At 69.1% G+C, this 107,673-nt stretch carries 114 protein-coding genes and 1 tRNA gene (1 of these 115 only partly in view); 37 read left to right on the forward strand and 78 right to left on the reverse strand.

Going from position 1 to position 107,673, the window contains the following annotated elements; all coding sequences use genetic code 11:
- The 3 genes from VEC11_RS00705 to VEC11_RS00715 form a co-directional block, all read right to left on the reverse strand.
- On the reverse strand, positions 1-643 hold a 643-nt coding region (locus tag VEC11_RS00705), incomplete at its 3' end, for a DUF445 family protein (protein ID WP_464128585.1).
- A gap of 101 nt (positions 644-744) precedes the next feature.
- The gene (locus tag VEC11_RS00710; RefSeq protein ID WP_464128208.1) at positions 745-3,825 is read right to left on the reverse strand and encodes an efflux RND transporter permease subunit; all 3,081 of its coding nucleotides are present in this window, start codon (positions 3,823-3,825) and stop codon (positions 745-747) included.
- Between the two features lie 12 nt (positions 3,826-3,837).
- A complete protein-coding gene (locus VEC11_RS00715; protein WP_464128587.1) occupies positions 3,838-5,052 on the reverse strand; it encodes an efflux RND transporter periplasmic adaptor subunit in 1,215 nt (404 codons plus the stop codon).
- 209 nt (positions 5,053-5,261) lie between these two features.
- Here VEC11_RS00715 and VEC11_RS00720 point away from each other — a divergent pair, with 209 nt between their 5' ends.
- Positions 5,262-5,540, forward strand: a complete 279-nt coding sequence (locus VEC11_RS00720) for a GlsB/YeaQ/YmgE family stress response membrane protein (protein WP_464128211.1) — start codon at positions 5,262-5,264, stop codon at positions 5,538-5,540.
- 80 nt (positions 5,541-5,620) lie between these two features.
- On the opposite strand, the gene sciP is transcribed toward VEC11_RS00720, so the two are convergent.
- Positions 5,621-5,920, reverse strand: a complete 300-nt coding sequence (gene sciP / locus VEC11_RS00725; RefSeq protein WP_464128214.1) for a CtrA inhibitor SciP — start codon at positions 5,918-5,920, stop codon at positions 5,621-5,623.
- 117 nt (positions 5,921-6,037) lie between these two features.
- Positions 6,038-6,316 (reverse strand): hypothetical protein, encoded by a 279-nt coding sequence (locus VEC11_RS00730; RefSeq protein ID WP_464128216.1) that lies wholly within the window; start codon positions 6,314-6,316, stop codon positions 6,038-6,040.
- Positions 6,317-6,467: 151 nt separating this feature from the next.
- Here VEC11_RS00730 and mnmA point away from each other — a divergent pair, with 151 nt between their 5' ends.
- Complete coding sequence (gene mnmA / locus VEC11_RS00735; protein ID WP_464128219.1) at positions 6,468-7,574, forward strand: tRNA 2-thiouridine(34) synthase MnmA; 1,107 nt, start codon at positions 6,468-6,470, stop codon at positions 7,572-7,574.
- On the opposite strand, the gene VEC11_RS00740 is transcribed toward mnmA, so the two are convergent.
- The 12 genes from VEC11_RS00740 to VEC11_RS00795 form a co-directional block, all read right to left on the reverse strand.
- Complete coding sequence (locus VEC11_RS00740; protein ID WP_464128221.1) at positions 7,502-8,740, reverse strand: MFS transporter; 1,239 nt, start codon at positions 8,738-8,740, stop codon at positions 7,502-7,504. The two genes, mnmA and VEC11_RS00740, sit on opposite strands and share 73 nt — an antisense overlap.
- On the reverse strand, positions 8,727-9,989 hold the full coding sequence (locus VEC11_RS00745; RefSeq protein WP_464128224.1) for an APC family permease: 1,263 nt from the start codon (positions 9,987-9,989) through the stop codon (positions 8,727-8,729). Before VEC11_RS00745 ends, VEC11_RS00740 begins: the two co-directional genes overlap by 14 nt.
- 3 nt (positions 9,990-9,992) lie before the next feature.
- The gene (locus tag VEC11_RS00750; protein ID WP_464128226.1) at positions 9,993-10,568 is read right to left on the reverse strand and encodes a hypothetical protein; all 576 of its coding nucleotides are present in this window, start codon (positions 10,566-10,568) and stop codon (positions 9,993-9,995) included.
- 3 nt (positions 10,569-10,571) lie between these two features.
- Positions 10,572-11,120, reverse strand: coding sequence for a demethoxyubiquinone hydroxylase family protein (locus VEC11_RS00755; protein WP_464128229.1), 549 nt, complete (start codon positions 11,118-11,120; stop codon positions 10,572-10,574).
- Positions 11,117-11,605: a disulfide bond formation protein B gene (locus VEC11_RS00760; protein ID WP_464128231.1), complete on the reverse strand. Its 489-nt coding sequence runs from the start codon at positions 11,603-11,605 to the stop codon at positions 11,117-11,119. Before VEC11_RS00760 ends, VEC11_RS00755 begins: the two co-directional genes overlap by 4 nt.
- A 14-nt stretch (positions 11,606-11,619) precedes the next feature.
- Positions 11,620-12,972, reverse strand: a complete 1,353-nt coding sequence (locus tag VEC11_RS00765) for a S41 family peptidase (protein ID WP_464128234.1) — start codon at positions 12,970-12,972, stop codon at positions 11,620-11,622.
- Positions 12,973-13,077: 105 nt separating this feature from the next.
- Positions 13,078-14,238 (reverse strand): murein hydrolase activator EnvC family protein, encoded by a 1,161-nt coding sequence (locus tag VEC11_RS00770; protein WP_464128237.1) that lies wholly within the window; start codon positions 14,236-14,238, stop codon positions 13,078-13,080.
- A 4-nt stretch (positions 14,239-14,242) separates the two neighbouring features.
- Positions 14,243-14,665, reverse strand: a complete 423-nt coding sequence (locus VEC11_RS00775) for a 23S rRNA (pseudouridine(1915)-N(3))-methyltransferase RlmH (RefSeq protein WP_464128240.1) — start codon at positions 14,663-14,665, stop codon at positions 14,243-14,245.
- 95 nt (positions 14,666-14,760) lie between these two features.
- Complete coding sequence (rsfS, locus tag VEC11_RS00780) at positions 14,761-15,156, reverse strand: ribosome silencing factor (RefSeq protein WP_464128242.1); 396 nt, start codon at positions 15,154-15,156, stop codon at positions 14,761-14,763.
- 9 nt (positions 15,157-15,165) lie between these two features.
- A complete protein-coding gene (locus tag VEC11_RS00785; RefSeq protein ID WP_464128243.1) occupies positions 15,166-15,807 on the reverse strand; it encodes a nicotinate-nucleotide adenylyltransferase in 642 nt (213 codons plus the stop codon).
- A gap of 34 nt (positions 15,808-15,841) precedes the next feature.
- Positions 15,842-17,806, reverse strand: coding sequence for an ATP-dependent zinc metalloprotease FtsH (gene ftsH, locus VEC11_RS00790; protein WP_464128246.1), 1,965 nt, complete (start codon positions 17,804-17,806; stop codon positions 15,842-15,844).
- A 138-nt stretch (positions 17,807-17,944) separates the two neighbouring features.
- Positions 17,945-18,271 (reverse strand): hypothetical protein, encoded by a 327-nt coding sequence (locus VEC11_RS00795; protein WP_464128249.1) that lies wholly within the window; start codon positions 18,269-18,271, stop codon positions 17,945-17,947.
- Positions 18,272-18,446: 175 nt separating this feature from the next.
- On the opposite strand from VEC11_RS00795, the gene VEC11_RS00800 reads away from it, so the two are divergent.
- Positions 18,447-18,917 (forward strand): YaiI/YqxD family protein, encoded by a 471-nt coding sequence (locus tag VEC11_RS00800; RefSeq protein ID WP_464128251.1) that lies wholly within the window; start codon positions 18,447-18,449, stop codon positions 18,915-18,917.
- Here VEC11_RS00800 and tilS read toward each other — a convergent pair.
- Positions 18,914-19,867 carry a tRNA lysidine(34) synthetase TilS gene (gene tilS / locus VEC11_RS00805; RefSeq protein ID WP_464128253.1) on the reverse strand — a complete coding sequence of 318 codons (954 nt, stop codon included), beginning with the start codon at positions 19,865-19,867 and terminating at the stop codon, positions 18,914-18,916. The two genes, VEC11_RS00800 and tilS, sit on opposite strands and share 4 nt — an antisense overlap.
- Positions 19,868-19,910: 43 nt before the next feature.
- Between tilS and VEC11_RS00810 the strand changes: the two genes are divergently transcribed.
- Both VEC11_RS00810 and VEC11_RS00815 read left to right on the forward strand, forming a co-directional pair.
- Positions 19,911-20,387 carry a hypothetical protein gene (locus VEC11_RS00810; RefSeq protein ID WP_464128255.1) on the forward strand — a complete coding sequence of 159 codons (477 nt, stop codon included), beginning with the start codon at positions 19,911-19,913 and terminating at the stop codon, positions 20,385-20,387.
- Between the two features lie 151 nt (positions 20,388-20,538).
- Positions 20,539-20,928 (forward strand): hypothetical protein, encoded by a 390-nt coding sequence (locus VEC11_RS00815; RefSeq protein ID WP_464128257.1) that lies wholly within the window; start codon positions 20,539-20,541, stop codon positions 20,926-20,928.
- 101 nt (positions 20,929-21,029) lie between these two features.
- Here VEC11_RS00815 and VEC11_RS00820 read toward each other — a convergent pair whose 3' ends face one another.
- From VEC11_RS00820 to VEC11_RS00845, 6 genes are all read right to left on the reverse strand, one after another.
- Positions 21,030-21,905, reverse strand: coding sequence for a tetratricopeptide repeat protein (locus VEC11_RS00820; protein WP_464128259.1), 876 nt, complete (start codon positions 21,903-21,905; stop codon positions 21,030-21,032).
- Positions 21,906-21,988: 83 nt separating this feature from the next.
- Positions 21,989-22,948 (reverse strand): helix-turn-helix domain-containing protein, encoded by a 960-nt coding sequence (locus VEC11_RS00825; protein WP_464128262.1) that lies wholly within the window; start codon positions 22,946-22,948, stop codon positions 21,989-21,991.
- 112 nt (positions 22,949-23,060) lie between these two features.
- Complete coding sequence (gene ptsP / locus VEC11_RS00830) at positions 23,061-25,331, reverse strand: phosphoenolpyruvate--protein phosphotransferase (RefSeq protein WP_464128264.1); 2,271 nt, start codon at positions 25,329-25,331, stop codon at positions 23,061-23,063.
- Positions 25,332-25,391: 60 nt separating this feature from the next.
- Entirely contained in the window at positions 25,392-26,351 is a 960-nt protein-coding gene (locus VEC11_RS00835; RefSeq protein WP_464128267.1) for an ankyrin repeat domain-containing protein, read from the reverse strand.
- Positions 26,348-27,136, reverse strand: coding sequence for a class I SAM-dependent methyltransferase (locus tag VEC11_RS00840; RefSeq protein ID WP_464128270.1), 789 nt, complete (start codon positions 27,134-27,136; stop codon positions 26,348-26,350). Before VEC11_RS00840 ends, VEC11_RS00835 begins: the two co-directional genes overlap by 4 nt.
- Complete coding sequence (locus tag VEC11_RS00845; protein ID WP_464128273.1) at positions 27,133-27,519, reverse strand: putative quinol monooxygenase; 387 nt, start codon at positions 27,517-27,519, stop codon at positions 27,133-27,135. Before VEC11_RS00845 ends, VEC11_RS00840 begins: the two co-directional genes overlap by 4 nt.
- 99 nt (positions 27,520-27,618) lie before the next feature.
- Here VEC11_RS00845 and VEC11_RS00850 point away from each other — a divergent pair, with 99 nt between their 5' ends.
- Entirely contained in the window at positions 27,619-28,371 is a 753-nt protein-coding gene (locus tag VEC11_RS00850) for an energy transducer TonB (protein ID WP_464128275.1), read from the forward strand.
- On the opposite strand, the gene VEC11_RS00855 is transcribed toward VEC11_RS00850, so the two are convergent.
- Together VEC11_RS00855 and VEC11_RS00860 are read right to left on the reverse strand one after the other, a co-directional pair.
- Positions 28,368-29,360 (reverse strand): NAD(P)H-dependent flavin oxidoreductase, encoded by a 993-nt coding sequence (locus tag VEC11_RS00855; RefSeq protein WP_464128589.1) that lies wholly within the window; start codon positions 29,358-29,360, stop codon positions 28,368-28,370. The genes VEC11_RS00850 and VEC11_RS00855 overlap by 4 nt on opposite strands.
- Before the next feature lie 142 nt (positions 29,361-29,502).
- A complete protein-coding gene (locus tag VEC11_RS00860) occupies positions 29,503-30,732 on the reverse strand; it encodes an aspartate kinase (protein ID WP_464128277.1) in 1,230 nt (409 codons plus the stop codon).
- Positions 30,733-30,785: 53 nt separating this feature from the next.
- On the opposite strand from VEC11_RS00860, the gene ubiG reads away from it, so the two are divergent.
- From ubiG to VEC11_RS00875, 3 genes are all read left to right on the forward strand, one after another.
- Positions 30,786-31,526, forward strand: coding sequence for a bifunctional 2-polyprenyl-6-hydroxyphenol methylase/3-demethylubiquinol 3-O-methyltransferase UbiG (ubiG, locus tag VEC11_RS00865; RefSeq protein ID WP_464128279.1), 741 nt, complete (start codon positions 30,786-30,788; stop codon positions 31,524-31,526).
- Positions 31,527-31,585: 59 nt separating this feature from the next.
- On the forward strand, positions 31,586-32,425 hold the full coding sequence (locus VEC11_RS00870; RefSeq protein ID WP_464128280.1) for a sugar phosphate isomerase/epimerase family protein: 840 nt from the start codon (positions 31,586-31,588) through the stop codon (positions 32,423-32,425).
- Between the two features lie 111 nt (positions 32,426-32,536).
- Positions 32,537-33,838, forward strand: coding sequence for a hypothetical protein (locus VEC11_RS00875; RefSeq protein WP_464128282.1), 1,302 nt, complete (start codon positions 32,537-32,539; stop codon positions 33,836-33,838).
- Here the strand turns inward: VEC11_RS00875 and VEC11_RS00880 are convergent.
- Both VEC11_RS00880 and VEC11_RS00885 read right to left on the reverse strand, forming a co-directional pair.
- Positions 33,820-35,367, reverse strand: coding sequence for a serine hydrolase (locus VEC11_RS00880; RefSeq protein ID WP_464128284.1), 1,548 nt, complete (start codon positions 35,365-35,367; stop codon positions 33,820-33,822). The genes VEC11_RS00875 and VEC11_RS00880 overlap by 19 nt on opposite strands.
- Positions 35,368-35,435: 68 nt before the next feature.
- Entirely contained in the window at positions 35,436-36,734 is a 1,299-nt protein-coding gene (locus tag VEC11_RS00885) for a M20/M25/M40 family metallo-hydrolase (RefSeq protein ID WP_464128286.1), read from the reverse strand.
- Between the two features lie 69 nt (positions 36,735-36,803).
- Between VEC11_RS00885 and VEC11_RS00890 the strand changes: the two genes are divergently transcribed.
- Entirely contained in the window at positions 36,804-37,028 is a 225-nt protein-coding gene (locus tag VEC11_RS00890) for a hypothetical protein (protein WP_464128288.1), read from the forward strand.
- Between the two features lie 166 nt (positions 37,029-37,194).
- Here the strand turns inward: VEC11_RS00890 and VEC11_RS00895 are convergent, their stop codons facing one another.
- The 13 genes from VEC11_RS00895 to VEC11_RS00955 form a co-directional block, all read right to left on the reverse strand.
- Positions 37,195-37,998 (reverse strand): MipA/OmpV family protein, encoded by an 804-nt coding sequence (locus tag VEC11_RS00895; protein WP_464128291.1) that lies wholly within the window; start codon positions 37,996-37,998, stop codon positions 37,195-37,197.
- Positions 37,999-38,079: 81 nt separating this feature from the next.
- A complete protein-coding gene (locus VEC11_RS00900; protein WP_464128293.1) occupies positions 38,080-40,077 on the reverse strand; it encodes an acetyl-CoA carboxylase biotin carboxylase subunit in 1,998 nt (665 codons plus the stop codon).
- A complete protein-coding gene (locus tag VEC11_RS00905; RefSeq protein WP_464128295.1) occupies positions 40,077-40,781 on the reverse strand; it encodes a lysozyme inhibitor LprI family protein in 705 nt (234 codons plus the stop codon). The genes VEC11_RS00900 and VEC11_RS00905 overlap by 1 nt, the downstream gene beginning before the upstream one ends.
- Positions 40,778-41,266: a hypothetical protein gene (locus tag VEC11_RS00910; RefSeq protein WP_464128297.1), complete on the reverse strand. Its 489-nt coding sequence runs from the start codon at positions 41,264-41,266 to the stop codon at positions 40,778-40,780. Before VEC11_RS00910 ends, VEC11_RS00905 begins: the two co-directional genes overlap by 4 nt.
- Positions 41,263-42,249, reverse strand: a complete 987-nt coding sequence (gene bioB / locus VEC11_RS00915; protein WP_464128590.1) for a biotin synthase BioB — start codon at positions 42,247-42,249, stop codon at positions 41,263-41,265. Before bioB ends, VEC11_RS00910 begins: the two co-directional genes overlap by 4 nt.
- Positions 42,249-42,797, reverse strand: a complete 549-nt coding sequence (locus VEC11_RS00920) for a hypothetical protein (protein WP_464128298.1) — start codon at positions 42,795-42,797, stop codon at positions 42,249-42,251. The genes bioB and VEC11_RS00920 overlap by 1 nt, the downstream gene beginning before the upstream one ends.
- A 5-nt stretch (positions 42,798-42,802) precedes the next feature.
- Positions 42,803-44,947 carry a methylmalonyl-CoA mutase gene (gene scpA, locus VEC11_RS00925; protein WP_464128299.1) on the reverse strand — a complete coding sequence of 715 codons (2,145 nt, stop codon included), beginning with the start codon at positions 44,945-44,947 and terminating at the stop codon, positions 42,803-42,805.
- Between the two features lie 86 nt (positions 44,948-45,033).
- Entirely contained in the window at positions 45,034-45,453 is a 420-nt protein-coding gene (mce, locus tag VEC11_RS00930; RefSeq protein ID WP_464128300.1) for a methylmalonyl-CoA epimerase, read from the reverse strand.
- 28 nt (positions 45,454-45,481) lie between these two features.
- Positions 45,482-45,802, reverse strand: a complete 321-nt coding sequence (locus tag VEC11_RS00935) for a hypothetical protein (RefSeq protein ID WP_464128302.1) — start codon at positions 45,800-45,802, stop codon at positions 45,482-45,484.
- A gap of 63 nt (positions 45,803-45,865) precedes the next feature.
- Positions 45,866-46,264: an NUDIX hydrolase gene (locus VEC11_RS00940; RefSeq protein WP_464128304.1), complete on the reverse strand. Its 399-nt coding sequence runs from the start codon at positions 46,262-46,264 to the stop codon at positions 45,866-45,868.
- Positions 46,261-46,509: a hypothetical protein gene (locus VEC11_RS00945; protein ID WP_464128306.1), complete on the reverse strand. Its 249-nt coding sequence runs from the start codon at positions 46,507-46,509 to the stop codon at positions 46,261-46,263. The genes VEC11_RS00940 and VEC11_RS00945 overlap by 4 nt, the downstream gene beginning before the upstream one ends.
- A 10-nt stretch (positions 46,510-46,519) precedes the next feature.
- Positions 46,520-46,750, reverse strand: a complete 231-nt coding sequence (locus tag VEC11_RS00950; RefSeq protein WP_464128307.1) for a hypothetical protein — start codon at positions 46,748-46,750, stop codon at positions 46,520-46,522.
- Between the two features lie 12 nt (positions 46,751-46,762).
- A complete protein-coding gene (locus tag VEC11_RS00955; RefSeq protein WP_464128309.1) occupies positions 46,763-48,295 on the reverse strand; it encodes an acyl-CoA carboxylase subunit beta in 1,533 nt (510 codons plus the stop codon).
- Positions 48,296-48,388: 93 nt separating this feature from the next.
- Between VEC11_RS00955 and VEC11_RS00960 the strand changes: the two genes are divergently transcribed.
- Together VEC11_RS00960 and VEC11_RS00965 are read left to right on the forward strand one after the other, a co-directional pair.
- Positions 48,389-48,790, forward strand: a complete 402-nt coding sequence (locus VEC11_RS00960) for a hypothetical protein (RefSeq protein ID WP_464128310.1) — start codon at positions 48,389-48,391, stop codon at positions 48,788-48,790.
- A gap of 74 nt (positions 48,791-48,864) precedes the next feature.
- On the forward strand, positions 48,865-49,269 hold the full coding sequence (locus VEC11_RS00965) for a hypothetical protein (RefSeq protein ID WP_464128312.1): 405 nt from the start codon (positions 48,865-48,867) through the stop codon (positions 49,267-49,269).
- 148 nt (positions 49,270-49,417) lie between these two features.
- Here VEC11_RS00965 and VEC11_RS00970 read toward each other — a convergent pair whose 3' ends face one another.
- The 6 genes from VEC11_RS00970 to VEC11_RS00995 all read right to left on the reverse strand — a co-directional run bounded on the left by VEC11_RS00970 (position 49,418) and on the right by VEC11_RS00995 (position 55,492).
- Complete coding sequence (locus VEC11_RS00970) at positions 49,418-50,197, reverse strand: enoyl-CoA hydratase-related protein (RefSeq protein ID WP_464128313.1); 780 nt, start codon at positions 50,195-50,197, stop codon at positions 49,418-49,420.
- A gap of 44 nt (positions 50,198-50,241) precedes the next feature.
- Positions 50,242-51,561 (reverse strand): PQQ-dependent sugar dehydrogenase, encoded by a 1,320-nt coding sequence (locus tag VEC11_RS00975; protein ID WP_464128315.1) that lies wholly within the window; start codon positions 51,559-51,561, stop codon positions 50,242-50,244.
- A gap of 64 nt (positions 51,562-51,625) precedes the next feature.
- The gene (locus VEC11_RS00980) at positions 51,626-52,948 is read right to left on the reverse strand and encodes a PQQ-dependent sugar dehydrogenase (protein ID WP_464128591.1); all 1,323 of its coding nucleotides are present in this window, start codon (positions 52,946-52,948) and stop codon (positions 51,626-51,628) included.
- Between the two features lie 11 nt (positions 52,949-52,959).
- Positions 52,960-53,850, reverse strand: a complete 891-nt coding sequence (locus VEC11_RS00985) for a hemolysin family protein (protein WP_464128317.1) — start codon at positions 53,848-53,850, stop codon at positions 52,960-52,962.
- A gap of 4 nt (positions 53,851-53,854) precedes the next feature.
- A complete protein-coding gene (ybeY, locus tag VEC11_RS00990; protein WP_464128318.1) occupies positions 53,855-54,337 on the reverse strand; it encodes an rRNA maturation RNase YbeY in 483 nt (160 codons plus the stop codon).
- Between the two features lie 156 nt (positions 54,338-54,493).
- Positions 54,494-55,492 (reverse strand): PhoH family protein, encoded by a 999-nt coding sequence (locus VEC11_RS00995; protein ID WP_464128320.1) that lies wholly within the window; start codon positions 55,490-55,492, stop codon positions 54,494-54,496.
- 171 nt (positions 55,493-55,663) lie between these two features.
- Here VEC11_RS00995 and VEC11_RS01000 point away from each other — a divergent pair, with 171 nt between their 5' ends.
- Positions 55,664-56,248: a hypothetical protein gene (locus VEC11_RS01000; RefSeq protein ID WP_464128322.1), complete on the forward strand. Its 585-nt coding sequence runs from the start codon at positions 55,664-55,666 to the stop codon at positions 56,246-56,248.
- A 27-nt stretch (positions 56,249-56,275) separates the two neighbouring features.
- Positions 56,276-57,340, forward strand: a complete 1,065-nt coding sequence (locus tag VEC11_RS01005; RefSeq protein WP_464128323.1) for a hypothetical protein — start codon at positions 56,276-56,278, stop codon at positions 57,338-57,340.
- A gap of 81 nt (positions 57,341-57,421) precedes the next feature.
- On the opposite strand, the gene VEC11_RS01010 is transcribed toward VEC11_RS01005, so the two are convergent.
- Entirely contained in the window at positions 57,422-58,159 is a 738-nt protein-coding gene (locus tag VEC11_RS01010; RefSeq protein WP_464128324.1) for a hypothetical protein, read from the reverse strand.
- Positions 58,160-58,471: 312 nt separating this feature from the next.
- Here VEC11_RS01010 and VEC11_RS01015 point away from each other — a divergent pair, with 312 nt between their 5' ends.
- Entirely contained in the window at positions 58,472-59,242 is a 771-nt protein-coding gene (locus VEC11_RS01015) for a hypothetical protein (protein WP_464128327.1), read from the forward strand.
- 126 nt (positions 59,243-59,368) lie between these two features.
- Here VEC11_RS01015 and miaB read toward each other — a convergent pair whose 3' ends face one another.
- From miaB to VEC11_RS01050, 7 genes are all read right to left on the reverse strand, one after another.
- Complete coding sequence (miaB, locus tag VEC11_RS01020; protein ID WP_464128329.1) at positions 59,369-60,685, reverse strand: tRNA (N6-isopentenyl adenosine(37)-C2)-methylthiotransferase MiaB; 1,317 nt, start codon at positions 60,683-60,685, stop codon at positions 59,369-59,371.
- 9 nt (positions 60,686-60,694) lie between these two features.
- Complete coding sequence (locus VEC11_RS01025) at positions 60,695-61,474, reverse strand: lysophospholipid acyltransferase family protein (RefSeq protein ID WP_464128331.1); 780 nt, start codon at positions 61,472-61,474, stop codon at positions 60,695-60,697.
- Entirely contained in the window at positions 61,475-61,897 is a 423-nt protein-coding gene (locus tag VEC11_RS01030; protein WP_464128334.1) for a Fur family transcriptional regulator, read from the reverse strand.
- 108 nt (positions 61,898-62,005) lie between these two features.
- Positions 62,006-62,431 carry a Ros/MucR family transcriptional regulator gene (locus VEC11_RS01035; RefSeq protein ID WP_464128593.1) on the reverse strand — a complete coding sequence of 142 codons (426 nt, stop codon included), beginning with the start codon at positions 62,429-62,431 and terminating at the stop codon, positions 62,006-62,008.
- Between the two features lie 126 nt (positions 62,432-62,557).
- Entirely contained in the window at positions 62,558-63,037 is a 480-nt protein-coding gene (gene rimI, locus VEC11_RS01040) for a ribosomal protein S18-alanine N-acetyltransferase (protein ID WP_464128336.1), read from the reverse strand.
- Positions 63,034-63,636 carry a tRNA (adenosine(37)-N6)-threonylcarbamoyltransferase complex dimerization subunit type 1 TsaB gene (gene tsaB / locus VEC11_RS01045; protein ID WP_464128339.1) on the reverse strand — a complete coding sequence of 201 codons (603 nt, stop codon included), beginning with the start codon at positions 63,634-63,636 and terminating at the stop codon, positions 63,034-63,036. The genes rimI and tsaB overlap by 4 nt, the downstream gene beginning before the upstream one ends.
- 37 nt (positions 63,637-63,673) lie before the next feature.
- Positions 63,674-64,246, reverse strand: coding sequence for a NifU family protein (locus VEC11_RS01050; RefSeq protein ID WP_464128594.1), 573 nt, complete (start codon positions 64,244-64,246; stop codon positions 63,674-63,676).
- A 104-nt stretch (positions 64,247-64,350) separates the two neighbouring features.
- Here VEC11_RS01050 and VEC11_RS01055 point away from each other — a divergent pair, with 104 nt between their 5' ends.
- Positions 64,351-64,926 carry a hypothetical protein gene (locus tag VEC11_RS01055; protein ID WP_464128341.1) on the forward strand — a complete coding sequence of 192 codons (576 nt, stop codon included), beginning with the start codon at positions 64,351-64,353 and terminating at the stop codon, positions 64,924-64,926.
- 7 nt (positions 64,927-64,933) lie between these two features.
- Here VEC11_RS01055 and VEC11_RS01060 read toward each other — a convergent pair whose 3' ends face one another.
- The 7 genes from VEC11_RS01060 to VEC11_RS01090 form a co-directional block, all read right to left on the reverse strand.
- Positions 64,934-65,605, reverse strand: coding sequence for a glutathione S-transferase family protein (locus tag VEC11_RS01060; RefSeq protein ID WP_464128343.1), 672 nt, complete (start codon positions 65,603-65,605; stop codon positions 64,934-64,936).
- A 49-nt stretch (positions 65,606-65,654) separates the two neighbouring features.
- Positions 65,655-66,191 carry a hypothetical protein gene (locus VEC11_RS01065; protein ID WP_464128344.1) on the reverse strand — a complete coding sequence of 179 codons (537 nt, stop codon included), beginning with the start codon at positions 66,189-66,191 and terminating at the stop codon, positions 65,655-65,657.
- 86 nt (positions 66,192-66,277) lie between these two features.
- A complete protein-coding gene (locus VEC11_RS01070; RefSeq protein ID WP_464128347.1) occupies positions 66,278-66,949 on the reverse strand; it encodes a DUF2059 domain-containing protein in 672 nt (223 codons plus the stop codon).
- A gap of 77 nt (positions 66,950-67,026) precedes the next feature.
- The gene (locus tag VEC11_RS01075) at positions 67,027-67,572 is read right to left on the reverse strand and encodes a hypothetical protein (RefSeq protein WP_464128349.1); all 546 of its coding nucleotides are present in this window, start codon (positions 67,570-67,572) and stop codon (positions 67,027-67,029) included.
- Positions 67,573-67,601: 29 nt separating this feature from the next.
- Positions 67,602-68,402 (reverse strand): undecaprenyl-diphosphate phosphatase, encoded by an 801-nt coding sequence (locus VEC11_RS01080; protein WP_464128352.1) that lies wholly within the window; start codon positions 68,400-68,402, stop codon positions 67,602-67,604.
- A 169-nt stretch (positions 68,403-68,571) separates the two neighbouring features.
- Positions 68,572-69,378: a hypothetical protein gene (locus tag VEC11_RS01085; protein WP_464128354.1), complete on the reverse strand. Its 807-nt coding sequence runs from the start codon at positions 69,376-69,378 to the stop codon at positions 68,572-68,574.
- Between the two features lie 175 nt (positions 69,379-69,553).
- Complete coding sequence (locus tag VEC11_RS01090) at positions 69,554-69,958, reverse strand: PRC-barrel domain-containing protein (RefSeq protein ID WP_464128357.1); 405 nt, start codon at positions 69,956-69,958, stop codon at positions 69,554-69,556.
- Positions 69,959-70,116: 158 nt separating this feature from the next.
- Between VEC11_RS01090 and VEC11_RS01095 the strand changes: the two genes are divergently transcribed.
- Both VEC11_RS01095 and VEC11_RS01100 read left to right on the forward strand, forming a co-directional pair.
- Positions 70,117-70,533, forward strand: coding sequence for an acyl-CoA thioesterase (locus VEC11_RS01095; RefSeq protein ID WP_464128359.1), 417 nt, complete (start codon positions 70,117-70,119; stop codon positions 70,531-70,533).
- 47 nt (positions 70,534-70,580) lie between these two features.
- Positions 70,581-70,988: a hypothetical protein gene (locus VEC11_RS01100; RefSeq protein WP_464128361.1), complete on the forward strand. Its 408-nt coding sequence runs from the start codon at positions 70,581-70,583 to the stop codon at positions 70,986-70,988.
- A gap of 3 nt (positions 70,989-70,991) precedes the next feature.
- Here the strand turns inward: VEC11_RS01100 and VEC11_RS01105 are convergent, their stop codons facing one another.
- On the reverse strand, positions 70,992-71,924 hold the full coding sequence (locus VEC11_RS01105; protein ID WP_464128364.1) for a complex I NDUFA9 subunit family protein: 933 nt from the start codon (positions 71,922-71,924) through the stop codon (positions 70,992-70,994).
- 81 nt (positions 71,925-72,005) lie between these two features.
- On the opposite strand from VEC11_RS01105, the gene VEC11_RS01110 reads away from it, so the two are divergent.
- Positions 72,006-73,589 carry a tetratricopeptide repeat-containing sulfotransferase family protein gene (locus VEC11_RS01110; RefSeq protein ID WP_464128366.1) on the forward strand — a complete coding sequence of 528 codons (1,584 nt, stop codon included), beginning with the start codon at positions 72,006-72,008 and terminating at the stop codon, positions 73,587-73,589.
- Here VEC11_RS01110 and VEC11_RS01115 read toward each other — a convergent pair whose 3' ends face one another.
- Positions 73,590-75,083, reverse strand: coding sequence for a lipopolysaccharide biosynthesis protein (locus tag VEC11_RS01115; protein WP_464128369.1), 1,494 nt, complete (start codon positions 75,081-75,083; stop codon positions 73,590-73,592).
- Positions 75,084-75,124: 41 nt separating this feature from the next.
- On the opposite strand from VEC11_RS01115, the gene VEC11_RS01120 reads away from it, so the two are divergent.
- Positions 75,125-76,270 (forward strand): glycosyltransferase, encoded by a 1,146-nt coding sequence (locus VEC11_RS01120; RefSeq protein WP_464128372.1) that lies wholly within the window; start codon positions 75,125-75,127, stop codon positions 76,268-76,270.
- A 571-nt stretch (positions 76,271-76,841) separates the two neighbouring features.
- Here VEC11_RS01120 and xth read toward each other — a convergent pair.
- Positions 76,842-77,615, reverse strand: a complete 774-nt coding sequence (xth, locus tag VEC11_RS01125; RefSeq protein WP_464128374.1) for an exodeoxyribonuclease III — start codon at positions 77,613-77,615, stop codon at positions 76,842-76,844.
- 142 nt (positions 77,616-77,757) lie between these two features.
- Here xth and VEC11_RS01130 point away from each other — a divergent pair, with 142 nt between their 5' ends.
- Positions 77,758-80,631: a hypothetical protein gene (locus VEC11_RS01130; RefSeq protein WP_464128377.1), complete on the forward strand. Its 2,874-nt coding sequence runs from the start codon at positions 77,758-77,760 to the stop codon at positions 80,629-80,631.
- Here VEC11_RS01130 and VEC11_RS01135 read toward each other — a convergent pair.
- Positions 80,628-80,993, reverse strand: a complete 366-nt coding sequence (locus VEC11_RS01135; RefSeq protein ID WP_464128380.1) for a VOC family protein — start codon at positions 80,991-80,993, stop codon at positions 80,628-80,630. The two genes, VEC11_RS01130 and VEC11_RS01135, sit on opposite strands and share 4 nt — an antisense overlap.
- An 81-nt stretch (positions 80,994-81,074) precedes the next feature.
- Between VEC11_RS01135 and VEC11_RS01140 the strand changes: the two genes are divergently transcribed.
- Together VEC11_RS01140 and VEC11_RS01145 are read left to right on the forward strand one after the other, a co-directional pair.
- Positions 81,075-81,377, forward strand: a complete 303-nt coding sequence (locus VEC11_RS01140) for a helix-turn-helix domain-containing protein (protein WP_464128382.1) — start codon at positions 81,075-81,077, stop codon at positions 81,375-81,377.
- 154 nt (positions 81,378-81,531) lie between these two features.
- Positions 81,532-83,583 carry an alkaline phosphatase D family protein gene (locus tag VEC11_RS01145; protein ID WP_464128384.1) on the forward strand — a complete coding sequence of 684 codons (2,052 nt, stop codon included), beginning with the start codon at positions 81,532-81,534 and terminating at the stop codon, positions 83,581-83,583.
- A gap of 33 nt (positions 83,584-83,616) precedes the next feature.
- On the opposite strand, the gene VEC11_RS01150 is transcribed toward VEC11_RS01145, so the two are convergent.
- The 4 genes from VEC11_RS01150 to VEC11_RS01165 form a co-directional block, all read right to left on the reverse strand.
- Positions 83,617-83,886 (reverse strand): DUF3297 family protein, encoded by a 270-nt coding sequence (locus tag VEC11_RS01150; protein WP_464128386.1) that lies wholly within the window; start codon positions 83,884-83,886, stop codon positions 83,617-83,619.
- On the reverse strand, positions 83,886-85,715 hold the full coding sequence (locus VEC11_RS01155; RefSeq protein WP_464128388.1) for a DUF885 domain-containing protein: 1,830 nt from the start codon (positions 85,713-85,715) through the stop codon (positions 83,886-83,888). The genes VEC11_RS01150 and VEC11_RS01155 overlap by 1 nt, the downstream gene beginning before the upstream one ends.
- Positions 85,716-85,801: 86 nt before the next feature.
- Positions 85,802-87,103 carry a hypothetical protein gene (locus VEC11_RS01160; RefSeq protein ID WP_464128389.1) on the reverse strand — a complete coding sequence of 434 codons (1,302 nt, stop codon included), beginning with the start codon at positions 87,101-87,103 and terminating at the stop codon, positions 85,802-85,804.
- An 85-nt stretch (positions 87,104-87,188) separates the two neighbouring features.
- The gene (locus VEC11_RS01165; RefSeq protein WP_464128392.1) at positions 87,189-88,133 is read right to left on the reverse strand and encodes a LysR family transcriptional regulator; all 945 of its coding nucleotides are present in this window, start codon (positions 88,131-88,133) and stop codon (positions 87,189-87,191) included.
- A 108-nt stretch (positions 88,134-88,241) separates the two neighbouring features.
- Between VEC11_RS01165 and VEC11_RS01170 the strand changes: the two genes are divergently transcribed.
- The 3 genes from VEC11_RS01170 (at position 88,242) to VEC11_RS01180 (ending at position 90,397) form a co-directional block, all read left to right on the forward strand.
- Positions 88,242-88,865 (forward strand): FMN-dependent NADH-azoreductase, encoded by a 624-nt coding sequence (locus tag VEC11_RS01170; RefSeq protein WP_464128394.1) that lies wholly within the window; start codon positions 88,242-88,244, stop codon positions 88,863-88,865.
- Positions 88,866-88,876: 11 nt separating this feature from the next.
- The gene (locus tag VEC11_RS01175; RefSeq protein WP_464128396.1) at positions 88,877-89,563 is read left to right on the forward strand and encodes a glutathione S-transferase family protein; all 687 of its coding nucleotides are present in this window, start codon (positions 88,877-88,879) and stop codon (positions 89,561-89,563) included.
- A 135-nt stretch (positions 89,564-89,698) separates the two neighbouring features.
- On the forward strand, positions 89,699-90,397 hold the full coding sequence (locus VEC11_RS01180; RefSeq protein WP_464128398.1) for a pirin family protein: 699 nt from the start codon (positions 89,699-89,701) through the stop codon (positions 90,395-90,397).
- 126 nt (positions 90,398-90,523) lie between these two features.
- Here the strand turns inward: VEC11_RS01180 and VEC11_RS01185 are convergent, their stop codons facing one another.
- Entirely contained in the window at positions 90,524-91,006 is a 483-nt protein-coding gene (locus VEC11_RS01185; RefSeq protein ID WP_464128400.1) for a hypothetical protein, read from the reverse strand.
- 198 nt (positions 91,007-91,204) lie between these two features.
- On the opposite strand from VEC11_RS01185, the gene VEC11_RS01190 reads away from it, so the two are divergent.
- Positions 91,205-91,534 (forward strand): 4-fold beta flower protein, encoded by a 330-nt coding sequence (locus VEC11_RS01190; protein ID WP_464128596.1) that lies wholly within the window; start codon positions 91,205-91,207, stop codon positions 91,532-91,534.
- A 3-nt stretch (positions 91,535-91,537) separates the two neighbouring features.
- Here the strand turns inward: VEC11_RS01190 and VEC11_RS01195 are convergent, their stop codons facing one another.
- Positions 91,538-91,945, reverse strand: a complete 408-nt coding sequence (locus VEC11_RS01195; protein WP_464128403.1) for a hypothetical protein — start codon at positions 91,943-91,945, stop codon at positions 91,538-91,540.
- Positions 91,946-92,016: 71 nt separating this feature from the next.
- Here VEC11_RS01195 and VEC11_RS01200 point away from each other — a divergent pair, with 71 nt between their 5' ends.
- Complete coding sequence (locus tag VEC11_RS01200; RefSeq protein WP_464128406.1) at positions 92,017-92,484, forward strand: hypothetical protein; 468 nt, start codon at positions 92,017-92,019, stop codon at positions 92,482-92,484.
- A 53-nt stretch (positions 92,485-92,537) separates the two neighbouring features.
- On the forward strand, positions 92,538-92,705 hold the full coding sequence (locus VEC11_RS01205) for a hypothetical protein (protein ID WP_464128409.1): 168 nt from the start codon (positions 92,538-92,540) through the stop codon (positions 92,703-92,705).
- On the opposite strand, the gene VEC11_RS01210 is transcribed toward VEC11_RS01205, so the two are convergent.
- Positions 92,702-93,328, reverse strand: a complete 627-nt coding sequence (locus VEC11_RS01210) for a DNA-3-methyladenine glycosylase family protein (RefSeq protein ID WP_464128412.1) — start codon at positions 93,326-93,328, stop codon at positions 92,702-92,704. The genes VEC11_RS01205 and VEC11_RS01210 overlap by 4 nt on opposite strands.
- Before the next feature lie 85 nt (positions 93,329-93,413).
- On the opposite strand from VEC11_RS01210, the gene VEC11_RS01215 reads away from it, so the two are divergent.
- Entirely contained in the window at positions 93,414-93,731 is a 318-nt protein-coding gene (locus VEC11_RS01215; RefSeq protein ID WP_464128415.1) for a 2Fe-2S iron-sulfur cluster-binding protein, read from the forward strand.
- A gap of 94 nt (positions 93,732-93,825) precedes the next feature.
- On the opposite strand, the gene rlmB is transcribed toward VEC11_RS01215, so the two are convergent.
- A complete protein-coding gene (rlmB, locus tag VEC11_RS01220; RefSeq protein ID WP_464128418.1) occupies positions 93,826-94,560 on the reverse strand; it encodes a 23S rRNA (guanosine(2251)-2'-O)-methyltransferase RlmB in 735 nt (244 codons plus the stop codon).
- A 92-nt stretch (positions 94,561-94,652) separates the two neighbouring features.
- On the opposite strand from rlmB, the gene VEC11_RS01225 reads away from it, so the two are divergent.
- Positions 94,653-94,739: transfer RNA gene (locus VEC11_RS01225), tRNA-Tyr, on the forward strand.
- A gap of 51 nt (positions 94,740-94,790) precedes the next feature.
- On the opposite strand, the gene VEC11_RS01230 is transcribed toward VEC11_RS01225, so the two are convergent.
- Together VEC11_RS01230 and VEC11_RS01235 are read right to left on the reverse strand one after the other, a co-directional pair.
- Positions 94,791-95,969 (reverse strand): tyrosine-type recombinase/integrase, encoded by a 1,179-nt coding sequence (locus VEC11_RS01230; RefSeq protein ID WP_464128420.1) that lies wholly within the window; start codon positions 95,967-95,969, stop codon positions 94,791-94,793.
- Positions 95,959-96,588, reverse strand: a complete 630-nt coding sequence (locus VEC11_RS01235) for a hypothetical protein (RefSeq protein WP_464128423.1) — start codon at positions 96,586-96,588, stop codon at positions 95,959-95,961. Before VEC11_RS01235 ends, VEC11_RS01230 begins: the two co-directional genes overlap by 11 nt.
- Positions 96,589-96,773: 185 nt before the next feature.
- Here VEC11_RS01235 and VEC11_RS01240 point away from each other — a divergent pair, with 185 nt between their 5' ends.
- The gene (locus tag VEC11_RS01240; protein ID WP_464128425.1) at positions 96,774-96,998 is read left to right on the forward strand and encodes a hypothetical protein; all 225 of its coding nucleotides are present in this window, start codon (positions 96,774-96,776) and stop codon (positions 96,996-96,998) included.
- A 940-nt stretch (positions 96,999-97,938) separates the two neighbouring features.
- Entirely contained in the window at positions 97,939-98,628 is a 690-nt protein-coding gene (locus VEC11_RS01245; RefSeq protein WP_464128427.1) for a hypothetical protein, read from the forward strand.
- Positions 98,629-99,033: 405 nt separating this feature from the next.
- Here the strand turns inward: VEC11_RS01245 and VEC11_RS01250 are convergent, their stop codons facing one another.
- Together VEC11_RS01250 and VEC11_RS01255 are read right to left on the reverse strand one after the other, a co-directional pair.
- On the reverse strand, positions 99,034-102,306 hold the full coding sequence (locus VEC11_RS01250) for a PAS domain S-box protein (RefSeq protein WP_464128430.1): 3,273 nt from the start codon (positions 102,304-102,306) through the stop codon (positions 99,034-99,036).
- Positions 102,307-102,561: 255 nt separating this feature from the next.
- Positions 102,562-103,458, reverse strand: a complete 897-nt coding sequence (locus tag VEC11_RS01255) for a LysR family transcriptional regulator (RefSeq protein WP_464128433.1) — start codon at positions 103,456-103,458, stop codon at positions 102,562-102,564.
- A gap of 134 nt (positions 103,459-103,592) precedes the next feature.
- Between VEC11_RS01255 and VEC11_RS01260 the strand changes: the two genes are divergently transcribed.
- The 4 genes in view from VEC11_RS01260 to VEC11_RS01275 are tightly spaced (at most 13 nt apart) and all read left to right on the forward strand, a layout consistent with a single transcriptional unit that may run on beyond the window.
- On the forward strand, positions 103,593-104,132 hold the full coding sequence (locus tag VEC11_RS01260) for a hypothetical protein (protein WP_464128435.1): 540 nt from the start codon (positions 103,593-103,595) through the stop codon (positions 104,130-104,132).
- Between the two features lie 2 nt (positions 104,133-104,134).
- Positions 104,135-105,502: an MFS transporter gene (locus VEC11_RS01265; protein ID WP_464128437.1), complete on the forward strand. Its 1,368-nt coding sequence runs from the start codon at positions 104,135-104,137 to the stop codon at positions 105,500-105,502.
- A complete protein-coding gene (locus VEC11_RS01270; RefSeq protein ID WP_464128438.1) occupies positions 105,499-106,428 on the forward strand; it encodes an alpha/beta hydrolase family protein in 930 nt (309 codons plus the stop codon). Before VEC11_RS01265 ends, VEC11_RS01270 begins: the two co-directional genes overlap by 4 nt.
- 13 nt (positions 106,429-106,441) lie before the next feature.
- Positions 106,442-107,673, forward strand: the 5' portion of a protein-coding gene (locus VEC11_RS01275) for a serine hydrolase domain-containing protein (protein WP_464128441.1). Its footprint extends 217 nt past the window's final position; the window shows 1,232 of its 1,449 coding nt (coding positions 1-1,232); the start codon lies at positions 106,442-106,444; its stop codon lies beyond the right edge, outside the window.

Genomic DNA, 107,673 nt, shown 5'->3' on the forward strand with positions numbered 1-107,673 from the left:
TGGTCCAGCGCAGGATGGCGTTGGCCTTGTCGTGGATGATCGCCCGAATGACCGGCTCGTTCTCCTCGAGCGTGGCGCCGAGCCAGCGCACCACATCCTCAAACAGCGGCATGTGGCGCTTGTCGGCGATCGCCGCGCCGAGAAGCTGGCCGAGCAGCGGGGCGACGTCGAGCTTCTCGAGCTGGGTGCGCAACGCGCCCTTGGCGATCCCGCCGAGCTTTTCCTGGTCGAGCGATTCGAGGACATCGCCGACGAGATTGGCGACCCCGGCGCGCAACCGCAGGCCCTGGCCCTCGGCCTCCTCGCGCGGATCGAGGAACTCGCCGAGCGACTGGGCGACGTTCATCGCCCGGATCCGCCGCGAGATCACCGGGACGGTCAGGAAGTTTTCGCGCAGGAACACCGCCATCGTATCGGCGATGCGGTCCTTGTTGACCGGGACGATCGCCGTGTGCGGGATCGGGATGCCCAGCGGGTGGCGGAACAGCGCGGTCACTGCGAACCAGTCGGCCAGCCCGCCGACCATTGCCGCCTCGCTGAAGGCGAGCACATAAGCCATCGCCGGGTGGGCGTCGCGAAAGGCGCGCGCGACCAGGAACACCGCGGCCATGACCACCAGCATCCCGGTGGCGAGCAGGCGCATCCTCCGCGCCCGGTCGACCGGCACGAGGTTGGCGGAAAGGCGGCGGCGTAGCGGCGCCCGGCGGACGGAGCCGGCGGGCAGGTTCGACGGCGTGGACGCGTTCACTCGGCGGGAACGGCCTCGCCGGCGCCATCGTTCCGGTTGTCGCCCTCGCGGTAGGTCAGGACCTTGCGCCCGAGCCACGGTCCGAGCCGCTTCTCGAGCCCGTCGGCAAGGCTGAAGCCCGCGGGGACGATCAGCAGCGTCAGCAGCGTCGAGAGAATCAGCCCGCCGATCACCACCGTGCCCATCGGCGCGCGCCACGACGAATCGCCCGAGAGCGACAGCGCGGTCGGGATCATCCCTGCGACCATCGCCACGGTGGTCATGACGATCGGCTGGGCGCGCTTGTGCCCGGCCTCGAGGATCGATTCGCGCTTGGTGTTGCCCGCGGCCATCTCCTCGATCGCAAAGTCGATCAGCAGGATCGAGTTCTTGGCGACGATGCCGAGCAGCATCAGCAGGCCGATATAGACCGGCATGGAGATCGGGATGCCGAGCAGCCAGAGCGCGAGCAGGCCGCCGAGCGGGGCGAGCAGCAGCGAGCCCATGTTCACGAAGGGCGGCAGGAAGCGCTGGTAGAGCAGCATCAGCACCGCGAACACCAGGAAGACGCCCGAGATGACGGCGATGATGAAGCTGGCGATCATCTCCGCCTGCCACTTGTTCATGCCCAGCACGATCTGGCGCACGCCCTGCGGCATGTTGCGCATCGTCGGCAGCTGGTTGATCGCCGCCCAGGCGTCGCCGCTGATCACGCCGGGGGCGAGGTCGGCGCCGATGGTGAGGCGGCGCTGCTGGGCGGTGCGCTCGATTCGGGTCGGGCCGGCGCCGAAGCTGATTTCGGACACCAGCTTTAGCGGCACCGAGCCGCCGCTCGTCGTCGGCACCGGGAGGTTCTCGATCGTCGACAGGCGCTGGCGCGCATTCTCGTTGATCGACACCCGGATCGGGATCTGACGGTCGGACAGCGAGAAGCGGGCGCTATTCTGGTCGATGTCGCCGAGCGTGGCGATGCGGATCGCCTGGCTCAGGGCCTGGGTCGAGACGCCGAGGTCGGCGGCGAGGTCGAGGCGTGGCCTGATCACGATCTCCGGCCGCTGCAGGTCGCCGCTGACGCGCGGCGCGACCAGTTGCGGCACCCGCGACATTTCCTCGACCAGCTGGTTGGCGACGCGGTTCAGCTGGGCCGGGTCGTCCCCGCCCAAGTTCAGCATGATGTCGCGGCCCCCGCCGAACTGGGAGCGGAAGGAGATGCGCGCGTCCGGAATCTGGTTGAGCAGCGGCGCGAGGGCCCGTTCGAACTGGATCGAGGTGCGCTCGCGCTCTTCCTTCAGGCGGATGTTGATGGTCGCGCCGCCGACGCGGACGCGGCTGAACAGCAGCTCCACCTCGGGCTGCTGGCGAAGCACGGCCTCGACCCGGCGGACGACCTCGCCGGCCTGCTGGTAGGTGGAGCCTGGCACCATCTCGATCGTGACGGTCGAACGGTCCTGGTCCATCGTCGGCTGGAAGGTCTGCGGGATCATCATGAACAGCATCACGGTCGCGACGAGCGAGATGATGCCGCCGACCACGGTGGTCCAGCGGTGCTTCAGGGTCCAGCCGAGCAGCCGCATATAGCCGTTCATCAGCCGGCCTTCGCCATGCGGGGCATGGCCCTTGGCCTTCAGGAAATAGGCCGCGAGCATGGGCGTTATCAGTCGTGCGACCGCAAGGCTGATCAGCACCGCGATGACGACGGTGAAGCCGAAATTCTTGAAGAACTGGCCCGACACGCCCGGCATCAGGCCGACCGGGAAGAAGACCGCGACGATCGAGAAGGTGGTGCCGACGACGGCGAGGCCGATCTCGTCCGCGGCGTCGATCGCCGCCTGATAGGCGGTCTTGCCCATGCGCATGTGTCGGACGATATTTTCGATCTCCACGATCGCATCGTCGACGAGCACGCCGGCGACGAGGCTGAGCGCGAGCAGGGTCAGGCTGTTCAGCGTGAAGCCCATCAGCTCCATGAACCAGAAGGTCGGGATCGCCGAAAGCGGGATGGCGATGGCGGAGATGAGGGTTGCCCGCCAGTCGCGCAGGAAGAGGAAGACGACGAGAACGGCGAGCGCGGCGCCCTCGAGCAGGGCCTCCATCGCCGAATGATACTGGCCTTCCGTATATTCGACGGAGTTGAACAGCTGCACGAAGCGGACATCGGGGTTGCGGGCCTCGAGCGCACGCAGCCGCTCCATGGCCCCGTGATAGACGGTGACGTCGGAGGTGTTCTTCGCCCTCTGGAAGGAGAAGGAGAGGGCCTGCCGCCCGTCCTGCGTCGCATAGCCGCGCTGCTCGGCATAGAGATCGCGCACCTGGGCGATGTCGGCGAGCTTCACCGTGCGGCCGCCCCCGATCGCGATCTGGGTCTGGCCCAGCGCATAGGCGTCGCGGGCATTGCCGAGCACGCGCACCGACTGCTCGGAGCCGGCGATCTCGGCGCGGCCGCCGGCGGCGTTGAGATTCATCTGGCGGAGCTGGGCGTTGACCTGGCTGGCGGTGATGCCGAGCGACTGCAGGCGGGCCGGGTCGAGGATCACGCGGATCTCGCGCGAGACGCCGCCGGTGCGCTCGACCGCGGCCAGACCAGGTACGGACAGCAGCTCCTTGGAGACCCGGTTGTCGACATACCAGCTCAACTGCTCCAGCGACATGCTCGTCGAGACGACGGCGAAGCCGGCAATGTCGTCGCCGGTGGTGTTCACGCTGGACACCTGAGGTTCCAGGATGCCCTCCGGCAGATTGCCCCGGATCTGGACCACGGCATCGCGAATATCGTTGACCGCCCGATCGATCGGCGTCCCGATGGCGAGCTGGACGAAGGTAACCGAGACGCCTTCCTGGACGTTCGAATTGATCTCGTCGATGCCGGAGACGGAGCGGACCGCCGCCTCGACCCGCTGGGTGACCTGGGTCTCGAGTTCGGTCGGGGCCGCGCCCGGCTGCGCGATCTGGATCAGCACGACCGGGAAGTCGATGTCCGGATCGTTCTGGACGTCCATCCGCATGAAGCTGATGATCCCGGCCAGCGTCAGGAAGGTGAACAGGACGAGCGAGGGAACCGGGTTGCGGATCGACCAGGCTGAGATGTTGCGGAAACCCATGACTGTTCGTCCTTAACGCGCGGGCTGTGCCTGCGCCCTTTCCGGCCGCACCCTCTGACCCGGGCTCAGGAACGCGCCGGCCACCTGAACAACGCGCTCGTCGCCGTTCAGGCCCTGGATGATCGCCATGCCGCGATCGCTGACCTGCCCGATCACCACGGGTCGCCTCTCGACCGTGTCGTTGCGGCCAATGACGTAAACGAAGCTGCCGCGGCTGTCGCTCAGCACGGCGCTCTCCGGCAGCAGGGGCGCCCGCTCGACGCCCGCCTGGATCTGGGCCGAGGCGAAGCCGCCGGGCCGGATCTCGTTGTTCAGCGGCACGCGGATCCGCGCAACGCCCTGGCGGGACGCCGGGTCGATCACCGGCGACTTCTGCCAGACCACCCCGGGATAGACGTTGCTCGAGCCGACCGGCGTGACCTGCGCCTGCGCGCCGACGGGCAGGCGGGCGAGGTCGGACTGGGGCAGGCGCGCCATCAGCTCCATCTCGCCGCCCGCGGCGATGCGGAACAGCGCGCCGGAGCCGGCGCCGACAATCTGGCCGGCCTCAATATTGCGGGTCAGCACGAGGCCGTTGGTGGGCGCGCGGATGTCGAGGCGGCCGATCTGCGCGCGGGTCGCATTCAGCTGGGCGACCGCCACGCGCACGCGGGCCGCGGCGGCGTCCCGGGTCGCGCGCTTCTGGTCGAGATCGGCGCGGCTGATGAAGCCGCGGCCGACCAGGGATTCGGCACGCTGGAGATTGTTCTGGGCGAGCTGGAGGTCGGCGCGCGCGACGTCGACCGACGCGGCGAGCTGCGAGGCCTGCTGCGCCTGCACCGAGCGGTCGACCACGGCGAGCACCTGGCCGGCGCGCACGCTCTGGCCGGGCTCGACCAGCACGCGGACGACGCGGCCGCCCTCGCCGGCGATGCCGACGGGCATGTCGCGCACCGCCGCGAGCGAGCCCGTCGCCGAGATCATGATCGGCACGTCCTGGCGGCCGGGCACGATGAAGGTCACGGCGGGCATGCCGCCGCGCTGGCCGGCGGCCATCTTGGGCGCGGCCTTCTCGCCGCCGGCGTCGCCGCCCCGGCCCATCATCATCCAGGCCGCGACGAGGACGAGCAGGATCAGCACGACCGCGACGATGATTCGCCGGCGCTTGCGCTTGCGGATCAGCTCCTCGGCGTCGACGGGGACGTCGTCGATCGCCTCGCGACTCCACTTGCTCGACTCGTAGTTCATCGTCTTCATCGTCCCCACTCGTACAGCGCGGCGCACAGCCGCCCGAGAGCGGCTGTGTTAGCCGAATAAAGCACCTGGAACAAGCCAAAAACGGCCTGCCCGCCTCCCCTGGGCCCCACTGGAACCGGGCCTTACAACCTTAGTTTCCCTTTTGCCACTCCGGCATGACGGACCGCCCGCGGCGCGGGGGGAATGGAGGAGGAACTTCAATGTCGCAATTCATGGCCGACCATGGCTGGCTCTGGTGGATTCTCGCCGGCCTCCTCGCTGGCGCAATCGCCAAGTTCATCGTTCCGGGCAGGCAGGGCGGCGGCTGCCTGATGACCCTGCTGCTGGGCCTCGCCGGCGCCGTTCTCGCCGGCTGGCTCGGCCAGAAATACGGCTATTACCAGGAGGGGACGGGCGCAGGCTTCCTCGCCGCCATCCTCGGCGCCGTGGTGATCCTGATCGTCTATCAGCTGATCATGGCGGTGGTGAACCGACGGTAGAAAAAGAAGGGGCCGCGTCCCGGCCAGGACGCGGCCCCTTCCCTCCGGTCGGGCGGGGCGGGGGGCGCCCCGTACCCGGCTCAATAATTCTGCTGGCGCTCGTAGAGCGTCCGGTAATGCTGGATGCGGGTGACGCGCAGCCCGGGCATGCCCGAGCGGTCGACCGCGCGCTGCCAGCTCGCGAATTCCTCGAGGCTCAGGCCGTAGCGCTCGCAGGCCTCGTCGACGCTCAGCAGGCCGCCATTGACGGCGGACACCACCTCGGCCTTGCGCCGCACGACCCAACGCGTGGTCGAGGGGTGCGGAAGCGAGTCGATGGTGAGCGGCTCGCCGAGCGGGCCGATGACCTGAGCGGGACGGATTTTCTGATTCTCGATCATTCGTACCTCAAACAAAACACGCTTTCGGCTCCCCGGCCCTCCGGCGTCCCAACCCTTTAGCTGGAGACGGTTGAAGGAAGGCTAAAATGCCAAGGTAAATATCCCGGTGATCTTGGTTTACGGCAAAATCCTCCGACGCTTGACTTCGGCGCGGTTGAAGCTGCCGCGCTGGGCATTGGCCGCCTCCTGCCAGGCAGGACCGGCGAGAACCGTTTCGGTGAGCAATTCCGGCCCGGGATCGACGCTGACGCTGCGGTCGAACCGGCCCTGCGCCCGCGCGGCGGGGCTTTCCGCCTGCTGCGCGATCAGGGTGGCGCTGAGCACGTCATAGTCGAGCGGCGCCGGCTGGCGGGGCCCGGGCATGCGCTTCGCGCGAAGCTGGAAGGTCTCGTCCATCAGCGGCGAGTCCTACCGAAATAGGGTGAAGGGCGGGTAAAGCACGTCCCCTGTGGTTTCCACGGGGCCGGCAGCGAAACGATCGTGCCGCTTCGTGCCCGAATCCGGCAGGGGTGGGCGCGGCGGGGAAGAGCGCCTATCTAGCCCGCCGATGGACGCGGATTTCCAGCTGGCCGGGCCCCTCAAGGGCAAAAGGATCGTCGTCGCCATGTCGGGCGGCGTCGATAGCTCGGTCGTGGCCGCGCTCGCCGCGCGCAGCGGCGCCGAGACGATCGGCGTGACCTTGCGCCTCTACGACCATGGCGAGGCGGCGCCGCAGTCGCGGACCTGCTGCGCCGGCCAGGACATCTATGACGCGAAGACGGTCGCGGACCGGCTGGGCATCGCCCATCATGTCTTCGATTATGAGAGCCGCTTCCGGGAAAGCGTGATCGAGCGCTTTGCCGACGAATATGCGCGCGGGCGGACGCCGATCCCCTGCATCTCCTGCAACCAGGGGGTGAAGTTCACCGACCTGCTGGGCTTCGCGCGGGAGCTGGGCGCCGACTGCCTGGCGACCGGCCATTATGTCCGCCGCGCCGCCGGGCCGCACGGGCCGGAGCTCAGGCGCGCGGCCGATCCGGCGCGGGACCAGAGCTATTTCCTGTTCGCGACGACGCGCGACCAGCTCGATTTCCTGCGCTTCCCGCTCGGCGACATGCCCAAGCCCGCGGTGCGCGCGGTGGCGCGGGAGCTGGCTTTACTGGTCGCCGACAAGCCCGACAGCCAGGACATCTGCTTCGTCCCCGACGGCGATTATGCCCGGATCGTGAAGAAGGTCCGGCCCGAGGCCGCGGTGGCCGGCGAGATCGTCGACCGGGACGGGCGCGTGCTCGGCACCCATCCGGGGCTGATCCATTTCACCGTCGGCCAGCGGCGCGGGCTCGAGATTGGCGGGCAGCCGGAGCCGCTCTACGTGCTGCGGCTCGAGCCCGCGCAGGGCCGGGTCGTGGTCGGGCCGAAGCGGGCGCTCGCCGTCGCCGAGGCGCGGCTGTCGGGCGTGAACTGGCTCGGCGAGGGCCAGCGCGAAGGGCTCACGGTGAAGGTGCGTTCGCTGGCGAAGCCGGTGGCTGCCCGCTTCGATGGCGAGACCGTGCGGTTCGACCAGCCCGAATATGGCGTCTCGCCCGGCCAGGCGGCCGTGCTCTACCAGGGCGACCGGGTGCTGGGCGGCGGCTGGATCGAGGAAACCGTCTCGGCCGAGCTCGAAGCGGCCTGAAGCTTCGGGAGCGCGAGCAGGCAGAGCACGGACAGAGCCGAGATCGCCGCCGCGAAGCCGGCCAGCGCCGGCAGCCCCGCCAGGATGAAGGGCGCCGCCGCTGCAGTCCCGCCCGCCGCCGCCAGCAGGATGAACAGGATGACCAGAGCCGCGCCGCGGGCGTCGTCGCCATGGGCGGCGATCACCGCCTGCATGAAGCCCGGCGGGCCGCGCAGGCCGAGACCGAGATTCACCGGCACGAACAGGATCGCGAGCATCGGCGGCCAGTTGCCGCCGGCCAGGGCGTAAACGAGGATGCCGAGCGCGCCGAGCGCGGAGAGCGTGCTGCCGAACAGGATCATCCGCTCGGTGCCGAAGCGCCCGGCGAGCTTGCCCGCATAATTGGCGCTGACCGCGAAGAAGAGGATGCCGCTGATCTGCATGATGATGAAATGGGTGAGCGTCCCGCCCATGGAGACGGTGATCACGACGGGCGCCCCGAACACGAAGGTGAGCAGGCCGCCGAGCGTGAAGGCCTGCGACAGCGCGTAGCGGAGGAAGACCGGGTCGCGGAGCAGCACGCCATAGCCGCCGGTCCGGGTGGCGCGCGCAGGTTTGGGGAACCGGTCCCGCAGCGCTGCGATCGTTACCGCCAGCAGGAAGGCGAGGACGGCGATCGCGTCGAACGAGCCCTGCCAGCCCCACCAGTGCAGCAGCCAGAGCCCCGCGACCGGCGCCAGCGCAGGGACGATCGATTCGATGCTGCCGAGCAGGCCCAGCGCCCGCACGCCCGCCTCCGGCTCGAAGCCGGCCCGGATGAAGCCCGGCGCGAAGACGGCGGCGGCGGCGCCCGCGGCGCCCTGCGCGAAGCGCAGGAGGATGAGCAGGTCGAGCGAGCCGGCCTGGCCGCAGCCCGCGGAGACCGCGGCGTAGGCGAAGAGCGACAAGGCCAGCAGCCGCGGCTGGTCGAAGCGCGCGCCGAGCTCGCCGAACAGCAGGAGACCGACGCCCGCGCCGGCGACGAAGGCGGCGAGGACGAGCTGCGCCGCCGCCGGCGTCCCGCCCAGAGCGGCCGGCAGGCCGGGCACGGCGGGCAGGACGAGGTCGGTGCCGGCAATGCCGAGCACCGTCCCGCACAGGACGAGCGCGAAGGCGAGCTTCGGATCGATCCGGTCAGTTCTGCTCACGTCTGGGGCCCCGCTGGATGCGGGCGAGGCCATAGAGGAAGAAGCCGCCGAGCACAAAGCCCGCGAGCATCGCCCAGCTTTCCCATTTCGACTGGGCCGCGGCCCAGATGCAGACCGCGAGGCCGGCGGCCATCAGCAGCCAGCTCAGGCCGCCGGGGCGGGCGCGGGGAAGGGCCGCCATGCAGGCGGCGTAGACGAAGAGGCGGGACAGGGTGCTGACGATCGCCAGCCAGACGAAGCTGCCGGTAATGGCGAGCACGGCGCCGAGCGCGCCCATGAACAGGATCGAATTGGCGGGGGTCGCATAGCCGCCGGCGATCCGCCCGAACCAGCCAGGCAGCGCGCCCTGCTGGCTCAGCGCATAGGTGACGCGCGGCGTCGAGGTCATCGAGCCGCCGACATTGCCGGCGACCGAGGCCATGGCGGTGACCGCGAGCAGGATCGCGCCGGCCGGTCCGAGCAGGGCCTCGGCATAGGCGGCGAGCGGCGCCGTCGGCGCGGCGCCCGCCGGCATCACCGCCGCATAGCCGAGCTGGACGAGCATGTAGAGCGCGGCGGTGGCGACGACGGTGAACAGGATGGCGCGCGGGATGGTCCGCTTCGGGTCCGCCGTTTCCTCGGCCGGCACCGAGGCATTCTCGAAGCCGACAAAGGCGTAGAGCAGGACGAGCGCGCTCGCCTCCAAAGCGGACAAAGGCGGCACCGGCCCCGGCGCCGGCAGCCCCTGCGCGGCATGGCCGAGGCCCCAGAGAGCGAGCCCCACCAGGGGCAGCGCCTTCAGAAGGGTCAGCAGGTCGAGCGCGCGGACCGCGCGCTTGACGCCGACGATGTTCACCCAGGTCAGCAAGGCGACCAAAGCCAGGATCGTCGCGCCGCGGCCGAGCGAGGTGCCGAGTGGCGCCCAGAGCGTCCCCGCATAAGTGGCGAAGACATTGGCATTGGCGGCGAGCGCCGTGATCCGCGCCACAAAATAGAGCCAGCCGGTCTGGAACGCGGCCATCGGCCCGAACGGCGCGACATATTCGGCCGGTCCGCCGGTCCGCTCATGCGTCGCCGCCAGCCGGGCGAAGGGCAGGGCGATCAGCAGGACGAGCAGGCCGAAGATCGGGAACAGCCAGGGCGCGAAGCCGCCGAAGCTCGCATGGAGCGGGCCGGGCAGCGCGAAAATGCCCGCCCCGACAATGCCGTTGAACGCGAGAAAGGCCGAGCCGGTCAGCCCGATGTCGCGGCGAAGTCCCCCCTTGGCCACGCTTTAGGGAACGGGCTGCGGTGCCGGCGTCGTCGCGGCTTCGTTGCGCTGGGCGTCTTCCTCGGCCTGCTGCGCCTGTTCCTCGATCTGCCGGTCGCGGCGCGCCCGGGCCTCCTCGATCATGCGCGTGAAGTTGAAGTCGGTGCCGGCGGCGCGGCGCTCGGCGCGGGCCTGGCTGACGATCTGGTTGAAGCAGCCGGTGAAGCCGCCGCCGCCGACCGTGGAGCAGCTGTCCGTGCCGGTGCGCCCGACATAGGAGAGCTCGGTCGCCCGATTGGCCCAGCTGTTGCTGCCCGGCTCGTTGGGATTGTCGCGCAGGTTCGGCGGCACGCGGTAGCGGTCGGAATCGGGCAGGCGCGCGCAGACCGTGATCTCGTTCGGGTCGGTGCTCTCCGGGCAGGGATCGTCGCCATAGATGATCAGCTGGTTGACGCGGACGTCGGCCGGGCCGGCCGGGGTGGCCGCTGCGGGCGCCGCGGACTGGGCCTGCGCCGCCCCGGGCACCGGCACGCCGGGCTGCTGGGCGAAAGCGGGGCCGGCCAGGGCTGCGGTGGCGAGAAGGGCGAGAAGGGTGCGCATGACTCAGATCCTCTTCGAAAGCTCGATCGCTATACGACAGCCGGTCCGGATCGCCGAATAGATTAAGGGGTAGGCCGGCGTGGTCTCCGCGCCCGCGGCGAGGGCGATGTCGCGATGCTCGCGTTCGTCGGCCTGGAAACGCGCGATGCGCGCCGAAAGCTCCGGATCGCTGTCGCCGAGCGCGGCCAGCTGCTCCGCATAATGGGCGTCGATCTCGTCCTCGACCGCGGCGGTGCAGGCCATGGCCGCCTGGGGCCCGATCAGCGCCGTCGTCGCACCGAGGACATGGCCGGCGACCGCCCAGAAGGGCTGCAGCAGTGTCGGCCGGACGCCGCGCTCGGCCAGCAGGGCATCGAAATGCTGCAGATGCTCCTTTTCCTGCGCGGCCATGCGGCCGATCTCGCCCGACATCGGGTGATGCTCGCCCAGCACCGCGAGCTGCCCGGCATAGATGCGGGTCGCGCCATATTCGCCGGCCTGGTCGACGCGCAGCATCGAATGGCTGTCGGACCGCGCGTCACCCGGGCGCCAGGCGGGCGCGGCGGCGCTCATGCGCCCTTCTTTTTCCTGAGGCTCAGCCACAGGATGGCCAACGCGGCAAGGATCGAAAGGATCGCATTCCAGCCGGCCATCGAGATGCCGAGCCAGGACCATTGCACGTCGTCGCAGCGCACCAGCGGCCGGCTGAACACGTCGTTGAGCATGTCGGTCGCCGATCCCCCCAGCGAGGCGGTGCACTGGGTGATGCCGGGCAGGAGCTTGAGCTCGACCCCGGCATGCCAGACGCCGATCGCGCCGCTGACGAAGATGGCGAGCGCCGCCAGCCAGACCAGCAAGCGGCCCCGGTCGGGCAATTTGCTGCCGATCGCCAGCGCCGCCAGCGCGAAGGGCAGGGCCGCGAAATGGGCGTAACGCTGCCACCAGCACATCTCGCACGGCCAGAGGTCGTCCCAGACATATTGGAAGCCATAGGCGCCGCCGACCAGGGCCAGCGGCACGATCAGGGCCAGTGCCTTGGCCTTGGCGAGCGGCGTCATCCTGCGGCCCGGGATCAGCGGCGGGCGGCGGGACGCGGATTGGCGCCGGCGACGCGCGGCGGCTGCGAGGGCGGCCCCAGCCGCGCCAGCGTCCGGATCGCATAATCCAGCTGGAAGTCGGTGATGCCGCGCTGCTCGAGCTGCTGCGCGGTGAGCTGGAAGCGCGGATCCGGCCGGCCGTCGTCCTGGATCACGTCGTCGCGCACGCCGGCCTCGTTGACCAGGTGGCGGCGAAGGTCGGACTCGCGCACGCGGTTGCGCGAGCGATAGTCCGGATCGGAGAGCTGCGGCACGGCGATGTCCGGCGCGATGCCGCCTTCCTGCACCGAGCGGCCCGAGGGCGTGTAGTAGCGCGCGGTGGTGAGGCGGAGCGCGGTGCTGCCGTCGCCGAGCGGGAGCAGGGTCTGCACCGAGCCCTTGCCGAAGCTGCGCTCGCCCATGACGATCGCGCGGCGATGGTCCTGCAGCGCGCCGGCGACGATCTCCGAGGCGGAGGCGGTGCCGGCATCGACGAGGACGATGATCGGCGCGCCGCGGGTGATGTCGCCCGGCCGCGCATAATAACGCTCGATGTCGGTGCGGCGGCGGCCGCGCTGGGAGACGATCTCGCCGCGCTCGAGGAACAGATCGGAAAGGCCGACCGCCTGGTCGAGCAGGCCGCCCGGATTGGAGCGGAGGTCGAGCACATAGCCGACCGGCTGGCGGCCGAGCTGGCGCTCGATGTCGGCCACCGCCCGCGAGACGCTGTCGGTGGTGACCCGGCTGAAGGTGTTGACGGTGATGATGCCGACATTGCCCCGCACCTCGGAGCGCACCGCCGGAATGTCGATGATCGCCCTGGTGACCGAGACGTCGAACGGCCGCTCGCGGCCCGGCCGCACCACGGTGAGGCGCACCGAGGTGCCCGGATTGCCGCGCATCCGGTCCACCGCCTCGTCGAGCGTGCCGCCGTAGAAGAGCCGCCCGTCAATATGGGTGATGAAGTCGCCGGCCTTGATGCCGGCCCGGTCGGCCGGTGTGCCGCGGGTCGCCGCGATCACCTTGACCGCGCTGTCCTCCATGGTGACGGTGAGGCCGAGGCCGCCATAATTGCCGTCGGTGTTCGTCATCAGGGTACGGAAGCCGCGGGAGTCGAGATAGGAGCTGTGCGGATCGAGGCTGTTCAGCATGCCGTCGATCGCGCCGCGGATCAGCTGCTCGTCGGTGACCTGGTCGACATATTCCGCCTTCACGCGCTCGAACACGCTCATGAACTGGCTGATCTCGCGGACCGAGTCCGAACCTTCGGGCTGGGCGAGGGAAGCGGCGGCGGGGATGAACGCAATGGCGCCGAGGACACCGAGCGCGGGAAGCAAATTCTTGGCCATGGACAATCCTGCTCAAACTTTCGGCGGGCTTCTACCCCTTTCCTAAAGCGGGGGAAAGCAACGTTCGATGAACGGCCGGGAGGCGGGAACGGGCGGTTCCGGCGCCTATCCCGCCAGGAATTGCGCGAACGGGACGGGCCGCCCGTTGCGGCGCAGCTCCAGGGTCACGCGCGGGCTGCCGGTGCCGGTGCGGCCGAGGCGCTGGCCGCGCATGACGACGGCGCCCCGCCCGACGTCCAGGGTGGCGAGATTGGTGATCACGCTGGTCCAGCCATTGCCATGATCGATGATCACGACATTCTCGTAGCGGCGGAAGGAGGCCGCATAGATGATCCGGCCCGCGGCCGGTGCGATCACCGGCGCTTCCGCTTCGGTCTCGAGGGTCAGGCCGCGCGAATGCACGCCGCCTTCCGAAATCTCGCCGACGCCGGTCACCAGCCGGCCCTCGACCGCGAGCGAATAAGGGATGCTGTCCGCCGGCGCGGGCGGCGCGGCGCCCGGGCGCGGGGCGGGGCCGGGCAGGCGGGCGAGCGCCGCGGTCAGCGCCTCCTCGCTCTGGCGGTTGCTGACCCGGCCGGCCAGCGTCTGCGCCTCCTCGCCGAGCACCAGCGCCCGGTCCGATTCCGTGAGAGCGAGGCCGGCGAGCTGCTGCGAGCGGCTGCGCTGCTGCGCCTCGAAGGTCGTCAGCGCGGCGCGGCGCTCGCCGAGCGCGCTGCGGCTCGTGGCCATCGCGGCGCGGGCCTGCTCGGACTGGCGCCTGAGGTCGCTGCTCCGTGCGACCTCGGCGCGCAGCACGGCGGTGCGGCGGCGGATCTCGGGCATGGTCGCGGCGAGCAGCGAGCGGACGTGGATCGCGTTGCGCACCGAGCCCGGCTGGACGAGGGCGAGCGCGGCCGGGCGCCGGGTCATGGTCTGCAGCGCGGCGGTGAGGCGGATCACCGGGCCCTGCTGCTCGGCGAGGCGCGCGCGCTGCTCGGCCTGCAGCGCGGCGATCAGGGCGATGCGCCGCTCCGAGGCGGTCAGATCGGCCTCGGCCGCCTCGATCTGCGCGGCCAGGGCCTCCGCGGCCATGCGGGCGCGGTCGGCCTCGCTGGTCGCGCGCCGCGAGGCCGCCTCGAGCTGGCGGTAGCGCCGGTTCGCCTGGGCGGCCTCGTTCCGCGCCTGCTGCAGGGCCACGGCATCGGTCCGCGCATCCTGGGCGCTCGCCGCCGCGAAGGCGCCGGCGCCCGCCATGGCGATCAGCGAGGACAGCAGGAACAGCCGCATGCCCCTATCCTTCCCGATGATAGGGGTGGTTCGCAAGCAGGCTCGTCGCGCGGAAGAGCTGCTCGGCGAGCATCGCCCGGGCGAACAAATGCGGCCAGGTCGCCTTGCCGAAGGCGAGCAGCAGGTCCGCCCCGGCCCGCTCGGCATCGCCGAACCCGTCCGCGCCGCCGATCAGGAAGCGCGCCTCCCTCTTGCCGCCGTCGCGCCAGCCCTCGAGCTTCCTCGCGAAGGCGACGGACCCCAATTGCTCGCCCTTCTCGTCGAGCAGGATGGTGACGCTGTTGTCGGGAGGTGGCGGCAGCTTGCCGCCCTTCTCGGGCAATTCGGTGAGCTTCACCGGCCAGGTCACGCGCTTCAGGTAGCGCTGGACGAGCTCGGCCTCGGGCGAGCGCCCGATCTTCCCCCGCGCGATGACGTGGAGGAGCATTTCAACCCGTCATTGCGGGGACCCCGGGCCCGACCCGGGGGACGCGGCAACCCATTTGCACGGGGCTGGATTGCTTCGCTGCGCTCGCAATGACGTCAGCGCGCGGCCGTCGCGGCCGGCGCATTGTCCTCGAACGCCCACATCCTCTCGAGATTGTAGAAGCTGCGCACTTCCGGACGGAAGAGATGGATGATGACGTCGTCGGCGTCGATCAGCACCCAGTCGGCCACGGGCAGCCCTTCCACGCGGACGTTGCGCCCGAGATCGCGCTTGATCCGTTCGGCGAGCTTCTGCGCCATGGCGGCGACCTGGCGGGTCGAACGGCCCGAGGCGATCACCATATGATCGGCGATGTTGGATTTTCCCGCCAGCGGGATGGTGACGACTTCGACGGCCTTGTCGTCGTCGAGCGAGCGGAGCACGAGGTCATGCAGCGCCTCGGCTTTCTCGATGGCTCCGTCTTCGGCCGGAGCGGCTACTTTTCTTGGCAATTGACCTCCTTAACTGATCGGACTGCGCGTCACGCCGTCGCGCAGTGCCTTCATGTGAAACGAATTTGTGGCGGTTTCGTGCCAATCGGGATTGGCGGCGCGAAGGGCGGTGGCGGATGTCGGATCGGGCGGCGATGAAAGCAGCACGAGCGCCGGCGGTCTCCACAACGTCCAGTCCTTCGCCATGGCCACGGGCCGGACGAAGCGCCGCAACCAGCCCCAGGCGGGTGCCTTGAGAGCGCCTGCATCATAGCCCGGCCGAGTCGCGACCGCAATCGGCATGGTGCGGGCGATCTGCCGCCAGTCGCGCCAGCGGTGGAACTGGCCGAGATTGTCTGCCCCCATCAGCCAGACGAAGCGATGCTGGGGGTAGCGGGCGACCAGCTTTTCGAGCGTCTCGGCGGTGTAGACGGTGCCCAGCTCGCGCTCGATCGCCGTCACCCGGATCGGCGCGTGGCGCGCCACGGCGAGCGCCGAGGCGAAGCGGGCGGCGAGCGGGGCCATGCCCCTGGCCGGCTTCAGCGGGTTGCCCGGCGAGACCAGCCACCAGATTTCGTCCAGCCCCAGGGCGGCGCGCGCGGCGAGACTGATCCGCCGGTGCGCGCCATGCGCCGGGTTGAACGAGCCGCCGAGAAGGCCGATCCGGCTCATGTCACCAGCCGGCCCCGGTCGGTGCCGATCGTGGTCAGGCCCCTTGCGGGGCCGGTCCGCCGATGCCGCCGCGCGGCCTCTTGGTCGACGGGATCGAGGCGCCGGTCGAGGGCATGACGTCCGGGCGGGCGCTCGGATTCTCGCGGCCGATATCCTCGCCCCTGATCGCGCGCTTCGCTTCCTCGCCGGTCAGCGTCTCATATTCGAGCAGGGCGCCGGCCAGCTTGTGCAGCTCGTCGAGATTGTCGGTGAGCACCTTGCGGGCGACGTTCTCGCCTTCCTCGACCAGGCGGCGGACCTCCTGGTCGATCAACCGCGAGGTCTCCTCGGAGACGCTCTGCGAACGCGCGACGCTGTGGCCGAGGAAGACCTCCTCCTGATTGGCGCGGTAGCGGAGCCAGCCGAGCTTCTCGCTCATGCCATATTCCATCACCATCGCCTGGGCCATGTCGGTCGCCTGCTGGATGTCGTTGGAGGCGCCGGTGTTGAGGCTCTCATTGCCGTAGATGAGCTGCTCGGCGATGCGGCCGCCGAAGCAGAGCGCGAGCCGCGCCTTCATCTGCTTCATGCTCATCGAATAGCGGTCGCGCTCCGGCAGGTTCCAGGTCACGCCCAGCGCGCGGCCGCGCGGGATGATCGTCACCTTGTGCAGCGGGTCGCAGCCGTCGACATGGAGCGAGACCAGGGCATGGCCGGCCTCGTGATAGGCGGTCGCCTTCTTCTCTTCCTCGGTCATCACCATGGACTTGCGCTCGGCGCCCATCATGACCTTGTCCTTGGCGAGCTCGAACTCCTTCATCGCGACCAGCCGCTTGCCCATCCGCGCCGCCAGCAAGGCCGCCTCGTTGACGAGATTGGCGAGGTCGGCGCCCGAGAAGCCGGGCGTGCCGCGCGCGATCGTGCGCGCGTCGACGTCCGGCGCCAGCGGCACCTTCTTCATGTGGACGTTCAGGATCTTCTCGCGGCCCTCGATGTCCGGGCGCGGCACCACGACCTGGCGGTCGAAGCGGCCGGGGCGCAGCAGCGCCGGATCGAGCACGTCGGGCCGGTTGGTCGCCGCGATGATGATGATGCCCTCATTCGCCTCGAAGCCGTCCATCTCGACGAGCAGCTGGTTCAGGGTCTGCTCGCGCTCGTCATTGCCGTTGCCGAGGCCGGCGCCGCGATGGCGGCCGACCGCGTCGATCTCGTCGATGAAGACGATGCAGGGCGCGTTCTTCTTCGCTTGTTCGAACATGTCGCGGACACGGCTCGCGCCGACGCCGACGAACATCTCGACGAAGTCCGAGCCCGAAATGGTGAAGAAGGGCACGTTCGCCTCGCCGGCAATGGCGCGGGCAAGCAACGTCTTGCCGGTGCCCGGGGAGCCGACCAGCAGGGCGCCCTTCGGGATTTTGCCGCCGAGGCGGGCGAACTTGGTCGGGTCCTTCAGGAACTCGACGATCTCCTGCAATTCCTCGCGCGCCTCGTCGATGCCGGCGACGTCGTCGAAGGTGACGCGGCCATGCTTCTCGGTCAGCAATTTCGCCTTGGAGCGGCCGAAGCCCATCGCGCCCGAGCCTGCATTCTTCTGCATCTGGCGCATCACGAAGAAGGCGATGCCGAGAATCAGCAGGAAGGGCAGCGACTGGTAGAGCAGGAGCATCCAGAGCGAGGTCGTCGCCTCGGGCTGGCCGTCGAAGCGCACGCCCTTCTCACGCAGGCGCTGCGGCAAGGTGGGATCGGGCACCGGATTGGCGCGGAAGGTGGCGCCGTCCGTGGTGCGGCCGGTGATCGCGTCCTTGCCGATCGAGACGATCTGCACCTGGCCGTTGTCGACCTTGGTCAGGAAGTCGGAATAGGTGATCGCATCCCGGGCCTGCGAGGAGCCGCCGCTCATCGTCTGCACCACGAGCACGAGCGCGAGCAGGATGCCGGCCCAGATCAGCAGGCTCTTCATCCAGTTGCCGCCGCCCGAAGGCTCGCGGTCATTGCCGGGGGTGCGATTGTCATCGGCCATTCAATATTCCCTTCGCCGCCCAAGATAGGGGCTCGGGCGCAAAGCCGCAATGTAGGGCGGGCCGGTGAACGGCGGGTTAGCGGCCGGCGCGCACATGATGGCGCGCCGGCTGCGAACCGAAATACGGTCGACGCCCGTCTACTTCTTCTTCGTGCCGCCCTTGCTGGCGCCGCCCGACGCCTTCTTCTTGCGCGAGCGGGCGATGGCGACGGCGGCGACGCCGGCGGCGACCGCGACGCCCGCGGCGATCGCCTTCTTCGGGTTGCGCTTGGCGGCGCCGGCGACCGCACCGGCGGCCTTGCCCGCCGCCTTGCCAGCGGCACCGGCGCCCTTGGCCGCGGCGCTGCCGGCCTTCTTCGCCGCGCCGCCGGCGGCCTTGGCGGCCCGCTTCACGCGGCCGTCGCCCGCGCCTTCCTCGGGCGCTGCGGTGGCTTTGGGCATGGCGTCGTTGGGGATGCTGGACATGGCTCGTGCTCCATCGTTCTCGGGGAAACCCGGACGGCTAACTCCGGCATCCGGCGCCGGTTCCGCGGGCGCATAATGCCGCCTTCCTGCCGCTTTGGGCAAGCGGCGCGACGGAAGCCGCCGGGCGTGCGACAAAGAGATGAAACCGGCCGGCTTTTGCGACTATCCTGCGGGAATGAACCCTGCCGAGACCCCGATCATCCTGGTCGATGCCGATGCCTGCCCGGTGAAGGAGGAAATCTACCGGGTCGCCTGGCGGCACGGGGTGCCGGTCCGCATCGTCAGCAATGCGCGGCTGCGCGTCCCCGAGCATCCCTTGATCGAGCGGGTCACGGTCACCGGGGCCTTCGACGCCGCGGACGACTGGATCGCCGGGCGGACCGGCCCGGGCGCGGTGGTGGTGACCGGCGACATATTGCTGGCGGACCGCTGCCTGAAGGCCGGCGCGTCGGCGGTGCTCGCCCCCAACGGCAAGCCCTTCACCGCCGCTTCGATCGGCGGTGCCGTGGCCACGCGGGCGATCCTCGCCGACCTGCGCGCCGGCGCCGACGGGTTCGGGGGCGGGCCGCCGCCCTTCGCCAAGGCCGATCGCTCGCGCTTCCTGCAGGCGCTCGACGCGGCCCTGGTAAAGGCGAAGCGCGGCTAGGCGCTCCGGCGCGGCGGCGCCGGCGCCAGCTGCCAGACGGGCCCGCCCTGACAGCGCACGCCCGCAAGCGTCGCGACCTCGCCCGCGTCGAGCGCGGCGAGCAGGCGGGTCACGGCCTCGCCGCGCGGCGGGTCGGCGGGGACCAGCAGCGCCAGCAGGCGGAGCAAGGCGCGGCGGCGGAGCTCGGGCGGCAGGCCGGCGGCGTCGAAGCTGAGGCCGTCGAGCACCGGCTCGACCCGCTCGGCGATGAGCTGCCCGACCGTCCAGTCGAGCGCCTCCTCGGCCTCCTCCAGGGCGGCGGCACTCCGGGCAAGCGCGGCGGCGTCGAGCCAGTCCGCCCCGCCGAGCTGCCGGCGCAGGCGGGCGCGGTCGTAGCGCTCGTCGCGGTTGGACGGGTCCTCGACCGGGACGAGGCCGGCCCCGGCGACGATCGCCGCCAGCTCCGCCCGCGACCAGCCGAGCAAAGGCCTGAAGACGGTCAGCCCCCCGATCTCGGCCCGCGGGCGGATGCCGGCGAGGCCGGCGAGGCCGGCGCCGCGCTGCAGGCGCATGAGCAGGGTTTCGGCCTGGTCGTCCCGGTGATGGGCGGTCAGCACGAAGCCGAGCCCGCGCTCCCGCGCCCAGCCGCCGAGCAATTCATAGCGCAGGGCGCGCGCGCCGGCCTGCACATTGCCCTCGACCGGCGGCCCGGTCAGCGTCGCATGGGGGATGGCGCGGGCGGCGCAGATTTCCGCCACCAGGGCCGCCTCGGCGGCGCTTTCCGGGCGCAGGCCATGGTCGACGGTCGCCGCCTCGATCCGGCCCGGAAAGGCGGCCTCGGCGAGCAGCAGCAAGGCGAGGCTGTCGGGCCCGCCGGACACGGCCACGCCGAATGCCGCCGGGGCCGGGCCGGCCAGCGCGGCCAGGTCGGCGCGGAAGCGCGCCGTTCGTTCCGGCAAGCCAATGTTCATCGCGCCGAGTCTAGCTTCGCCGCACGGCATTGGGAGAGGAAAGATGAAAGCACGGCCCAGGCTGCGCCGCCGCTCCTTCCTGGCGAGCGTGCTGGGCGGCATCGCGCTCGGCGGGTCCTTCACTCTCGTCTCGGGCGAGGCGCTGGCCCTGCAGCTGACGGATTCGGACAGCGGGCCGAGGGGCGACCCGGCCGGCCGCGGCCGCGGCCGCACCGGCGAGAGCGACGGCGACCCGACCGATCCGGCAGGCTATGGCCGCCCGCGCACCGGCTGCAGCGACGGCGACAGCGGCACCAACGGCGATCCGGGCGGGCGCGGCCGCTGCCGTACCGGCGAGAGCGACAGCGATCCGACCGACGCCGCCGGCCATGGCCGGCCGCGCACCGGGCTCACCGACGGCGACAGCGGCCGCGGCGCGGACTCCGCCGGGCGGGGCCGGGGACGGGGCGAGTGCAACGACCGCGACCGCGGCGCGAGCGGCGATCCCGCGGGCCGCGGGCGGCGCTGCATGCGGCGTTAGAAGGCACGCTCTTATCCTGCGTCAAGAATGGCAAAAAATGACCGGGAAAGAGGATTTTTTCGCCCGCGAAAGGTTCCCCCGGGAGCATTTATCTGTTACGCCAAGGCGTCGCGGGCGCAGATCCGCTTTGGCGAAAGGGAAGAGGTCGCCGATGAAAACGACACGCAAGCTGAGCCGTCGCTCATTTTTCCTTACCGTCGCCGGCACCGTCGCCGCCGCCAGCACCGTCGGATTGATCGCACCGGATGAGGCCCAGGCCTTCCAGTGCTCCGACTCCGATTCCGGCCGCTACGGCGATCCGGGCGGCGCCGGACGCCGCTGCGGCCGCCGCCGCACGGGCTGCACCGACCGCGACAGCGGCCGTTATGCGGACCGGGCCAATTATGGCCGCTGCCGCCGCCGCCGCCGCACGGGCTGCACCGATTCCGATACGGGCCGCTACGGCGATCCGGCCGGCAACGGCCGCTGCCGCCGCCGCTCCTGCAGCGATTCGGACTCGGGCCGCTACGGCGATCCGGGCGGTGCCGGGCGCCGCTGCTAGTCAGCCAGGTTTCGAAGGCGAGATCGGGCTCTCCGGCTCCGGCCGGGGAGCCCGTTCGCTTGTAGGGCAACGGCGCCGTCCGCGCGCAGCGGTGCGGCGGGTCAGCTGGCGGTGCACCGCGCGGCGCGCCGGGCCTGCGGGAGCTGCGAGCCGATCGCCTCGCGCACGTTCGGATAGACGCGGGCGAGCTCGTCATAGACGCGGCAGGCTTCGGTCCGCCGGTTGAGCCGGGTCAGCGCCTGGCCGAGGTAGAAGAGGCTGTCCGCGGCGCGGTCGCCCTGCGGGTTCTCCTGATAATTGGCGAGCAGGATGCGTGCCGCCGTCGCCGGCTTGCCGTCGTCCAGATAGGCGCGGCCAAGCAGGTTGCGCGTCCAGCTCAGCCAGCGGCCCGAGGGGTAGCGCGCCGCGGCGGCCTCCAGCGCGGCCTGCGCCTCACCATAGCGGCGCTGGTCCCAGAGCCGGTAGCCGGCATTATAGGCTTCCTCGGCCGTGCCCGGCACAGCGGGAGCCGCCGGGCGCTCGGCGCGCGCGGGCGGTGGCTCGGCCGGCTCTTCCGCCGGCGCTTCCGCCGGTTCGGTCCGCGGCGGGGCGGCGCTCTGCGGCTGATCGACCCGGTCGAGCCGGGCGGTGAGGTCGGTGCGCAGCCGCGTGATCTGCTCCTCGAGCTGGCGGGTGCGATTGCCATTCTCTTCCACCTGCCCGGTCAGCGCGCGCAGCTGCGATTCCAGCGCGTCGACCCGCTGCGTCAGGCTGGTGATCGCGTCCCCGCCCGGCGCTCCGCCCGGCTGGGCCGGGCCCTGCGGGGTGATCTCGGGCTCGACATTGCCGTTCGGGAAGACGCGGCGCTGCACCGCGCGCAATTGCTGCTCGAGCCGCCCGACCCTTTGCTCGACGGTTTCGCGCCGCGGCTGCGCCTGGACGACGGCCGGCGCCGCCGTCGAGGCGAGCAGAACCAGCCCCAAAATATGTACGCGCATGAAAATCCCCGCATCCTCGCTCTGGTTGAGGCCGATGTTATGTGACCATCGCTTCTGTCGCCAGTCTTAAGCGACGGGCTGCGTTAGGGCGTCGGCGGCGGCGTGGACAAGGGCGCGTCCGGCCGGCTGGCCGGCGGCGGGTCCGCGGGAACCGGTCCCGTCGCCCGGCTCGTCGGCGGCGTCGGGCGCGGGCGGGCCGGTCTTGCCGTGGCTGCCGGCGCGGGGGCGGGCGAGGATGCCGGCGCCGGCGCGGCCGAAGGCGGCTGGCCGGACGCCCGTGCCGCCAGGTCCTGCGGCAGCAGGCTGACGTTGATCACGGTGCGCTCCTCGGGCGCGATCAGGCCGAGATCGCGGCCGCCGGCGCTGGCGCGGAGCATCTGCGGACGCCCGGTCCGGAGCACCGGCCGGGTGGCGGTCGCCGGCACGGTGAAGGTTTGCCCCGAGGAAAGGATGCCGGTGAAGAGCGAGGGGCCGTTCTCGCCGTCCGTGATCCGCACCCAGACGCCGTCCAGCGCGGTCAGCGTGACCGCCTGGCCGGTCAGGTCGGCCGGCGCCGCCGCCTGGCCGTTGGCCGCCGGGGCGGCGCCATTGTCTTCCGGCACCTCGATCGTCTGCTCCGGCCCCGGGCCCGGATCGGCGCCGATCGTATTGCGCCACAGCAGATAGGCGCCGACCAGCAGCACGGCGGCGACGATCACCCCGATGACGAGCGACCTGGGCGGCACGCGGGCCGGATCGGCCGGCTCGTAATATTCGGGCGCGGGCGCGCGCCGGCGCGGCCCGCCGATCTGGTCGCGCAGCTCGTTGGCGATGGTCGGGCCGTCGAGGCCGACGGCGTTGGCGAAATTGCGGGTGAAGCCGATCGCATAGGTGGGCGCGGGCAAAGCGTCCCATTCCTCCAGCTCGATATGCTGGAGATGGCGCATCGGGATGCGGGTCTGGCTGGCGACGTCGTCAAGGCTCATCGCCCGCGCTTCGCGGGCACGGCGAAGCCGTTCGCCGATCGAGACGAATCTCTCCTCCCCCTCGCCGTAATCCGACATCGATTCGCCTTCGAGTTGCCTGCGCCCCCAGGAACGCCGTCATCGTCACATGGCCGGGTGGAAGTCAACCTGGCTGGAACAATGGGCCACGCCGCGCTGCGGCAGGGCGAGGTCAGGCCATGGCCACCCGATGCTTCTCCGCCCAGGCGGCGACGGCGCCGCGAAAGTCCGCGGGCGGGTCCTTGAGGAGGCGGTCCATGGCGCGCGCCGCCGCGCCGGCATCGAGCGAGCGGATCATCGCCTTGACCGGCCCGACCCCGGCCGGGGTGATCGACAGGCGGCGGATGCCGATCCCGACCAGCGCCATGGCCTCGAGCGTGCGCCCGCCCATCTCGCCGCAGACGCCGAGCGGGACATTGTGCTTGTCCGCCGCTTTGGCGATCCGCCTGAGGAAGCGCAGGATCGCCGGCGACAGCCAGTCGTAGCGCTCGGCGAGGCGCGGATTGGAGCGGTCCGCCGCGAACAGGAACTGGGTGAGGTCGTTGGTGCCGACCGACAGGAAGTCGAGCTTCGGCAGCAGCACGTCCAGCATCTCGGCCAGCGACGGCACCTCCAGCATGCAGCCGTAGAGGATCCGCTTCGGCAGCGGCTTCTTGCGCTCGGCGAGCCAGGCGCGCTGCTCCTCGACGATCTTGCGCGCCGCATCGAACTCCCAGGGCTCCGAGACCATCGGGAACATGATCTGCAGCTCGCGCCCGCCCGCCGCCTCGATCAGGGCGCGGGCCTGGGCCTTCATCAACGTGTCCCGGTCGAGCGCGAGGCGCAGCGCCCGCCAGCCCATGGCCGGATTCTCCTCGGGCTCCGGATTGGTGTCCAGATAGGGCAGGCTCTTGTCGCCGCCGATATCGACGGTGCGGAAGATGACCGGCTTGTCGCCCGCTGCCTCCAGCACCGAGCGGTAGAGCCTTTGCTGGGCCTCGCGCTTGGGCAATTGGGCGGAGACCAGGAACTGGAATTCGGTGCGGAACAGGCCGATCCCCTCCGCACCGGTAGCGGCGAGCGCCCCGACGTCGTCGCGCAGCCCGGCATTGACCATCAGCTGGACCCGCACCCCGTCCCTGGTGACGGACGGCTTGTCCTTCACCGCCGCATATTCGGCCCGGCGCTTCTGGCCGGCGGCGAGCTTGGTGTCGAAGGCCTCCTCGATCGCCGGCGTCGGCCGGGCCAGCGCAGTCGCCTCGGTGCCGTCGACGAGGACGAGGTCGCCCTCGCCGACCAGCCGGCGCACATTGGCGACGCGCCCGATCATCGGCACGCCCATCGCCCGGGCGACGATCACGACATGGGCGGTGAGCGAGCCCTCCTCGAGGACCACCGCCTTGAGCTTGCGCCGGTCATATTCGAGCAGCTCGGCCGGCCCGAGATTGCGCGCGATCAGCACCGCATCCTGCGGCAGGCCGGCCTGGGCGGCGGTGCCGAGCTGGCCCGAGACGATGCGGAGCAGCCGGTTGGCGAGGTCGTCCAGATCGTGCATCCGGTCCTGCAGCAGCGGATCGTCGATCTGGCGCATGCGCTGCGCGGTGCGCTGGCGCACCCGCTCGATCGCCGCCTCCGCGGTGAGGCCACTGTCGATCGCCTCGTTGATCCGCCGCGACCAGCCCTCGTCATAGGCGAACATCTTGTAGGTCTCGAGCACCTCCTGATGCTCGCCCACCGTGCCGAACTCGGCCTGGCCCATCATCGCGTCGATCTGCTCGCGCATCTTGGAGAAGGCCGAATAGACGCGGTGGCGCTCCGCCTCGATGTCCTCGGCCACCGTATGCTCGATCAGCACCCGCGGCTGGTGATAGACGGCATGGCCCTTGCCCATGCCCGCCACGAGCTTCAGGCCGGTGATCCGCGTCGTCCCGGCGTCGCGATCCTCCTCGGCGGCGGCGGCGCGGTCGGCAAGGCCGGCATTGGCGATCAGCTCGGAGAGCACCATGGCAACGGTCTGCAGCGCCTCGATCTCGACCTCGTCATAGCCGCGCGGATCGGCATGCTGGACGGCGAGCACGCCGATCGCGCGCTCCTTGCGGATGATCGGCACGCCGGCGAAGCTGTGATAGAGTTCCTCGCCCGTCTCCGGCCGGTAGGCGAATTCGGGATGGCTCGCCGCCTCGGCGAGGTTCAGCACCGCCACGTCCTTGGCGATCGTGCCGACCAGGCCCTCGCCCTGCGCCAGCTTGGTGACATGGACCGCGGCCTGGTTGAGGCCGACCGTGGCGAACAGCTCCAGCACGCCGTCGCGCAGCAGGTAGATGGAGCAGACCTCGCTTGCCATCGCCTCGGCGATGATCTTCACCACCTTGTTCAGCTTCGCCTGCGCGCCGAGCTTCGAGGCCATGACGTTGTGCAGGCCGGTCAGGATTTCCCGGGCTGAGGAGGCGGACGCCGTGGGCATGGGCGGAGCGCTATCAGAAAGGCGGTGCTCTTTCCAATGGGCTCGCGCCGCGCGCCCGGCTCAGCCGCCCTGCGCCCGCAGCCAGGCGGCCACCTCGACGCAGGCGGGATTGTTGGTGATCGTCGCCGCGGTCTCGGCCCAGCCGCGCGGCGTGGCGTCATGCTCCGCGTCGCGGACGTGGAGGTCGGCGCCCGCATCGACGAGCGATTGCACCATCTCGAGATCGCCGTTCCAGGCCGCATTGTGCAGCGCGCTCTGGCGGGACTGGCCGGCGGCGCGGGCATTGGCGTCGGCGCCCATCGACAGCAGCCAGCGCACGAGGTCGTGATGGCGGCCGTCGACCGCGGCCATCAGCAGATCGTCGCGGCGCGCGAGGGCGGGGTCGTTCTCGACCAAAGCGGCGAGCATGTCGCGGTCGCCGAGCCGGGCGAAGGCCTCGGCATCGGGGGTCACGCCATGGCGCATCATGTGGCGGACGAGCAGGCCGCCATCCTCGCCCGCGCGGCTCATCGCCTCGACCGGGGTGACGCCCCACCGGTCCTTCGCGTCGATCGGGGCGCCGAGCGCGATCAACTGGTCGATCGCATAAGGCGTCCGCGCGAAGGCGAGGATCGAGCCCCCGTTCGGCGCCATTGGCGGCAGGCCGTCGGCGAGCAGGGCGTCCACCGCGACATCGTCCTTCATCAGCAGCGCTTCGACCAGGCCGATCCGCGCGCCGCGGCGGATCAGTTCGTCGCGCATGTCAGCCCGGTCGCGGTTCAGGGCGAGCATCAGCGGCGACCAGAGATCATATTCGCCATTGCGGCCATCGGGATCGGCGCCGGCATCGAGCAGCAGGTCGAACATGTCCCGGCGCTTCGTCTCGATCGCGATATGCAGCGCCTGCGGCCGGCCGCCCCAATAAGGATGCGGGCCGACCGCATTGGCGAGGCCGGGGTCGGCGGCGAGCAGGTCGCGCACACGCTCGATATCGCCGTCGCCGACGGCGCGGAGGAAGGCGGCGGTCCCAGTCTCGCTCATCCGGCGCTCACCACATGGGCGGACATGGGCATGTCCTTGCCCTCGAGCGGCGCCAGCGCTGCGGCCGCGGCGTCGGTGGCAACGGCAAGATCGCCGCCGCGCGCCTCGATTTCCGCCCCCATGGGTGAGCCCTGGCAAAGGCCGATCGCCGCGGCCCGGGCGTCGACCCGGCTGATCCGGGTCACCGTCTCGATGGCGATGTCGGCAAAGCCGGCGGCGCGCAGATCCGCCTCGATCTGAGCGGTGTCGTGATAGCCGAAGGGGATCCGGCGATAGAAGCTCGGCGGATCGTCGGGGAAGAGGGCCGCCACCGCATCGCCGAGCAAAGCGCTCACCGGGTTGTGTTCGAGACTGTCCCAGACGTTGAACAGGAAGCGCCCGCCCGGCCGCAGCACGCGCCGCGCCTCGCGATAGGCGCCGACGCGGTCCGGGAAGAACATCGCGCCGAACTGGCAGACGACAAGCTCGAACTCCCCGTCCGCGAAGGGCAGCGCCTGGGCATCGGCCGCCTGCAGCCGCACCCGCGCCGGCAGGCCGCGCGTGGCGGCGACGTCCAGCATTGCCTGGTTGAGGTCGGTGGCGACGATCTCCGCCTCGGGCATGGCCTCGGCGAGCGCCGCGGTGACGATGCCCGTCCCGGCCGCCGTTTCCAGCAGGCGGGCGGGCCCGAGCGCTTCGGCCCGGGCGGCGATGTCCTGCGCATAAGGTGCGAACAGCATCGGCCCGAGGCAACGGTCGTAGAGCGCCGGGATCGAGCCGGTGAAGCGGCTGTCGGCGGCGGTCAACGGCGCAGCCCCACGCCGCCGACCGGGATCGTCTCCTGCCCGCTTTCATAGGCGGCGATGAGCGGGCGGGCGCGCTGAATCGCGGCGCGGACGGCGGGGATCTGGAGCGAGGCGGTGTGGCTCGCCTTGCTGTCCCAGACCTCGGTGATCCAGATGATTTCCGCGTCGACCGGGTCCTTCGCCACCACGTAGGAGAGGCAGCCCGGCATGCCCTGCGTTCCCTCAAGCATGATGGCGGTCAGGGCGTCGCGCTGGCCCGGCCGGGCCCGCATCCTGCCGATCAGGCCGTGCATGCCGGCCGTCCCGCTCATCGCCCTGGCGACCTGGGGGGCCAGCGCCAGGCCGAGCCCCCCGGCCAGCAGCTCGCGCCTCTTCACCTCCATCGACTCCTCCCTTCGACGCGCCCAGTCTAGCGCCGCCGCGCGCGCTTGTCGCGGCGGGCGGGCAATGGCATGCTGGCGCCCTCGCAGCGGAGCGGGGCGATGGCACATTTGTCGCGGACCGAATCGAGGATGGTGAGCGGCGCGCTCGCCGGCCTGCTGCATGCGGGGACGATCCTGCTGCTGCTCCTGCTGACCGCCGTGCCCGTCCCGCCGCGGCTCGCGCCGGTGCCGCTGGAGGTGACCTTCCTGCCCGCGCCCGACGAGCCGGTCGAGCTGAGGACGGCGCCGGAGCCCGGGCCGGAGCAGAAAGAGGGAGCCGCCGGCTCGCCCGCGCCGCGCAGCCCCGCGCCGACCCTGGCGCCCGCGCCCGAGACGCTCACCGCCCTGCCGACGCCGCTCCCCGCCCCGCCCGTCGTCGTCTCCGGCGCCCCGGGCGTCGCCGAGGCCGGGACCGGCAACGGCACCGGGGTCGGCACGGGGCAAGGGCCTGGCGCCGGCACGGCGGGCACCGGCGAGGGCAGCGACCGTCCGGCCGGCGAGACCTGGGCGCGCCCCGACTGGATCGTGCGGCCGACCGACGCGCAGATGCGGCTCTATTTCCCGCGCATCGCGCTCGAGCGCCGCACCAACGGCGTCGCCTGGCTCGGCTGCCAGGTCGATGCGAACAACCGCGCGCGGCGCTGCCGGGTGCTGGCCGAGAGGCCGCGCGGGATCGGCTTCGGCGCGGCCGGCCTGCGCCTCTCCCATGCCTTCCGGATCAGGCCGCCGCAGCGCAACGGCCGCGACCAATATGATGCCTGGGTCCGGATCCCGATCTATTTCGAGATCGAAGGCGTGCGCCCGGCCAGTTAGGCCTCGACCGAGCGCCGCTCGAGCGCGTGCGCGGCCTCGTCCATCAGCTGCTTCAGGATGTCGGCGACGGGCGCCTCGTCCTTGACCATGCCGACCGACTGGCCGGCCATGACCGAGCCGGTCTCGACATCGCCCTCGATCACCGCGCGGCGGAGCGCGCCCGCCCAATAATGCTCGATCTGGAGCTGCGCCTCCATCATCTCCACCTTCTGCTCGTCGAGCAGTTGCGCGACCTCGCGCTGCTTGGCGGCGAAGCTCTCCATCTCCCGGTTCTTCAGCGCGCGCACCGGGATGACCGGCAGGCGCGGGTCGATCTGGACCGAGGTGATCGCATCGCGCGCCGAGGCGCGGATGAAGGCCTTCTTGAAGTTCGGATGGGCGATGCACTCGGTCGCGCAGACGAAGCGGGTGCCGAGCTGCACGCCGACCGCGCCCATCTCCAGATAGCCGGCGATCAGCCCGCCATGGCCGATGCCGCCGGCGACGAAGATCGGCACCTCGGCGGCGAGCGGCGGCAATATCTCCTGCGCGAGCACCGAGGTCGAGACCGGGCCGATATGGCCGCCCGCCTCCATGCCCTCGATCACCAAAGCGTCGACGCCGGAGCGGACCAGTTTCTTCGCCAGCGCCAGCGCCGGGGCGAAGCAGATTAACTTGGCCCCGTTCGCCTTGATCCGCTCGATCGACCCTGCGGGCGGCAGGCCGCCGGCGAGGACGACATGGCTCACCTCATGCTTCGCGCAGACGTCGATCAGCTCGCTCAGCGCCGGGTGCATGGTGATCAGGTTGACGCCGAACGGCCTGGCCGTCCGCTTCCTGGTCTCGGCGATCTCGGCGTCGAGCAGGTCCGGCGTCATCGCCCCGCAGGCGATCACCCCGAAGGCGCCGGCATTGGACAGGGCGGAGACGAGGTTGCGCTCCGAAATCCAGCTCATCGCCCCGCCCAGCACCGCATGGTCGCAGCCGAGGAACTCGGTCCCCCGCTTCATCAGCCGGGCGAGGCGGTCGTGGCCGATATTGGTCGTCGCGTCGTTCAATGTCCCACCGTCACTCCAGCGAACGCTGGGGTCCATTCAGAGTCAGCTTGGATGCCAGCCTTTGCTGGCATGACGAGATAAATCAACTCGCCACTCAGTCCTGATCCAGCCCGAAGGCCGTGTGCAGCACGCGCACCGCCAGCTCGGTATAATCCTCGTGGATCAGCACCGAGACTTTGATCTCCGAGGTGGTGATGGCGATGATGTTGATCCCCCGCGCGCCCAAAGTCTCGAACATCTTCGCGGCGATGCCGGCATTGGAGCGCATGCCGACGCCGACCGCGCTGACCTTCACCACGTCGGTATTGGTCCGGATTTCGTCGAAGCCGATCTCCTCCTTCGCCTGCTCCAGCGCCGCCACCGCATGGGCGAGGGAAGCGGTCGGGACGGTGAAAGTGAGTACCCGGCCGTCGCCGCTCTCGTGGGCGCTCTGCACGATCATGTCGACGTTGATGTTCGCCGCGGCGAGCGGCGCGAAGATCCGGGCCAGAGTGCCCGGCTCGTCGGCGAGGCCGGTCAGGGTGACCATCGCCTCGTTCTGGTCGTGGGCGATGCCGGTGATGACGTTGCGTTCCATATTCCTGTCCTCGATCGAATCGTCGCCGACGATCATCGTCCCGGGCAGGTCCTCGAAGGAGGAGAGGACCTGCAGCGGCATGTTGTAGCGCATGGCGAGCCCGACCGAGCGCGTCTGCAGCACCTTGGCGCCGACGCTGGCGAGCTCCAGCATCTCCTCATAGGTGACCCGGTCGAGCTTGCGGGCGCGGGGGACGATGCGGGGGTCGGTCGTGTAGACCCCGTCCACATCGGTATAGATGTCGCAGCGGTCCGCCTTCATCGCCGCCGCCAGGGCCACGGCCGACGTGTCGGAGCCGCCCCGGCCGAGCGTGGCGAGGTCGCCGCGGTCGGTGACGCCCTGGAAGCCTGGGATAACCGCGATCCCGCTTTGCCTGAACACGCCCTCCAGCACCTCGGCGTCGATCCCCTCGATCAGCCCCGCCGCATGGCCGGAGGCGCGGATCGGCAGCTGCCAGCCCATATAGGATTTGGCGTTGAGCCCCATGCCCTGCAGCGTGATCGCGAGCAGCCCGGAGGTGACCTGCTCGCCCGAGGCGACGACCACGTCATATTCGCGCGGATCGTAGACGCTGGCCGCCTCGCGACAGAACTGGATCAGCCGGTCGGTCTCCCCCGCCATGGCCGAGACCACCACCGCCACCTCATTGCCCCGCTCCGCCTCGCGTTTCACCAGCCCGGCGACATGGCGGATGCGCTCGCTCCCCGCCATTGACGTGCCGCCGAACTTCATCACGATGCGTGGCATTGGGCTCCCGAGAGGACGGTGGAAAATCTCGGGGGTCCTGTTAGGGAGCGGCCATGGCACATGCAAGCGAGCCAACTTCCACCATCGACCCCGAGGAAGCCGCCCGCTTCGGCGCCATGGCCGCCGACTGGTGGGACCCGAAGGGCTCGTCGGCGATGCTGCACAAGCTCAATCCGGTCCGCCTCAAATATATTCGCGAGCAGATCGACCATCATTGGGAGACCGACGAGACCGGGCTGAAGCCGCTCGCCGGCAGGAGCGCCGCGGACGTTGGCTGCGGCGCGGGGCTGCTGGCGGAGCCGCTGGCGCGGCTTGGCGCCCGGGTGACCGGCATCGACGCGGCGGCGGAGAATATCGCGGTCGCGCGCGAGCATGCGCTCGGCCAGGGGCTGGAGATCGACTATCGCACCGGCGGCGCGGAGGCGCTCGAGGGACGCTTCGACCTCGTTACCTCGCTGGAGGTGATCGAGCATGTTGCCGACCCCGCGGCCTTCGTCGGCGCGCTCGCGGCGGCGGTCGCCGAGGACGGGCTGCTGATCCTGTCGACGCCCGCCCGGACAATGTGGTCGAAGCTGCTGCTCGTCGACCTCGCCGAGGGGCTCGGCCGGATTCCCAGGGGCACGCACGACTGGAACCGGTTCGTCGCGCCGGACGAGCTCAGGGCGATGGTGGCCGCCGCCGGGCTGGAGGTGGTCGACGTCACCGGCCTCGGCTTCAGCCTGACGCGCGGCTTCACGCTCGGCGAGGATCTCTCGCTCAATTATCTGCTGACCGCGAAGCGGGTGCCGAAATAGCGATCCGGCCCTCCATCCGGCTGAGCTGCCTGCCGCAATCCCTGCCTTTCCAGGCCCGGATGCGGATCGCACAGGAGGCCGGCTTCGAGGGCATCGAGCTCGAGGTCGGCGACGGCCCGGCGGCGGCGCTGCGCCAGGCCGCGGACGCGGCCGGCATCATCATCCATTCCGTCCATTGCTGGGAGAATTATCGCAAGCCGCTCACCAGCCCGGAGCCGGCGGTCCGCGATGCCGGGATCGCCGCCACGCTGGCGGCGCTGGAGGCCGCTCACGTCATGGGCGCCGGCGCGATGCTGCTGATCCCCGGCGTCGTCGGCGCCGACGCCAGCTATGACGAGGTGGACCGCCGCTCGCGCGACGTGATCGTCCGCGCGATCCTGCCCGAGGCCGAGCGGCTCGGCATTGTCCTCGTCGTCGAGAATGTCTGGAACGGCTTCCTGCTCAGCCCCTGTGACTGCGCCCGCTACATCGAGTCCTTCGCCTCGCCGGGCGTGCGGCTCTGCCTGGATCTGGGCAATGTCATTTTCGGCCGCCCCGAGGGCTGGCTCGATATTGCCGGCCGCTGCGCCGCCAGCCTCCACCTCAAGGACCTCCGCCACTGGCTCCATCTGAGGCGCTACCAGATCGTCCGCGTCGGCGAGGGCGATATCGACTGGCCCGCCGTCCGCGCCGCGCTGACGCGGATCGGCTTTTCGGGCTGGGGGGTCATGGCCGAGGCGGAATCCGCCCAGCCGAACTGGTCCAAGCGCGCTTTCTCCTGGACGCGGCGCCTCAGCGCGCGGCTCGGGTGGAATCCCCCGCTCGCCGCGGCCGAACGGCGCCTCTCGCGCCACTATGTCGATGATGCGATGCGCCGCTTCCGCCGCTATGTCGTGCCATCGCCGGCCGGCTCGAACTGAAGGGGCAGGCGCCGGTCCCTGTGCCGTTCCAGACGGTTAGACGTCCTTCCCGCTTGCAGGACTGCTACAAGTGTAGCATCGATCTCTCCGAATCGAACGACGGAGTGAAGGATGATCGTGACCCGCCGCGCGGCCTTGGCCGGCGTACTCGCGGCCTTTTCCGGCCGCGCCTTCGGCCAGGCATCGGAGGCCGCGCCGCCGCTGACGGTCGAGCTTGAAGTTCCCATCGATCATGATCGACCCGGGGCGGGCGACTTTCCGCTGCGCTGCGAGTGGGGCGCGCCGCGGCGGGCGGGACGGCGGACCGTCCTGGTGGTCGCCGATGCGCAGCAATATTATGTCCGTCCGGGCGGCGCGCAGCGGCTGCAGCGCGAGCTGTTCGGCAACGAGCTGAACGTCCTTACGATCCTCGGGCGCAGTCGCGCCCCTGCACTCGACCGGCTGATCAGGGACCAGGGCGAGATCGACTGGTCGACGGCCTACCGGCTGCTCAACTGGCGGCAATGGGCGCGCGACATCGAGACGGTCATCCGGCGGCTGTCGCTCGGCCCGCGCGAGCTCTGTCTCTACGGCCGGTCGGGCGGCGCCTATCTCATCTTCCAGCTGCTGGCGCTGCGGCCGGAGCTGGAAGCGCGGGTCTATGTGCAGGCGGCGGTGAATGCCGAGCTGGACGTCCGCTGGGGGGTCAGCGCGGACCGCTTCTGGGAGGAATTTTCCGGCGCCGAGCCGGGCACGGCAACCGAGCTGATGACCTGGCTCGGCCAGCATCCCGCGCAGCGCCGCAATCTCGTCCTGGTGCTTCAGCGGCAGAATTTCTTCGAGCCGCTGGAGGCGCTGCCGGCGGCGCGGCTGGCCGCGGTGCGCGCCTTCCTCCAGGGCGACGGGGCCGAGGTGGCGGCGATGCGCGCCCGCTACCAGATCGACGCGATCGAGCAGACCCGCACGACGCTGGAAGGGGTCGGCGCGGCGACGCGAGTCTATGAATTTGCCGCGCCCCAGGCCGATCCCCGCGGTGGCGGGGGGCCGCTTCGGCCCAGCCTTGAAGCGCTCTTTTATTATGCCGCGCCGCTGGCCGATCCTCCTTATCGGCCCGTGGTGCCGGCGACGGCGTGGGAGCGGCTCCGCACCCAGCGCTGCGAGGTCCTGCAGGTCGCCGCGCGGCACGACCATACGTGCGACTATCGGACCCAGATCGGCCTCAATGGCCTCACCCGCGGCAGCACCCTGCTGCTGCTCGACGACGATCACGTCTTCCAGCGCTTCACCGCCTCGGGGCTGCAGCCCGGCTTCCTCCAGGCCTGGTTCGGCGGGGGCGCCGGTGCGCCGGCCTTCCAGCGCGCGCTTGCAGCGCTCGGCCCGCTGCGCTGGAGCCATTATCCGCGCCCGGGCGCGACTCAGGGACAGCGCAGGTAGCGGTCGCCGTCATAGGTCAGCGCGGTGGCACGGCCCCCGGCCAGGTCGAAGCTGAGCAGCCGGCCCTCCCCGGGAATGGCCTCCATCCGCACCGTCTCCGGCCGGTCGAACGGGCCGGCATCGGCGCGCAGCCGGCCCATCGCCATGGCCGGCCGGCCATTATGGTCGGAGATGGTGATCGTGCCGTAATCCTCGTTGCAATAGCGCCCGGTATAGGCGGCGATCGGCAGCGACAGGCGCCAGGGCCGGGCCGCCTGCTCGGCCCGCGCGGTGGCGACGCCGGCGCGGATCCGGGTGAATTGCTGCCTGAAGCGCTCGGTCCATTGCGCGCCGCTCGCCGCCGCCGCCTCGCGGCCCCGGGCGAACCAGGTATAGGCATATTTGGCGGCGAGGTCGGCGATCGGGACGCCGATGCCGTCGTCATTGGCCAGGGCGACCACGCCGACGTCCCGCGCCGGCATGAACGACATGTGCGCCCGCGCCCCCGGGAAGCCGCCGAAGTGGAAATAGAGCATCGCGCCGTCCACCTCGCCCGACAGCCAGCCGAGGCCGTAGCCCGTGGCGGGGAAGACGTCGCGGCGGTCGTCGAAGGTCGCGATCGGCCGGTGGGTGCCGGCGATCACCGACGCGGGCAGGCGGCCGGTGCCGCGGCCCCGTTCCGCGGCGAGCTGCGCGGCGAGGAAGCGGGCGATGTCGTTCGCGCTGGCGAACATGCCGCCGGCCGACTGCATCGTGTCGTCATGCTTGACCAGATAGATGGGCGCCGCGCCGGACGCGGTCATCGTCGTATAGGGCAGGGCGAAGGGCAGGCGGCGCCGCGCCCGGTCCGTGCCCTGGGTCAGGCTGTGGGTCATGCGCAGCGGCACCAGTACCTCGCGCTCGATCATGTCCTGCCAGCGCCGGCCGGTCCGCCGCTCGATCAGCAAGGCGGCGATATTGTAGCCGAGATTGGTGTAGCGATAGGTGCCGAGCGGCGCCTCCCGGTTGGGCTGCAGCCGCGCCAGTTGCCGCCAGAGCGTCGCCTGGTCGTGCTCGCCCGTATAGGCGAGGCGGAAGGCGATGCCGGTGCCGGTCAGCCCGTGCGTGTGGCTGAGCAGGTGGCGCAGGGTCACCCGGTCGGCGTGGAGCTCGGGCGCGAAGCGGACGTCCGGGGCGAGCTCGGCCAGAGTCCAGTCCAGGTCGATCTCGCCGCGCGCATCCATCGCCGCCATGGCGAGGCCGAGGAAGCTCTTGGTCGTGGAGGCGATGTAGTAGAGCGTGTCCGGCGTCGCCGCCCGGCCCGAGGCCAGGTCGGCCCGGCCGAAGCTCCGTGCGTAGATGGTGCCGTCGCTCCGCGTGACCACCACGCTCAGCGAAGGCAGGTCCGGGAAGCCTCCCACCAGCCCGGTCAGGAAGGCGTCGAAATCGGCGGCGAAGCGCCTCGTGTCCACCTGGGTTGCCGCGGCGGGCGAGGGCGCCGGCTGGGCGCAGGCGCCGGAGGCGGCGAGCGCGAAGCCGGCGGCGGCGAGCAAAAGCATGGATGTTCGCATGTCATGGTCCCCTGAATGACGACAGGTGACTTACATGAATAATACACCCAGCGCAAGCCCGTGCAGATTCAACGCCTTCGCTCCCGCGTCAGCCGGGTGATCAGGATCGCGGCGCGCTTGGCCTGGCGGGGCAGGGACTCGAGGTCGACCCACTCGCCCTCGGCATGGCTGCCCCCGCCCGCGGCGCCGAGTCCCGCAAGCGTGTCCACGTCCGCGGCGACGAAGGCGGAATCGGCGGCGCCGCGCCGTGACGGGTCGAGCTCGGGCATTTCGGGGAGCCCCAGGTCGCGGTTCACGCCGTTGAGCCGGGCGAGCAAGGCGCGGTTGCCCTCGGTCGGCGCCATCGGCGGATAGCCGTCCTCGCCGAAGACCAATTCGGCGCTGGTGTTGGGCAGATGCTGCGCGACGATCGCCTGCATCTGCGCCCGGACGCGCGCATCCTGCTCGGGCGTCAGGCTCCTCAGGTCGCCGCGGGCGACGGCGGCGGCGGCGACGACGTTGGTCTTGCCCGAGGCGCTGGCGCGGAAGCCGGTCTCGTCAAGCGCCGCCGGCGTGCCGCCCGCCATCACCCCGACATTGTAGGTCAGGTTGGGCTCGGGCAGCTCGCGGCGGAAGGCGTCGAGGATCCGGACCAGCTCGTAGATCGCGCCGCAGCCCATAGTCTCGCCGCAGACGCCCGAGCTGTGGCCGGTGCGGCCGCGCGCGGTCAGCGTCCAGTTGGTCGAGCTGCGCCGGGCGATCGAGCCCATGTCGCGGCCGTCGTTGCGGGCCAGATTCTCGAATTCCAGCGCGAAGTCGGCGACGCGCCCGGCCTCGATCAGGTCGCGCCGGGCGACGGCGATCGGCGAGCCGGTCCGTTCCTCGTCGCCGGTGAGGACGATGGTGATATTGGCATTGCGCAGCGTCCCCGCCGCCTGCATCGCGCGCAGCGCCGCGACGATCACGACCATGCCGCCTTTGTCGTCGCCGACGCCGGGCCCCGTCGCGCGATTGCCCTGCCGGGTGAAGCGCTGGAACGGGCTGTCCGGCTCGAACACCGTGTCGAGATGGGCGATGAGCAGGACGTTGCGGCCGCGCCCCGGATGGGTGGCGATCAGATGGCCGGCGCGGCCGGTCTCGCGCATGTCGGCCCAGCGGACGGTGAAGCCCAGCGGCTCCAGCTCGGCCCGCATCATTTCCCCGACCGCGCGCACCCCCTCGAGGTTCAGCGAGCCGCTATTCTGGTTCACCAGCCGCTCGAGCAGGGCGATCGTCCGGTCCTGCTCCGCGTCCACCGCCGCCGCCATCCGCCTTTCCTCGCCCGAGAGCTGGGCCTGGGCCGGCGCGGCGAAGAGGAGAAGGGCGAGCAGGGGAAGGAGCAGGCGCATATCTTTCCTCACCACGGCTTGGGGAGCGAAGTCAAAGGCCGATGCGTTGAACCGACGAGGAGAGAGACGATGACCGATCCCCGAGTCCCCGCGGACAAGCAGGAGGAAGCGCAGCTGCCCGACGATCTCGACCAGAATCCGGGCATCGGCCAGTCGAAGGGCCTGTTCGGCCAGCGCGGCTCCGAGGACGCGCAATTGCTGGCCGGCGAAAGCACGGTCGAAGGCGATGTCGAGAATGACGCCGGGACCGCCGAAGCCGAACCGCCCGACGATCTGGGACGGACGAACGACTGACTGCGGCCGGGGAGATTTTCAGGAGTCATCCCGGCGAAAGCCGGGACCCATGAACGCTGTGCTCTCCGGAAACGCGCCTGCCGCTCCGGCCTCAACTCTTCCCATGGTGTTCATGGGTCCCGGTTCCGCCGGGATGACTATTTCAGTGCTTCATTCCGTTGAGCGGTCAGCGTGAACCGCCGCCGACGTTGAACTCGATCCACAGCCCCGCGCCCCCCGAAAACTGGTCGCGCGAGCCGAAGGTGCGGACGATCGGGCTGTCCGCGGCGTCGCCGACCAGCCGGTCATAGCCGGCATAGGCCTGGACGCCCCAGTTGCGGCCGAGCCGGTGGGTGAAATTGGCGATGCCGCCGACCGCATAGATGCCGCCGTCCGGATCGAGCGCGGCGAGGCCGGTCGCGCCGGCGACGGCCGGGGTCACGCCGAAATAGCGGTCATGATATTTGTTGTCCGCCCAGCGCACGCGCGGCCCGATCGAGAAGATGTAATTCTGGTCGTCGCGGAAGATGACGTCGGCGCCGAGGCTGCCGGTCAGCGCCCGGTGGCCGCCGAGGCCCTTGCGCAGCTCGGCCCGGATCCGGAAGTTGCGCGAGGGCAGCACCTCGACGAAGCCGCCCACCTCGACGGTGAAGCCGACATCGCCGACCGCGGCCCCGACATCGTCCTCCTCGCGCTTGTTCTGGAAGCGGATCGCCGGCCCGAAATTGATCACGCTGTCGCGGCCGAGGATGCCGAAGCCGGCGCCGTCGTCCGCGGATTCGTAGGTGATCGGCTGATCGGGACGGCGCAGGTCGAAGATCGGAAACGGGCTGATCCCGTAATTGTCGCCGCCCGGATATTTGGGATAGGTCTGGGCGCCGATGCCGAGCGTCACTGTGCGCTGGGCAGCGGCGGGGCCGGCGGCAAGGAGGGCGAAGGCGGCGGCGCCGATCAGCGCGGCCGGGCGGAGCGGGTGCATGGGCTTCGTCATGGTCGCCAGAACCGCTTTCCTTCCAAATCGTTGCGGGGAGGGGCGAAATAGCTCGTTACTGTGCCGTTCCGGTAACAGGCCCTATTCGAACTCCAGGATCACGGCGTCCACCGCAAGGCTGTCGCCGGGCTTCGCATTGACCGCCTTCACGACGCCCGCCTTCTCGGCGCGGAGGATATTCTCCATCTTCATCGCCTCGACCACGGCGAGTGGCTGGCCGGCCTCGACTTTGTCGCCCGCGCCGACGTCGAGCCGGGTGAGCAGGCCCGGCATCGGGCAGATCAGGAAGCGCGACAGGTCCGGCGGCACCTTCTCGATCATATGGCGCGAGAGCAGGGCGACATGCCTGGGCAGCACGTCGACGAGATGGGAGGCGCCGCGCGTGGTGAGCCGCCACTGCCGCCCCTTGCGGGCGACCTGGACGATGCGCTTGCGGTCGTCGATCCGCGCCGTGAACAGGGCGCTGCCGGGCTGCCACTCGCCGATCACCTCGCGGCCGGTGCCCCCGTCCACATAGCCGATCAGCCCGCCGTCGAAGCGGTCGAAGCGCACCGCATGTTCGGCGCCCGCGAGGCGGACGACGCGCTCCTCGGGCGGGGTCACGCTGCCGTTCAGGGTATCGCTGACGCTGCCGGCCTGGAGGTCCATCGCGTTGCCGATCATCCCGGCCATCAGCGCCAGGTCCTCGATCAGGCTCTCGTCCGCGGGCGCGCCCCGGAACCCTTCCGGATATTCCTCGGCGATGAAGCCGGTGGTGAGTTCGCCGGCGCGGAAGCGCGGATGCTGCATCAGCGCGGAGAGGAAATCGACATTGTGGCCGATCCCCTCGATGCGGAAGCCGTCCAGCGCCTCGATCTGCCGGTCGATCGCCTCCTCGCGCGTCGCGCCGCTGGTGATCAATTTCGCGATCATCGGATCGTAGAACATCGAAACCTCGCCGCCCTCGGCGACGCCGTCGTCGACGCGCACGCCGCTTTTCTCCGCCGGCGGGCGGTAGCGGACGAGCCGGCCCGTCGAGGGCAGGAAGCCGCGATAGGGATCCTCGGCATAGATGCGGGTCTCGACCGACCAGCCGAGCATCGCGACCGCGCTCTGGCCGAAGCCGAGCCGCTCGCCCGCCGCGATGCGGATCATCTGCTCGACCAGGTCGAGCCCGGTCACCTGCTCGGTCACCGGATGCTCGACCTGGAGGCGCGTGTTCATCTCGAGGAAGTAGAAGCCCTGGCCGGTCTTGTCGGCGCCGGAGACGATCAGCTCCACCGTGCCCGCCGAATAATAGCCGACGGCCCGCGCCAGCGCGACCGCCTGCTCGCCCATCGCCTTGCGCATCTCCGGCGTGACGAAGGGGGAGGGCGCTTCCTCGACCACCTTCTGGTGGCGCCGCTGCACCGAGCATTCGCGCTCGCCCAGATAGAGGATGTTGCCGTGCTGGTCGCCGAGCACCTGGATCTCGATATGGCGCGGCTGCTCGATGAACTTCTCGATGAAGACGCGGTCGTCGCCGAAGCTGGCCAGGCCCTCGCGCCTGGTCGCCTCGAAGCCCTCGCGCACGTCCTGCTCGGACCAGGCAAGGCGCATGCCCTTGCCGCCGCCGCCGGCCGAGGCCTTCATCATCACCGGATAGCCGATCTCGCCGGCGATGCGGACGGCCTCGTCCGTGTCGGCGATCTCGCCCAGATAGCCGGGGACGACGTTGACCCCGGCCTCCTTGGCCAGCTTCTTCGACTGGATCTTGTCGCCCATCGCGGCGATCGCCTCGGGCGGCGGCCCGATGAAGGCGATCCCCGCCTCGGCCAGCGCCCGCGCGAAGCTCTCCCGCTCCGAAAGGAAGCCATAGCCCGGATGCACCGCCTCGGCCCCGGTCGCGCGGCAGGCGTCGATGATCAATTCGGCGTTGAGATAGCTCTCCGACGCGGGCGGCGGCCCGAGCCGGACGCGCTCGTCGGCCATCAGCACATGCGGCGCCCGCGCGTCGGCGTCCGAATAGACCGCCACCGTGGCGATCCCCATCTTCCGCGCCGTCCGGATGACGCGGCAGGCAATCTCGCCCCGGTTCGCGATCAGGATCTTCCTGAACATCATTCGCCCATCGCGGCGAGGTCGGCGAGCTCGCGCGTCCGCGCCTCGGTCAGCCGGGTGCGGCAGAGCACGCCCTCCAGATTCTGCGTCTCCACGCTGGCCACGGCGGGAATCGCGACCGCGCAATGGGCGTCGCGATAGGCGAGCCAGGCACGCTGTGCGGTGCGCAGCTGCTCCGCGCTGTTGGGCAGCGCCGTCAACGCCTCCTGCCACTGCCGGTTCAGCGCCGCATCGGCGCGCGTCAGCCCGCGCTCGAGGCACTGCATGAGCTGCGCGGGCTCGGGATTTTCCGGGCAATCGGGATTGGGGCCGCGCAGCTCCGCGGTGCGGGCGCGGGTGAGGGTGGCCTTGCAGCCGCTGTCGAGCATCGGCTGCATCGTCCCGCCCCGCGCCTCGAAGCTCTCCAGCCGGCAATGGGCGTCGCGGAAGCTCACCCAGGCGCGCTGCGCCTCGCGCAGGGTCGCCTCCTCGCCGGGCCCGCCGTCACTCGGGCCGCCGCCGCCGTCGGCGAGGCCCGCATATTCGCGGTCGGCCGCGCGCGCCCGTTCGATCGCGGTGCGGTAGACGCTGTTGAGCTCGGCATCGGCCCGCTCCGCATCCTGCGCCGCGCAATAGTTCATCTCCTGCTGCGCCTGCGGATTGTCGCAATTCCAGGCGGGATCCTGCGCGGCGAGCAACAGGGCAAGGGGCAGGGCAATGCTCATGGTTCGGACCTCCGATATGCCCAGAGGGAGATGGTTGCCGGCGTCCGGTCGGGGGCGCCGAGACGCCCCCAATCGATCGAGGCAGCAAGGCCGACCCGGCTGGCGGCTTCCGGCTCCCACCGGTAACGGGCGGCGGTGCCGGGATGGTTCACCGCGCCCGGCGGTATCGGCCTTCGGTTCGTCCTCGACACCTGGGCGATGGCACGGTCGGCCTCGCTTCGGCTGGCCAGACGCGCGTCGAACGCGCAGCCCGTACCGGGCTCGAAGCGCACGGTCGCGCCGCCCGCCCGGTAGACCTCGAACCGCCCCTCGTTCGCAGCCCGCACGAAGCGAAGCGGGGAGCGGCGCAGGGCCGCGCGCAACGCCGCCGGATCGGTCACGTGCCGGACGCAAATCGTCTGGAAGCCCTCGCTCACGGTCTGGGCATCGAGCGGCGGCCCGACAGGGTCGACCTGCAAGACGAGCATGAGCGCGGCCAGACTCATTCCGCCGCCACCCGGGCCGGTTCCTCGCTCGTCATCGCCACCAGCCCGAGCTTCGCGAAGAGCGCCGCATCGGCATTGTCGCCCGCATTGGGCGTGGTCAGCAATTTGTCGCCGGTGAAGATCGAGTTCGCGCCGGCGAGGAAGCAGAGCGCCTGCGTCGACTCGCTCATGCTCTCGCGCCCCGCGGAGAGGCGGACCATCGAGCGCGGCATGGTGATCCGCGCCACCGCGACGGTGCGGACGAACTCGATGTCGTCGATCTTCGCCAGCGGCGTCCCCGCCAGCATGTCGCCGAGCACGGTCCCCTTTACCGGCACCAAAGCGTTGATCGGCACGCTCTCCGGATGGGCGGGGAGGGTGGCCAGGGCATGGAGGAAGCCGACCCGGTCCTCGCGCGTCTCGCCCATGCCGACGATGCCGCCGCAGCAGACCGCCATGCCCGAGGCGCGCACGGCCTCCAGCGTGTCGAGCCGCTCCTGCCAGGTCCGGGTGGTGATGATCGCGCCATAATGTTCGGGCGAGGTGTCGAGATTGTGATTGTAATAATCGAGCCCCGCCGCCGCGAGCCGGTCCGCCTGTCCTTGCGTCAGCATGCCCAAGGTCATGCAGGTCTCCAGCCCCATCGCCTTCACGCCCGCGACCATCTCGCAGAGCGCGTCCATGTCCCGGTCCTTGGGCTCGCGCCAGGCCGCGCCCATGCAGAACCGCCCCGACCCCGCCGCCTTCGCCTCGGCGGCGGAAGCGAGCACGGCGTCCACATCCATCAGCTTCTCGGCCTTCAGCCCCGTCTTCGCGTGCGCCGACTGCGAGCAATAGCCGCAATCTTCCGGGCAGCCGCCGGTCTTGATGCTGAGCAGGGTGGAGAGCTGCACCTCGTTCGGCGCATGATGCCGCCGATGCACCTGCTGCGCCTGCCAGAGCAGGTCGAGGAGCGGTCGCTCGAACAGCGCGGCTATCTCGCCGCGGGTCCAGTCTGTACGCATCATCGTCCGGTCATTTCCCGCGGAAGCGGCGCCAGGTTACGCCGCGATATGGAGAGTCTTGCCCCGGTCCCGCCGGGAACTGCGATGTTCGAGCTGAGAAAGACGCGGATGTCCATGCCATCGGCGCGACGCATTTCCCAACGCATTTGCATCGCGCGCCGCCCGCCGCTGTCCGTGCCGCGCGGCAGACCGAGCCGTCGCTCGACCAGGGCGGCGGCCTCGTCATGCCGATAGGCGGCATCGGTCCGGAATTCGAGGTGACAGGCCGGGCCGCCGATCACGTGCACGATGTCCGGCGTGTAGTGGTAGGTGATCTCACCGATGCTCGAGCGCCATTCGTTGCCCGAGCCCCATATCTGCTCCGGCGTCCGTGGCACGCGGCGCCAGTGAATACCCGCGCTGTCCATGGCGGCTGCGAAGCGCCGCGGGCTCGGCAGCGGCGCCACGCAAAATCGCTCGAAATCCTGCCAGGCCTGGTCGAAGGTGCGGATGTCGTAGGCGCGTTCGGGTGCCGCCGCAGCGCTCTGGGCGGCGAGGAAGACCAGCAATCCGATCATTCGGCAGCCTCTTCCAGCGGCGGCAGGTTGTGCCCCAGAAGCTTCAACACTTCCCCCGCCGCTTCCACCAGGTTCGTGCCCGGCCCGAAGATCGCCTGCACCCCGGCCTCGCGGAGCATGTCGTAGTCCTGAGCCGGGATGACGCCGCCGACCACGACCTTGATGTCGGGCCGGCCCATCTCCCGCAAATGGCCGATCAGCTCCGGCACCAGGGTCTTGTGGCCCGCGGCGAGGCTGGAGGCGCCGACGACGTCGACATCCTTCTCCACCGCGAGCCGGGCGCTTTCCTCGGGGGTCTGGAAGAGCGGACCCGGCACCACCTCGAAGCCGAGATCGGCGAAAGCGGAGGAGACGAGGTTGGCGCCGCGGTCATGCCCGTCCTGCCCCATCTTGGCGACCAGCATACGCGGCTTGCGCCCGAGCCGGTTGCCGACTGCGCCGACGCCGTGCCGCGCCCGGTCCCAGGCCGGATCGTCCGCCCAGGCCCCGCCGTAAATGCCCTGCACCGGCGTCGGCACCGTGCCGTAGCGGCCGAACGCCTCCTCCAGCGCCAGGCTGATCTCGCCCAAAGTGCAACGGGCCCGCGCCGCCTCCACGGAGAGCGCCAGCAGGTTCGCCTCGCCCTTCGCCCCATCGGTCAGCGCCTGCAGCGCGGCCTCCGCCTTCGCCTCGTTCCGCTCCGCCCGCGTCGCCTTCAGCCGCGCTATCTGCCCCGCCCGGACCTTCGCATTGTCAACCTCGAGGATGTCGAGATGATCCTCCTCCGCTTTGCGGTAGCGGTTGACGCCGACGATCACCGTTTCGCCCCGGTCGACCCGGGCGGCGCGCGCGGCGGCGGCCTCCTCGATCATCCGTTTCGGCATGCCCTGCGCGACCGCATTGGTCATCCCGCCGAGGCCCTCCACCTCCTGGATCAGGGCCCAGGCCTTCTCGGCCAGCTCGTTGGTCAGGCTCTCGACATAATAAGAGCCCCCGAGCGGATCGGCGACATTGGCGATCCCGCTCTCCTCGGCGATCACCAGCTGCGTGTTGCGCGCGATCCGGGCGGAGAAGTCTGTCGGCAGCGCCACCGCCTCGTCCAGGCTGTTGGTGTGCAGGCTCTGCGTCCCGCCCAGCACTGCCGCCAGCGCCTCCAGCGTGGTGCGGATCACATTGTTGTACGGGTCCTGCTCGGTCAGCGACACGCCCGAGGTCTGGCAGTGCGTCCGCAGCATCTTGGACTTCTCGGCCTTCGCCCCGAACCCCTCCATGATCCGCCACCAGAGCAGCCGCGCCGCCCTCAGCTTCGCCACCTCCATGAAGAAGTTCATGCCGATGCCGAAGAAGAAGGAGAGTCTTGGGGCAAACGCATCCACGTCCAGCCCCTTGGCCCGCGCCGCCCGCACATAGTCCATGCCGTCGGCCAGCGTGAACGCCAGCTCCTGCACCGCCGTCGCCCCCGCCTCGTGCATGTGATAGCCGCTGATCGAGATCGAGTTGAACTTCGGCATGTGCGCCGAGCAATATTGGATGATGTCCGCGACGATCCGCATCGAGGGTTCGGGCGGGTAGATATAGGTGTTGCGGACCGCGAACTCCTTGAGGATGTCGTTCTGGATCGTGCCGGTCAGCTGCGCCTGACTGACGCCCTGCTCCTCCGCGGCGACGATGTAGAAGGCCATGACCGGCAGCACCGCGCCGTTCATCGTCATCGACACGCTCATCTCGCCGAGCGGGATGCCGTCGAACAGCAATTGCATGTCCGCCAGCGTGTCGATCGCCACCCCCGCCTTGCCGACGTCGCCGACCACGCGCGGATGGTCGCTGTCATAGCCCCGGTGGGTGGCCAGATCGAAGGCGACGCTGAGCCCCTTCTGCCCGGCGGCGAGGTTGCGGCGGTAGAAGGCGTTCGACTCCTCGGCGGTCGAGAAGCCCGCATATTGGCGGATCGTCCACGGCCGGCCGGTATACATCGACGCATAGGGGCCCCGCGTGAACGGCGCGAAGCCGGGCAAACCGGGGTCGAGCCCCTCCGCATCCTCGGCGGTGTAGAGCGGCCGCACCGCGATCCCCTCCGGCGTCCGCCAGACGAGGTCCTTGCCCTTCACCTCTTTCGCGGCAGCCGCCTCCCAGTCGGCCCTGGCGGGTTTCTTGTCAGCCACCATCGTGCTCCGGCGAAGGCCGGAGCGCTGGCCGAAAGAGGCCGCACCCTGTGACCCAAGGCTCCGGCCTTCGCCGGAGCACGACGCTAATGCTCACCCTTCGGCGTCTCCATCAGTTCAACCAGCACCCCGCCCATATCCTTCGGATGGACGAAGATCACCGGCGTGCCATGCGCGCCGATGCGCGGCTCGCCAAGCACTTTCGCGCCCTTCGCGTCCATCTCCGCCTTCGCCTCGTGGATGTCCGGCACCTCGAAGCAGACATGATGCTGCCCGCCCGCCGGATTCTTCGCGAGGAAATTGTGCAGCGGCGAGGCCTCGCCCAATGGCTCGATCAGCTCGATCTGGCTGTTCGGCATATCGACGAAGCAGACCCGGACCCCCTGCGGCGGCAGGTCGAACGGTTCATGGATCTTCGTCGCCCCCAGCAGGTCGCGATAAAGCGCGACGCTCTTCTCGATCGAAGGGGTGGCGACCCCGACATGGTTCAGGCGGCCGATGGGCATGTCACGCTCCCGCAAATGGCAGGAGCGCTCAATCCACGTCCCGGCGCTCCCTGTCCAGCCTCAGTTCGTGGCTCGGATCGGCGAGTTTGGCGGCGAACCAGCGCCGCCGGCGTATCGCCTTGTCCTCGCGCCGCTGGTTCCAGTAGAGCCAGAGCGTGGCGAGGAGAAAGGGCACGGCAAAGGGCGCGGCGATGACCGCCCTCGCCGTCCTGATCTGCTCGCGGTCCGGGATGTCGACCGCGTAGAGCCAGGCCGCCAGATATCGCGCTGCGAACACCGCCGCCAGGAACCAGAGGATGGCAAGGGCGATGACCGCTATGCCGAGCGGTTTGATAGGCTTTTTCGGCATCATACCCGCTATCTTCGCCCGAAAAGGCAAAGGAAGTCTAACCGGATGACCGGTCACTTCCCCTTACTGCCCGAGCCTCCGCGCCAGCGGCAGCGCATGCGTCCGCGCCAGCTGGGCGAGCGGGCGGGAGTCGAGGTCGTGCGGATCGTGCCACGCCACCTCCTCGATCTCGGCGGCAAGCCGGATCTCGCCGTCCAGCGCGACCGCGAACAGGTCCGCCTCGACGATATGCCCGGCCTCGAACGCCGCCGGCGCGCTGAACCTGCCGAGCGGCGTCACCTGGGCGCCGATCCCGCAGCCCAGCTCCTCCGCAATCTCCCGCCGCAGCGCCTCGAGGGCGGACTCGCCCGCATCGATCTTGCCGCCCGCCAGCATGAACGCGGCGGTCCCGCGCTTGCGCACCAGCAGCATCCGCCCGTCCGCCGCCACGATCACCGCTGCGGCGATCCGGATCACGCTCACAACAACCTTTCCTTGAGGCCGAGGCCGAACAGCAGGTCGACGGCGATCACCGCGATCAGCAGGAAGACGAGGATGTGGAGTGCGAGCAGGGTGTTGAACTTCGCCGCCCCCACGTCGCGGTCGACCCGCGTCTTGTAGACCGGCAGCTGCCCGTATCTGATCCCCCGCCAGATCCGCCAGCCCACCACCGGCAGCAGCGCCAGCGCCACCAGCCCGACGAAGAAATTCTCGCCCTGGAAGGTCATGCGATCGCCGTCAGCCGCCCGGTCCGAAGTGCAGCGTGCCCCAGATAAACGCGACGGCCCCGATCGCGAGGTAGGAGCCCACCCAGCCCCAGAAAGCTTCCGGCTGTTCCGCCCTGCTGTAGCTGGTGTTGCGCGTGATTTTCACCTCGCCCTTGTAGAGGGCGATCCCGGCGGCGAGCAGCATGAAGAAGCCCAAAGCCCAGATCGTCGTCACCCAGAAGGGAGTCGTTTCGGATCTCATGACGAACCTCCTCTAGAGCGGGATATTGTCGTGCTTCTTCCAGGGATTTTCGAGCTGCTTGTTCCTGAGTTTCCTTAAGCCCAAAGCGATCCGCCGCCTTGTGGAGTGCGGCATGATCACCTCGTCGATGAAGCCCTTCGAGGCCGCCACGAACGGATTGGCGAACCTTGCCTCATATTCCGCCGTCCGCTCGGCGATCTTCTCCGGGTCGCCGATATCCTTGCGGAAGATGATCTCCACCGCCCCCTTCGCCCCCATCACCGCGATCTCCGCGGTCGGCCAGGCATAATTGAGGTCGCCGCGCAGATGCTTCGACGCCATCACGTCATAGGCGCCGCCATAGGCCTTGCGGGTGATCACGGTCATCTTGGGCACCGTCGCCTCGGCATAGGCGAAGAGCAATTTTGCGCCGTTCTTGATGATCCCCTCATGCTCCTGCGCGACGCCGGGGAGGAAGCCCGGCACGTCGACGAAGGTCAGGATCGGGATGTCGAAGGCGTCGCAGAAGCGCACGAACCGCCCCGCTTTCTTCGAACTCTTGATGTCGAGCACCCCGGCCAGCACCATCGGCTGGTTGGCGACGACCCCGACCGTCCGCCCCTCGATCCGGCCGAACCCCACAATGATGTTCGCGGCATGCGCCGGCTGCAGCTCGAAAAAGTCGCCGTCGTCCACCACCTTCCGGATCAGCTCGTGCATGTCATAGGGCTTGTTGGCGCTGTCCGGGATCAACGTGTCGAGGCTGTCCTCCTGCCGGTCCCAGGGATCGTGGCAGGGCCGCTCGGGCAGGTCGTGGCGGTTGGAGAGCGGCAGGAAGTCGAAGAAATCGCGCGTCGCCAGCAGCGCGTCGATGTCGTTCTCGAAGGCGACGTCGGCGACGCCGCTCTTGGTCGTATGGGTGATCGCGCCGCCCAGTTCCTCCTGGGTCACCACCTCGTTGGTCACCGTCTTCACCACGTCCGGCCCGGTGACGAACATGTAGGAGGAGTCCTTCACCATGAAGATGAAGTCGGTCATCGCCGGCGAATAGACCGCGCCGCCGGCGCAGGGCCCCATGATCAGGCTGATCTGCGGCACCACGCCCGAGGCGAGCACGTTGCGCTGGAAGACCTCGGCATAGCCGGCGAGGCTGGCGACGCCCTCCTGAATGCGCGCACCGCCTGAATCGTTCAGGCCGATCACGGGCGCGCCGACCTTCATCGCCATGTCCATGACCTTGCAGATCTTCTGCGCGTGCCGTTCGCTGAGGCTCCCGCCGAACACGGTGAAATCCTGCGCAAAGACATAGACGAGCCGGCCGTTGATCGTGCCCGAGCCGGTGACCACGCCGTCGCCGGGGAAGACCTGGTCCGCCATGCCGAAGTCGACGCAATTATGCTCGACATACATGTCATATTCTTCGAACGAGCCTTGATCGAGCAGGACCCTGAGGCGCTCGCGCGCGGTCAGCCGGCCCTTGGCATGCTGCGCCTCGATCCTTTTTTCGCCGCCGCCGAGGCGCGCCGCCGCCCGGCGCCGTTCGAGCTCTTCGATCGTCGTTCCCATGCTCCCGTCCTTATGCGGCGGCGCGGACGGAGGCAAACCCGGCCGCGCCCGGCCTTAGCAAATTGGTAGGCCAAATCGGCTAAGCGGCCGCCCATGAGCAGCAAGTTCACCTTCACCCTGGATCGGGATCGCGGGCTGGTGCGGATCAGCATGCACGGCTTTTACGGACTCAGGGATGTCGCCGACTTCTTCGATGCCCGGCGCAAGGCCCATGCCGCGCTCGGCCTGCCGGCCAACGCCCACATGACGCTGAATGACCTGAGGGGCATGAAGATCCAGTCCCAGGAGGTCATCCAGGCCTTCCAGCAGGGTCTCGCCGTGCCGGCGGAGAAGGCGCGCAAGCTCGCCATCGTCGTGGACGCGGCCATGGCCCGCGGCCAGGCCAATCGGGCGATCAATTCGTGCGACACGCGCTATTTCACCGACCTGGCATCCGCGGAAGCCTGGCTCTTCGCCGGCGAGCAGGCGGTCCAGGAATTGCGGCAGGCCGGCTAGCAGGGCATGGCCTTCGGAAAAGCGCACAGGCAGACTTAGGGAATTGGTAGGCGGGTGAGGATTAGGCAGCGGGCATGAACGCCAGTTTCTCCTTCCAGGTCGATCCGTCGCGCGACCTCGTCCGGATCCAGATGGCCGGGCTGTTCACGCCCGCCGACATCCATGCCTTTCTCGAAGCGCGGCGGCGCGCCCATGCCGAGCTGCGCTGCGCGCCCAACCGCCACCTCACGCTGAACGATCTCAGGGGCATGAAAATCCAGTCGCAGGAGGGCGTGGCCGCGTTCCGCGACATGCTGGCGGACCCTGCCTTCCGCTCCCGCCGCCTCGCCTTCGTCGCCGCCCCGACTTTGGCCCGCAGCCAGCTCGTGCGCGCGCTCGACGGCCGCGACGCCCGCTGCTTCGACGAGCCCGGGGAAGCCGAGGCCTGGCTGCTCGACGAGGAGATCGAACAACCGGTCCTGCGCTACGCCACCCGGTAACAAAGAGTCATCCCGGCGAAGGCCGGGACCCATGAACTCGGAATATCCGGGAAAGCGCGATCCACGCCGCCTCATCTGATGGGAGGGTGTGCATGGGTCCCGGCCTTCGCCGGGATGACTAGCATCTTATCTGCCCAGCCCTCTCACCCTACCGCCCCTCGAACTCCGGCTTCTGCTTCTGCAGGAAGGCGAACACCGCTTTCCTGAAATCCTCGGTTCGGCCCGCCTCCCGCTGCGCGACCCGCTCGGCGGCCAGCGCCTCGCCGAGCGAGGCCTGCCCGGCATTGCGCGCCAGCCCCCGGAGCAGGCCGTAGGCGACGGTCGGCCCGGCCGCGAGCCTGGCGGCGAGTGCCGCGCCCTCGGCGGCCAGCGCCTCGTCCTCGACGACGCGGCTGATCATCCCCCATTCGTAGGCCTGCTCCGCGGAGATGCGCTCACCCAGCATCATCATCTCCATCGCCCGCGCCCGCCCGGCGAGGCGCGGCAGCAGCCAGGTCGCCCCCGCATCGGGGATCAGGCCGATATTGATGAAGGCCTGCAGGAAATAGGCCGAGCGGCCGGCGATCACGAGGTCCGCGGCCAGCGCCAGCGAGCAGCCGGCGCCGGCGGCCGGGCCGTTGACCGCGGCCACCACCGGCAAGGGCAATGCGAACAGGGCCTCGACCAGAGGATTGTACCAGGCCTCCAGCGCCGCGCCGACATCGTCGGGCAGGCCGCCGCCGCTGGCGAGGTCGGCGCCGCTCGAAAAGGCGCGGCCCTCGCCGGTCAGCAGCAGCGCCCGCGCGCCCGAGCCGGGCAGGCTCTCCACCGCCGCCCGCAGCTCCTCGAGCATCGCGGCGTTGAGCGCGTTCAGGCTGTCCGGCCGGTTGAAGGCGATCGTCGCCACGCCGGCGTCGGAGAGGTCGAAGCGGATCGTCTCATAGGTCATGACGCGTACGTAACGCGCCCGCAACACGGAGTCATCCCGACGGGTCAGCGCGCCGCCGTCACCCGCCACACCGTATTGCCGACATCGTCCGCGACGAGCAGGGCGCCGTCGCGGGCGATCTGGACGCCGACCGGCCGGCCCATCGCCCGGCGCCGCGCGTCGACGAAGCCGGTGAGCACGTCGACCGGCTGGCCCTGCGGCCGGCCGCCGGCGAAGGGGACGAAGACGACCTTGTAGCCGCTTGCCGGGCGCCGGTTCCACGAGCCGTGCTCGCCGATGAACGCGCCGCTGGCATAGGCCGGCCCGAGCCGCGCCCCCTGGCTGAAGGCGAGGCCGAGCGGGGCGACATGATTGCCCAGCGCATAATCGGGAGTGATGGCGGTGGCGACGAGATCGGGGCGGGGCGGCCGCGGCCGGCGGTCCACGATCTGGCCCCAGTAGGAATAAGGCCAGCCGTAGAAGCCGCCCGGCCGGACGCTGGTCAGATAATCGGGGACGAGGTCGCTGCCCAGCTCGTCGCGCTCGTTGACGACCACCCAGAGCTGGTCCGTCCCCGGCAGGAAGGCGATGCCCACCGGATTGCGCAGGCCGGTCGCAAACAGCCGGTGGCTGCCGCTCGCCGGGTCTATCTCCCAGACCGCGGCCCGGCCCTCCTCCTCGGCCATGCCATGCTCGGCGACGTTGGAATTGGAGCCGACGCCGACATAGAGGCGGCGCCCGTCCGGGCTCACCGCGAGCGACTTGGTCCAGTGATGGTTGCGCTGCGCCGGCAGGACGGTGACCAGGCGCGGCGCCGCGCTGATGCTGGTCGCCGCCGGATCGTAGGGAAAGGCGACGAGCGCATCCGCATTGGCGACGTAGAGCGTGTCGCCGACCAAAGCCATGCCGAAGGGCGAGGTCAGCCCGGTCAGATAGGGCGTCCTGATCTCCGCCACTCCATCCCCGTCCGCATCGCGCAGCAGGGTGATGCGGTTGGCGCTCGGCACGCCCGCTCCGGCCCGGCGCTGGAAGATGCGGAAGAAGAAGGCCTTGATGCTGTGATCCTCATAGCCCGGCGCGGGCGGCGGCGCGTTGCTCTCGGCGACCAGCACGTCGCCATTGGGCAAGACGAGCAGCCAGCGCGGATGGGCGAGGCCGGTGGCGAAGGCCGCGACCCTGAGGCCGGGCGCGGCGACGGGCGTCAAGCCCTCGGGCCAGCCGATCGCGCGGGCGACATGGACGGTCGGGATGAGCGGCTGCACCGGCCGCGGCAGCTCCGGGGCCGGGCCCGTGGTCAGGGCGGGGTCGAGCCGCGCCCGGTCTCCGCAGCCGGCGGCGAGGGCGAGCAAGGGCAGGATGGCAAAAGCGCGAAAGAGTCGGGCCATGAGGGGCCTCCAGCGGACCCCGCTCGCCCTCACAAGTCTCGAAGCGCGCCGAGGTTCCGCGGCGCTAGCGCGCGGCGCTGACCCGCCAGACCCGGCCGCCGACATCGTCCGCGACGAGCAGGGACCCGTCCCGCGCCACCGCGACCCCCACCGGCCGGCCCATGGCGCGCTGGTTCGTCGGGTCGATGAAGCCCGCCAGCACGTCGAACGGATCGCCGGTCGGCCGCCCGTTCTCCAGCCGCACGAAGGCGACCTTGTAGCCGGCGAGCGGGCGGCGGTTCCACGAGCCGTGCAGGCCGACGAAGATGCCGTTGGCATAGAGCGGCCCGAGCCGCTGGCCCTGGCTGAAGGCGATGCCGAGCGGCGCGACATGGGCGCCGAGCGCATAGTCCGGCACCAGCGAACGCCGCATCATGTCGGGCCGCCGCGGCCGCACCCGCGTGTCGATATGCCCCCCGAAATAGGACCAGGGCCAGCCGTAGAAGCCGCCCTCCCGCACCCGCGTCAGATAGTCCGGCACCAGGTCGCTGCCGAGCCCGTCGCGCTCGTTCACCGCCGCATAGAGCTCGCCCGTGGCCGGCCGCACCGCGATCGCCGCGGGGTTGCGCAGCCCGGTCGCGTAGAGGCTGTGCCGGCCGGTGCGCGGGTCGACGCGCCAGATGGCGGCGCGCTCGCGCTCCTCGTTCATCCCGTTCTCGCCGCGGTTCGAGTTCGAGCCGACGCCGACATAAAGCATCCCGTCCGGTCCGGCGGCGAGGCTCTTCGTCCAGTGCAGGTTGCGCTGCGCCGGCAGCCAGGTGACCTGGCGCGGCGCCGCGCTGATCCCGGTCGCCGCCGGATCGTAGGGATAGGCGACGAGCGCGTTCGCATTGGCGACGTAGAGCGTGTTCCCGATCAGGGCCATGCCGAAGGGCGAGTGCAGCCCCTCGGTGATATAGGGCAGGCGCAGCTCGGCGACGCCGTCCCCGTCCGCGTCGCGCAGCAGCATGATCCGGTTCGCGCTCGGCACGTTCGCCCCGGCCTCGCTGGTCAGGGTGTACATGAGCGCGCCGCGCAGCGAACGCCCCTCATGGCCGCGGTCCGGGCCCGGCGAGGCGGTCTCGGTGACCAGCACGTCGCCGTTCGGCAGCACCAGCAGGGTGCGCGGATGGGCAAGATTGTCCGCGAATTGCGTGACCCTGAGGCCCTCGGCCGCGACCGGCATGGCGCCTGCCGGCCAGCCCCAGGCCGAGGCGATGTTCACCGTCGGGACCACCGGCGAGAAGGGCTTGGGCAGCTGCGGATAGGCGCCGGTCGACTGGACGGGGCGCAGGATCGCGCGGTCGCCGCAGCCGGCGGCGAGGGCGAGCGCGGCAAAAGCGGTCAGCAGGGCGGGGCGCTTTGGCATCGGCATCCGGCTCAATCCGCCGCTTCCGCGGGCTCGGGCGGATGCAGCCGCAGGCGCATCACCCGCCTGGTGTCCGCCTCGGTCACCTCGAGCTTCCAGCCGCTCGGATGCGCCAGCGTCTCGCCCGCCTCGGGCACGCGGCCGGCCAGCACGAAGGCGAGCCCTCCCAGCGTGTCGACATCCTCCTCGACCGCGCCAAGGCGCGCGTCGATCGCTTCCGCCACGTCCTCGAGCTCGGCCCGCCCGTCAGCGTCCCAGCTGCCGTCCTCGGCTAGAGTGAGCAGGCCCGGCAATTCCTCGTCATGCTCGTCCTCGATCTCGCCGACTATCTCCTCGACGATATCCTCGATGGTGAGCAGCCCTTCCGTCCCGCCGAACTCGTCGACGACGATGGCGAGATGGGTGCGCCCGGCGCGCATCCGGGCGAGCAGGTCGAGCACCCCCATGCTCTCCGGCACGTAGAGCGGCGTCCGCATCAGGCTGCGAATATCCTCGGGCACCGGCCCGGCGCCGGTCTGCACCGCGAACACGTCCTTGACGTGGATCATGCCGATCACCGTGTCCAGCCCGCCCTCGAAGACCGGCATGCGGCTGTGCCCCGCCTCGGCGAAGGCGTCGATCAAAGCGGGGAAGCTGGTATCGGCGGGCACCGCGAAGATGTCGCCGCGCGGCACCGCGATGTCGCCGGCATTCTTCTCGCCGAAATGGAGGATGTTGAGCAGCATCTCGCGCTCGACATGGGAAAGGTCGCCGCGGCGCAGCTCCTCGCCCTCGCGATTCTCGATCGCCTCCTCGATCTGGTCGCGGAGCGTGGCCTCGCCGCCGCCGCCGAAGATGAGGTCCCGCAGGCCTCCCCAGAAACTGCGCCCTTCCTCGCGCTGGCCGGGACTGTCGTCTTCCATGGGTTTAGGGTTCTACCTCGATGATCCGATAAGGGTCGGCAATGCCGAGCGAAGCGAGCGCCCGCCGCTCGATCTCCTCCATCGCCTCGGCGTCCGCGTCGCTGGTTTCATGGTCGTAACCTAGCAGATGCAGCGTGCCATGCACCACCAGATGCGTGGCATGGCTCTCGACCGCCACATTTTTCTCCGCCGCCTCCTGCGTGCAGACGCCGGCGGCAAGCACGATATCGCCCAGCATCGGCGCCCCTTCGACCTCCTCGGCCATGGGGAAGGAGAGCACGTTGGTCGCCTTGTCCTTCCCCCGCCAGCCCGCATTGAGCCCGCGCACCTCGTCGTCGGAGGTGAACTTCACGGAGACCTCGGTGTCGGCGAGGCCGGGCCAGTCGCTATGCTCCACCGCCGCCCGCACCGCCCGCTCCGCAAGCGCGGCCCAGTCGGTCTGGCTGTCCCAGTCGCCAGAGACATCGGAGTCAACGAGGATCGTCATGCGGCGGGTGCCATAATGGCTAAGCATGTACTGGCAAGCTCTATCACGCTCCCCCTCCCCGGCGGGGAGGGGCTAGGGGGAGGGGGCTCGGTGGCGAAGGCTAAACGCGCGCGCGCGACACCCCCACCCTAACCCTCCCCCTCGAGGGGGAGGGGATCAGGCCTGATCCGGCCCCTCATAGGCCTCGACGATCCTGCCCACCAAAGGATGCCGCACCACGTCCCCGGCTCCGAACCGCACCATGGAGATCTTCTCGATCCCCTCCAGCTTCGACACCGCGTCCGCCAGCCCCGACGTCACGCCGTTAGGCAAATCGGTCTGGTTGGGATCCCCGCAGATCACCATCCGCGAGCGCATGCCGAACCGCGTCAGGAACATCTTCATCTGCTGCGGCGTGGTGTTTTGCGCCTCGTCGAGGATGATGAAGGCGTCGCTGAGCGTGCGCCCGCGCATGAAGGCGATCGGCGCGATCTCGATCTCGCCCGAGGCGATCCGCCGCTCGACCTGCTCGGTCGGCAGCATGTCGTAGAGCGCGTCGTACAGGGGGCGGAGATAGGGATCGACCTTCTCCTTCATGTCCCCCGGCAGGAAGCCGAGCCGCTCGCCCGCCTCGACCGCCGGCCGCGACAGGATCAGCCGGTCGACACTGCCGTTGATCAGCTGCTGCACCGCCTGCGCGACCGCGACATAGGTCTTGCCCGTGCCCGCCGGGCCCAGCGCGAAGATCATGTCGTCCCGGTTCAGCGCCTCCATATAGACGGCCTGCTGCTTGGAGCGCGGCACGATCGTCTTCTTGCGGGTGCGGATCATCACCTTGGGCGGCTCGATCACCTCGGGAGCGATGATTCCGTCCAGGGTCGGCTGGCCCGACATGGCGATGATCGCATTGACCAATTCGGCGTCGATGTCGTGGCCCTCGTCGAGCCGGTTGTAGAGCCCGAGCAGCACCTCCCGGGCGCGGTTCGCGGCCTCCGGCTCGCCCTCGATCTGCACCTTGGACCCGCGCGCGGCGACATAGACGCCGAGCCGGTCCTCGATGGCGATCAGGTTCCGGTCGAATTCTCCGAACAGGGGGCCGAGCAGATGCGGCTGCTCGAACTCGATCTCCAGCCGGGCGCGGGGCTCGGCTGCTGTGGCGGTGGGCTTGCGGCTCATTCTGGCCTTTCGACGGGGTGTGTCACCTGCCTAAGGTGGGACGCGGCGCGTTGAAATGCCAGCGTCTTTCGCGCGCGCCGGACAGTTGCGGGGACGCGATGCACGAGAGACACAGTGGTCGCTCTACGCTTGAACCTTGCACAATGCCATCGGGGCCGGGATAGTCGCGTCATGCAACTCTCGGTCCGCCTGGCATCCATGGTCGGTCTCATGCTGGGCATATGCATCCCGGCGAGCGCGGTGGCCTGTTCCATTCCGCTTCCGCCTTCGCCGCCCCCGCGGGCCGCGGCGGAAAGCGAAGCGGATTTCGCCGCGCGGAGCGAGCGATGGTATCGCGACATCGCCGAGCGGCAGGAGCAGGAGGCTCGGTCCTACCAGGCCGCGCGTGAAGATCAGCTGTGGGCGACCGCCGCGCGAGTCGTGCTCGCGCGCGTGCAACGTATCGGCGGGACTCGGGTGCGAGGCAGCGAAGGCCAATGGTACGAATCGCCTCTCGTGACGCTCCGCCCGGTCCGCTGGCTCAAGGGCTCCGGCTCCGCGCGTCGCGTGCGGGTTCATTACCTTTCCGCTGACAGCTGTTTGTCCGGGGGTGCCGGTGACGCGACCGACAGCCAGGTTGGCGATCTCGTCCTGCTCTTCTACCGGCGCGGCGAGAGCATTCCACAGAACATCCTCGACTCGTTCGCCAGAGACCGGGTGGTCACGCAACGCAGCCAGAACGCGTTCGCTCTTGCGGCCGGCGCAGGCGTGCCGTGACGAGATAAGTCGCGGGGGTTATTCGACGTGCCACGCCTGCTGATCGCCTTCGCCCTCCTCGCCGCTGGCTTCCTCCCTACGCTCCCCGCCCACGCCCAGACCGTCGCCGAGCTCGCCGAAACCTGCCGCCGAGTCGGCGACACCCCCAGCCGCGATGGCGCCCCCCACTTCATCCGCATCGACCCCGCCGCCGCCGCCCAGCTCGCCGAGATCGGCCTCGACCGCGCCGCCATCTTCGCGCGCATGGCCGAGACCTCGATCCCGGAGACGATGGGCTGCTGGGCGATGCCGGTCGGCAATTTCGACAGCCAGCTCATCTCGGTCGGCATGTCGCAATGGAATTACGGCACGGGCAGCCTGCAGCCGGTGCTGACGCAATGGCGCGAGAGCTTCGGCTCACGCCGCCGCTTCCGCCGGGCGCTGGCCGCGCTCGCTCCGACCTACGGCCGGCTGCTCTTCTCCCGCGACTGCCTCGCCGTGCCGGTACGCGAGCCCTGCCGCGCCGCCATTCTCGCCGCCCACGATGCCACCGGGCAGATCAATCCGGTGCTGCAAACCGAGCTGACCGCGCTCTTCGAAAGCGACGCCATGCTGCAGGTCCAGGCGGATTTCTACGTCCAGCTGCTCCTGCGCGTCCGCGGCGAGCTGCAGCGTATCTTCCCCGAGGGCCCGATGACGATGCGCAAGGTCCGCTGGGCGATCGATACGGTGGTGCAGCAAAATCGCTTCCCCCCGGACGAGGATATCGCCCGCCTCCGCCGCAAGCTCGCCGCGATGCCGCCCGCCGAGCGCTGGCCACGCCTCCGCGCCATCTTCGCCTGGTATGAAGCGCTCGCCCGGACCGTCGACCAGGACGGCATCGCCCGCGACTATGAATGGAACGTCCAGCAATGGAACTGCCTGATCGACTGGGGACAGATCGATCCGGAACAATATGAGCTGCTCCACCTCACCTTCCTCCGCAGCCGCACCGCCACCGGCAACAGCGGCCGCTGGCAGGCTCTGACCTTCTCGCGCCGCGCGAAGATCATCCTCGGCGTCGGCAGCGTGAGCGGTAGGCGGGATGGGGAATGCCCGGCGGGGGCGCGTTAGTGGGGAAATGGGGACACGTACTTTTCCGCGGAAAAGTACGTGTCCCCTTCTGCGATGGCCTCGCGCTATCGAGGCTCGTGGCTAGTCTCGAGCGGCGCCTGTCACGGTTCCGAGACGACTGAACCTCAGTTGCTGGCCTGTATCGGTTCTCGTCACACGGATCAGGAGGTCGTCGTCGTCCATCGAAAGATCGATCCGCTGGACGGCTGCGTCCGCCGGATTGATGAAATGCATCTCGCCGGGGAACGAGGGAATCCGCTCGAATCTCACCACCCGCCCGTCGGTGAAAGTGGCATGGAGCACGGCCTGCTGTGTCCCGTCGCCGGTTATTCTCCAGCGCTGGAGTTCGTTGGGCAAATAGTCCCGTGCCGGGTTCAAAATCCCGACAAGCGACCCATCGCTTTCGAACCGAACGGTCATGTGGATGGCAAGCGAGCCCCGTCCCAGGCGCCAGTTGCCGGTCAGGCGCTCGACCGGAAGTCGCGCCAACGCCGCCGGCGCGGGTGGGCCGATGATTGCCCTCGCATCCATTTGATCCACGAAGGCACGGGCCCTGTCGGCTGCACCCGTTGCGCTTCCCATGTCCCTGACCATGCTCGCGACAAGGCGATCATATTCCGTTCGGCACGCGGCCTTCGCCGCTCGCATGTGCTCCACGGGCGAGCCCGCGTTCGAGCGACGCTCGAAAGCGCCGCGACCGAAGCAAGTTACATAGGCTTCGAACTGCCTCATGGTATCTGCGGAATAGGGTTCGGTCATGATATCAATCCGCTCAGGCTGCGAGAGCCCCGCGGCGAGGATGATGGCTGACAGGATCATTCGAGCATCCTCTGGGCCGGAATTGTCCGACGCATACCAGCCTAGAACTCGCCAGGACCGGCAGCAATATGGGCGGCATGGACACGCCGCTCCATCTCACCTTCCTCCGCAGCCGCCGCAAGATTTTACGCAAAGACGCGAAAACCCAAAAACACGCACGGACACCTTTGCGACTTTGCGTCTTTGCGTGACACAGACCGACCTCGGAGCCGCGACGGCGAATGATCAAGAGAGACGACGCCTGCATCGGACGAAACCATATTGGTTTAAAATATGGTTTCCTACAGTACCCAATCCGTTCTATAATCCCGAATGACGAACCCCCAACGCCGCGGCGCGGGCGAAAGCGCGCCATCCGCTCCGGACTTCGAGCCGGTGAAGCTCCGCTACCGCCATGACGGCCTCACCCCGGCGCGGCAGGTGGCGCTCGTCCAGGCCATGGCCGCCTGCGGCTGCATCCGCGAGGCCTGTGCGAAGGTCGGCGTGTCGCATGAGGCGGTCTATGCGCTCCGCCGGCGCCCCGACGCGCAGAGCTTCCGCCTCGCCATGGACCTCGCCCTCGACGGCGCCGTCGACAAGGTCGAGGACGCCGCTTTCGGCCGCGCCGTCAACGGCGTCGAGGTGCCGCATTATTACAAGGGCGAGCTGGTCGGCACCCACCGCCGCTATGACGAGCGGCTGGCCATGTTCCTGCTGCGCTATCGCAAGCCGTACCGCTACGGCAGGCATGTCGACCGGCGCGACCGGGCCCCGCATCCGGAGCGCGCCGCGCTCGGCATGGCGGACGCCCTGACCTGGGTGGCCCGGGACGCCTGGTGCGACGAGGAAGGGCAGCGCCGCCAGGTGATCGCCGAGCTGGCGCAGGACGGCGACGAGGAGCCGTGGAAATCGGCCAATCTGTTCCGCTGGGGCCCGGCCGCGAACGCACCGGCGGAAGAGGATGAGGACGAGCTGGACGATGGCGATTTCGACCTCGGCGAGGACCCATGCTTCCCCGACGTGCCGTCAACAACGTCAACTTCCGCACCCGCCCGCAACCGCCGCATGCGCAGAAGGGCCGCGGCGAAGGCGCGGAAGCGATGATGCCAGCCGCCAAACTCCCTTCTGGATTGCCGCGTCGCTGGCGCGCCTCGCAATGACGACCCCTCCCTCGTCATTGCGAGCGCAGCGAAGCAACCCAGCCCTTCGCTTTGGGTAGGTGACGAACGGCTACGCCACCTTCCGCACCAGCGCCGCCCCGGCCAGGCTGTTCGGCCCCGCCGCCAGCAGCTCGACCTCGACCAGGTCGCCGATCGCGGCGTCGGTCTCCAGATGGACCGACTGCAGCCAGGGCGACTTGCCGAGCATCTGGCCCGGCTTCCGGCCGGTCCGCTCGATCAGCACCTCGCAGCGCCGCCCGACGCTGGCCTGGTTGAAGGCGAACTGCTGGGCGTTGAGCAGGGCCTGCAGCCGCTGGAGCCGCTCGTCCATCACCGCCGGCGGGACCTGGCCTGCCATCTCCGCTGCCGGCGTCCCGGGGCGCGGCGAATATTTGAAGGAGAAGGCCTGGGCATAGTTCACTGCCTCGACGATCCCGAGCGTCTCCTCGAACTCGGCCTCCGTCTCGCCGGGGAAGCCGACGATGAAGTCGCCGGAAATGGCGATGTCGGGCCGCGCCGCGCGGACCCGTTCGAGGATCCGGAGATAGCTCTCCGCCGAGTGGCTGCGGTTCATCGCCTTCAGCACCCGGTCGCTGCCGGACTGCACGGGAAGGTGCAGATAGGGCATCAGCTTTCCGACCTCGGCATGGGCGCGGATCAGGCCCTCGGTCATGTCGTTGGGATGGCTGGTCGTGTAGCGGATGCGCGCCAGCCCCTCGATCCGGTCGAGCGCCCGGATCAGGTCGTCCAGCCCCTTGCCGTCCTCACCCCAGGCGTTGACGTTCTGGCCGAGCAGGGTGATCTCCTTCGCCCCCGCGTCGACCAGCGCCCTGGCCTCGTCGACGATCGCCGCGAAGGGGCGGCTGATCTCGGCGCCGCGCGTATAGGGCACCACGCAATAGGTGCAGAATTTGTCGCAGCCCTCCTGCACGGTGAGGAAGGCGCCCGGCCCCTGCCGCCGCCGCGCCGGCAAGGCCGCGAACTTGGACAAGGCCGGCATGTCCGTGTCGAGCGCCTTGCGCCCGGCTGCCGCCTCGCGGACCAAAGCCGGCAGATTGTGATAGGCCTGCGGCCCGACCACGATGTCGACGGCCTTGGCCCGCCGCGGGATCTCCGCGCCCTCGGCCTGCGCCACGCAGCCCGCCACGGCGATCATCGGCGCCGGTCCGTGCTCGCGCTTCACCAGCCGGCCGATGTCCGAATAGACCTTCTCCGCCGCCTTCTCGCGGATGTGGCAGGTGTTGAGCACGACGAGGTCGGCGGCGTCCGCGTCGGCCACCGCTTCAAGCCCCTCGGCCTCGAGCAGCTCCGCCATGCGGTCGCCGTCATAGACGTTCATCTGGCAGCCGAACGACTTGACGTGAAAGCTTCTTGGACTCGGTTTCATCGGCCGCGCCTATACGGCGCCGGCCGCCGCAACGGAAGCGGCCGGGGCGGGCGCGGCATCCTCGATCGCCCGGTAGCTGTCCGGCAGGCCGGCGATCACCGCCGCCCGGGCCATGGCGGCAAGCTTCTTGCGGTCGCCGGCCTGCGCCGGATCGATCGGCTCGAGGAAGCGGATGGTGACGTCGAGCCTGCCCGGCCGCTCCAGGAAGCGGGTGACGCTCAGATTATAGTCCTCGTCCCCGATCCAGGCGGCGTCGTCGACATGGGCGAAATCGAGGACCACCGGCTGCACCATCACTCCCGGCAAAGGCGGGTAGAGCGATGCGAAGAGGCTCGGCCGGAAGGGCAGGATCAGGCGGCCGCTGGTGGTCCCTTCCGGGAACAGGCAGACGGCACGGCCCTCGGCGAGCCGGCTGCGCAGGTCGCTCGCCTGGCCATGGACGGCGCTGCGCATGTTGCGGTCGATATAGACGCTGTCGTTGAGCGTCGACGCCCACATCACGACGCCCTCGAGCTCCGCCTTGGTGACGAACACCGCCGGCACGGCGCCGCCGACCGCCAGGATGTCGAGCCAGCTCACATGGTTCGGCGTGTAGAGCACGTTGCTGGTCAGCGGCGTGCCCTCGACCCGCACCCTGAGCCCGAAGCGCCGGCCGGCAAAGCCCAGGAAACGCTGCGGCCAGGGCGAGCGCGCGCCGAACAGCTTCCACAGATAATGGAGCGGCACATAGACCGCAAAGCTCGCCAGGATCGCCGAGAGGCGCCCGAATTTCCTCAGCTTGCGGCGCATCTAATTGTCGCGCGAGACCGAGACGCCGTAGAGCTCCATCCGGTGATCGACCAGGCGGAAGCCGAGCCGGGCGGCGATCCGTTTCTGCAGCTCCTCAAGCTCCTCGTCGACGAACTCGATGACATTGCCGGTCTCGACGTCGATCAGATGGTCGTGATGGGTCTCGGCCGCCGCCTCGTAGCGCGCCCGGCCGTCGCCGAAATCGTGGCGCTCGAGGATGCCCGCCTCCTCGAACAGGCGTACGGTCCGGTAGACGGTGGCTATGGAGATGCCGGGGTCGACGGCGGCGGCGCGGGCATGCAGCGCCTCGACGTCGGGATGGTCCTCGGACTCGCCGAGCACCCGCGCGATGACCCGGCGCTGCTCGGTGATGCGGAGGCCCTTTTCGGCGCAGAGCGCCTCGATGTCGATGCTGCGGCTCATCGCGGTCCTTTAGAGCAGAATCGGGGCCGGAGCAAAGGGAGGCCCGTGCGAAAAGCACCGTTCCCGCTTGTGCGGAGACGGCGCTTTCACGGTGCCTCGGCGCAGCCCTTATTTCTTGGCGGCGGTGCGCTTGCGCTTGGTGCCCAGGCCGATCTTCTTGGCCAGGGTCCGGCGCTGCTCGGCATAATTGGGGGCGACCATCGGATAGTCGGCGGAGAGGCCCCACTTCTGCCGGTACTGGTCCGGCGTCATGTTATAGTGGGTCATAAGATGCCGCTTCAGCATCTTCAGCTTCTTGCCGTCCTCGAGGCAGACCACATAGTCCGGCTTGATCGAGGAACGGATGGAAACGGCGGGTTCCGGCTTCGCGGCCGGTTCTTCCTTGCGCTCGCCGAGGCCGGAAAGCGCGCTGTGCACGTTGGCGATCAGCAACGGGAGGTCAGAGACTGCCACGCTGTTGTTGCTGACATGGGCCGACACAATGTCGGCTGTCAGGGTCACCAGCGTTTCCCCGTAATTGTCCTGGTTTTCCATTTTGTCGATTTCCAACTTCGCTTGAGATCAGAGGACGTGGCGGCCGTTGGCCCGGCCGTCACAGAGGGAGGATTGGTCCGTTTTGGCATGTTTGACAAGGCCGAAACGAGGATGGCTTTTCCTGGATTAGCGAAGTTTCCCGGTGCTCTTCGCCAGGGTCAGCGCGTCATATCTGTCCCCCGACTGTCCGCAATAATAATCGCGGCGTCGGCCGACCAGTTCGAAGCCCGCGCCCTCGTAAAGGCTAAGGGCATGATTTCCTTCGCGGACCTCGAGATGAAGTCGCGTCGCGCCGCGGGCCGTGGCCTCGTCTTCGAAATGCTCGAGCAGAATTCGCCCGATGCCCCGGCGCTGTCCCGCGGCTTTGACTGCGAGCAAAAGCAATTCGGCCTCGTCCGCGACGAGCCGTGCCAGCGCGAAGCCCAGCACCGCCTCGTCCTCGCGCGCCAGCATCAGCCAGACCCCCGGCAGGGGCAGCAGGCCCGCGCACTGGCCCATCGTCCAGGCCTCGCCGAAGCGCGCGTCGAAGCTGTCGTCCATCACCGCCATGACGTCGCGCAGGTCCGCGTGGCCGCCGCTCCTCAGGACGATCGGCCCCCCGCTCATCTCATCGGCCTCGCATCGGGGCCACGGCCGTATATCGGTCGGGCGGGCAGGCTGCGCAGCGCGGGCGGGAGCGACCAGGCGTCGGCGGCGCGGGGCAGGACGTCACGCCACTCGCCATGGCCTCGGGCCTCGACCAGCGCCCGCGCGCCCGAGCCGAGCACGAGCGGCATGGCGGTCGCGGCGGCCGCCGCTTCGGGCGGCAGCGAGCGGAGCTCGCCGAGGGGCGCGATCGGGTCACCGCCATGTTCTTGCACGAATAGCTCGCCATGTCCCGCCACCAGCGCCACCGCGGCTTCGGGCGCGCCGCTGGCGGCGGCGATCAGCGCCATGGAGGAATAGCCGGTGACCTTTATCCCCCAGCCGATGCCGAGGCCGCGCGCCGCGGCGAGGCCGACGCGTACGCCGGTGAAGCTGCCCGGCCCGCAATCGACCAGGATCGCGCCCGGCCGCCGTCCGGCCAGCACCGCCTCGATCATCGGCAGCAGCCGCTCGGCATGGCCGCGGCCGACGACCTCATGGGCGGAATCAATCGCGGCCCCGTCGGCCCCGAGCAGGGCCACGGAGCAGGCGGCGGTCGCGCTGTCGATCACCAGCAGCATGAGCCCACCTTATCGCGGCGCGGCAGGGGGGAAAGGGTCAGACGGCTTCGACCGCCACGACCTCGGGCACATAATGTTTCAGCAGGCCCTCGATCCCGTTCTTCAGGGTCATGGTCGAGGAGGGGCAGCCTTGGCAGGCGCCGTGCAGCGCCAGATAGACGATGCCCTCGCGGAAGCCGCGATAGACGATGTCGCCGCCGTCCTGCGCCACGGCGGGGCGGACGCGGGTGTCGATCAGCTCGCGGATCTGGGCGACGATCTCGGCGTCGGCGGGATCGTCGTCGATCTCCTGTTCCGGCGGGACGCTGATGCCCGCGGCGGTGCCGGCGCGGAACAAGGGCGCGCCGCTCGCGAAATGGTCGAGCAGCACCTCGAGCACCTGCGGCTTCAGCGACCGCCATTCGCTGCCCGGTGCGGCAGTGACCGAGATGAAGTCGCGGCCGAAGAACACGCCGTCCACCTCGCCCGTCGAGAAGATCGCCTCGGCGAGCGGCGAGGCCTCGGCCTCCTCCGGCGTCGCGAAATCGCGCGTGCCCGCGTCCATCACCTTCTGTCCCGGGAGGAACTTGAGGGTCGAGGGATTGGGCGTGGTTTCGGTCTGGATCAGCATGGCGCGGATGTGGGCCATGGGACGCCGCGGATCAAGGTGCGTCCGAATCCCGTCGCCCCGGGCGATTTCCATGCTATTCTCGAAAGGGACCGGGGGATGAGGGCATGAAGCTGGGATTGCTGTTGGCAGGTCTGCTCCTGTCCGCCCAACCGGCGGCGCCGGCGGGCCCCGCTTCGCCTTTGCCAGTCACCGGCGCGCTCAGGATGGAGGTTACGATCGGCACGGGCGCCGACGGCCGCATGTCCTGCACGATGGCCGCCAATGGCGACAGCCAGGAGTCCGATCTGCTCTGCGCCATGGTGATGGATGACCAGGCGGCGCAGTCGTTCGGCGGACTGCCGCCCGACGTCTCGGTCACCCTGGACATCGTCATGGCGCTGGACGGCGAAGCGATCCCGCCTCGCTCGGCCCTCGACCGGGGCGCCCTCGTCTACGAGAGCAGCGCCCGGATTGGCGTCGACCAGGCGGGCCGGATCGGCAATTGCGACATGCTGGGCGGCCATTTCCGCGGCCAGCTCGCCGGGCTGCAGGGCGCGGTGGATCCCTTTCCGCTCTGCGACGTGCCCGGACTGTCGGGCCAGGTGATCTTTCCGGCGGCGCAGGGTGCCCCCGCGCCGCGGAGCGGGGTGATGCGCCGGGAGCTCTACATGCGGCACGGCGTCACCCGGCAGACGGCCTGAGCCGGGATCAGAAATCCGGCTTGTCGTAATGGGCGGGCGGCATGATCACTTCCATCCGCTCGCCGAGCAGGGGGCGAAAGCTGGGGCGGGACTTCATCACCGCATACCAGTCCACCGTCTGCTTGTGGCCGCGCCAGTCGATCCCGCCCAGATAGTCGGCGACGGAGAGCTGGGCGGCGGCGGCGAGATCGGCGAGGGTCAGCACCGGCCCGGCCAGCCAGCGGCGATGGTCGAGCAGATAGTCCAGATAGTCGAGATGGCTGTCGATCGCGGTCATCGCGCGGCGGAGCGCCTGCGCGTCGGGCGGCTCGCGGGTGATCAGGCGCTTGAGCATGCGCTCGTGCATCAGCGGCGCCACCGCGTCCTGGTAGAGCTTGATGTCGAACCAGGAGACGAGGCGGCGGATCTCGGCGCGGTTGGGCGCGGTGCCCGGGATCATCGGCGCCCGGTCGACCGTCTCCTCGAAATATTCCGCGATCGCGGTGGAATCGATCAGCACGATGCCCTTCGATGCCTCGACGAGCACCGGCGTCTGCTTGGCCGGGGTCAGATCGGCGAAATCGTCATCGTCGAGCCAGGGCGAGACCCGCACCAGTTCGACGGCGATCCCCTTCTCGGCCATGGTCAGGCGGACCTTGCGGGAGAAGGGACAGAGCGGGAATTGATAGAGCTGCCACATCCCCCGAATCCTTAGCGGAGACGGGGGCCCAGTCTACCCTTCTTGGCCCCTACCAGGGCGCGCCGTCGTCATCCTCGTCGTCGGGCGGCAGCGGCAGCTCGTCGTCGGACGGCGGCGGGGGCGGTGGCCCGTCCTCATAGACCCCGGGCGGCGGCCCGTAGGCGGCGGGCGGCAGCGGCCGCTGGGCCTCGACCATGGCGCCGGCGATCGCGGCCTCCATCTCGCGCAGCGAGCGGCGGATCGAGGGCGCGGCCGTGGCCATGGCGTCGAGCGTCGCGGCGGCGCGCGCCGTGCCCCGGTAGAGCGAGGCGCGCAGCTTGCGGTCGAAATCCGGATCGTCGCGCCGGCCGAGCTCGCGCAAGGTCATGCGGCGGCCGCGCGGGCTGTAGGGATGGAGCGCGTCGAGCAGCGGCCCGATGTCGAGATCGAGCGCGGCGTCGGTCGAGCGGTCCAGCATCGGCGCGGCCTGGCGCACGGCCTCGGCGCCGCCGCGCAGGGCCTGCTCCTCGCGCGGCTGCGCGGTCAGTGGCAATGCGACGAGCGCGGCACCGCCGAGAGCGGCGAGAGGGATCAGGAACTTACGCATGAATCTCTCCTCCCGGAAACGGGATCTGACGAGTCGGTCGCCCTATGCGCCAGTCCCGATGAAAGCAGCCTGAACGCCTTAATATATCACTCTGTTTCCGTTTCTGCATCCGCAGCCGTCGCCGCCAGCGGGTCGGGCGGCAGATGCGCGCTCGCCGCCCGCACCCGCTCCTCGATCGTCGCCATGGCCTGCACGAATTGCGGCCCCAGCGTGGTCATGAGCCGTTCGAAGGCGGGGTCCTGCATGATGTTTACGGCCGCGCTGGCGAACCGTCGCCCGCCGGGCGTGGAATAATAAGCGACGGCGCCATTCAACTCCTCGAGGGTCAGATTGGCCGCATAGAATTCGGCCATGGTCCGGTAGACGTCGGGCATGGCGCCGCGCATGACCTCGACCAGCACCTCCTGCGTGACCCGGTTGCGGATTTCCACCCGCTCGCGGAAATGCGGGTCCCGTGTCGCCACGAGCTCGGCGATCGTCCGGCCCCGATCCTCGGCGCCGAGCCCCATCATCTCGCCTACGCCGAGCTGATCCGGCGTCATGTCCATGGCGACCTCCATCGCGCCGAACGGCATGCCGAGCATGCGCTGCATGACCTCGGGCGGCGCCACCAGCGCCACCAGCCGTTCGGCCGCGGCGAGCCGCGCAGGGTCGATCGCCCGCGCGGGGGCCGGCGGCGCGGCCGCTGGTGCGGGCGCCGGCGGGGCCGGCTGCGCGGCGAGGGCGTCAGGCGCGAGGCCCAGAAGCAAGCATGCCAAGGGGAGCCGCATTGGGATTTCCTTCCGCAGGTTTCTCATATCACACCAGCCTTCGGACCGTCCTGCAAGCAGCCCGTTCAGCGCGGCGCCGCGCGCGGGATGTTGCGGCTGCGGCGGCGGAACTCGGCGCGCGCGTCCGCCATCGCTCCGGGCATGGTCCGCTCCAGCATCCGCTCCAGCTCGCGCCGCCGGCGCTGAATGCGGTCGTCGTCCTGGCGGAGCATGGCGACCGCGGCGAGCAGCCGGCCGCCCTCCTCGCCGCGCAGGAACTGGGCGAAGCGCGCCATCTCGGCGGGCTGCAGCATGTCCGCGAGCAGCCAGGCGGTGATCCGCTCGCGCCGCGCCCGTTCCTCCTGGCGGAAGGCCGGGGCGAATTGCGCGGCCGCCGCCGCCGCCGCCGCCCGGCAGGCCGCGACGAAGGCGTTGCAGGCCCCCTGCTCGGCGAGCAGCAGATTCTCGATGCGGGACTGGATCCGCGATGTATCGGCATCGTCGTAGAGCGACGGATCCCGCTGCATCAGCACCCGGGCGAGCTCGAGCGCCGCGGGATCGAGCGGTGGCTGGGCGGCTGCCGGCGCGGCCGGCAGGCCGGCAAGCAGCACGGCGGCGAAATGTCTCCTCATCCTGTCCTCCCCACAGACGATTCCCTCCGTCAGCGCATGGCCAGCCAGACCAGGGCCGCGCCGCCGACGACAATCCGATACCAGGCGAAAGGCGCGAAGCCCCGCCGCGAGACGATGCGGATGAACCATTTGATGACGAACACCGCGACGATGAACGAGACGAGGAAGCCGAGCGCGATCCCGCCCAGGCTGGCCGCGCCCAGCGCCTCGTGATGCTTGGCAAGCTGCAGGGTGGTGGCGCCGAGCATCGTGGGCACGGCGAGGAAGAAGCTGAACTCGGCGGCCGTGCGCCGCTCGATGCCGAGCGAGAGGCCGCCGAGGATGGTGGCGCCCGAGCGGCTGACGCCCGGGATCATCGACAGGCACTGGATCGCGCCGACGCCGATCGCCTTGCCGAGGCTGATGTCGGCGACGCCCTTCTCCTTGCCCTGCGGCGCCAGCTTCTCGATCACCAGCATCGCCACGCCGCCGCCGATCAGGGCCCAGGCGACGATCGTCGCGCTGCCCAGCATGGCCTCGATCCGGTCGATCAGGAGGAAGCCGAGCACGGCCGAAGGCAGGAAGGCGACGAGCACGTTGCGCACGAAGCGCCAGCTTTCCGGCTTCATCTGGAAGAGGCCGACCAGCACGGCCCAGAAGGTCCGCCAGTAGAGCACGATCACCGCGAGGATCGCGCCGAGCTGGATGACGACGTTGAACACCGCCCATTGCGCCGCGTCATAGCCGAGCAGCTCCGAGGCGAGGATGAGATGGCCGGTCGAGGAAACCGGAATGAACTCGGTGACGCCTTCAACGATGCCGAGAATGAGGATGGTGAGCAGGATGGGCATGGCTGCTTTCGTAGCGGGCGGGGAAGGCGTGTCCAGCGGGTTAAGTGGAACCAAATGGAGGATATGCAGGGGAGGGGGGTCGGGGCATCGTGCTCCGGCGAAGGCCGGAGCGTTGCGAGACCCGTCTTGCCGCGGGCCGGCGCTCCGGCCTTCGCCGGAGCACGGTGGATCAGGTCGAGTCATCCGGCGAGGGCGGCCCCTCCCGCCCGTTGTCCGGATAGCGGTCGAACGGCCGGTCGGGCAGGCGGTTCTCCTCGGCGGCGGAGCGCGAGCGGTAGTAAAAGTCGCGCAGGGCCTCGTCGCCCTCGGGAGCGCGGCTGGCAGGAGGATATGGTTCCTCCTCCAGCGGACGCCGGGATTCGATGAAGGCCATGGCATTGCCCTCCGCCTCGATGATGTCGAGCAGCTCCTCGAACTCCTCGGAGATGGCCAGGGTCAGGCGCTCGCCCTCGGTATAGGCCTCCGCCTTCCGGTCCGCCCGGGTGAGCATGCCCATTGCGAGACGATTGTCGTGGCGGTGACGCGTGCCGACGAGGCGGCCGTCCTCGCCCCGGATCACCTCGGTCTGGCCCTTGAGCGACCGGTCCATCAGATGATCGGCGAAGCGGCGGCGCCGGCGATGGGCCGCGGCGTCCCAGGCGATGGCGAAGGCGCGCCCGGCGGCGCGATTGGCGAAACTGTAGATGGCGGAGACGCTGATCTGCGCTTTCGCAGCGGCTTCCTCCACCGTCAGGCCTTCGGCGTAACTCTCCAGGAAGACGGCCTGCTTGACGCCCGACAGGCCGTCGATGCGGGCCCGGCGCACGCGCGGGCCGGGCGCACCGTCGTCCGGCGGGCCGCCGACGATCGTGACATTGCTCGCGGCGGCCATCTGCAGGCCGCTGGAGACGCCGCGCCAATAGGCCTCGGTCTCCGCGTCGGTCGGGAAGACGGGATGCTCGGGCAGGCCCGGCGCGGGCGCGGGGACCGGAAGCATCGGCTTTTCGGAATCGTGCTTCACCCGCCAGCTTAGGACAGATGAAATCCTACATTGCAAGATCAGGGAGGCTGTCCGCTTTCCACCCATAGCAGACACCGCCGCCCCATCTGAGGCGGCGGTGTCCATGGGTCCGGGCCTTCGCCGGGATGACTCAGATATGCGATCCGGTCGCCTACCAGGTGTAGACCACGCCGTAATAATCGTAGACCCGCCGGTCATAGTCGCGGTCGAACACGGGCTCCTCGTCGGCGCGGTATTTCGGGCCTTCCTTCAGCTTCTCGCGGTCGAGGTCGACGACATAGCCGCCCTTGTCGGTGTCGTAGGTAAGCTTGCTCCACGGGATCGGATAATGGTCGTCCCCGATGCCGAGGAAGCCGCCGAAGGACATGACCGCATATTCGGCCTGGCCGCTTCGCTTATCGACCATGAAATTCTCGATCCGGCCGAGCTTCTCGCCCTGGCGGTCGTAGACCGCGGTGCCTTCGACGCGGTTGGAGGCGATCAGGCGGTTGGGGCTCTGGGTGGCGGTTTCGTCCGCGCGGGTGATACCAGGGTTGGTGAGGGTGTCGTCGGCCATCTTTTCCTCCGGAGAAACAAGGGAATGGGTGCCGACAGAACGCGCGACGGGCAGCCCTGTTCTGGCCGATACTCCCCTGGCGCGGCGGAGCGTTGCGAAAGCGCGGGCGGTGCGATTTCGTCCTATTATTGACACGATTGTCAGTTTACCTTGGGGCGATGACCGAATCCGCCCGTGCGCCCCACATCCACAGCCTCGCCGTCGAGCCCGGCGACATCGACTTCATGGGCCATGTCAACAACAGCGTGTATCTGAAATGGGTGCAGGAGGCGGTGATCGCCTATTGGCGGCGGGTGGCGCCGGCCGAGGCCGTGGCCCAGCATCTCTGGGTCGCGATCAAGCATGAGATCACCTACCGCCGGCCGGCCTTTCTCGAGGACAATGTCGTCGCCCAGGTGGTGGCCGAGGGCATGCACGGGGCGCGGGCCTTCTTCCACACCCTGATCAAGCGCGGCGAGGACGTGCTGGCCGAGGTGAAATCCAGCTGGTGCTGCCTCGACGCCGCGACGCAGCGGCCGGCGCGGCTGGCGCGGGACGTGATCGGGATGTTCGTGGGGGAGCGCCGCGCCGATTGACAGCCGGAGGCTGCCGGGGGAGGGAAGCGAACCCCCTGGAGGCTCTCATGAAATACGCGCTGCTGCTCGCCTGCCCCCTGCTCCTGGCCGCCGCCCAGCCTGCGCCCCCGGCCAGACCGGCGCCGACGCGGCCCGCGCCCGCCGCCGGCACGGCCGGCCGCGACGCGCAATGCGCGATCGTGCTGGGCACCGGCCTCGCCATCCTGCAGCGCAACACGGCCAGCCCGCCGCCGGCCGAGACCATGGCGCGGATGCGCGAGGCGACGAGCTTCTATCTCGGCCGGCTCGCGGTCCGCTATCCGGCCGGTAGGATCGGCCCGGCGCTGACCGCGGCGCGCGCGACGCTGCCGCCACGCGGCCCCGCCTGGCAGCCGATCACCTCCCAGTGCGGGCTCGAATTCTCGACGCTGACCCGGGCGATCACCGCCGAGGTGACGCCGGTGCTCAACCAATAGGGCTCAGGCCTTGGCGAAGCGCCCGTGGCGGCGGAAGGGGACGAGCCAGGCCGGCGCGACCGCGGCCAGCGGCGCCGGGTGCAGGCCGAACGCCTCGAAGCCGGGACCCGAGGCGACATTGTCCCGCTGCATCATCAGCCACTGATCCCAGGTGAGCGGCGCGCCGGGCGCCCAGCTGGTGAGGCGGGCAATGGCCTTGCCGACTGGATCGGGCAGCTCCGCAATGGCGCGGCGATGGAGTGTGGTCTCGCAGATCCAGCGGTTGAGCTCCGCCATGGTCAGGACGTTGGGCCCGCCCAGCTCGTAGGTCTGGCCGGCATGATTCTTCGGATCGAGCGCGGCCAGCGCGATCGCCTTGCCGAGATCGGCGGCATGGACCGGCTGCAGCTTCCAGCTCGGCCGGATCACCGGGAGGATCGGCAGCAGCCGCGCCATGCGGGCGAAGCGGTTGATGAAATCGTCCTCCTGGCCGAAGGCGATGCTCGGGCGGATGATCGTCGCGCCCGGGAAGGCGGCCCGGACCGCCTGCTCGCCCTCGCCCTTGGTGCGGCCGTAATTGCTCTCCGCTTCCGGGTCGGCGCCGATCGCGGAGATGTGGACGAGCGCAGGGACGCCCGCCGCGGCGGCGGCCCCGGCGACGTTGCGGGCGCCGTCGACGTGGATCTTCTGGAACGGCCCCTTTAGGATGCCGACCAGGTTGACGACCGCGTCGGAGCCCTGGACCGCGGCGGCGACCGCGGCCCTGTCCGTGATGTCGGCGCGGACGAACTGCACCTGGCCGAGCCCGCCGAGCGGCTTCAGATACCAGGCGCGGCGCGGATCGCGCTCGGCAGCGCGGATGCGCACCCCGGTCTTGAGCAGCGACTGGGCGACGTAGCGGCCGAGAAAGCCGCCGGCGCCGAACACGGTGACGAGGATGTCGGTCTTGGGAGGCATGGCCGCGCCTTTGCCCCCATGGCGCCGCGTTGACAAGGGGCGCGTTGACAAGGATTGGGGCGGGCCGCAAAGCCCGCGCCCATGATCTCCTCCAACGGCACCAATGGCAATGGCGGCGGCTCCGCCACGACGGTCCGCGACCCCGACACGGACCGGGCGCGGCTGCGGGCGGTGCATGGCGCGCTGACATCCGGCGACATCATCGCCGCCGGCAAGCTTGCCGAGGACGCGCTCGCCGACGGCATCGACCACCCGATGGTGCTGAACCTCGTCGCCGGGCGGCGCGAGGAGCAGGGGCGGCTGGACGAGGCCTTGGTCCTGCTGCAGCGCGCGCTGGCGGCGGCGCCGGAGGCGATCGGGGTGATGAACGCGATCGGGCTGGTGCTCAGCCGGCAAAGCCGGTTCGAGGCGGCGGCGGCTTCGTTCGGCGACGCGCTGGCGAGGGAGCCGCGGTTCGCGCCGGCGCTGGCGAACCGGGGGATGGCGCTGCTGGCGCTGGGCCGGGAGGCGGAGGCGCTGGCGGATTTCGAGGGCGCGGCGGCGGTCGACCCGGACAATCTGATCGCTCTGGACGGGCTGGCGGCGCTGGCGCTGCGGCGCGGCGCGGCCGCGGAGGCGCGGGAGCTGGCGGCGCGGGTGCTGGCGCGCGAGCCGGGCTGGCCGGGCGCGGTGCTGACGCTTGCCGGCGCGGACCTCGCCGAAGGGAAGCCGGAGGCGGCGGAGGCCGCGCTCGCGGCCCTGCTCGGCGACGCGCGGCTGGCGCCGGTCGACCGGGCGCTTGCGATCGGCCTGCGCGGCGACGCGCTCGACGCGCTCGGGCGGCATGCGGAGGCCTTCGCCGCCTGGGGCGGGGCCAACAAGCTGGAGGAAGCGCGCTATCGCGGGGATTATGCAGCGCGGCCGGGGACGCTCGCCCTGGTGCGGAGCCTCACCGTGGCTTTGGGCGGGCAACGGGTGGCCGCGGCCTGGGGCCATGGCGGGCGCAGCCCGGCGAAGCGCCACGTCTTCCTCATCGGCTTTCCCGGCTCCGGCGCGGCGGAGCTTGAAGCGGCGCTGGCGGCGCAGCCGGACGTCCTCATGCTGCCCGGCGCGGAGGCCCTGGTCGACGCGACGCGGGAGTGGCTTGCGGATGCGGACCGGATCGCCCGCTTCTGCGCGCTCGATGACGAGGCGCTCGAGCCCCTGCGCGAGGCCTATTGGCGCCGGGTCGCGGAGCGCGGGGTCGATCCCGTGGGCAAGGTCTTCGTCGACAGCAATGCCTTCAACATCTTCAAGCTGCCCCTGATCGCCCGCCTGTTCCCCGATGCGCGGGTGATCCTGGCCCGGCGCGACCCGCGCGACGCCGTTCTCGCGGCCTTTCGCGCGCGTCTGCCCATGTCCGATCCGGCCTGGCAGCTGCTCAGCCTGGAGGGCACCGCCGCGCTCTATGCGGCGACTATGGCGCTGGTCGAGGCCAGCGAGGCGGCGTTCGGCCTGTTCCTCCATGTGGCCGGGCGCGAGCAGGTGCTGGCCGATCCGGGGGGCGAGATGAAGGCGCTCGCCGATTTTATCGGCCTGCCGCGCGGGGGCGCGCTATCGGCTCCGGCCAGCTGGACCGGCGAGGTGGGCCGCTGGCAGGACCATGAAGACGCGCTCGCCCCGGTCCTGCCGCTGCTGGCGCCCTGATCAGCGCAATTGCGGGTCCGGCGGCGTGACGTCCTCTGCCGCGGCGTCGATCACGAAATGGGTCATCGACAGGCTGGCGCCGCCCAGCCTGAGCGCGGTGCCGAGGGTCGCGCCATAGGCCGCGAGGCCGGCGAGGAAGGCGAGCATCGGCATCCCGGCGAGGGCGAGCGCGACGGCGAGGCCCGCGGCGCCGGCCAGCAAGGGCGCGCCGGCGTAACCGAGCGGGACGTGGATGGCGAAGGACCGGGCGAGGAACAGGCGGCGCGCGGCATTGGCGGCGACATAGGCGGCCAGCGCGGCCGCGGCGGCGCCCTCCACGCCGAAGCGGGGGATCAGGATCAGGCCGGCGGCGACGTTCACCGCGGCGCCGATCGCGGTGAGCCAGAGGATCAGCGCCGGCCGGCGGTAGAGCAGGATGAGGTCGGAGACGCCATAGGCGCCCTGGATCGCCTCGGCCGCGGCGAGCAGCAGCATGGCGAGATAGCCGGCGGCGAATTCCGGGCCGATCCAGCGCAGCAGGGGCTCGCCGATCGCGACCAGCCCGATCAGCATGGGCAGCTGGATGGCGAGGATCAGGCGGGTCGCCGAGGCGGTCGCCTGGCCGGTCCGGGCCGGGCCCGCGAGGCTGAGCGTGCGCGAGACGATCGGCGTGAGCAGGCCGTCGAAGCTCTGCCGCACTTGCCTTATCGGGGTGCGGACCTGGCGGGCCATACCGTAAATGCCGGCCGGGCTCTCGCCCAGGAAGAGGCCGACGAGGTAGAGATCGAGCCGGCCGGCGAGCGCATTGGTGAAATCGCTGAGCGTCGGCAGCGCGGTTTCCCTGGCGACGAACAGCAGGCGCGCGGGGGAGAGACGCCAGGTGCGGAGGCTGAACGGGCCGAGGCACAAGCGGGCACTGACCAGGGCATAGCCAAGCGCGCCGAGCGTGCCCGCCCAATAGCCGACGATCAGGCCGGTCGCCTGGAAGCCGAGCGCCCAGGCCAAAGCGGCCACCGCCACGCCGGCATAAGGCTCGATGATCGAGCGCGCCCAGACCTGGTGGCGCATCTTGTGCGTCCAGCGCGTCGCGGCGAGCAGCAGATCGAGCAGGGCCTGGCCCCAGATCATCGGCGCGAGCAGCAGCAAGGCCGTCGCCGTCTTGTCCGCCAGCGGGTCGTCCGCGATCAGGATCGCGCCGAGCATCACCGGGGCGATGCAGACGAGGCTGGCCAGCGTCACCAGCGCGATGGCGTCGAGCAGGACGTGCGGCGGGCTGCGGCCGTCCCGTTCCTCGTCGAGCAACTTGAACAATTGCCGCTTCATGCCGGCGCCGCCGAGCGTGACGGCGAGCTCGACCACGGCGACGGCGATGGTGAAGGCGCCGAACAGGGCGACGCCGAACAGCCGGCCGGCCATCAGCACGAAGAGCAGGCGGGCGCCGAGCCGGATCAGGAAGCCGAGAGCGGCCGAGCCGCCACCCTTCAGAATCAGACGCTGGGCCGCGGCTTCGGTCACTTTGCGCTTGTATCCGGATGGGCGGCGTCCGACCAAGAACTATGTCCGTCCAGCAGGCAGAGGGCGAGCGGCCGGTCGTCGCCGTGTTCCGCACCGCCTTGTTCAACGCGACCGAGCGCTTCATCCAGGAGCAGGCCGCGTCGCTGACGCGCTGGCGGCCCATTCTCGTCGGGCTGGAGCGCAAGGGCGAGATTTTGCCCGAGCTGCGCGAGGGGATGATCCTGCCGGCCAATGTGGCGGAGCGGCTGGCCTTTGCGGCGACGGGCCGGGGCGGCGCGGTCGAGGCGAAATTGCGCAAGGCCCGGCCGCAGCTGCTCCACGCCCATTTCGGCACGGACGGGCTGAAGATGCTGGCCCTGGCCCGGGCGCTGAAGCTGCCTTTGATCACCCATTTGCGCGGCTATGACGTGACCCTGACCCGCGCCGCCCTGATCGCCTCGGGGCGGCCGACCTGGAGCCGCTACGCGCTGCAGCGCGGGCGGCTGATGCAAAGCGGCACCCTGTTCCTCGCCGTCTCCGACGCGCTCCGGAAGCAGGCGATCGCCCTGGGCTATCCCGCCGCGCGGACCCGGACCCATTATAACGGCGTCGATCTCGACCGCTTCCAGCCGGGCAAGAGGCCGCGCGAGCCGGGCACGGTCCTGCATGTCGGCCGGCTGGTCGAGAAGAAGGGGACGGCGGACCTGATCGCCGCGCTGGCGGGCCTGACGGGCGTCAGGCTGGTTGTGATCGGCGAGGGGCCGCTGCGCGCGCAGCTGCAGCGCCAGGCGGGCGCGCTCGGCGTGAAGGCGCAGTTCCTCGGCCCGCAGCCGGTCGACGAGGTGGCGACCTGGATGCGCCGCGCGACCCTGCTCGCCGCGCCGAGCGTGCGGGCGCGCGACGGCGATGCGGAGGGGCTCCCCAACGTCGTCGTCGAGGGCGCGGCCTGCGGCATCCCGGTGGTCGCGACCCGCCATTCGGGCATTCCCGAGGCGGTCGAGGACGGCGAGACCGGCTATATGGTGAAGGAAGGCGACCGCGCCGCTCTGGCCGCGCGGATCGGCGCGTTGCTCGACGGCGCGGACCTGCGGCGGGAAATGGGCTTCGCCGCCCGCGCGCTCGCGGTCGAGCGGTTCGACCGGGCGCGGCAGGCGGAGCGGCTCGAGGCGATCTACGACGAGGTCGCGGGGATCGAGCGCGAGAGCTGAATCAACACTTTGTCACGCCGGACTTGATCCAGCATCCACCTTCTTACCTCCGTTGGGGACTAATATATTTGACTCAGTAGCCCGCAAACAGCCCATAGCCAATCCAGCGCGCTGTCGTTCATCGAAGCAAAAAGGCGGATAGTCTTCAACGTCGCCAATTTATCGAAAGATTGGGATCATCTGCCGAACGAACAAAGGGCCGCAGCGTAATCTCTATATTCTTTGGGAGCCGAACAATTCGGCAAATCAAGAGATGGGAGAGAACGATGCGTAGATTTACGATTGCTTGCGCTTGCCTAGCTCTGACGTCCGGAAGCGCGCTTGCTGCGTCGTCCTATAACGCGGTTTGCGATGGTGGTCTTCGACCTCATATCGTGGGCCAGAATTATGCCAGCTACGAGGCCGCCGAGCGGGCTTGCGCGCAACACTTGCGCGCGACCGGTCATCGCGGCCCGTGCGCACCTGTGTAGGCAAAAAGAGGGGCCGCAAGTAGCGGCCCCTCCAGTAGTTGATTAGATGCCCGGAAGGGCGGCGATACTTGGGCCGCTAGATTAGCGGCGGCGGTAGTGGGTCAGTCCCCAAGCTCCACCCACACCGGCGCGTGGTCGCTGGCCTTCTCCCGGCCGCGGGTGTCGCGGTCCACGCCCGCGCTCACAAGCCGCTTCGCCGCCACCTTGTTCAGCAGCAGATGATCGATGCGGATGCCGGCATTGCGGGCGAAGCTGTTCCGCCAATAGTCCCAGAAGGTGAAGATCGTCTCGTCCGGGTGGAGGTGGCGGAGGGCGTCGGTCCAGCCCTGCTTCAGCAGCTTCCTGTACTGGGCGCGCGGCTCCGGCTGGAACAATGCGTCGTCCTGCCAGCGCTCGGGCTTGTAGACGTCCCGGTCGGTGGGGATGATGTTGTAGTCGCCGGCCAGCACGATCGGGCAGTCGAGCTTCACCAGGCTCTTCGCCCGCGCCATGAAGCGCTCCATCCAGCCCAGCTTGTAGGCGAATTTCGGGCCGCCGACCGGATTGCCGTTGGGGAGATAGAGGCAGCCGACCAGAACGCCGCTCACCGCCGCCTCGATATAGCGGCTGTGCGTGTCCTCGGGATCGCCCGGCAGGCCGCGATGCGTCTCCACCGGCTTGCAGCCTCTCGCGAGGATGGCGACGCCGTTCCAGCTCTTCTGCCCGTGCCAGATCGCGCCATAGCCGGCCTTCTCGAGCGCGGCCTCGGGGAAGCGCTCGTCGGGCGCCTTCAGCTCCTGCAGGCAGGCGACGTCGGGCTGCGCCTCCTCGAGCCAGGCCAGCACATTGGGCAGCCGGCCGTTAATCCCGTTCACGTTGAAGGTGGCGATCTTCATGCGCCTCAAATGCACGAACCGCGGGGAAGAGCCGCCGCCGCGTGACGACAGTCACGTTACGAGCTGGCGCAAGTCCAGTATAGTCGAGTCGCGGCCGGGGAGAGATCGGATGGGGGACGCTGCCGGGAATCATTCGGAGAATGTGGCTATTCAGCCGACGCTGAAAGTCCTCGCCGACGAATATTCGCTATTCTGGCCCGGCGAGACCCCGCCGGCGACCGAGACGGATTATTTCCGGAAAGTCGCGCTGCACGGCCAGGCGGCCCTGTGCCTCTCCGGCGGCGGCATCCGCAGCGCCTCCTTCGCGCTCGGCATCATGCAGGGCCTGAGCCGGCGCGGCGTGCTCGGCGAATTCCACTATGTCTCCAGCGTGTCTGGCGGCGGCTATATCAATGCCTGGCTGCAGCGCTGGATCTATACGGCGCGGCAGGCGCGGATGGCCGGGATCGCCGGCATGCTGGCCCGGCAGGCGTCCGCGCCCGCCGCGCAGGAGACCGCGGCCGACCTTCCGCCCGTCGCGGCCGTCGTCGGGCAGCTCGGCGAGGAGGTGGAGCCGGACGAGATCCGCAAGCTCAGGAAGAACAGCAACTTCATCACCCCGCGGATCGGCATCGCCTCGAACGACACCTGGACCGCGATCGCCATGTCGCTGCGCAACGTGCTGACCAACTGGTTCGTCTTCGGGCCGCTGCTGCTGCTCGTCGCGCTCGTCCCGAACCTCTTCTACCATTCGCTCGAGACGATGGCGCCGCGCGTGGGCTTTGCGCCCTTCCTGCTGGTCTGGACGCCGCTGATCGTCGCGGGCCTGGCCGCCGGGACGGCCGCCTGGAACACGATCCGCGCGCTGCCCAGCTATCGCCGCGAGATCCCGTTCGACGAGCGGCGGAACGACAATTGGCATTCCGCCTGGATCGTGGTGCCGTTCACGATCTGGGCGGTCGCCGGGACCTTCTCGGTCGCGCCGGACCTGATCGGCGAGAAGGCGGCCGTGATCGGCCCGCTCGCGGGAATCTGGCCCGAGGAGTGGCCCGCGCCCGTCGGCCTCCCTTTGGCCCTCGCCACGCTGGCGGGCGTCGTCGCGGGCTTCGGCCTGGCCGGCCTGACGCGCCCGCCCGAGGGCCGCCGCGCGGTCCTGCGGGACCTGGTCGTCGCCGTCATCGCCTGCGCCGCCATGGGGGCGATGCTGCTGCTCGGCCCGTGGCTGTTCGAACGGGCTACCGCGACCGGGGATGCGGCGAAATGGCAGGGCGTCGTCCTCGCCCTTGCCGGCCCGCTCTGGCTGCTCACCGTGCAGCTCGTCGCGACGGTTGTGTTCGTGGCGCTGCGCAGCCCCGGCGACGGCGTCGCCCGGCCCGACGACGACCGGGAATGGCTGGCGCGGCTGTCGGCGATCAAGCTCAAGCTGATGCTGCTCTGGGCGCTGGCCGCGACCGCCGCTTTGCTGCTCAACCTGCTGCTCGAGCGCTATCTGGCCAGCTACGACATGAGCCTGGCCGGGCTGCTGACGATCGTCACCGGGATGATTTCGCTGATCGGCGGCAAGAGCGGCGAGAGCGACAGCGGGGCCGGCGGCGGCGCGGTCGCGGCGGTCCGCCGGCGCCTGTCGGCGGAGACGACGATCACGGTGGCGACCATCCTCTTCGCGATGCTGCTCCTGCTGCTGCTGGCGCGCGTGGAGATCTGGGCGATCCAGCCGATTGCGGAGGGGATCAAGCCCTGGCTCTCCGAGTGGATGGATGCGCGGGTGATGGCGCACTGGGTGCTGGCCGGCGCGCTTCTGGTCTTCCTCCGGTTGATGATCTGGCGGATCGACATCAACCGCTTCTCGCTGAACGGCCTCTACCGGAACCGGCTCGCCCGCGCCTTCCTCGGCGCGGTGCGGATCGACCGGCATCCCGATCCCTTCACCGGCTTCGACGCGCAGGACAATGTCCGGCTGCACCGGCTCAAGGAGCGGGACGAGGGCGAGGCGCTCCGGCTCTATCCGGTGATCAACGTCGCGCTCAACGTGACCGCGACCGAGAATCTCGCCTGGCAGGAGCGCAAGGCCGAGCCCTTCGTCTTCACCCCGCTTTATTCCGGGAGCATCTTCCTCGACGCCGATGCGCGCCGGCCGCACGAGGACAGGCGCGGCGCCTTCGTCGCCTCGGCGGATTATGGCGGGCGCGAAAGCGATCTCGCCATGCCGGGGACGGGCGTCAGCCTCGCTACCGCAATGTCCATCTCGGGCGCGGCGGCGAGCCCCAATATGGGCTATCACAGCTCGGCCGCGACCGCCTTCCTGATGACCCTGTTCAACGTCCGCCTCGGCGCCTGGATGAGCAATCCCGCGGTCGCGAACGCGCCCGACAGCCGGGTGCAGGACGCGGCCCCCGCCAATGCCCTGCTCGCTTTGCTCAGCGAGCTGGCCGGCACCACCCATGACCGCGGGCGGGACATCTATCTGTCCGACGGCGGCCATTTCGAGAATCTGGGGCTGTACGAGATGCTGCGCCGGGGCTGCCCCTATATCGTCGTCAGCGATGCGGGCTGCGACCCCGAATGCAAGTTCGCCGATCTCGGCAATGCGGTGCGCAAGGCGAAGATCGACCTCAATGTCGACATCCATTTCGCGCCGATGAAGATCCGCCGGCGCGGCGACGATCTCGAAAACGGGCAGCTGGCCTGGGCGATCGGCGACGTCACCTATCCGCGCCAGCCCGACGAGCCGGACGACACGCCCCGGCGCACCGGCAAGATCCTCTATCTGAAGCCCAGCTATTTCAACGAGGACGAGCTGCCGCGCGACATCGTCGCCTATGCGCGGATGAACGCCACCTTCCCGCACGAGACCACGGCGGACCAGTTCTTCTCGGAATCGCAGTTCGAAAGCTACCGCAAGCTCGGCTTCGAGCTGGCCTCGGCGCTGGGGGGCGGGCGGCGCTTCACCTCTCTCAAGGCGCTGTTCGAGGCGCTCGAAGGCACGGACCCGCCGGCGCCCGTGCGGCGCCGGCGCGGCAAGGCAGAGGCCGTCTAGCGCTGGCTCAGGACGAACTGGTTGCCGTCCGGGTCCCTGAAGATCGCGAAGCTGCCCCAATGCTGCTTCGTCGGCGGGGTGACGAACTCGACGCCGCGCGCACTGAGCTGGCGGTGGGTCGCCTCGACATCGTCGCAGGCGAGCGCGCCGTTGAAGAAGGAGCCGATCCGCTCCGCCTGCCCCTCGGGCGTGAACAGGACGAAGCGGGTCGGGCTGTTGCCGACGGCGAGCTCGATCCAGCGCTGACTGTCGTCGAAGGGCTGGTCCGACATCAGGGTGAAGCCGACCTTCTCCGTCCAGAAGGCAAGCGCGCGGTCCTGGTCGCTGGTCGGGATGGAGACGAACTTGACGTGGGTGATCATGCGGCCCTCCTGCTGATGCGCCGCTGTGTCCCGCGACGAGGCGGCGGGACAAGGGGTTCGATAAACACTATAGTGACAGTCATGTCAGGGCCGGTGCCGCTCGATTCCTATGTCAGCGATGTGCTGATGCGCGACCTGGTCGGACACGACCGCGCGCCTTCCGCCTTCCTCGTCTATCTCTGGCTGTGGCGGATGAGCCGCGGCGAGGGACGGGAGCGGATCGGCGCCAGCCTGCAGACGATCGCCACGCAGACCGGCCTCTCCAAATCCGCGGTGCAGGGCGCGGTGCGGCACCTCAAGCGGCGGCGACTGATCGAGGCGAGCCGCGCGGGGCCGACGAGCGCGCCGGTCTATGAGGTGAAGACGCCGTGGCGGCGGGACTGATCTCCCGGGATCCTCGAGAGTCCCAAACCCGTCCAATTTCGCAGGAACGATCATCGGGATAGCGGCGGCCCGGGCGCATGCCGTCCGTCGACATGCGGGGCAGGCTGGTCGAAACATCCGGGATTCAGCCCGCGCTTCGGGTCAGGAGCCGATGATGAGGATAAACCGCCGCGAATTCGCCGCGCTCGCCGCCTCGCTCGGCGCAAGCCTCGCCCTCGGACCCGGCCGCGCGCAGGCCGCCCCACGCTGGCGCGAGCGCCGCGATCTCTATCCGCAGGGCGTCGCCTCGGGGGATCCCGACGCGAACAGCGTCATCCTCTGGACGCGGCGCGCGCCCGAGGCAGGGGCGCAGGCCCACCGCCTGACCGTCGAGGTGGCCGAGGACGAGCGCTTCCGCCGGATCGCCGCGCGCGGCACCGCGCAGGTCGACGCGGCGACCGACTGGACCTGCCGGATCCTCGCCGCCGGGCTGCGGCCGGGCCGGATCTACTGGTACCGCTTCGTCGACGAGGCCGGCAATGGCAGCCGGGTCGGGCGGACGGTGACCGCACCCGCGGCGGACGACGGCCGGCCGTTCCGCTTCGCCTTCGTCAGCTGCCAGGACGTGGCGCAGGGCGCGTGCAACGCCTGGCGCCGGATGATCTGGGAGGACGAAAGGGCGGCGCCGGAGGACCGTTTGTCCTTCGTCCTCCATCTCGGCGACTTCCTCTACGAGCTGGTCTGGTATCCGGACGAGATCGAGGGCGGGATCAAGCGCGGCCGGCGGCTGCGCGACCTGATCCGCTATCCGCGGGGCGAGCGGATCGCCGATTTCCATGTGCCGGTCGACCTCGCCGACTACCGGACCGCCTATCGCGCCTATCTGACCGACCCGGATCTGCAGGACGCGCGCGCCCGCTGGCCGTTCGTGCCCGTCTGGGACAATCACGAATTCTCCTGGACGGCCTGGCAGAGCCAGCAGGTGTTCAACGGCCAGGTCCGCCCGGCCCAGAGCAAGAAGGTCGCGGCCAACCAGGCCTGGTTCGAATATCAGCCGGCCCGGGTGCGGCAGGCGCGGGGGGTGGTGTTCGACCGCTTCGCGCCGCCGGCGGTGCAGGATGCGGCGGTCGAGCGGTTCGACGATCTCGGCCTCGGGCTCGAGCCCAACAATCTCGCCGCGGTGCGGAGCCTGGCGATCAACCGGACGCTTGGCTGGGGGCGCAATGCCGACCTGATCCTGACCGACAACCGGAGCTTCATGGGGAAGCCGGCGGACTATCCCTTTCCGGCGCCGGGCGTGCCGCTGGTGATTCCGGAGGAGGTCTCGGACATTCTGGAGGATGGCCGCGACCGTCCCGGCGGCGCGCCGGCGACGGTGCGTTATGGCGGCCAGGACCTGCCCAATCCCCAGCGCGACAAGCCGCGGCAATCCTATCTCGGCAGCGAGCAGAAGGCCTGGCTGAAGGCGCAGTTGCGCGGTTCGCGCAAGGCCTGGAAAATCTGGGGCCATAGCCTTGGCACCATGCGCCTCCGGTTCGACGTGCAGAACCTGCCCGAGGCGCTGCGCGCGCGCTGGGCGGGAGCCGGCTACGGCTTGATGCAGGGCGGAAACAATCTCGACCATGGCGAGATCGCCGACCTGCTGAAGGACGAGGGCATTACCGGCCTCGCCATCGTGGGCGGCGACAAGCACAGCTTCTGGGCGGGTCGTTTCTCAAAGAACCTGCCGCCGCATGCGTTCGAGCCGGTCGGGGTCGAGTTCATCACCGGCGCGATCTCGGCGCAGTCCCTGGGCGAAGTCATGGCGCTGACCCTGCCGCGCGACCGGCCGCATCGCCCCCTGATCATCCACGACCGGCCGGACGGGACGATGGTTTCGGCGATCGACATGACGATCAGGCACGGCGTGCGGGCGTCGCTGAAGCTGCACGAAACGGGCGACCCCGCCGCCGCGCGGGCGCTCTCCAACCCGGAGGTGTCGCCGCACATCGATTTCGGGGATTTCAACGGCAACGGCTATTCCGTCGTGCGGGTGAGCGCCGACGCGCTGGAGACCGAGTTCGTCTGCGTGCCCTGGCCGCTGGAGCGGGCGACCACGCCCGATGGCGGGCCTTTGACCTACCGGGTCACGCATAGTGTGCCCTTGTGGCGCGCGGGCGAGGCGCCGCGGCTCAGCCAGCGCGTGCTGGAGGGGACGCCACCCTTGTCGACCGGACCGACGACCTGATTTTCCTTCCCATCCGCACGATGGGGAGGAAGGCTAGCTCTCGTCGTCCGAGCCGCCCTCGTCCTCGTCGCGCCACCTTGTCTCGACCTCGCCGTTCAGCTTCACCGTCACCGGCATGCCGTGGCGGTCGACGGCCTTGCCAGCCTGGACCCTGATCCAGCCCTCGGAGGCGCAATATTCCTCGACATCCTCGCGCTCGCGACCCTTGAAGCGGATGCCGACGCCGCGGCGCAGCGCGTCCATGTCGAAATGCGGGCTGCGCGGATTGTTGGAGAGGCGGTCGGGGGGCGGCGTGTCGGCCATCAGCGTGTCGTCCTTTGCGATGCGATCCAGTCGTTGACGAGCGATTCCAGCACGTCGAGCGGCACCGAGCCATTCTCGAGCACCACGGCATGGAAGTCCCGTATGTCGAAGCGGTTCCCGAGCGCGGCGCGGGCGCGGTCGCGCAGCTCGAGGATCTTGAGCTGGCCGACCATGTAGCTGGTCGCCTGGCCCGGATTGTTGAAATAGCGCTCCACCTCCTTGGTCGCGTCGCGGCGGGAGAGCAGGCCGTTCTCCATGAAATAGTCGATCGCCCGCTCGCGGGTCCAGCGATAGCGGTGGATGCCGGTGTCGACGACGAGGCGGATCGCCCGCCAGAGCTGCGTCGAATACATGCCGAACTCGCTCATCGGGTCGTGATAGAGGCCCATCTCCCTCGCCAGGCCCTCGGCATAGAGGCCCCAGCCCTCGGTATAGGCGCCATAACCGCCGAAACGCCGGAACTTGGGCACGTTGGGCAGCTCCTGGGCGAGCGCGATCTGGAAATGGTGGCCGGGCGCGCCCTCATGATGGGCGATGGCGGCGACCTGCGGCTTCAGCACCTGGTTCATGTCGGCGAGGTTCACGTAAAAGATGCCGGGCCGGGAGCCGTCGGGCGAGGGGCGGTTGTAGAAGGCGACCGCCGCCGTCTCCTGGCGGAAGGCCTCGACCGCGCGGACCTCCAGCGGGGCCCGGGGCAACCGGCGGAACCAGCGCGGCGCCTTTTCCATCGTCTCGGCGATCGCGCGGCGGGCATCGGCGAGATAGGCGTCCCGGCCCGCCTGATCGTTCGGATATTTATACTCGGCGCTGCTGTTGATGTGCGCGAAGAACCGGGTGAGCGTGCCGGTGAAGCCGACCTGGCGCTTGATCCGCTCCATCTCCCGATGGTTGCGCGCAACCTCGCGAAGGCCGACCTGGTGGATCTGGTCGGCGGTCATGTTGGTGGTGGTCGAGACGCGCAGGCGATGCGCGTAATAAGCGGCACCGTTCGGCAGGCTCCAGGCGCCGTTATTGCCGCGGGCGCGCGGCTCGATCGCGGCCAGGGTGGCGAGCATCGAATCATAGCCGCGGCGGAACGGGCCGGTCAGCGCCGCGCGGGCGGCAGCGATCAGCCGGTCCTTCTCGGCCTGCGGGACCTGGAGGCGGCCGACCTTGGCCTTGAAGTCGGCGAAGAGCGGCGCGTCCGGGCCGTCGGTGAAGGGCGCGCCGGTCAGCACGCGGCGGCCGTCCTCGCGCACCGGCGCGAAGTTGAAGGCGGGCGGGACGATGCCGAGCCGGGTCTGGCGGCGCATGTTCGCGCCGATCTCGCGCATCACCCGCTCGACCTCGCGAAGGCGCGAGACATAGGCCTCGGCGTCGCTGACGCTCTCGATCCGGTGATTGTTGATCAGGAAGACGGGGATGTTCCCCATCGGGCTGCCATTGTTGGTCGCCGGGAAGCCGTAATCGCGCCAGCGCCAGTTCTCGCGGTCGTCCAGCACCTCCTTCTCGAACAGGCGGAAGGAGAGGCGGCCGGCCGGGCTGAGCCGGGCCGGGTTGAAGCGCCGCCGCATCTCGGCGAGCTGCCGCTCCTCGAGCGCGAGCTGCCGCTGGCGCCAGGCCATCGTGTAGTCGTTCAGCCGGTCGTAGAGCTGGCGGCTGCCCAATTGGGTGAGCGTCTGCGGGTTGGTCGCATTCTGCTCGTCGAAGGCAGCGTCGAGGAAGGCGGTGAGCCGGGCGTCCTCGGACGGGGCGGCGGCGGGCGCGGGCGCGGCGGGCCGCTGCTGCGCGAGCGCGAGGCCGGCGGTCGCGGCGAGCAGGGCGGCGGCAAGCGGGAGATGGAGCTTCACGGTGGCGGATCCCCTGTTGGAGACCGCTTCTTAGCGCCCCCGGCGAAGAGGTCCACCGGGCAATGCCGGTGGACCTTCGCATCGGCTCAGGAAGGATAGGCCGGGATGTAGTTTCCGCGCAAATAGAGGGTCCCGGTCGCCGGAACACTGAGATGGCTCAGAGTGCCGCCGTTCGAGACGAGTATCTGGATGATGTCGGCATTGTGATTGTAGCGGGCGACGATCTGGTCGCCTGCCGCAAGGCTGAAGCCATCAGCCACGACATCGACCGGCACGAAATTGGGGATGTTCGAGTCCACTGCGTCCCGCGCAAACGGCAGTCCGGTCACGATCATGTTGCCGGCGCCGCCCGAATGGGCGGACCATTGCAGTTCGATGAGGAACTGGATGGCCCGGCCGGTGACCGTGTAATAGCCGCGCTGGAAGATATAGGTGCCGGAACCGGCCGTGGTCGAGCCGGACACGACCGGCGTGAAATGGCCGTTCTGCAGGCGGTCATGATATTGCGCACCCTGGTTCACCACGTCGATGAAGCGGTTGGCGAAGCGCTGGTCCTCATAGATCTGCCCTGCCTGGTTCCCCTCCACGTCACCCCCGAGGAAGACGTTGTTCAGCGCATTGGGGCCGCAATAGATGCCCCAGCCGACATTGCCCTCTGCCAGCGGGCAGGTGATGACATTGCCCAATATCGCGTTGTCCACGAAGATGCCGTGACGCCCATTGCTGAAGCTCATCGGCCCGAGAAGCTGGATGGCATTGGCATTGGTGACGCCGCTCAGATCGTCGATGTTGATGCCGTCCCGACCGTTATGGCCCGCGGAGAAATCGACTGCGCGGAAGCAGTCCGCATTGTAGGCAAGGGCCGGGCTAGGCCGGTTTGCTGTCTTGGAGCCCACTCGAAGCCCATCGCCGCCCATGCCCTGAACGGCACAATTGATCAGCCGGACGCTGTTGCCGGTCACATAGAAGCCGTCGCCGGTATTGCCTTGCTCGCCGAGGATCGCGACGCTGTCGAATATGGTGCCATAGGCCTCGGGCGGGATCTCGATCGCGTCGTCGTGAAGCGCACCATCCTTGATGATGTAGGAGCCGCCATACAAAAAGCCCGGCTTGAAGTGCTGGCCCGGCATTCGCCAGCGGGTCGGCATCGTGAGGATCAGCTTGTTCGTGATCCGCGGCGTGCCGGTCAGCACCAGCTCCTTGTTGCTCGCCCATGCCTCGGCATCTGCGGCCATGATCGCGGCGGAGCTGTCGGAGACCCCGCTCTCGTCATAGCCGGAAAAATTCGCTGCGTAGACGACCTCGTCCAGGACATCGGCCGCGGGCCTGCTGACGGCGCCGGTACCGCTGCCGGTGAAACTGGGATTGCCAGTGAAGGTGGGGGGCATTGGTCATTCTCCTCTGATGACCCGACTCGGATGAGCGGGAACCAGGTTGAACGACGCCAAATCCTACATTACAACCAAATAGGTTCTAAGTGCCGGTCGTGGGCCGCGCGCCTTCCTGCGCCAGCCAGCATGGATCCCAGCTCGGCTCGGGCCCGAAGCGCTGGACGAGGAAGTCGACCAGCGCCCGCACCCGGGCAGTGACGGCGCGGCCGGGGGGCATGACGGCGTGGAGGGCGCCTTCCTCGGCGGGGTAATCGAGCAGGATCGGCTCGACCGTGCGGCGCTCGATCGCGGAGGCGGCGATGAAGCTCGGCAGCAAGGCGAGGCCGAGCCCGGCCTCGGCGGCGGCGAGCAGCATGTCGCCATTGTTGCTGCGGAGCGCGGGCGTGGTGCGGATCGTGTCCCAGCGGCCATTGACCTGGAAGCGCCACTGCTCGTGCGCGTAGAGCAGGATCCTGTGGCCGGCGAGGTCGGCGGGGCGCTGCGGGCGGCCATGGGCCTCGAGATAGGCGGGGCTGCCGACCACATGCTTGCGCACCGGCGCGATGCGCCGGGCGATCAGGGCGCTGTCCTGCAGGCGCCCGATCCGGATCGCCATGTCATAGCCGCCACCGGCCAGGTCGACGGTCCGGTCCTCGAACTCGACGTCCAGCTCGACGCGGGGATTGGCCAGGGCGAAATCGGCGAGCGCCGGGGCGAGATGGGCGACGCCGAAGGTGAGCGGCGCGGTCAGGCGGATCGGGCCGGCAATCTGGGTGACCGCCTCGGCGACCACCTCCTCGGCCGCGTCCAGCTCGGCGAGGATGTTCGCGGCGCGGGCATAATAAGCCTGGCCGATCTCGGTCGGCTGGGCGCCGCGTGCCGTCCGCGTCAGCAGGCGCGCGCCGAGCTGGTCCTCGAGCCGCGCGACGCGGCGGGAGAGGACCGGCTTGCTGAGGCCCATGCGCTCGGCGGCACGGGCGAAGCTGCCGGTCTCGGCCACCCGGACGAAGGAAAGGACGTCGACGATGTCGGTGGATGAGCGTTGCATATTACGAAACACCATGATGCGCTTTGGTGAGCTTCCGACAACACATCTAGGCGCTTATCTCCCGCTTCGCAACACAATGCCAAGCTTCACCCGAAGGGGAGATTTGAGATGAACATCCTGGTAGTCAGCAGCAGCGCCAATGGCGACGCCTCCGTGTCCAACGGCCTGGTCGGCCGCTTCGTCGAGTCCGTCCGGGAGCATGAGCGGGCCGTCAATATCGTGACCCGCGACGTCGGCGCGCATCCGCTGCCCCACCTCACCAACGAGACCGTCGCGGCGATCAAGGGCGCGCCCGTGACGCCGGCCGAGCTCGAAGCCCGCAACCTGTCCGACGAGCTCATCGCCGAGCTGCAGCAGGCGGACGTGATCGTCATCGCCAGCCCGATGTACAATTTCGGAATCAGCTCGACGCTGAAGAGCTGGTTCGACCATGTCGCCCGGGCCGGCGTCACCTTCCGCTACACCGAGAACGGGCCGGAAGGGCTGCTCAAGGGCAAGAAGACGGTGGCGATCCTGAGCCGGGCCGGCTTCTACAGCGAAGGCCCCGGGTCGGTCATGGACGGGCAGGAGCCCTATCTTCGCGCCATGCTCGGCTTCATCGGCCTGGACGACGTCGCCTGGATCCGCGCCGAAAAGCTGGCCTTCGGACCGGAGGCGGCCGGGCAGGCGATCGAGGAGGCCGCGGAAGCGCTCGGCCTGATCGCCCGCGACGCGCTGCCGCTGGCAGCGTGAGGAGACAGGTCATGGCGAAGTACAGGCTGATCAGTTTCAAATTGTGTCCCTATGTCCAGCGGGCGGCGATCGTGCTGGCGGAGAAGGGCGTGCCTTTCGAGCGGGTCGACATCGACCTCGCCGACAAGCCGGACTGGTTCCTCAGGCTATCCCCGCTCGGCAAGGTGCCGGTGCTCGTGGTGACCGAAGAGGATGGGCGCGAGGAAGTCCTGTTCGAATCCGCCGTGATCGCGGAGTATCTGGACGAGGTGCTGGCCCCACGCCTGCATCCGGCGGATCCGCTGACGAGGGCGCGGCATCGGGCCTGGATCGAGTTCGCCTCCGCGACGCTTGCCGACATCAGCGGCTTCTATGCCGGCGACGCCGCGACCTTCGCCGCGAAGCGTGACGCGCTGGCCGGGAAGTTCGCCCGGCTCGAGGCGGAGCTGGGCGCCGGGCCTTGGTTCGGCGGCGCCGCCTTCGGCCTCGTCGACGCGGCTTTCGGCCCGGTCTTCCGATATTTCGACCTGTTCGACCGGGTGCTCGAGCACGGCATCCTCGGCGGCAGGCCGAAGGTCGCCGCCTGGCGGGCCGCGCTCGCCGCGCGGGAAAGCGTCGCCGCGGCGGTGGCACCGGATTATCCGGAGGCGCTGGCGGCCTTTATCGTCCGGCGCGACGGCCATCTGGGCCGGCTGATCCGGCCGGCGCTGGCCGCCTGAACTGAACAAGCCCACGGGGGTGGGGCGGCCTGCGGCCCTCAACCGCCGGAAGAGTGCATCCCCGACTCCCCCCACCCCCCAGCCCCTCCCCACATGGGAAGGGGCTCCCTACATCCGTCGCAGGAGATTCTTGAGATGATCGACGTCCGCAAATTCTCGACGCTCGGCCATGCCGACCATGGCTGGCTCGACGCGCGCCACCATTTCTCCTTCGCCGATTATTACGATCCGGCCCGCATGGGCTGGGGCGCGATCCGGGTCTGGAACGACGACAGGATCGGCCCGAAGACCGGCTTCCCGCCGCACCCTCACCGGGACATGGAGATCATCACCTATGTCCGCACCGGCGCGATCACCCATCAGGATTCGATGGGCAATCGCGGCCGCACCGAAGCGGGCGACGTGCAGGTGATGAGCGCCGGCACCGGCGTCCAGCATGCCGAATATAATCTGGAGGACGAGGCGACGACCCTGTTCCAGATCTGGGTGCAGACCGACAGGCCCGGCGCCGAGCCGAGCTGGGGCGCAGCGAAGTTCCCGAAGGCCGACCGCTCGGGCAGGTTCGTGACCCTGGCGAGCGGCTACGAGGAGGATGCGGAGGCGCTGAAGATCAACTCCGCCGCCCGTGTGCTCGGCGCGACCCTGGCCAGGGGCGAGAGCGCGGAGCTGAGCCTCGATCCCTCGCGGCACGCCTATCTGGTGGCGACGCAGGGGCCGATCGAGGTGAACGGCGTCCGCGCCGAGGCCCGCGACGGGGTCGCCATCACCGGCGTGGACAGGGTCACGGTGACCGCGCTCGAGGACGCCGAGCTCGTCCTGGTCGACGCGCGGTAAGCGCTGCGATCGACATAGCGAACAACGTTCGCCCTGAGCCTGTCGAAGGGCCTGTTTTCTTTCCGAACAAGTGAAGGAGCGGGCTTCGACAGGCTCAGCCCGAACGGGACTTGCTCCCGTTCGTGACTATTGAGGCCGGTTCGGATCCTGGCCCGGCCGCGGTCTTTCCCGTTCGACGTAAATCGTCTTCGGCCCGCCCCTGAGCCAGGGGACGAGGCCGAGCAGGCCGAGCAGACCGAGCAGCCCCCAGGGGAAGCCGCCTCCGCCGCGGTCATTGTCGGCCTGGGCCATGTTGTCGAACGAGGGATCGGCGAGGCCGTTCGGATAGGGCTCGGTCGGCGACAGCTCGATCGGCTCGGGGGCCGGCGCCGGGGCCTGCTGCACGGGCTGGTTGACCGGCGGGCTCTCCGGCGGCGTCTCGACCTCGGGCGGCGGCGTCGTGACCACGGGCGGGTTGGCACTGGTCGGCGGCGGGTTGGTCGTCACCGGCGGATTGGCGGGCGGCGGCGCCGGGACGGGCGGCGGCGTCGCCGTGCCGGCGGGCTGCGCCAGGGCCGGACCCGCGGCGAGCGCCACCGCGATCAGCGAGAGGTTAACGATTCTTCGCATTTGTAACGCTCCTGCAACGACTTGGCGCGCTGCCGCGCCGCTCCGGCCGGCCTCTATATTCCGCCCGCCTTCCCCGGAAAACAAGTCGTCGCAGCGGCGACGAATGTCGCTTTCCACCGGCCCCTCTATGCGACAGGATCGCGCATACGGGCGGGGCAGGGTTGGCTCCGCCATGTGCGGGGACAAGTATCAGTGGCGATGTATGTGTATTCGACCGACGGCGAGCCCGTCGGCTTCGTCTTCGAGACCACCATCTACGACATGACCGGAGAGCCTTTGGGGCGGATCGTCGGCTGCCGGGTGCACCGGTTCGACGGCACCTATGTGGGCGAGTGGTTCCGCGACATGGTAGTGAGACGGCCGCAGGGCCGGCCGCGGCTGATCCCGCCGGCACCGGTGCCGCCGCGGCGCCCGCCGGCGGCCAGCAGCTACAATCTGCGCGCGGTCGTCCAGTACGGCTATACCGACGCTTTCCAGGATCTGCGCGAGACCGGCGGCGCCGGCTTCTACCGCGAGGCCGCGGAGTAGGCCTCAGGCGTCGCCGTTGCAGGTGACGTGCTCGATGCGTTGCGCGTCGGCGTCGTAGCTGAGCGTCACCAGGCCGCAGCCGCCGTCGAGGATGAGCGGGAATTCGTTCTCCGTCGCCCAGCGGCGGCCGGGCGTCCGCTCGCCGGCGCCGAGCCAGACGCCGATCACCTTGCGCCGGCCGTCCTCGCGCTCCTGCCAGGCGTAGAAGCGGGCATAGGAAGCGAGCGGCGCCGCGCCCGCGGGCAGGCGGATTTCGCGCTCGATCCGGGTCATGATCGCCTCCTGCTCGGCCTCGGCGCCGGACGTTTGCGTGGCCGGAGCGGCGGGCTGCGGCACGGTCTGATTGTCCTGCGCGGGCGCCTGCGCGCAGCCGAGCGCGAGGAACAGGGCGAGAAGCTGGAAGGGCTTCATGGCGGCGCGATTATCCTCCCGCTTCGCCCTGCGCGCAAGCGGCGCTATCATGCGCGGCGAAGGAGAGGCCCATGCGGACTTTGTGGCTGCTGCCGGCGCTGGCGGGCTGCGCGGGCGCGCCGGCGGGAACGAACGCGCCGGTCGAGCCCGGACCCGGGCCGGCTGCGCCGCTCTCCGAAGAATATCAGGCGATGGTCGATTCGGTCGAGCGGCCGTTCCGGGAGCCGGGCACGGTCACCGCGCGGCTGAACGAGGAGGTCGCGGTCGGCAGCCTCCGCGTGCGCCCGCTCGCCATCCTCGAGGACACACGCTGCCCGATCGACGTCGAATGCGTCCATGGCGGCAACATCCGGGTACGGGTCGCGGTCAGCGGCCTCGGCGAGACCGAGATGGAGCTGCACCGCCCGCTCGTCATAACCGGCGGCGAGCCGCTCCGCCTCACCGCCGTCGCCCCGCCGCGCTGGTCGAGGCCACCGCCACCGGGCATCGACCCAAACGAGCCGCCGCGCTTCGGCTTCAGACGGGGCGAGCGGGACTAGGCGGGGCCGAGAAAGTCGTCCGCGAAATCCCGCATCCGTCGGGCGACCGCCGCGTGCTGCTGATCCGCCGCGCGGACGGGCGCTTCACCTATCGGCGGCAGGAAAGGCGACGCATGGAGTGGGGGCCGATGTCGATCGACGCGGGTGTCTACGACTCGGTCGACACCGCTGAAGCGGAAGCCCGGCAGCGTGTGGCCTGGCTGAAGGACCTGTTTCACTAGTCGGCCAGCACCTTGTCCATGCGCCGATGATGCCAGGCGAAGACCGCCGCCGCGCCTCGGTGCGGGCTCCAGCCCTCGGCCAGCGCGCGGATCGCTTTCTCGCTGGGTCGCTCCTCCAGCCCGAGGATGACGCCGAGCTCGATCTGCACGGCGAGGTCGCCCGCGGGGAACACGTCCGGACGGCCCTCGGCGAAGAGCAGGTAGATCTCGGCCGTCCAGCGGCCGATGCCCTTCACTGAAGTGAGGCGGGCGATCGCTTCCTCGTCGTCGGCGGGGAGCGCGTCGAAGTCGAGCCGGCCCGAGAGCACCTCCTCGGACAGGCTGCGCGCATAGGCCATTTTCTGGCGGGAGAGGCCGGCGGCGCGCAGGCCCTCGTCGCTGGTCCGCGCCATCCGTTCCGGGTCATGGGCGCCGCCGGTCTGGACCTCGAGCTTGTTCCAGATCGCATTGGCCGAGGCGACCGAGACCTGCTGGCCGACGATCGCGCGGAGCAGGGTGACATAGCCGCGCTCGCCGGTGCGGGGCTCCGGCACGCCGGCGCGCTCAAGCGCGGGCGCGAAGGCCGGCTCGATCGCGGCCAGCGCCTTCAAACTGGTCTCCAGGTCCGCCTTCGAAATCCCCAAAATCCGCTCCCGTCTTGCACAGAGGCGACGCGCCTAGCATAGGGCGCGGCGAACGCCTCCCCATTTCCTGCTTTCAAGGATGACCATGCCCAGCCTGACGATCGTGACCCGCGACGGCACCGAACGCACCATCGAGGGCAAGGTCGGCTGGAGCGTGATGGAGAATATCCGCGACAACGGCTTCGACGAACTGCTCGCGCTCTGCGGCGGCTGCTGCTCCTGCGCGACCTGCCACGTCCATGTCGATCCGGACTGGTTCGCCAGGACCGGGCAGCGGGGTGCCGACGAGGACGATCTGCTCGACACGTCCGACCACAAGGTCGAGGTGAGCCGGCTCTCCTGCCAGATCCTTTACACGGCGGAGCTGGACGGCCTCAGGGTCCAGATCGCGCCGGAGGACTAAAACTCCCCGTCATTGCGAGGAGCGAAGCGACGCGGCAACCCAGCCCTTACGTCCGAGGCCGCACTGGGTTGCTTCGCTGCGCTCGCAATGACGGTCAGGCGACGCTTGCCGCGTACAGCGCGACGGCCGCGGCGTTGGAGACGTTGAGGCTTTCGATCCCGCTGATCGGCAGGCGCGCCAGAGCGTCGCAATGCGCCTCGGTATTCTGCCGCATCCCCTCGCCCTCGGCACCGAGCACCAGGGCGACGCGGGCGGGACCGAGCGCCTCGGCCAGCGTCTGCCCCGCTTCCCCGGTCAGCCCGATCCGCCAGAAGCCGGCCGCGGCCATGTCGTCCAGCGCCCGTGCGAGGTTGACGACGCGCACCCAGGGCATGGTCTCCAGCGCGCCGGAGGCGGCCTTGGCGAGCGCGCCGGATTCGGGCGGCGCATGCCGGTCCTGGGTGACGATGCCGAGCGCGCCGAAGGCTGCGGCCGAGCGCAGGATCGCGCCGACATTGTGCGGATCGGTGACCTGGTCGAGCACGAGCAGCGGCTTGTGGTCCTCCGCCTGGTCGAGCAGGTCGGCGAGGAGGATGTCCTCCAGCCGCTCGACCTCGGCGACGATTCCCTGGTGCGGCGCGTCGCGCGGGACGAGCCGGCCGAGATCGGCGCCGTCCGCATAGGTGACCGGGATCGAGGCGGGGATGTCATATTGCGCCGCCGCCTCGCGCGTGATCCAGATGCGGTGGATGTGGCGGTCCGGATTTTCGAGCGCCGCGGCCACGGCGTGGCGGCCCCAGAAACGGGGGCGGTTCTCGGCTTTTGTCGCCTGGCGGGCCTTGCGTCGCATGGCGCTCCATGACGGGCACGCCTGCCGGTTGCAAGCGTTGACACCGGGGCGGACCTTCGCCATGTGACCGCCTTCCCGAACGCCGGGCCCCTGGACAGGTGGCCGAGTGGTTAAAGGCAGCAGACTGTAAATCTGCCGGAGTTGCTCCTACGCTGGTTCGAATCCAGCCCTGTCCACCATAAAGGAACGGCGCGAAACCGCCGTTCTTGCATGCCGCGCGGGGAAAGGGATTACGCGACGTTGAATGACGTGTGTAATTTTGGTGTAATCCCGCCAAGCGTACGGGCCTCCATCACACTCAGGGCGTTGTCGATCCGCTCATCATTGACGTGGGTGTAGTGCATAACCATTGCCGCCGTTTTGTGACCGCTGATCTTCTGGATGGTCGCGACGTCCGTCGTCTCGGACAGGTTGGTTACAAGGGTGTGCCTCATCAGGTGCGGCGTCACCTTCGCCGGGTCCAGACCTGCACGGATGACGGCGCGGCGAAAGCCGTCATCCATAGCGGTGCGGTGCGGCCTCTTGCAGTCCTTCCGGCCCGCTGGAAATAGCCAGCCATCCTGATCATCTTCCATGGCTCGCTGGCGCAAAAGGCCTTGGCGCACCGACGCCGGGAACGGCTGGAGACGCGCCCCGGCCTTGGCCTTGCCGATCTCAAATCGACTGCGCTCCCAGTCGATCTCGTCGTACCGACGGCACAATATCTCGCCGTGCCGCATGCCGGTGCCAAGGCCGATCAGGACAAACAACCAGAGCCGCGGGTCATGGTCCGCAAGAGCGCCGTCATATAGCGCCTGTGCCTGTGCCGGTGAAAGTGCGCGACGTGCCTTACGCTGCTCGGGAACGCGGGGGATTTTCGGCTTCTGCTCCGCCTTGATCCATTTCCATTCGATGGCGCGGTTCATCAAGTGCAGGAATGTCGCCAATTCTCGGTTCACGGTGGCGTCGGACGCCCCATTGTCCCGGCGGGCCTTACGGTATCGCTGCAAGGCAAAGGCCGTCAGCTGGTCCAATCGGTCGCTGCCGAAATGCGGGATGAGATAGCTGCTAAGGTGACGGCGCTTGTTGGCGAGGTCCTTCCCTCCGATCTCGTTCATCTTCTCCAGATATTCGGCGGATGCTTGATCGAACCGCCGATGCAACTTGCGGCCTTGGGGCAATGCTAGTCGCTCCGCGCGCGCGTCGGTTCTCAACTTCTCTACCAGTTGTTCAGCCTGGTTGCGCGTCACGCCTTCCGACTCGCGCCCGACCACCCGGTGTATTCTGGCTCCGTCTACCATGAAGTTGACGCTGAACCGAACATCGCCGTCATGCTCCCGCTTCGCAATGATCCCATGTTCATGGATCTTGCGGCCTCGCTCGAGGCGTCGAACGGCATCGCGCGTGAGCTTCGCGAACTTAAGCGCCATCTATCTGCTCCTGGATCATGGCGGCCTCCTCGGCGGCGCGCAAAGCCGCGATCGTTGACGCGTGAGTTACGCTGATTGCTTCCTTCGCGAGCTCGCCCGCCCTCTTCTCGACGTCGGTCAGTTCCTCGCGTGCCTTATCGTAGAGCGGTCTTAGTTCCGCGTAGCGAGCCTTCAGAAGCGTCAGTTCATCCTGGATCGAGCCATATTCGGCGGCCGCCTGCGACGCGTCCTCGCCTCGTTCCTGGAGTGCGCTATATCGCTGGTTGACCTCACTGGCGCGATCCTGAAGCTCGCGTTGACGCAGTGCAAGCTCTCCAAGCTCTTGTCGGTATCTGTCTGCATCGAGGTCTTCCAGAGGCCGCAACAACTTGAGACAGTACATGCTGACGAGCCTGAGGGCTTCCCAGCCGACGCGGCTGCGTGTGACCCTTTCGCCTGTATGCCGCTGAATCCATTCCGCAGAATGCACCGTTATGTGTGCCATGAATTCGAGCCCGGGACCGGCTTTCTCGAGGATGAATGATTGCCTGAGCCGACGTTCCACTTCCTGAGTGAGCGAGAGGTTACGATTCCGAGCCGCGGCCTCTATTCGCTTACGCAACTCCGGATCGGTCCGCATGTTCAGGGGAGCTTTCTTCGCCTCCGCTCCGTGGCGTGGGCGACCTCCTAGTTTCTCAGCCACAACGTGATCTCCTCTTGGGTTTCTGCGTAACATCCACAACCCTCTTGTGCAAGCCTCCTCGCGCAGCTATAGGAACCTTTAGTAACACACTAGACGCATAAAGCAGCGGAAAGGCGGAGGAAATGCAGAGCGAAGTCAGCTTCGATCCAGGACCGGCGTCGATGGTGAGGATACTGATCCTGCCCAGCGGCAAGGTAAACCGCGAGAACGCGGCCAAGGCCATGGGGCGGACGCCCAAGACGCTCGCCGAATGGGCACGACTCGGCATCGGGCCGCGGCCGCAAAAAATTCAGGGGCGCATCTTCTATGAGTGGACAGAAGTGCAGGAATTCATGGGCGCCATGTAGCCTTCTCGCTGACGTGATCCGGCACCTCGCGCGGGAGATTTAATGGGATGCGCGCAAGAAGGAGTAGCGGTTCGCAGCGACCAGACGCTCGAGGAGGCCGCTTCATGCTGTTGCCCCACTGCGTGATCAGCAGCGAGGCTTTTCGCACGGCATCGACCCGCGAGAAATGCGTTCTCATCGTACTGTGCCTCAAACACAATGGCTTCAACAACGGTCGGATAATCCTCAGTTCCATTGATCTTGCGCACAGCTTGGACTGCCAAAACCATGCTGCGAACGCACTTGCGATGAGAGGCCTTATCCTTCGGGGCTTTGTCGAGTTGATGAAGGATCACCCCCGCGGCTGCCGCTTGGCCCGCGAATATCGATTGACCTTCATCCCAACGGAGACGCGGCCGGCTTCCCATGAGTACCTTCAATGGCGGGCAGGCGACGCAGGCACTCACCGAAAAAAGCGCGTTGCGATCACCGCAATCGTGCCAAGCCATTCTGTTGCGACGGTCGCAAATCAGAAGAAAGCTTCTGTTGCGATGGCCGCAGCGGAAAAGAATGGATCACGCGCAGATCCGCCAATTTCTCGATCTGGTTCATTTGCGACTACCGCAACACATATAAGTTACCATTCTAACCGCTCTGCGCCGGGACGATTTGGGGCAGGAGAAACTGGTGGCGGTGCCACGGCGAGCCATTGCGTCTCCGTCGCCCCGTCGCCCGACGAGCTCAGAAGTCGTGCTCGGCAGCATGTCGTTCTGTTTGGACGCGGCTCCCAGGGAAGGCTCGCTCGGCAGGCCGCCATCCCACAAGGCACCTTCTCAAAATTCCTAGCCAGTCGGGGGGCGCTCCCCGACGAGGCCCGCGTCCGGCTGGCGTGCGTCTTTCCGCGAGCGGAAGCGGCGGAACGTGCCCTTCGAGCGCCCGATCAAAACTCGTAGATAGTTAGATGACTGAATCGGCCGACGCCCGACGCAGCAAATCTCAAATAGGCGACTGCGCGGGCGACGAGGGAGCGCCAACGGGATCATATCCCACGGGTGCAAGGGCGTCGCGAGGTTATGACGTAGACGCCGACGCAGAACTCTTTCAGCGGTCGCTGTTCGCAACCTACGAAATTGCCGTTGAATTTGACCGGAGGTTGAAACACCTTGACCGATTGATCGCCACTACGGCGGCGGATGATGATCGGTCAAAATTGGTAGAGCGGTTTGCGCTAGCAATCATCCTATGTCCGCTGCGGCTTATGCTTGATCGGCAGTCCCTCGAAGTGACGCGGTGCGGCTTCGTGGAGAATACCAGGGAGGCCGTTTATCAGTTCACCTACAAGATCCCCTACGAAGGCGACACTGAGCTGTGGTCGTTGGCGCCGGCATCCGCGCCATGCACGGTCGACTCTCAGCCTGGCGGAGAAGTCTACCGCCAGCAACTAATCGTGGTCGTAATGGCGTGTACCGCGGTGGAAGCAGAAGGTTGGCTGAACAGGACGCTAGATGCCGTGGAATTCATCCTTGCCGCGCAAGCTCGCGACGTGGAGGCATTCAACGAGTCAGTGCGCCCACTTATACGGCGAAAGCTGATGGCAAAAACCGTTAGGCCATTCGCTGATTTGCCGCCCGCTCCAGACACTGTTCATTAGTTTATCTCCGCCGTGAGTGACGAAAATGCCTCGTTGAGTGCGGTCGGAGGGGGAGGGTGAAAACTCTACAACCCGGTCTGCGGACACCGGTGCGCTCCCATAAATTTCACCGCCGCAGGTTTTGCCTCAATTTTTCAGAGGCAATGGCCCGTGATGGTGGGCATGGGTTGAGGTGTTCTACCGGCGCCAGACCCCTCCGCATCGCACGACGCTCGGCCGCAGAGCTGAGACAAGGTGAACGCGGTGGGCTTGTAAGCACAAAGCCGGCGCCAACCTCCGCTTTCAACCCCGGCGAACCGGCCGCGCCGACCGTTACGAACACCCAGCGCCATCAGCACCGGCGAGCACCGAATCAGCGCGACGGCCGCTACAAGAAGCTGCGGCCATTCCCGCAGCTCCTTGTCCTTATTCGCTGCCGCGCCCGAAGGTTGTCGGGGCGTTGCGCTGTGCGAGCCCGGAGAGCGCCGCCGCAAGCTCGGCCCTCCTGAATGGTTTCGTGAGCCGCGCCAGATCCGGCGCAACGCCGTCCGCCTCGGCATAGCCCGATACGACAAGCACGGGGAGGGAAGGCCGGGCTTCCCGGAGCCTGCGCGCCAGATCCGTTCCCGTCATCCCTGGCATCAGATGGTCCGTCACAAGGAGATCAAAGTGCAGCCCCCCCTGAACGAGGCTCAGTGCTTCCTCCGCTGAGCAGGACTCGACCACGGCGTAACCGAGCTCGCCGAGCATGTCCGCCGTGCTGAGCCTGATGAGCTCCTCGTCGTCGACGAGCAGGACTGTCCCGGCCGCGGACGCACTCCCGGACTCAGCCACGATTTCCATCGCCGCGTCCCTGCCTGTCCCTATCGGAAGCCAAAGCTCCACGCAGGTTCCGACCGCTGGCTTGCTCTGGAGCGCGACGGCGCCGCCGAGCTGTGCTGCTAGACCGTGCACCATCGACAAGCCGAGCCCAGTGCCACGACCGACGCCTTTGGTGCTGAAGAATGGTTCGACGGCACGCTTCAACGTCTCCTCGTCCATCCCAATTCCAGTGTCAGCCACGGAAAGCCGTATGTATCGGCCGTGCGGCAGACCGGAGCGATGGGCATCGGAAACCATCTCCTCGCACGCTGCGATTGAGAGAGAACCCCCGTCGGGCATTGCGTCTCGCGCATTGACCGCGAGATTGAGGATTGCCATCTCGAGTTGATTGGGGTCAGCCTGCACAGGCGGCAGGTCGGGAGGGACGTCGACGCTGACCTTCACCCGTGGGCCGGAGGTGCTGGCGATTAGTTCCGCCATGTTCCCGGCCAGTTCTGAGAGATCGACCGACCTCGGCTGAAGAGGTTGCCGCCGGGCAAAAGCAAGTAGCCGCTGCACAAGTGTCTTCGCCCGCTCGGCCGATTGCAGCGCTCCCTCGATCAGCCGGCGTTCCCGCTCCCCACCCAGCGCGCGTTGATGCAGCAGATCTAGGCTGCCGACGATCGGCGTCAGCAGGTTGTTGAAGTCGTGGGCCACGCCGCCCGTTAGCTGACCCATCGCCTCCATCTTCTGTGACTGCCGGAGCGCCGCCTCCGCCTCAGCCAGCTTTGCCTCGGCGCGCACGCGCTCGGTCACGTCGTTGCCGTACAGAAAGGCCCCAATGACCGCCCCGGTGCGATCCCTGAGCGTGTTGAAGCGCACATCATAGCATGGGCGCTCGCGCTCAGGATCGCCAAACTCCGCAGTGATCGCGAATTCCTCGCCGGCAAGGGCGCGGTCCCAGAGCTCGCAGGCCATCCTGAGCTGATCAGGCATATGGGCGAGCAAGTCGTCAAGACTGTCTCCCGCTCTTGGCGGCACGCCGTAGATTAACTCGAACTCGCGCGCGTAGGACGCATTGAAGGCGAGAAGGCGCCGGCCCGGTGCGAACGCGGCGATCAGGGCATCGGAGCTTTCGAACACATCCGCCCAGAGCTTGCGCTCCGCGAGCGCCTTGTCGACCCGGCGCTCGAGGTCCCGGTTGAGCTCCCGAATACCCATTTCCGCTTCACGCCGTGCAACCGCGGTGCGCGTCCGTTCAGCAACTTCTCTGATCAATGCGAGCTCGTCAGCCGTCCACTGCCGGGCGACCGCATGGTTCAGGTAGAGAAGGGCGACAAGCCCGCCTCGTTCGCTCACCGGCATGTTCACCAGCGCGCGGGCGTCGATCGCCTCTAGCCGGTCAGCCGTGGCTGCCGTCCGGGGATCTTTCCGTGCATCCGCCAGCACGACCGTCTCGCCGCGTTTCAGGTTATCGATGTATGAGCCATAATTCCGGAATCGGAGCGTCCCGGCCAAGCTATCGACACCCGGAGCGGTCCAGTCCCTTTCGATGGTGATCGTCTCGGAGGCCGGATGGATCGAGCCGTAGCCTGCCCTGCTCACGTTCAGTGCGCGGCCAAGTGTCTCCGCCGCAGCGAACGCCAGCTCGGCCGGGTCCTCCAGCTCGCGCAGTCGATCGCCAAGCTCCACAAGCACTTGCCTTCGGATCTCGGCCTGCTTCCGCTCGTTGATGTCCATGAGCACGCCGATTGCTCGCGCCGGCTTGCCGTCCTCATCCAAGACGGCTTCCGCCCGAAGCCACAGCCAGCGAACAGAATCGTCCGGCAGGCAATATCTGAATTCGGCTTCGAGGCTGCGCTCCCCACGCGCGAGCGCTTCCGCACCAAGCTTTTGAAGGCGTTCACGTTCGCCGGGAAAGTAGCGGGCACGGAGCTCTTCCGTCGACGGATTGGCGCCCTCGGGAAAGCCGAGAAGGCGGTAGAGCTCGGCGGAGGGGACGAGCTCATCGTTGCGAAGGTCGAGCTCCCAAACGGCCATCTTCCCGGCACTGATCGCAAGTCCAAGCCGACGCGCGGTTGCCCGTTCCGACTCCTCCAGGCGCTTGCGCTCTGTGATGTCCTGTAACGTGCCAACGTATCGGACGGCCTTGGTCTCACCCTCGAATTCCTCGAACACCGCTGAGCCGTGCGCGAGTACCCATCTGACTTCCCCGTCGGGGCGAAGGATGCGGTATTCGTAAGGAGCGTTCTCGCGAATGGATGGATCGAGCGCGCGACGCGCCATCGCAGAGGTGCGGGGATAGTCCATGGGATGGGTGACCCGCCGCGCGTCTTCGTAGGTTATGTCCTGCGCCGGCGGGAAACCGCAGATTGCCTTGGCTCGTGGCGAGTATGTCATCCGGTCGCTCGCGACGTCCCAGTCCCAGATACCGATCTCCGCCGCCTGCGTTGCGAGCTCGAGACGCGCCTGACTTTCGGAAAGAGCGGCAGCGGCCTCTATCCTGTCCGATACATCGATCGTGAAGCAGCGCGTGTTCACGAATGCCCCTTCGCTGAAGCAGGCACTTGAAGTGATCTCAACGTGCCGGATCGACCCGTCCTTCGCCCGCAGGCGTGCGGGATACCGGTCGAGCCGCTCACCCCGCGAAAGGCGGGCAAGGATATCCTCCAAGACAGGCTGGTCTGCGTGAAACTCCGCTATATGGTGCCCGACATACTCCTCCGCGGTGTAGCCGAGAGGCTCATAATCGGCGCGATTGGCCCTTAGGATCGTTCCATCGCCAGCGACCAGGTGCAGGCCAACCGTGCCGTTCTCGAAGAAGTCATCGAGGCTTTCGGAGGGGTTCCTCTTCCGGCCCCTCTCGTGCTTCGCAAAGGTCCGCATCTTATCATTCATGGAACCCCCTGCGACCGCTTGTTCAGGCGCACTGGACGGGTCCGGCGCGAATAGGCCAGACTTCCAGCTCCAATACGCACTTTCCTATCCTTTGATCCCTGTCGCTGCCGGATTTGTGAAACCCTCCCTAATGGCGAGCTTCGGTTGCACAGCCCACCGGATGCGATCAAGCGGCCTATATCGGTTTCCTCGGCAATTATCACCGCATGCTAGCAGGGCGATGTCGCTGCTCGGGTGGAGAAAAATGAAGCGTACCTAGCTGCCGAGCTCTGCGCGGCACGTCGAGTGCAGTGTGTTTCGCAGCCAGCGGTGAGCCGGATCGCCGTCCAGGCGCGGATGCCAGAGGAGCGAGATCGTAAAGTCTCGAGTCTCGACCGGAACGGGGAAGGTGTACATGCCATCGCGCAAGCGGGCGGTGTGATGATCCGGTACTGTCGCGATGAGATCAGAGCCCCGCGCCAGTGCCAGGGCGGCTGAAAAGCCATCCACTGTAGCGACGATTTCCCGGGCACGGCCGAGCGTCCGAAGCTCATCGTCGACCTCGCCAAGGTCGAGCCCCTGCCGCCATGCGATGACATGGCCCCACGCCACATAGTCGGGCGCGCCGACGCTGGTGCGGGAGAGGGGATGGTCGCTGCGAACGGCGCCCACATAACGGTCGACGAACAGCGCCTGCGTGCGGATCTCCGGTCCGCTTGTGCCGGCAACCACGCCGGTCTCCAGGTCGACAATCCCGGCGCGTAGACCCTCGCTGCTTTTGTCCAGCTTGCGCACGAAGCGAAGGTGAACGCCCGGTGCCTCCTGCTGCACCCGTTCGATCAAGGGTGCGCCGAATGTTTCAGCGAAGCCGTCGCTGGTGCGCAACGTGAAGGTCCGCTGCAGCGTGGCAAGCTCCAGCCGATCAGCGGGGCGAAGCAGGATTTGCGCCTCCTCGACGAGCTCCCTCACCTTCGCCTTCATCTCCGTTGCCCGCGGGGTTTCCACCAGGCCGCGGCCCGCCCGAACGAGCAATTGGTCCCCGGTGACCGTTCGAAGGCGAGCCAGGGCGCGGCTCATCGCTGAGGGGCTGAGCCGCAGCCGCCGGCCCGCCCGTGTGACGCTTCCCTCGGTAAGCAAGACATCGAGCGTATGCAGAAGATTGAGGTCGGGCATCGGGCGATTTTCCCCTCTGTGGGGTCGCAATATAGCGCGTCAGACGCAACAATAATATGCAAACTGTGCGTCTTCCGCTCCAATCAGCGCGGCAATAGCCTCGTCGTCATCGCTTTCGAAAAGGTTCCAAAGCCGTGACGATCAATTCCCTGAACCACTTTGTCGCCGCCGTTCGGGCTGATTGGGGTCCAATTACCACCGAGCTGGTCGCCAGCTGCCGTGCGCACCTCGACGACCTCAGCGCCGCCGGCGAATCCGAAGGCTGGCTCGCCTCGCTGCTCGCCGAGCGGCCGGCGACGCGCGAGCTGCATCGCGAGCCCGACAGCTTCATGCTGCTCGCCCATAACGAGCAAATGGGTCTCTACCGGCCGCCGCACGACCACGGTCGCGCCTGGGTCGTCTATGCCGTGCAGTCGGGCGCTCTCGAGATCGGGACATATGCGAAGGTCGAGGACCCGACCGGCGATCGGCTGGTACGGCGCGACACGGTCATCCTCCGCCCCGGAGAAGCGCGCGCCTATCTGCCCGGAGACATCCACGACACCCACTGCCTGACCGAAAGCGCCCTCGTCTTCCGCTTCACCGAGCGGGACCTCAAGCACGAGGATCAGGTCGAGCAAAGGGTCACTCGCTTCGTCGAACGTGACGGCGCCTGGTTCGCACCAAGGCCGTGATGATGACCGGGCGCGAACAAGCCAGCCTCATTGCGGTCCTCTCCGCCATGGCTTTGGTCGTGCTGGACGCCGGGCTGCTTACAGTCGCGCTGCCCTCCCTTGCCCGGTCAATGGCCGTGTCGCCCTCAGCGGCCGTGCTCGCCGTCAGCGCCTACCAAGTGGCACTGGTGATCGGCTTGCTTCCCTCCGCTCACCTAGCCGAGCGGCTCGGCTATCGCGCGCTGTTCGTCGGCGGGGTGGCTCTGTTCAGTCTCGCCTCGATCCTCTGCGCGGCCGCGCCCTCGCTAGAGCTCCTCGTCGCGGCGCGGGTTCTGCAGGGCCTGGGCGGGGCCGCGATCATGGCGCTAGGGATCGCCCTGCTGCGCATCGCGCTGGGACCCGCACGCTTAGGGGCGGCGATCGCCTGGAATGCGATGAACGTCGCTTTATGTGCAGCAGCGGCCCCGGTGCTCGGCGCCTTCATCCTGTCTGTCGCCCCATGGCCTTGGCTGTTCCTCGCCAAGCTGCCGCTAGCGGCCCTGGCCTTGGCAGCCTCGCGCGCCCTGCCGCGGGTCGCGCCGACCCGACGGTCGGTCGATCTCCCCGGCATACTCCTGCACGCCAGCGCCGCGGCGTTGGCCTTGGCCGCCGCGACCACGTTGCCCGCCCAGCCATTTCCCGCCGGCCTTCTCGCCGGGCTTGCCGCCCTTGCCGCGACCCTCCTGATCAAGCGGGAACGCAGCCGGCCGGAGCCGATCTGGCCACTCGATCTGCTCGCCTTGCGCCCGTTCCGGGTGGCGACCGCAGCCTCCATCTGCTGTTTCGCCGGGCAGTCGGCGGGCCTCCTTGGCCTTGCCTTCCACCTTCAGACCAGCGCCGGACATGGGCCGCTTATGGCCGGTGTCGTCCTGGCCTGCTGGCCGCTGGCCGTCGCTGCCACCGCACCGGTTGCGGACCGGCTGGCGCGGCAGTTCGGCTCCGCCGCGCTCTGCTCGGCCGGCGCTGGGTTGCTCGGAGCCGGCCTGCTGCTTTGCGCGCTCTGGCCGGCTACCGCGCAGGCGGCGCCGCTGGCCTTGGGCGCGATCATGGCCGGGTTTGGCTTCGGCCTCTTCCAGGTACCAAATAACCGTACCCTGTTCCTGGCGGCGTCCCCTGAGCGAAGCGCTACCGCCGGCGGCCTCCAGGGGAGCGCACGGTTGCTCGGCCAGACCTTGGGGTCCGTCCTGATCGGCCTGCTATTCTCGTGCATCGCAACTCCGATCGCCGCACGCATGGGCTTGGCGGTGGCCGCACTTTTCGCAATCATCGCCGCGGGGGTGAGCGCGCTGGCGCTGCCGATAAGGGCTCGAGACGGGGCTGGCCGGTCTGGTCCAGAGGGGGAATTGTCATGAAGCTGCTGAACATAATCGCGCCGCTTGTGTTGCTCCTGACTCAACCTCCTGGCGCCGTGGCGCAGACGCAGTCCTCGACGGCGGTGGCCGTGGCGCAGGTCAGCGTCGAGGATCCCGGACACCCAGCGATCCCTGTCGTGATATGGGCGCCCCCCACGGGGACGCGGCTGCCGCTTGTCGTCATCTCGCACGGCACCGGCGCCGGGCCGCTCAGCCATGTCGACACCGCCGAGGCGCTGGCCCAGGAAGGGTTCGTCGTTGTGGCGCCAATGCATCCTGGCGACAATTTCCAGGACGACACCGCGGTCGGCCGACCGTCATGGTTCGCCGACCGTTCGCGCCACGTCACCCGGGTGATCGACTTCATGTTCACAAGTTGGAGCGGCCGTGGCCGACTGCTCCCTGGCAAGGTAGGCATTTTCGGCCTCTCGGCCGGCGCAACCACCGCCCTCATCTCGATCGGCGGGGAGCCCGATCTCTCCCGCCTCGCGCCACATTGCGCTGCGCGGCCAGAGTTTGTCTGCCGGATCATGCAGCCGCAGACCGGCCCGGTACAGAATTGGACTCACGACAGCCGGATTGCTGCGGCAGTAATTGCCGCCCCGGGCCTCGGTTTCCTGTTTGAACCCGCCGGTCTGGCCCGGGTCCGCGTGCCTGTGCAGCTCTGGGTCGGTACAGCCGACGACACGGTTCCTACCGGGACGAACGGCGCCATCGTCGCGCGCCTGCTCCGCCGCGCGCCGGAGGTCCATAGCGTTCCCGACGCGGTTCATTATTCTTTCCTCGCGCCTTGCACGCAGCAGACCCCACCGTTTCTGTGTCAGGATCGGCCGGGCTTTGACCGCGCGGCTTTCCACCGAAGCTTCAATGCCGCGATCGCCGCCTTCTTCCGCCGGCAGCTGCTGACCGCGGCCGGCCGCCACTGATCCGGAGCAGCGCATGACCTCGCTTCGTGTTGCCGCGACCATCATGGTTGCCAGTGCCCAGCTCACTTCTGCGGCTGGCGCCACCAGGCCCGATTTTGCCGACAATCTTCGCCGCGCGATCACGGTATCAGGACAGGAGAATGTGCGCTTCCGCCTCGCGGATCGGATGGCACATTATCTGGTCCCCGCGGTCAGTGTCGCCATCATTCAGGACTGCCGCATCGTCGAGCTTCGGGCTTTCGGCACCGCCGCGCCCGGCCGGCCCGCCAATTCGCGTACGCTCTTTCAGGCGGGCTCGCTCAGCAAGACCTTCACAGCGGTGGCCGCACTCCGCCTGGTGGAGCAGGGCCGGCTCTCGCTCGACGTCGACGTCCGGCCGCTGCTGACCAGCTGGCGCCTTCCCGACAGCCCGCTGCTGGAGGGTCGTACCGTGACTCTCCGCGGTCTCCTGTCCCACACCGCCGGGATAAACCAGGAAGGTGGTAACGGCTATGTTCGCGGCGCGCGGCTTCCCAGCCTGCGCGAAATCCTCGACGGGAGTCCCCCCGCCAACACGGACCCGATCCGAGTGATTGCCGCTCCCGGCACGGCTTGGCACTACTCCGGCGGCGGCTACTACATCACCCAAGCGCTGATGCAGGACGTTAGCAGCAGCGACTTCCCCCAGCTCATGGCCCGGCTCGTGATCCGCCCGCTCGGCCTCCGCGACAGCCACTTCTCCCAGCCTCTGGACCGGCGCCTGGAACCCCGCGCGGCCACCGCCGCGGGACCCGACGGCACGCCGCTCGCTGGAGGCTGGCGGGTTAATCCGGAGCTCGCCGCAGGAGGGCTCTGGACCACGCCCGGCGATATCGCGCGCTTGCTCATCGCCATAGCGCGCTCTGTCCGCGGCGAGCGCGGAGGCATTCTCACTCGTCAATTGGCCGCCCAGTTCATGACTCGTGGCCCAGGCAATTGGGGGCTGGGCGTCGACCTCGGGCGCCTCGGCAGCGCGCCCCATTTTGGCCATACCGGCCACAATATCGGCTTCGTCTCGGAGTATGTGATGTATCCGGATTCCTGCCAGGGGGCCGTAGTGATGACGAACGCCGACCAAGGAGGTTGGCTTGCCTCCGAGATCCTGAGCGCGATCGGCGAGGCATATGGCTGGCCCAACCGCACGCCGCCGGTGGTGCAGGCGGCGATACCCCTGACCGACCGCATTTCGCAGCGCTTCGTCGGGACCTGGCGGCTACGGGACTTCCC

This window comes from Allosphingosinicella sp., assembly GCF_035626655.1.
Lineage (GTDB): Bacteria > Pseudomonadota > Alphaproteobacteria > Sphingomonadales > Sphingomonadaceae > Allosphingosinicella.

What these genes read in the sequence shown, in the direction of transcription:
- VEC11_RS00710 (WP_464128208.1), bottom strand. Translation starts at nt 3,825, where the DNA reads ATGGGTTTCCGCAACATCTCAGCCTGGTCGATCCGCAACCCGGTTCCC.
- VEC11_RS00715 (WP_464128587.1), bottom strand. Translation starts at nt 5,052, where the DNA reads ATGAACTACGAGTCGAGCAAGTGGAGTCGCGAGGCGATCGACGACGTC.
- VEC11_RS00720 (WP_464128211.1), top strand. Translation starts at nt 5,262, where the DNA reads ATGTCGCAATTCATGGCCGACCATGGCTGGCTCTGGTGGATTCTCGCC.
- sciP (WP_464128214.1), bottom strand. Translation starts at nt 5,920, where the DNA reads ATGATCGAGAATCAGAAAATCCGTCCCGCTCAGGTCATCGGCCCGCTC.
- VEC11_RS00730 (WP_464128216.1), bottom strand. Translation starts at nt 6,316, where the DNA reads ATGGACGAGACCTTCCAGCTTCGCGCGAAGCGCATGCCCGGGCCCCGC.
- mnmA (WP_464128219.1), top strand. Translation starts at nt 6,468, where the DNA reads ATGGACGCGGATTTCCAGCTGGCCGGGCCCCTCAAGGGCAAAAGGATC.
- VEC11_RS00750 (WP_464128226.1), bottom strand. Translation starts at nt 10,568, where the DNA reads ATGCGCACCCTTCTCGCCCTTCTCGCCACCGCAGCCCTGGCCGGCCCC.
- VEC11_RS00755 (WP_464128229.1), bottom strand. Translation starts at nt 11,120, where the DNA reads ATGAGCGCCGCCGCGCCCGCCTGGCGCCCGGGTGACGCGCGGTCCGAC.
- VEC11_RS00760 (WP_464128231.1), bottom strand. Translation starts at nt 11,605, where the DNA reads ATGACGCCGCTCGCCAAGGCCAAGGCACTGGCCCTGATCGTGCCGCTG.
- VEC11_RS00765 (WP_464128234.1), bottom strand. Translation starts at nt 12,972, where the DNA reads ATGGCCAAGAATTTGCTTCCCGCGCTCGGTGTCCTCGGCGCCATTGCG.
- VEC11_RS00770 (WP_464128237.1), bottom strand. Translation starts at nt 14,238, where the DNA reads ATGCGGCTGTTCCTGCTGTCCTCGCTGATCGCCATGGCGGGCGCCGGC.
- VEC11_RS00775 (WP_464128240.1), bottom strand. Translation starts at nt 14,665, where the DNA reads ATGCTCCTCCACGTCATCGCGCGGGGGAAGATCGGGCGCTCGCCCGAG.
- VEC11_RS00785 (WP_464128243.1), bottom strand. Translation starts at nt 15,807, where the DNA reads ATGAGCCGGATCGGCCTTCTCGGCGGCTCGTTCAACCCGGCGCATGGC.
- ftsH (WP_464128246.1), bottom strand. Translation starts at nt 17,806, where the DNA reads ATGGCCGATGACAATCGCACCCCCGGCAATGACCGCGAGCCTTCGGGC.
- VEC11_RS00795 (WP_464128249.1), bottom strand. Translation starts at nt 18,271, where the DNA reads ATGTCCAGCATCCCCAACGACGCCATGCCCAAAGCCACCGCAGCGCCC.
- VEC11_RS00800 (WP_464128251.1), top strand. Translation starts at nt 18,447, where the DNA reads ATGAACCCTGCCGAGACCCCGATCATCCTGGTCGATGCCGATGCCTGC.
- tilS (WP_464128253.1), bottom strand. Translation starts at nt 19,867, where the DNA reads ATGAACATTGGCTTGCCGGAACGAACGGCGCGCTTCCGCGCCGACCTG.
- VEC11_RS00810 (WP_464128255.1), top strand. Translation starts at nt 19,911, where the DNA reads ATGAAAGCACGGCCCAGGCTGCGCCGCCGCTCCTTCCTGGCGAGCGTG.
- VEC11_RS00815 (WP_464128257.1), top strand. Translation starts at nt 20,539, where the DNA reads ATGAAAACGACACGCAAGCTGAGCCGTCGCTCATTTTTCCTTACCGTC.
- VEC11_RS00820 (WP_464128259.1), bottom strand. Translation starts at nt 21,905, where the DNA reads ATGCGCGTACATATTTTGGGGCTGGTTCTGCTCGCCTCGACGGCGGCG.
- VEC11_RS00825 (WP_464128262.1), bottom strand. Translation starts at nt 22,948, where the DNA reads ATGTCGGATTACGGCGAGGGGGAGGAGAGATTCGTCTCGATCGGCGAA.
- ptsP (WP_464128264.1), bottom strand. Translation starts at nt 25,331, where the DNA reads ATGCCCACGGCGTCCGCCTCCTCAGCCCGGGAAATCCTGACCGGCCTG.
- VEC11_RS00835 (WP_464128267.1), bottom strand. Translation starts at nt 26,351, where the DNA reads ATGAGCGAGACTGGGACCGCCGCCTTCCTCCGCGCCGTCGGCGACGGC.
- VEC11_RS00845 (WP_464128273.1), bottom strand. Translation starts at nt 27,519, where the DNA reads ATGGAGGTGAAGAGGCGCGAGCTGCTGGCCGGGGGGCTCGGCCTGGCG.
- VEC11_RS00850 (WP_464128275.1), top strand. Translation starts at nt 27,619, where the DNA reads ATGGCACATTTGTCGCGGACCGAATCGAGGATGGTGAGCGGCGCGCTC.
- VEC11_RS00855 (WP_464128589.1), bottom strand. Translation starts at nt 29,360, where the DNA reads ATGAAGCGGGGGACCGAGTTCCTCGGCTGCGACCATGCGGTGCTGGGC.
- VEC11_RS00860 (WP_464128277.1), bottom strand. Translation starts at nt 30,732, where the DNA reads ATGCCACGCATCGTGATGAAGTTCGGCGGCACGTCAATGGCGGGGAGC.
- ubiG (WP_464128279.1), top strand. Translation starts at nt 30,786, where the DNA reads ATGGCACATGCAAGCGAGCCAACTTCCACCATCGACCCCGAGGAAGCC.
- VEC11_RS00870 (WP_464128280.1), top strand. Translation starts at nt 31,586, where the DNA reads ATGCGGATCGCACAGGAGGCCGGCTTCGAGGGCATCGAGCTCGAGGTC.
- VEC11_RS00875 (WP_464128282.1), top strand. Translation starts at nt 32,537, where the DNA reads ATGATCGTGACCCGCCGCGCGGCCTTGGCCGGCGTACTCGCGGCCTTT.
- VEC11_RS00880 (WP_464128284.1), bottom strand. Translation starts at nt 35,367, where the DNA reads ATGCGAACATCCATGCTTTTGCTCGCCGCCGCCGGCTTCGCGCTCGCC.
- VEC11_RS00885 (WP_464128286.1), bottom strand. Translation starts at nt 36,734, where the DNA reads ATGCGCCTGCTCCTTCCCCTGCTCGCCCTTCTCCTCTTCGCCGCGCCG.
- VEC11_RS00890 (WP_464128288.1), top strand. Translation starts at nt 36,804, where the DNA reads ATGACCGATCCCCGAGTCCCCGCGGACAAGCAGGAGGAAGCGCAGCTG.
- VEC11_RS00895 (WP_464128291.1), bottom strand. Translation starts at nt 37,998, where the DNA reads ATGACGAAGCCCATGCACCCGCTCCGCCCGGCCGCGCTGATCGGCGCC.
- VEC11_RS00900 (WP_464128293.1), bottom strand. Translation starts at nt 40,077, where the DNA reads ATGTTCAGGAAGATCCTGATCGCGAACCGGGGCGAGATTGCCTGCCGC.
- VEC11_RS00905 (WP_464128295.1), bottom strand. Translation starts at nt 40,781, where the DNA reads ATGAGCATTGCCCTGCCCCTTGCCCTGTTGCTCGCCGCGCAGGATCCC.
- VEC11_RS00910 (WP_464128297.1), bottom strand. Translation starts at nt 41,266, where the DNA reads ATGAGTCTGGCCGCGCTCATGCTCGTCTTGCAGGTCGACCCTGTCGGG.
- bioB (WP_464128590.1), bottom strand. Translation starts at nt 42,249, where the DNA reads ATGCGTACAGACTGGACCCGCGGCGAGATAGCCGCGCTGTTCGAGCGA.
- mce (WP_464128300.1), bottom strand. Translation starts at nt 45,453, where the DNA reads ATGCCCATCGGCCGCCTGAACCATGTCGGGGTCGCCACCCCTTCGATC.
- VEC11_RS00935 (WP_464128302.1), bottom strand. Translation starts at nt 45,802, where the DNA reads ATGCCGAAAAAGCCTATCAAACCGCTCGGCATAGCGGTCATCGCCCTT.
- VEC11_RS00945 (WP_464128306.1), bottom strand. Translation starts at nt 46,509, where the DNA reads ATGACCTTCCAGGGCGAGAATTTCTTCGTCGGGCTGGTGGCGCTGGCG.
- VEC11_RS00950 (WP_464128307.1), bottom strand. Translation starts at nt 46,750, where the DNA reads ATGAGATCCGAAACGACTCCCTTCTGGGTGACGACGATCTGGGCTTTG.
- VEC11_RS00955 (WP_464128309.1), bottom strand. Translation starts at nt 48,295, where the DNA reads ATGGGAACGACGATCGAAGAGCTCGAACGGCGCCGGGCGGCGGCGCGC.
- VEC11_RS00960 (WP_464128310.1), top strand. Translation starts at nt 48,389, where the DNA reads ATGAGCAGCAAGTTCACCTTCACCCTGGATCGGGATCGCGGGCTGGTG.
- VEC11_RS00965 (WP_464128312.1), top strand. Translation starts at nt 48,865, where the DNA reads ATGAACGCCAGTTTCTCCTTCCAGGTCGATCCGTCGCGCGACCTCGTC.
- VEC11_RS00970 (WP_464128313.1), bottom strand. Translation starts at nt 50,197, where the DNA reads ATGACCTATGAGACGATCCGCTTCGACCTCTCCGACGCCGGCGTGGCG.
- VEC11_RS00975 (WP_464128315.1), bottom strand. Translation starts at nt 51,561, where the DNA reads ATGGCCCGACTCTTTCGCGCTTTTGCCATCCTGCCCTTGCTCGCCCTC.
- VEC11_RS00980 (WP_464128591.1), bottom strand. Translation starts at nt 52,948, where the DNA reads ATGCCAAAGCGCCCCGCCCTGCTGACCGCTTTTGCCGCGCTCGCCCTC.
- VEC11_RS00985 (WP_464128317.1), bottom strand. Translation starts at nt 53,850, where the DNA reads ATGGAAGACGACAGTCCCGGCCAGCGCGAGGAAGGGCGCAGTTTCTGG.
- ybeY (WP_464128318.1), bottom strand. Translation starts at nt 54,337, where the DNA reads ATGACGATCCTCGTTGACTCCGATGTCTCTGGCGACTGGGACAGCCAG.
- VEC11_RS00995 (WP_464128320.1), bottom strand. Translation starts at nt 55,492, where the DNA reads ATGAGCCGCAAGCCCACCGCCACAGCAGCCGAGCCCCGCGCCCGGCTG.
- VEC11_RS01000 (WP_464128322.1), top strand. Translation starts at nt 55,664, where the DNA reads ATGCAACTCTCGGTCCGCCTGGCATCCATGGTCGGTCTCATGCTGGGC.
- VEC11_RS01010 (WP_464128324.1), bottom strand. Translation starts at nt 58,159, where the DNA reads ATGATCCTGTCAGCCATCATCCTCGCCGCGGGGCTCTCGCAGCCTGAG.
- VEC11_RS01015 (WP_464128327.1), top strand. Translation starts at nt 58,472, where the DNA reads ATGACGAACCCCCAACGCCGCGGCGCGGGCGAAAGCGCGCCATCCGCT.
- miaB (WP_464128329.1), bottom strand. Translation starts at nt 60,685, where the DNA reads ATGAAACCGAGTCCAAGAAGCTTTCACGTCAAGTCGTTCGGCTGCCAG.
- VEC11_RS01025 (WP_464128331.1), bottom strand. Translation starts at nt 61,474, where the DNA reads ATGCGCCGCAAGCTGAGGAAATTCGGGCGCCTCTCGGCGATCCTGGCG.
- VEC11_RS01030 (WP_464128334.1), bottom strand. Translation starts at nt 61,897, where the DNA reads ATGAGCCGCAGCATCGACATCGAGGCGCTCTGCGCCGAAAAGGGCCTC.
- VEC11_RS01035 (WP_464128593.1), bottom strand. Translation starts at nt 62,431, where the DNA reads ATGGAAAACCAGGACAATTACGGGGAAACGCTGGTGACCCTGACAGCC.
- rimI (WP_464128336.1), bottom strand. Translation starts at nt 63,037, where the DNA reads ATGAGCGGGGGGCCGATCGTCCTGAGGAGCGGCGGCCACGCGGACCTG.
- tsaB (WP_464128339.1), bottom strand. Translation starts at nt 63,636, where the DNA reads ATGCTGCTGGTGATCGACAGCGCGACCGCCGCCTGCTCCGTGGCCCTG.
- VEC11_RS01050 (WP_464128594.1), bottom strand. Translation starts at nt 64,246, where the DNA reads ATGCTGATCCAGACCGAAACCACGCCCAATCCCTCGACCCTCAAGTTC.
- VEC11_RS01055 (WP_464128341.1), top strand. Translation starts at nt 64,351, where the DNA reads ATGAAGCTGGGATTGCTGTTGGCAGGTCTGCTCCTGTCCGCCCAACCG.
- VEC11_RS01060 (WP_464128343.1), bottom strand. Translation starts at nt 65,605, where the DNA reads ATGTGGCAGCTCTATCAATTCCCGCTCTGTCCCTTCTCCCGCAAGGTC.
- VEC11_RS01065 (WP_464128344.1), bottom strand. Translation starts at nt 66,191, where the DNA reads ATGCGTAAGTTCCTGATCCCTCTCGCCGCTCTCGGCGGTGCCGCGCTC.
- VEC11_RS01075 (WP_464128349.1), bottom strand. Translation starts at nt 67,572, where the DNA reads ATGAGGAGACATTTCGCCGCCGTGCTGCTTGCCGGCCTGCCGGCCGCG.
- VEC11_RS01080 (WP_464128352.1), bottom strand. Translation starts at nt 68,402, where the DNA reads ATGCCCATCCTGCTCACCATCCTCATTCTCGGCATCGTTGAAGGCGTC.
- VEC11_RS01085 (WP_464128354.1), bottom strand. Translation starts at nt 69,378, where the DNA reads ATGCTTCCGGTCCCCGCGCCCGCGCCGGGCCTGCCCGAGCATCCCGTC.
- VEC11_RS01090 (WP_464128357.1), bottom strand. Translation starts at nt 69,958, where the DNA reads ATGGCCGACGACACCCTCACCAACCCTGGTATCACCCGCGCGGACGAA.
- VEC11_RS01095 (WP_464128359.1), top strand. Translation starts at nt 70,117, where the DNA reads ATGACCGAATCCGCCCGTGCGCCCCACATCCACAGCCTCGCCGTCGAG.
- VEC11_RS01100 (WP_464128361.1), top strand. Translation starts at nt 70,581, where the DNA reads ATGAAATACGCGCTGCTGCTCGCCTGCCCCCTGCTCCTGGCCGCCGCC.
- VEC11_RS01105 (WP_464128364.1), bottom strand. Translation starts at nt 71,924, where the DNA reads ATGCCTCCCAAGACCGACATCCTCGTCACCGTGTTCGGCGCCGGCGGC.
- VEC11_RS01110 (WP_464128366.1), top strand. Translation starts at nt 72,006, where the DNA reads ATGATCTCCTCCAACGGCACCAATGGCAATGGCGGCGGCTCCGCCACG.
- VEC11_RS01120 (WP_464128372.1), top strand. Translation starts at nt 75,125, where the DNA reads ATGTCCGTCCAGCAGGCAGAGGGCGAGCGGCCGGTCGTCGCCGTGTTC.
- xth (WP_464128374.1), bottom strand. Translation starts at nt 77,615, where the DNA reads ATGAAGATCGCCACCTTCAACGTGAACGGGATTAACGGCCGGCTGCCC.
- VEC11_RS01135 (WP_464128380.1), bottom strand. Translation starts at nt 80,993, where the DNA reads ATGATCACCCACGTCAAGTTCGTCTCCATCCCGACCAGCGACCAGGAC.
- VEC11_RS01140 (WP_464128382.1), top strand. Translation starts at nt 81,075, where the DNA reads ATGTCAGGGCCGGTGCCGCTCGATTCCTATGTCAGCGATGTGCTGATG.
- VEC11_RS01145 (WP_464128384.1), top strand. Translation starts at nt 81,532, where the DNA reads ATGAGGATAAACCGCCGCGAATTCGCCGCGCTCGCCGCCTCGCTCGGC.
- VEC11_RS01150 (WP_464128386.1), bottom strand. Translation starts at nt 83,886, where the DNA reads ATGGCCGACACGCCGCCCCCCGACCGCCTCTCCAACAATCCGCGCAGC.
- VEC11_RS01160 (WP_464128389.1), bottom strand. Translation starts at nt 87,103, where the DNA reads ATGCCCCCCACCTTCACTGGCAATCCCAGTTTCACCGGCAGCGGTACC.
- VEC11_RS01165 (WP_464128392.1), bottom strand. Translation starts at nt 88,133, where the DNA reads ATGCAACGCTCATCCACCGACATCGTCGACGTCCTTTCCTTCGTCCGG.
- VEC11_RS01170 (WP_464128394.1), top strand. Translation starts at nt 88,242, where the DNA reads ATGAACATCCTGGTAGTCAGCAGCAGCGCCAATGGCGACGCCTCCGTG.
- VEC11_RS01175 (WP_464128396.1), top strand. Translation starts at nt 88,877, where the DNA reads ATGGCGAAGTACAGGCTGATCAGTTTCAAATTGTGTCCCTATGTCCAG.
- VEC11_RS01180 (WP_464128398.1), top strand. Translation starts at nt 89,699, where the DNA reads ATGATCGACGTCCGCAAATTCTCGACGCTCGGCCATGCCGACCATGGC.
- VEC11_RS01185 (WP_464128400.1), bottom strand. Translation starts at nt 91,006, where the DNA reads ATGCGAAGAATCGTTAACCTCTCGCTGATCGCGGTGGCGCTCGCCGCG.
- VEC11_RS01190 (WP_464128596.1), top strand. Translation starts at nt 91,205, where the DNA reads ATGTATGTGTATTCGACCGACGGCGAGCCCGTCGGCTTCGTCTTCGAG.
- VEC11_RS01195 (WP_464128403.1), bottom strand. Translation starts at nt 91,945, where the DNA reads ATGAAGCCCTTCCAGCTTCTCGCCCTGTTCCTCGCGCTCGGCTGCGCG.
- VEC11_RS01200 (WP_464128406.1), top strand. Translation starts at nt 92,017, where the DNA reads ATGCGGACTTTGTGGCTGCTGCCGGCGCTGGCGGGCTGCGCGGGCGCG.
- VEC11_RS01215 (WP_464128415.1), top strand. Translation starts at nt 93,414, where the DNA reads ATGCCCAGCCTGACGATCGTGACCCGCGACGGCACCGAACGCACCATC.
- rlmB (WP_464128418.1), bottom strand. Translation starts at nt 94,560, where the DNA reads ATGCGACGCAAGGCCCGCCAGGCGACAAAAGCCGAGAACCGCCCCCGT.
- VEC11_RS01230 (WP_464128420.1), bottom strand. Translation starts at nt 95,969, where the DNA reads ATGGCGCTTAAGTTCGCGAAGCTCACGCGCGATGCCGTTCGACGCCTC.
- VEC11_RS01235 (WP_464128423.1), bottom strand. Translation starts at nt 96,588, where the DNA reads ATGCGGACCGATCCGGAGTTGCGTAAGCGAATAGAGGCCGCGGCTCGG.
- VEC11_RS01240 (WP_464128425.1), top strand. Translation starts at nt 96,774, where the DNA reads ATGCAGAGCGAAGTCAGCTTCGATCCAGGACCGGCGTCGATGGTGAGG.
- VEC11_RS01245 (WP_464128427.1), top strand. Translation starts at nt 97,939, where the DNA reads ATGACTGAATCGGCCGACGCCCGACGCAGCAAATCTCAAATAGGCGAC.
- VEC11_RS01250 (WP_464128430.1), bottom strand. Translation starts at nt 102,306, where the DNA reads ATGAATGATAAGATGCGGACCTTTGCGAAGCACGAGAGGGGCCGGAAG.
- VEC11_RS01255 (WP_464128433.1), bottom strand. Translation starts at nt 103,458, where the DNA reads ATGCCCGACCTCAATCTTCTGCATACGCTCGATGTCTTGCTTACCGAG.
- VEC11_RS01265 (WP_464128437.1), top strand. Translation starts at nt 104,135, where the DNA reads ATGACCGGGCGCGAACAAGCCAGCCTCATTGCGGTCCTCTCCGCCATG.
- VEC11_RS01270 (WP_464128438.1), top strand. Translation starts at nt 105,499, where the DNA reads ATGAAGCTGCTGAACATAATCGCGCCGCTTGTGTTGCTCCTGACTCAA.